Annotated in this window: 107 protein-coding genes and 2 pseudogenes (1 of these 109 running past the window's edge); 54 read left to right on the forward strand and 55 right to left on the reverse strand. The window is 71.7% G+C overall.

Features of this window, described 5'->3' with window-relative positions; translation table 11 throughout:
- The 8 genes from ACFZCD_RS16845 to ACFZCD_RS16880 form a co-directional block, all read right to left on the reverse strand.
- The coding region (locus ACFZCD_RS16845) for a DUF5936 domain-containing protein (protein ID WP_391831421.1) at positions 1–849 on the reverse strand (849 nt) is incomplete at its 3' end.
- A gap of 14 nt (positions 850–863) precedes the next feature.
- Positions 864–1802, reverse strand: a complete 939-nt coding sequence (locus ACFZCD_RS16850; protein ID WP_391831423.1) for a type II secretion system F family protein — start codon at positions 1800–1802, stop codon at positions 864–866.
- Positions 1803–1819: 17 nt separating this feature from the next.
- On the reverse strand, positions 1820–3157 hold the full coding sequence (locus tag ACFZCD_RS16855; RefSeq protein WP_391831425.1) for a CpaF family protein: 1338 nt from the start codon (positions 3155–3157) through the stop codon (positions 1820–1822).
- Between the two features lie 46 nt (positions 3158–3203).
- Positions 3204–3587: a TadE/TadG family type IV pilus assembly protein gene (locus ACFZCD_RS16860; RefSeq protein WP_391831427.1), complete on the reverse strand. Its 384-nt coding sequence runs from the start codon at positions 3585–3587 to the stop codon at positions 3204–3206.
- Between the two features lie 3 nt (positions 3588–3590).
- Positions 3591–3995, reverse strand: coding sequence for a TadE/TadG family type IV pilus assembly protein (locus ACFZCD_RS16865; protein WP_391831429.1), 405 nt, complete (start codon positions 3993–3995; stop codon positions 3591–3593).
- Positions 3992–5305 (reverse strand): CpaE family protein, encoded by a 1314-nt coding sequence (locus tag ACFZCD_RS16870; RefSeq protein ID WP_391831431.1) that lies wholly within the window; start codon positions 5303–5305, stop codon positions 3992–3994. The genes ACFZCD_RS16865 and ACFZCD_RS16870 overlap by 4 nt, the downstream gene beginning before the upstream one ends.
- An 8-nt stretch (positions 5306–5313) precedes the next feature.
- Positions 5314–6045 (reverse strand): Flp pilus assembly protein CpaB, encoded by a 732-nt coding sequence (cpaB, locus tag ACFZCD_RS16875; RefSeq protein WP_391831433.1) that lies wholly within the window; start codon positions 6043–6045, stop codon positions 5314–5316.
- 154 nt (positions 6046–6199) lie between these two features.
- Complete coding sequence (locus ACFZCD_RS16880; RefSeq protein WP_391831435.1) at positions 6200–7093, reverse strand: hypothetical protein; 894 nt, start codon at positions 7091–7093, stop codon at positions 6200–6202.
- Between the two features lie 382 nt (positions 7094–7475).
- On the opposite strand from ACFZCD_RS16880, the gene ACFZCD_RS16885 reads away from it, so the two are divergent.
- Both ACFZCD_RS16885 and ACFZCD_RS16890 read left to right on the forward strand, forming a co-directional pair.
- Positions 7476–9494, forward strand: coding sequence for a hypothetical protein (locus ACFZCD_RS16885; protein WP_391831437.1), 2019 nt, complete (start codon positions 7476–7478; stop codon positions 9492–9494).
- A gap of 54 nt (positions 9495–9548) precedes the next feature.
- Positions 9549–10124, forward strand: a complete 576-nt coding sequence (locus tag ACFZCD_RS16890; protein WP_391831439.1) for a hypothetical protein — start codon at positions 9549–9551, stop codon at positions 10122–10124.
- A gap of 25 nt (positions 10125–10149) precedes the next feature.
- On the opposite strand, the gene ACFZCD_RS16895 is transcribed toward ACFZCD_RS16890, so the two are convergent.
- Positions 10150–10572, reverse strand: coding sequence for a DUF3592 domain-containing protein (locus ACFZCD_RS16895; protein ID WP_391831441.1), 423 nt, complete (start codon positions 10570–10572; stop codon positions 10150–10152).
- A gap of 129 nt (positions 10573–10701) precedes the next feature.
- On the opposite strand from ACFZCD_RS16895, the gene ACFZCD_RS16900 reads away from it, so the two are divergent.
- Complete coding sequence (locus tag ACFZCD_RS16900) at positions 10702–12417, forward strand: chitinase (RefSeq protein WP_391831443.1); 1716 nt, start codon at positions 10702–10704, stop codon at positions 12415–12417.
- 117 nt (positions 12418–12534) lie between these two features.
- On the opposite strand, the gene ACFZCD_RS16905 is transcribed toward ACFZCD_RS16900, so the two are convergent.
- Positions 12535–13389 carry a serine protease gene (locus tag ACFZCD_RS16905; RefSeq protein WP_391831445.1) on the reverse strand — a complete coding sequence of 285 codons (855 nt, stop codon included), beginning with the start codon at positions 13387–13389 and terminating at the stop codon, positions 12535–12537.
- Between the two features lie 258 nt (positions 13390–13647).
- On the opposite strand from ACFZCD_RS16905, the gene ACFZCD_RS16910 reads away from it, so the two are divergent.
- On the forward strand, positions 13648–14958 hold the full coding sequence (locus tag ACFZCD_RS16910; RefSeq protein WP_391831447.1) for a M14 family metallopeptidase: 1311 nt from the start codon (positions 13648–13650) through the stop codon (positions 14956–14958).
- A 96-nt stretch (positions 14959–15054) separates the two neighbouring features.
- On the opposite strand, the pseudogene ACFZCD_RS16915 reads toward ACFZCD_RS16910, so the two are convergent.
- From ACFZCD_RS16915 to ACFZCD_RS16930, 4 genes and pseudogenes are all read right to left on the reverse strand, one after another.
- A pseudogene (locus tag ACFZCD_RS16915) lies at positions 15055–15387 on the reverse strand (GntP family permease); the annotation flags it as partial.
- A 21-nt stretch (positions 15388–15408) separates the two neighbouring features.
- Entirely contained in the window at positions 15409–15813 is a 405-nt protein-coding gene (locus tag ACFZCD_RS16920) for a RidA family protein (RefSeq protein ID WP_391831448.1), read from the reverse strand.
- Between the two features lie 7 nt (positions 15814–15820).
- Positions 15821–16582 carry an IclR family transcriptional regulator gene (locus ACFZCD_RS16925; protein ID WP_391831450.1) on the reverse strand — a complete coding sequence of 254 codons (762 nt, stop codon included), beginning with the start codon at positions 16580–16582 and terminating at the stop codon, positions 15821–15823.
- Entirely contained in the window at positions 16579–17808 is a 1230-nt protein-coding gene (locus tag ACFZCD_RS16930; protein WP_391831452.1) for a sugar kinase, read from the reverse strand. The genes ACFZCD_RS16925 and ACFZCD_RS16930 overlap by 4 nt, the downstream gene beginning before the upstream one ends.
- Positions 17809–18060: 252 nt before the next feature.
- Between ACFZCD_RS16930 and ACFZCD_RS16935 the strand changes: the two genes are divergently transcribed.
- The 4 genes from ACFZCD_RS16935 (at position 18061) to ACFZCD_RS16950 (ending at position 22922) form a co-directional block, all read left to right on the forward strand.
- Positions 18061–19365, forward strand: coding sequence for an amino acid deaminase (locus ACFZCD_RS16935; RefSeq protein WP_391831454.1), 1305 nt, complete (start codon positions 18061–18063; stop codon positions 19363–19365).
- 106 nt (positions 19366–19471) lie between these two features.
- Positions 19472–21127 (forward strand): amidohydrolase family protein, encoded by a 1656-nt coding sequence (locus ACFZCD_RS16940; protein ID WP_391831456.1) that lies wholly within the window; start codon positions 19472–19474, stop codon positions 21125–21127.
- An 87-nt stretch (positions 21128–21214) separates the two neighbouring features.
- Positions 21215–22426 (forward strand): pyridoxal phosphate-dependent aminotransferase, encoded by a 1212-nt coding sequence (locus ACFZCD_RS16945; RefSeq protein WP_391831458.1) that lies wholly within the window; start codon positions 21215–21217, stop codon positions 22424–22426.
- A 73-nt stretch (positions 22427–22499) separates the two neighbouring features.
- A complete protein-coding gene (locus ACFZCD_RS16950) occupies positions 22500–22922 on the forward strand; it encodes a hypothetical protein (protein WP_391831460.1) in 423 nt (140 codons plus the stop codon).
- Positions 22923–23011: 89 nt separating this feature from the next.
- Here the strand turns inward: ACFZCD_RS16950 and ACFZCD_RS16955 are convergent, their stop codons facing one another.
- Entirely contained in the window at positions 23012–24841 is a 1830-nt protein-coding gene (locus ACFZCD_RS16955) for a phosphoenolpyruvate carboxykinase (GTP) (RefSeq protein WP_391831462.1), read from the reverse strand.
- A gap of 286 nt (positions 24842–25127) precedes the next feature.
- On the opposite strand from ACFZCD_RS16955, the gene ACFZCD_RS16960 reads away from it, so the two are divergent.
- The 3 genes from ACFZCD_RS16960 (at position 25128) to ACFZCD_RS16970 (ending at position 28242) form a co-directional block, all read left to right on the forward strand.
- Positions 25128–25886 carry a hemolysin III family protein gene (locus ACFZCD_RS16960; protein ID WP_391831464.1) on the forward strand — a complete coding sequence of 253 codons (759 nt, stop codon included), beginning with the start codon at positions 25128–25130 and terminating at the stop codon, positions 25884–25886.
- 180 nt (positions 25887–26066) lie between these two features.
- On the forward strand, positions 26067–27605 hold the full coding sequence (locus tag ACFZCD_RS16965; protein ID WP_391831465.1) for an MFS transporter: 1539 nt from the start codon (positions 26067–26069) through the stop codon (positions 27603–27605).
- Positions 27606–27615: 10 nt separating this feature from the next.
- Positions 27616–28242: a TetR/AcrR family transcriptional regulator gene (locus tag ACFZCD_RS16970; protein ID WP_391831467.1), complete on the forward strand. Its 627-nt coding sequence runs from the start codon at positions 27616–27618 to the stop codon at positions 28240–28242.
- A 125-nt stretch (positions 28243–28367) separates the two neighbouring features.
- Here ACFZCD_RS16970 and ACFZCD_RS16975 read toward each other — a convergent pair whose 3' ends face one another.
- The gene (locus ACFZCD_RS16975; RefSeq protein WP_391831468.1) at positions 28368–30428 is read right to left on the reverse strand and encodes a thioredoxin domain-containing protein; all 2061 of its coding nucleotides are present in this window, start codon (positions 30426–30428) and stop codon (positions 28368–28370) included.
- Between the two features lie 597 nt (positions 30429–31025).
- Between ACFZCD_RS16975 and ACFZCD_RS16980 the strand changes: the two genes are divergently transcribed.
- From ACFZCD_RS16980 to ACFZCD_RS17010, 7 genes are all read left to right on the forward strand, one after another.
- Positions 31026–31769: an NUDIX domain-containing protein gene (locus ACFZCD_RS16980; protein ID WP_391831470.1), complete on the forward strand. Its 744-nt coding sequence runs from the start codon at positions 31026–31028 to the stop codon at positions 31767–31769.
- The gene (locus ACFZCD_RS16985; RefSeq protein WP_391831472.1) at positions 31770–32933 is read left to right on the forward strand and encodes a purine phosphorylase; all 1164 of its coding nucleotides are present in this window, start codon (positions 31770–31772) and stop codon (positions 32931–32933) included.
- Entirely contained in the window at positions 32930–34912 is a 1983-nt protein-coding gene (locus ACFZCD_RS16990; RefSeq protein WP_391831474.1) for a hypothetical protein, read from the forward strand. The genes ACFZCD_RS16985 and ACFZCD_RS16990 overlap by 4 nt, the downstream gene beginning before the upstream one ends.
- Before the next feature lie 26 nt (positions 34913–34938).
- Complete coding sequence (locus ACFZCD_RS16995; protein ID WP_391831476.1) at positions 34939–35472, forward strand: hypothetical protein; 534 nt, start codon at positions 34939–34941, stop codon at positions 35470–35472.
- Positions 35473–35967: 495 nt separating this feature from the next.
- Positions 35968–37422, forward strand: coding sequence for a CBS domain-containing protein (locus ACFZCD_RS17000; protein WP_391831478.1), 1455 nt, complete (start codon positions 35968–35970; stop codon positions 37420–37422).
- Between the two features lie 138 nt (positions 37423–37560).
- Positions 37561–37833: a hypothetical protein gene (locus ACFZCD_RS17005; RefSeq protein WP_391831480.1), complete on the forward strand. Its 273-nt coding sequence runs from the start codon at positions 37561–37563 to the stop codon at positions 37831–37833.
- The gene (locus ACFZCD_RS17010; protein WP_391831482.1) at positions 37830–38237 is read left to right on the forward strand and encodes a type II toxin-antitoxin system VapC family toxin; all 408 of its coding nucleotides are present in this window, start codon (positions 37830–37832) and stop codon (positions 38235–38237) included. The genes ACFZCD_RS17005 and ACFZCD_RS17010 overlap by 4 nt, the downstream gene beginning before the upstream one ends.
- 33 nt (positions 38238–38270) lie before the next feature.
- Here ACFZCD_RS17010 and ACFZCD_RS17015 read toward each other — a convergent pair.
- The 3 genes and pseudogenes from ACFZCD_RS17015 to mca form a co-directional block, all read right to left on the reverse strand.
- A pseudogene (locus ACFZCD_RS17015) lies at positions 38271–38429 on the reverse strand (DUF255 domain-containing protein); the annotation flags it as partial.
- A 208-nt stretch (positions 38430–38637) separates the two neighbouring features.
- Positions 38638–38865, reverse strand: coding sequence for a hypothetical protein (locus ACFZCD_RS17020; RefSeq protein WP_391831484.1), 228 nt, complete (start codon positions 38863–38865; stop codon positions 38638–38640).
- Positions 38866–38869: 4 nt separating this feature from the next.
- On the reverse strand, positions 38870–39739 hold the full coding sequence (mca, locus tag ACFZCD_RS17025; protein WP_391831486.1) for a mycothiol conjugate amidase Mca: 870 nt from the start codon (positions 39737–39739) through the stop codon (positions 38870–38872).
- A 124-nt stretch (positions 39740–39863) separates the two neighbouring features.
- Here mca and ACFZCD_RS17030 point away from each other — a divergent pair, with 124 nt between their 5' ends.
- Together ACFZCD_RS17030 and greA are read left to right on the forward strand one after the other, a co-directional pair.
- Complete coding sequence (locus ACFZCD_RS17030) at positions 39864–40274, forward strand: DUF4307 domain-containing protein (RefSeq protein ID WP_391831487.1); 411 nt, start codon at positions 39864–39866, stop codon at positions 40272–40274.
- A gap of 313 nt (positions 40275–40587) precedes the next feature.
- Positions 40588–41085, forward strand: a complete 498-nt coding sequence (gene greA, locus ACFZCD_RS17035; RefSeq protein ID WP_391831489.1) for a transcription elongation factor GreA — start codon at positions 40588–40590, stop codon at positions 41083–41085.
- A 73-nt stretch (positions 41086–41158) separates the two neighbouring features.
- Here the strand turns inward: greA and ACFZCD_RS17040 are convergent, their stop codons facing one another.
- The 3 genes from ACFZCD_RS17040 to ilvA all read right to left on the reverse strand — a co-directional run bounded on the left by ACFZCD_RS17040 (position 41159) and on the right by ilvA (position 44807).
- The gene (locus ACFZCD_RS17040; protein WP_391831491.1) at positions 41159–42019 is read right to left on the reverse strand and encodes an ABC transporter permease; all 861 of its coding nucleotides are present in this window, start codon (positions 42017–42019) and stop codon (positions 41159–41161) included.
- Complete coding sequence (locus tag ACFZCD_RS17045) at positions 42016–43158, reverse strand: ATP-binding cassette domain-containing protein (RefSeq protein ID WP_391831493.1); 1143 nt, start codon at positions 43156–43158, stop codon at positions 42016–42018. The genes ACFZCD_RS17040 and ACFZCD_RS17045 overlap by 4 nt, the downstream gene beginning before the upstream one ends.
- Positions 43159–43490: 332 nt before the next feature.
- Positions 43491–44807 carry a threonine ammonia-lyase gene (ilvA, locus tag ACFZCD_RS17050; protein ID WP_391831495.1) on the reverse strand — a complete coding sequence of 439 codons (1317 nt, stop codon included), beginning with the start codon at positions 44805–44807 and terminating at the stop codon, positions 43491–43493.
- A gap of 304 nt (positions 44808–45111) precedes the next feature.
- Here ilvA and ACFZCD_RS17055 point away from each other — a divergent pair, with 304 nt between their 5' ends.
- Positions 45112–45612 carry a MarR family winged helix-turn-helix transcriptional regulator gene (locus tag ACFZCD_RS17055; RefSeq protein WP_391831497.1) on the forward strand — a complete coding sequence of 167 codons (501 nt, stop codon included), beginning with the start codon at positions 45112–45114 and terminating at the stop codon, positions 45610–45612.
- 85 nt (positions 45613–45697) lie between these two features.
- Here the strand turns inward: ACFZCD_RS17055 and ACFZCD_RS17060 are convergent, their stop codons facing one another.
- Positions 45698–46843, reverse strand: a complete 1146-nt coding sequence (locus ACFZCD_RS17060) for a cystathionine gamma-synthase (RefSeq protein WP_391831499.1) — start codon at positions 46841–46843, stop codon at positions 45698–45700.
- 131 nt (positions 46844–46974) lie between these two features.
- On the opposite strand from ACFZCD_RS17060, the gene ACFZCD_RS17065 reads away from it, so the two are divergent.
- The 4 genes from ACFZCD_RS17065 (at position 46975) to ACFZCD_RS17080 (ending at position 49517) form a co-directional block, all read left to right on the forward strand.
- Entirely contained in the window at positions 46975–48060 is a 1086-nt protein-coding gene (locus ACFZCD_RS17065; protein ID WP_391831501.1) for a hypothetical protein, read from the forward strand.
- Between the two features lie 82 nt (positions 48061–48142).
- Complete coding sequence (gene msrA, locus ACFZCD_RS17070; protein ID WP_391831503.1) at positions 48143–48802, forward strand: peptide-methionine (S)-S-oxide reductase MsrA; 660 nt, start codon at positions 48143–48145, stop codon at positions 48800–48802.
- A 92-nt stretch (positions 48803–48894) separates the two neighbouring features.
- Positions 48895–49248 (forward strand): hypothetical protein, encoded by a 354-nt coding sequence (locus tag ACFZCD_RS17075; RefSeq protein WP_391831505.1) that lies wholly within the window; start codon positions 48895–48897, stop codon positions 49246–49248.
- Positions 49245–49517 carry a hypothetical protein gene (locus tag ACFZCD_RS17080; RefSeq protein ID WP_391831507.1) on the forward strand — a complete coding sequence of 91 codons (273 nt, stop codon included), beginning with the start codon at positions 49245–49247 and terminating at the stop codon, positions 49515–49517. The genes ACFZCD_RS17075 and ACFZCD_RS17080 overlap by 4 nt, the downstream gene beginning before the upstream one ends.
- A 96-nt stretch (positions 49518–49613) precedes the next feature.
- Here ACFZCD_RS17080 and ACFZCD_RS17085 read toward each other — a convergent pair whose 3' ends face one another.
- Positions 49614–50573 (reverse strand): RNA polymerase sigma-70 factor, encoded by a 960-nt coding sequence (locus ACFZCD_RS17085; protein WP_391831509.1) that lies wholly within the window; start codon positions 50571–50573, stop codon positions 49614–49616.
- Positions 50574–50758: 185 nt separating this feature from the next.
- Between ACFZCD_RS17085 and ACFZCD_RS17090 the strand changes: the two genes are divergently transcribed.
- Positions 50759–51244 (forward strand): carboxymuconolactone decarboxylase family protein, encoded by a 486-nt coding sequence (locus ACFZCD_RS17090; RefSeq protein WP_391831511.1) that lies wholly within the window; start codon positions 50759–50761, stop codon positions 51242–51244.
- Between the two features lie 82 nt (positions 51245–51326).
- Here ACFZCD_RS17090 and ACFZCD_RS17095 read toward each other — a convergent pair whose 3' ends face one another.
- Both ACFZCD_RS17095 and ACFZCD_RS17100 read right to left on the reverse strand, forming a co-directional pair.
- Positions 51327–51863, reverse strand: a complete 537-nt coding sequence (locus ACFZCD_RS17095; protein ID WP_391831513.1) for a hypothetical protein — start codon at positions 51861–51863, stop codon at positions 51327–51329.
- Positions 51864–51993: 130 nt separating this feature from the next.
- On the reverse strand, positions 51994–52563 hold the full coding sequence (locus ACFZCD_RS17100; protein WP_391831514.1) for a class I SAM-dependent methyltransferase: 570 nt from the start codon (positions 52561–52563) through the stop codon (positions 51994–51996).
- A gap of 56 nt (positions 52564–52619) precedes the next feature.
- Here ACFZCD_RS17100 and ACFZCD_RS17105 point away from each other — a divergent pair, with 56 nt between their 5' ends.
- Positions 52620–53462, forward strand: coding sequence for an AraC family transcriptional regulator (locus tag ACFZCD_RS17105; protein WP_391831516.1), 843 nt, complete (start codon positions 52620–52622; stop codon positions 53460–53462).
- Positions 53463–53465: 3 nt separating this feature from the next.
- Here ACFZCD_RS17105 and ACFZCD_RS17110 read toward each other — a convergent pair whose 3' ends face one another.
- From ACFZCD_RS17110 to ACFZCD_RS17120, 3 genes are all read right to left on the reverse strand, one after another.
- Positions 53466–54773 carry a DUF2786 domain-containing protein gene (locus ACFZCD_RS17110; RefSeq protein ID WP_391831518.1) on the reverse strand — a complete coding sequence of 436 codons (1308 nt, stop codon included), beginning with the start codon at positions 54771–54773 and terminating at the stop codon, positions 53466–53468.
- Positions 54774–54988: 215 nt separating this feature from the next.
- Positions 54989–56167: a GNAT family N-acetyltransferase gene (locus ACFZCD_RS17115; protein WP_391831519.1), complete on the reverse strand. Its 1179-nt coding sequence runs from the start codon at positions 56165–56167 to the stop codon at positions 54989–54991.
- Between the two features lie 151 nt (positions 56168–56318).
- Entirely contained in the window at positions 56319–57596 is a 1278-nt protein-coding gene (locus ACFZCD_RS17120; RefSeq protein ID WP_391831521.1) for an Ig-like domain-containing protein, read from the reverse strand.
- A 336-nt stretch (positions 57597–57932) separates the two neighbouring features.
- Between ACFZCD_RS17120 and ACFZCD_RS17125 the strand changes: the two genes are divergently transcribed.
- On the forward strand, positions 57933–58229 hold the full coding sequence (locus ACFZCD_RS17125) for a hypothetical protein (RefSeq protein ID WP_391831523.1): 297 nt from the start codon (positions 57933–57935) through the stop codon (positions 58227–58229).
- A gap of 172 nt (positions 58230–58401) precedes the next feature.
- On the opposite strand, the gene hutH is transcribed toward ACFZCD_RS17125, so the two are convergent.
- The 5 genes from hutH to ACFZCD_RS17150 form a co-directional block, all read right to left on the reverse strand.
- Positions 58402–59946: a histidine ammonia-lyase gene (gene hutH, locus ACFZCD_RS17130; RefSeq protein ID WP_391831524.1), complete on the reverse strand. Its 1545-nt coding sequence runs from the start codon at positions 59944–59946 to the stop codon at positions 58402–58404.
- Between the two features lie 167 nt (positions 59947–60113).
- Positions 60114–61223: a GGDEF domain-containing protein gene (locus ACFZCD_RS17135; RefSeq protein WP_391832231.1), complete on the reverse strand. Its 1110-nt coding sequence runs from the start codon at positions 61221–61223 to the stop codon at positions 60114–60116.
- A gap of 215 nt (positions 61224–61438) precedes the next feature.
- Positions 61439–62236: an enoyl-CoA hydratase/isomerase family protein gene (locus ACFZCD_RS17140; RefSeq protein ID WP_391831526.1), complete on the reverse strand. Its 798-nt coding sequence runs from the start codon at positions 62234–62236 to the stop codon at positions 61439–61441.
- 177 nt (positions 62237–62413) lie between these two features.
- Complete coding sequence (locus ACFZCD_RS17145) at positions 62414–63514, reverse strand: adenylate/guanylate cyclase domain-containing protein (protein WP_391831528.1); 1101 nt, start codon at positions 63512–63514, stop codon at positions 62414–62416.
- Positions 63515–63605: 91 nt separating this feature from the next.
- Positions 63606–64517, reverse strand: a complete 912-nt coding sequence (locus ACFZCD_RS17150) for a biotin--[acetyl-CoA-carboxylase] ligase (RefSeq protein ID WP_391831530.1) — start codon at positions 64515–64517, stop codon at positions 63606–63608.
- 236 nt (positions 64518–64753) lie between these two features.
- On the opposite strand from ACFZCD_RS17150, the gene ACFZCD_RS17155 reads away from it, so the two are divergent.
- The 6 genes from ACFZCD_RS17155 to ACFZCD_RS17180 all read left to right on the forward strand — a co-directional run bounded on the left by ACFZCD_RS17155 (position 64754) and on the right by ACFZCD_RS17180 (position 70462).
- The gene (locus ACFZCD_RS17155) at positions 64754–66343 is read left to right on the forward strand and encodes an acyl-CoA carboxylase subunit beta (protein ID WP_391831532.1); all 1590 of its coding nucleotides are present in this window, start codon (positions 64754–64756) and stop codon (positions 66341–66343) included.
- Between the two features lie 20 nt (positions 66344–66363).
- Positions 66364–66579, forward strand: coding sequence for an acyl-CoA carboxylase epsilon subunit (locus tag ACFZCD_RS17160; protein WP_391831534.1), 216 nt, complete (start codon positions 66364–66366; stop codon positions 66577–66579).
- A gap of 68 nt (positions 66580–66647) precedes the next feature.
- Positions 66648–68051, forward strand: a complete 1404-nt coding sequence (locus ACFZCD_RS17165; RefSeq protein ID WP_391831536.1) for a DUF4157 domain-containing protein — start codon at positions 66648–66650, stop codon at positions 68049–68051.
- Between the two features lie 69 nt (positions 68052–68120).
- The gene (gene mmpB / locus ACFZCD_RS17170; RefSeq protein ID WP_391831538.1) at positions 68121–68249 is read left to right on the forward strand and encodes a morphogenic membrane protein MmpB; all 129 of its coding nucleotides are present in this window, start codon (positions 68121–68123) and stop codon (positions 68247–68249) included.
- Positions 68250–68348: 99 nt separating this feature from the next.
- Complete coding sequence (locus ACFZCD_RS17175; RefSeq protein ID WP_391831540.1) at positions 68349–69812, forward strand: peptidoglycan D,D-transpeptidase FtsI family protein; 1464 nt, start codon at positions 68349–68351, stop codon at positions 69810–69812.
- 32 nt (positions 69813–69844) lie between these two features.
- A complete protein-coding gene (locus tag ACFZCD_RS17180) occupies positions 69845–70462 on the forward strand; it encodes a nucleoside triphosphate pyrophosphatase (protein WP_391831542.1) in 618 nt (205 codons plus the stop codon).
- Positions 70463–70490: 28 nt separating this feature from the next.
- On the opposite strand, the gene ACFZCD_RS17185 is transcribed toward ACFZCD_RS17180, so the two are convergent.
- Both ACFZCD_RS17185 and ACFZCD_RS17190 read right to left on the reverse strand, forming a co-directional pair.
- Positions 70491–70793, reverse strand: a complete 303-nt coding sequence (locus ACFZCD_RS17185) for a hypothetical protein (protein WP_391831544.1) — start codon at positions 70791–70793, stop codon at positions 70491–70493.
- A gap of 16 nt (positions 70794–70809) precedes the next feature.
- Positions 70810–71241 carry a hypothetical protein gene (locus tag ACFZCD_RS17190; RefSeq protein WP_391831546.1) on the reverse strand — a complete coding sequence of 144 codons (432 nt, stop codon included), beginning with the start codon at positions 71239–71241 and terminating at the stop codon, positions 70810–70812.
- Positions 71242–71381: 140 nt separating this feature from the next.
- On the opposite strand from ACFZCD_RS17190, the gene ACFZCD_RS17195 reads away from it, so the two are divergent.
- Positions 71382–72215: a helix-turn-helix transcriptional regulator gene (locus tag ACFZCD_RS17195; RefSeq protein WP_391831548.1), complete on the forward strand. Its 834-nt coding sequence runs from the start codon at positions 71382–71384 to the stop codon at positions 72213–72215.
- Entirely contained in the window at positions 72212–72397 is a 186-nt protein-coding gene (locus ACFZCD_RS17200) for a DUF397 domain-containing protein (protein WP_391831550.1), read from the forward strand. Before ACFZCD_RS17195 ends, ACFZCD_RS17200 begins: the two co-directional genes overlap by 4 nt.
- Here ACFZCD_RS17200 and ACFZCD_RS17205 read toward each other — a convergent pair.
- Positions 72378–73442 carry a methyltransferase domain-containing protein gene (locus ACFZCD_RS17205; RefSeq protein ID WP_391831552.1) on the reverse strand — a complete coding sequence of 355 codons (1065 nt, stop codon included), beginning with the start codon at positions 73440–73442 and terminating at the stop codon, positions 72378–72380. The genes ACFZCD_RS17200 and ACFZCD_RS17205 overlap by 20 nt on opposite strands.
- An 800-nt stretch (positions 73443–74242) precedes the next feature.
- Between ACFZCD_RS17205 and ACFZCD_RS17210 the strand changes: the two genes are divergently transcribed.
- Both ACFZCD_RS17210 and ACFZCD_RS17215 read left to right on the forward strand, forming a co-directional pair.
- Complete coding sequence (locus ACFZCD_RS17210) at positions 74243–74809, forward strand: DJ-1/PfpI family protein (protein WP_391831554.1); 567 nt, start codon at positions 74243–74245, stop codon at positions 74807–74809.
- 77 nt (positions 74810–74886) lie between these two features.
- Positions 74887–75687: an IclR family transcriptional regulator gene (locus tag ACFZCD_RS17215; protein WP_391831556.1), complete on the forward strand. Its 801-nt coding sequence runs from the start codon at positions 74887–74889 to the stop codon at positions 75685–75687.
- Here the strand turns inward: ACFZCD_RS17215 and ACFZCD_RS17220 are convergent.
- The gene (locus ACFZCD_RS17220) at positions 75657–76094 is read right to left on the reverse strand and encodes a hypothetical protein (RefSeq protein ID WP_391831558.1); all 438 of its coding nucleotides are present in this window, start codon (positions 76092–76094) and stop codon (positions 75657–75659) included. The genes ACFZCD_RS17215 and ACFZCD_RS17220 overlap by 31 nt on opposite strands.
- Before the next feature lie 480 nt (positions 76095–76574).
- Between ACFZCD_RS17220 and ACFZCD_RS17225 the strand changes: the two genes are divergently transcribed.
- Together ACFZCD_RS17225 and ACFZCD_RS17230 are read left to right on the forward strand one after the other, a co-directional pair.
- Positions 76575–78332, forward strand: coding sequence for an acetyl/propionyl/methylcrotonyl-CoA carboxylase subunit alpha (locus ACFZCD_RS17225; protein ID WP_391829360.1), 1758 nt, complete (start codon positions 76575–76577; stop codon positions 78330–78332).
- Between the two features lie 193 nt (positions 78333–78525).
- The gene (locus tag ACFZCD_RS17230) at positions 78526–79128 is read left to right on the forward strand and encodes a TetR/AcrR family transcriptional regulator (RefSeq protein WP_391831560.1); all 603 of its coding nucleotides are present in this window, start codon (positions 78526–78528) and stop codon (positions 79126–79128) included.
- An 18-nt stretch (positions 79129–79146) separates the two neighbouring features.
- Here ACFZCD_RS17230 and ACFZCD_RS17235 read toward each other — a convergent pair whose 3' ends face one another.
- A complete protein-coding gene (locus ACFZCD_RS17235) occupies positions 79147–80151 on the reverse strand; it encodes a DeoR/GlpR family DNA-binding transcription regulator (protein WP_391832233.1) in 1005 nt (334 codons plus the stop codon).
- Positions 80152–80335: 184 nt separating this feature from the next.
- Complete coding sequence (locus tag ACFZCD_RS17240; protein WP_391831562.1) at positions 80336–81784, reverse strand: NAD(P)H-quinone dehydrogenase; 1449 nt, start codon at positions 81782–81784, stop codon at positions 80336–80338.
- Positions 81785–81949: 165 nt separating this feature from the next.
- Between ACFZCD_RS17240 and ACFZCD_RS17245 the strand changes: the two genes are divergently transcribed.
- The 3 genes from ACFZCD_RS17245 to ACFZCD_RS17255 all read left to right on the forward strand — a co-directional run bounded on the left by ACFZCD_RS17245 (position 81950) and on the right by ACFZCD_RS17255 (position 85402).
- Positions 81950–82387, forward strand: a complete 438-nt coding sequence (locus ACFZCD_RS17245; protein ID WP_130879574.1) for a gamma-glutamylcyclotransferase — start codon at positions 81950–81952, stop codon at positions 82385–82387.
- A 116-nt stretch (positions 82388–82503) separates the two neighbouring features.
- Positions 82504–83325 carry a purine-nucleoside phosphorylase gene (locus tag ACFZCD_RS17250; RefSeq protein ID WP_391831564.1) on the forward strand — a complete coding sequence of 274 codons (822 nt, stop codon included), beginning with the start codon at positions 82504–82506 and terminating at the stop codon, positions 83323–83325.
- Positions 83326–83707: 382 nt separating this feature from the next.
- The gene (locus ACFZCD_RS17255) at positions 83708–85402 is read left to right on the forward strand and encodes a phospho-sugar mutase (protein WP_391831566.1); all 1695 of its coding nucleotides are present in this window, start codon (positions 83708–83710) and stop codon (positions 85400–85402) included.
- A 67-nt stretch (positions 85403–85469) separates the two neighbouring features.
- On the opposite strand, the gene ACFZCD_RS17260 is transcribed toward ACFZCD_RS17255, so the two are convergent.
- Complete coding sequence (locus tag ACFZCD_RS17260; RefSeq protein WP_391831568.1) at positions 85470–86033, reverse strand: PH domain-containing protein; 564 nt, start codon at positions 86031–86033, stop codon at positions 85470–85472.
- Between the two features lie 646 nt (positions 86034–86679).
- Between ACFZCD_RS17260 and deoC the strand changes: the two genes are divergently transcribed.
- The 3 genes from deoC to ACFZCD_RS17275 are packed head-to-tail and all read left to right on the forward strand — an operon-like array spanning position 86680 to position 90000.
- Positions 86680–87663: a deoxyribose-phosphate aldolase gene (deoC, locus tag ACFZCD_RS17265; RefSeq protein ID WP_391832235.1), complete on the forward strand. Its 984-nt coding sequence runs from the start codon at positions 86680–86682 to the stop codon at positions 87661–87663.
- A gap of 5 nt (positions 87664–87668) precedes the next feature.
- Positions 87669–89120: an aldehyde dehydrogenase family protein gene (locus tag ACFZCD_RS17270; protein ID WP_391831570.1), complete on the forward strand. Its 1452-nt coding sequence runs from the start codon at positions 87669–87671 to the stop codon at positions 89118–89120.
- Positions 89113–90000: an aldehyde dehydrogenase family protein gene (locus ACFZCD_RS17275; RefSeq protein WP_391831572.1), complete on the forward strand. Its 888-nt coding sequence runs from the start codon at positions 89113–89115 to the stop codon at positions 89998–90000. The genes ACFZCD_RS17270 and ACFZCD_RS17275 overlap by 8 nt, the downstream gene beginning before the upstream one ends.
- 260 nt (positions 90001–90260) lie before the next feature.
- On the opposite strand, the gene ACFZCD_RS17280 is transcribed toward ACFZCD_RS17275, so the two are convergent.
- Positions 90261–90671, reverse strand: coding sequence for a hypothetical protein (locus ACFZCD_RS17280; protein WP_391831574.1), 411 nt, complete (start codon positions 90669–90671; stop codon positions 90261–90263).
- A 169-nt stretch (positions 90672–90840) separates the two neighbouring features.
- Here ACFZCD_RS17280 and ACFZCD_RS17285 point away from each other — a divergent pair, with 169 nt between their 5' ends.
- Entirely contained in the window at positions 90841–91500 is a 660-nt protein-coding gene (locus ACFZCD_RS17285) for a uridine kinase (RefSeq protein WP_391831576.1), read from the forward strand.
- 201 nt (positions 91501–91701) lie between these two features.
- On the opposite strand, the gene ACFZCD_RS17290 is transcribed toward ACFZCD_RS17285, so the two are convergent.
- Entirely contained in the window at positions 91702–92472 is a 771-nt protein-coding gene (locus tag ACFZCD_RS17290) for a SigE family RNA polymerase sigma factor (RefSeq protein WP_391831578.1), read from the reverse strand.
- Between the two features lie 215 nt (positions 92473–92687).
- Here ACFZCD_RS17290 and afsQ1 point away from each other — a divergent pair, with 215 nt between their 5' ends.
- The 5 genes from afsQ1 (at position 92688) to ACFZCD_RS17315 (ending at position 96583) form a co-directional block, all read left to right on the forward strand.
- Positions 92688–93365, forward strand: coding sequence for a two-component system response regulator AfsQ1 (gene afsQ1, locus ACFZCD_RS17295; RefSeq protein WP_173864811.1), 678 nt, complete (start codon positions 92688–92690; stop codon positions 93363–93365).
- 38 nt (positions 93366–93403) lie between these two features.
- Positions 93404–94909 carry an ATP-binding protein gene (locus tag ACFZCD_RS17300; RefSeq protein WP_391832237.1) on the forward strand — a complete coding sequence of 502 codons (1506 nt, stop codon included), beginning with the start codon at positions 93404–93406 and terminating at the stop codon, positions 94907–94909.
- A complete protein-coding gene (locus ACFZCD_RS17305) occupies positions 94906–95511 on the forward strand; it encodes a hypothetical protein (protein ID WP_391831580.1) in 606 nt (201 codons plus the stop codon). Before ACFZCD_RS17300 ends, ACFZCD_RS17305 begins: the two co-directional genes overlap by 4 nt.
- A gap of 177 nt (positions 95512–95688) precedes the next feature.
- Positions 95689–96243 (forward strand): VanZ family protein, encoded by a 555-nt coding sequence (locus tag ACFZCD_RS17310; protein WP_391832238.1) that lies wholly within the window; start codon positions 95689–95691, stop codon positions 96241–96243.
- A gap of 118 nt (positions 96244–96361) precedes the next feature.
- Complete coding sequence (locus tag ACFZCD_RS17315; RefSeq protein ID WP_391831582.1) at positions 96362–96583, forward strand: PspC domain-containing protein; 222 nt, start codon at positions 96362–96364, stop codon at positions 96581–96583.
- Positions 96584–96701: 118 nt separating this feature from the next.
- Here the strand turns inward: ACFZCD_RS17315 and ACFZCD_RS17320 are convergent, their stop codons facing one another.
- Together ACFZCD_RS17320 and ACFZCD_RS17325 are read right to left on the reverse strand one after the other, a co-directional pair.
- Positions 96702–97133, reverse strand: a complete 432-nt coding sequence (locus ACFZCD_RS17320; RefSeq protein ID WP_391831584.1) for a hypothetical protein — start codon at positions 97131–97133, stop codon at positions 96702–96704.
- A gap of 188 nt (positions 97134–97321) precedes the next feature.
- Positions 97322–98437: an adenosine deaminase gene (locus ACFZCD_RS17325; protein WP_391831586.1), complete on the reverse strand. Its 1116-nt coding sequence runs from the start codon at positions 98435–98437 to the stop codon at positions 97322–97324.
- 103 nt (positions 98438–98540) lie between these two features.
- Between ACFZCD_RS17325 and ACFZCD_RS17330 the strand changes: the two genes are divergently transcribed.
- Positions 98541–99350 carry an alpha/beta hydrolase gene (locus ACFZCD_RS17330; RefSeq protein WP_391831588.1) on the forward strand — a complete coding sequence of 270 codons (810 nt, stop codon included), beginning with the start codon at positions 98541–98543 and terminating at the stop codon, positions 99348–99350.
- Positions 99351–99553: 203 nt separating this feature from the next.
- On the opposite strand, the gene ACFZCD_RS17335 is transcribed toward ACFZCD_RS17330, so the two are convergent.
- The gene (locus tag ACFZCD_RS17335; protein ID WP_391831590.1) at positions 99554–100567 is read right to left on the reverse strand and encodes a LysR substrate-binding domain-containing protein; all 1014 of its coding nucleotides are present in this window, start codon (positions 100565–100567) and stop codon (positions 99554–99556) included.
- Positions 100568–100603: 36 nt separating this feature from the next.
- Here ACFZCD_RS17335 and ACFZCD_RS17340 point away from each other — a divergent pair, with 36 nt between their 5' ends.
- Positions 100604–101911: an MFS transporter gene (locus tag ACFZCD_RS17340; RefSeq protein WP_391831592.1), complete on the forward strand. Its 1308-nt coding sequence runs from the start codon at positions 100604–100606 to the stop codon at positions 101909–101911.
- Between the two features lie 75 nt (positions 101912–101986).
- Here ACFZCD_RS17340 and ACFZCD_RS17345 read toward each other — a convergent pair whose 3' ends face one another.
- The 9 genes from ACFZCD_RS17345 to ACFZCD_RS17385 all read right to left on the reverse strand — a co-directional run.
- On the reverse strand, positions 101987–103270 hold the full coding sequence (locus ACFZCD_RS17345) for a thymidine phosphorylase (RefSeq protein ID WP_391831594.1): 1284 nt from the start codon (positions 103268–103270) through the stop codon (positions 101987–101989).
- A 96-nt stretch (positions 103271–103366) separates the two neighbouring features.
- Entirely contained in the window at positions 103367–103762 is a 396-nt protein-coding gene (locus ACFZCD_RS17350) for a cytidine deaminase (RefSeq protein WP_391831596.1), read from the reverse strand.
- Positions 103759–105051 (reverse strand): ABC transporter permease, encoded by a 1293-nt coding sequence (locus tag ACFZCD_RS17355; RefSeq protein ID WP_391831598.1) that lies wholly within the window; start codon positions 105049–105051, stop codon positions 103759–103761. The genes ACFZCD_RS17350 and ACFZCD_RS17355 overlap by 4 nt, the downstream gene beginning before the upstream one ends.
- Positions 105048–106154, reverse strand: coding sequence for an ABC transporter permease (locus ACFZCD_RS17360; protein WP_391831600.1), 1107 nt, complete (start codon positions 106152–106154; stop codon positions 105048–105050). Before ACFZCD_RS17360 ends, ACFZCD_RS17355 begins: the two co-directional genes overlap by 4 nt.
- Positions 106151–107824: an ABC transporter ATP-binding protein gene (locus ACFZCD_RS17365; protein ID WP_391832240.1), complete on the reverse strand. Its 1674-nt coding sequence runs from the start codon at positions 107822–107824 to the stop codon at positions 106151–106153. Before ACFZCD_RS17365 ends, ACFZCD_RS17360 begins: the two co-directional genes overlap by 4 nt.
- A 267-nt stretch (positions 107825–108091) precedes the next feature.
- Positions 108092–109120 (reverse strand): BMP family protein, encoded by a 1029-nt coding sequence (locus tag ACFZCD_RS17370; RefSeq protein ID WP_391831602.1) that lies wholly within the window; start codon positions 109118–109120, stop codon positions 108092–108094.
- A 344-nt stretch (positions 109121–109464) separates the two neighbouring features.
- Positions 109465–110700 carry an amidohydrolase gene (locus ACFZCD_RS17375; RefSeq protein WP_391832242.1) on the reverse strand — a complete coding sequence of 412 codons (1236 nt, stop codon included), beginning with the start codon at positions 110698–110700 and terminating at the stop codon, positions 109465–109467.
- A 113-nt stretch (positions 110701–110813) separates the two neighbouring features.
- A complete protein-coding gene (locus ACFZCD_RS17380) occupies positions 110814–112100 on the reverse strand; it encodes a hypothetical protein (RefSeq protein WP_391831604.1) in 1287 nt (428 codons plus the stop codon).
- Positions 112101–112110: 10 nt separating this feature from the next.
- Positions 112111–112835: the 3' portion of an N-acetylneuraminate synthase family protein gene (locus ACFZCD_RS17385; protein WP_391831606.1), read on the reverse strand. The gene runs 217 nt beyond the window's last position; only the last 725 of its 942 coding nucleotides appear in the window; its start codon lies off the right edge, out of view; the stop codon is at positions 112111–112113.

The raw sequence follows: 112835 nt of genomic DNA on the forward strand, positions 1-112835 counted from the left end.
GAGGAACATCCCGGCGCCGATCAGGAGGATCGTCGCGGGCACCATGATCATGGTGACGATGGTGGTGGCCTTGGGCACGGCCTTGGCCGCCTTGCGCCGGGCGTTCTGCGCGTCCGTGCGGCGCATGTCGTTGGCGATGGCGATGAGCGTGTCGACGATGGGCGTGCCCAGCTCCTCGCCCTGCTGCAGTGCGGTGACGAACATGGCGACCTGCTCGGAGTCGTTGCGCTTGCGCAGCCCGGCGAAGGCCTGCCGGCGGCTGACGCCCATGTCCATCTGGCGCAGGGTGATGCGCAGTTCGTCGGACCAGGGGCCGTCGTACTTCTCGGCCGTCCGGTCGAGGGCCTGGCGGAAGCCGAGGCCCGCGGAGACGACGACGGCGAGGACGTCGAGGAAGTCGGGCAGGGTGCGCTCGATGGCCTCCTTGCGCGCGCGGATGGCCGACCAGATGCCCACCTCCACCCAGACGGCGCCGAAGCCGAGCATCACGATCGCCAGCAGCACCTGCTTGTTGGCGACCATGGCCAGGGCGCCGATCACGCCCGTGAAGCCGTACACGAAGCGGCGGGCGGCGTAGCGGTCGATGGTGAGACCGCCCGGGTTGCCCGCCATGTCGATCCTGCGGCGGGTCTTGTTGACGCGTTCGGGGCCCATCATGCGCAGCACCATCGGTGCGTAGCGCATGCCCAGGCGGTCGATCGCCGATCCGGCGGCGCTGGTACGGGTGGCGCCGACCTCCAGGGCGATGGCGAGGTCCGCCGGGAGCTTGGCCTCGGAGCGGTAGAGCCGGTAGCCGAAGAAGGCTCCGACGATGGAGAGGCCCATGACGAGGGCGAGCAGAAGTCCCATGGGATCGGCCCCTCTCAGATTTCGATCTTGCCGAGGCGGCGGACGAGGAAGAAGCCCAGCGTGTACAGGGCGATGGAGACGATCACGGCGCCCTGGCCGATCACCGAGCCCGTGATCTTGTCGAGGGCGCCGGGCCAGATCTGGTCCATGACGAGCATCGCGCCCAGGCCCATGGCGGGCACGATGTAGGCGGTGGCGGTGACCTGCGAGAGCTGGGTGCGCACCTCGCGGCGGGTCTCCTTGCGTTCCTCCAGGGTGACGGTGAGGTTGCGCAGCGAGCTGACGACCGTACCGCCGGCCTTGTTGGACAGGACGAGCGTGGTGACGAGGACGACCAGCTCCCGGGAGGGCAGCCGCTTGGCCAGCTCGTCGAGCGCGTCGTCCAGCGTGTGGCCGACGGCCAGCTGGTCGGCGACCCGGGCGAGCTCCTCGCCGGCCGGGCTCTCCAGCTCCTCGGCGGCCATGGCGAGCGCCGTGCGCAGGGCGAGCCCCGCCTGGGTGGCGTTGGCGACGACGCGCGAGAGTTCCGGCAGCTGGTTGATGAACTTCTCGTTGCGTTTCTGGCGCTGCCAGTTCAGGTAGGCGAAGGCCCCCCAGAGGCCGGCGGCCGCGGCGATGGGGCCGAAGAACGGGGCGAGCAGCAGACTGGCCAGCAGCCACAGGCCGACGACCGCGCCGACCATGCCGACGAAGAACTCGCCGGGGGTCACGGAGAGGCCGGTGGCCGCGAGCCGGTGCTCTATCTTCTTGCCGAACGCGGTCTTGCGTATCCGGCGGTCGATGCCCCGGAACGAGCGCCGCTGTCCGCCGCCCCTCGTCCGGTGCGACCGGGCGAGCCGGTCGACCAGCGCCGCGCGCTCCGCCTTGCCCGAGGCGTATGCGTGCACGCCCGTGATCGCGAGCACGCAACCCAGCAGCGTGGCGCCGATCGTCAGTAGCGCGTACTTGTCCATGTCCGTGAGCAGGCTTCCTAGTTGGCTTCTCTGGTGGCGAGCTGGTCTTCGGTGGCGGCCACGCCGAAGGCGGGCGGGACGGGCTCGTTCTTGAGGTAGAGCCGGTCGGCGACGCGGCGCGGCAGCGGGAAGTACGCGAATTCGCCGTGCACGACGCCGTCCGCCGAGATGGGCCGGGCGTTGAACCGGCACACCGTGGTGATCTTGTAGTCCTCCCGGCCACGGGAGTCGAGGACCGCTATCTCGCTGATCTTGCGGGTGCCGTCGGCGTTGCGGCTCAGCTGGACGATGACGTCCACCGCGCTGTTGATCTGGTCCTTCAGCGCCGGGAACGGGATCTCGACCTCGGACATCGAGGCGAGCGTCTGCAGCCGCATGAGGGCGTCCTCGGCGTTGTTGGCGTGCACGGTCGCCAGGGAGCCGTCGTGACCGGTGGACATGGCCTGGAGCATGTCGAGCGTCTCACCGCCGCGGACCTCGCCGATGATGATCCGGTCGGGGCGCATCCGGAGCGAGTTGCGGACCAGGTCGCGGATGGTGATCTGGCCCTTGCCCTCGACGTTCGGAGGCCGGGACTCCAGGGTGATGACGTGCTCCTGCTGGAGCCGGAGCTCCGCGGAGTCCTCGATGGTGATGATGCGCTCGTTCTCCGGGATCAGCCCGGAGAGGGCGTTGAGCAGGGTCGTCTTGCCGGAGCCGGTCGCCCCGGAGACGATGACGTTGAACTTGGCCCGCACCAGCGCGTTGAGGAGGACCAGCATGTTCCCGTCCAGCGAACCCAGGCCGATCATCTCCTGCAGGGTGTAGGCCCGGGGGAAGCGGCGGATGGTGAGCGTCGCGCCGGAGAGCGCCAGCGGCGGGATGATCACGTTGACGCGCTCGCCGGAGGGCAGGCGGGCGTCCACCATGGGGTTGGACTCGTCGACGCGGCGGTTGACGGTCGAGACGATCCGCTCGATCGTCTGCAGCAGTTGCTCGTCGGAGGCGAAGCGGAGCGGGAGCCGCTCCACCCGGCCGGCCCGCTCGACGAAGATCTGGTCCGGCCCGTTCACCATGATCTCGGTGATGGAGGCGTCTTCCAGCAGCGGCTCCAGGATGCCGAGGCCGAGCGCCTCGTCCACCACGCGGCGGATGAGCATGGAGCGCTCGTGCGTGGAGAGGACCGGCCCCTCCCGGCTGATGATGTGGCCGAGGACCCGCTCCAGCCGGGCCCTGCGCTCGGCCGCCGCCAGCGAGGACATCTCCGCGAGGTCGATCTCCTCCAGCAGCTTGGCGCGGTAGACCGCGACGAGGTGGTTCTCCTCGTGCTGCCCGCCGGCCGCCTCGGGAGCGTTGATGCGCGCCCTCAGGCTCATGATCGGGACTCCTTCTGGTTGGTGCTCGGGCTGGGGGGACTTCGCGTCAGGGACGGGCGGTGTCCACGGGCATGGTCACGGACTTCGTGGTGCTGCCCAGGTCGAAGACGATGATGGACGGGATCCTCACCGTGACCGTCGCCGTGACCTCCCCGGGCCGGGCCCGGCAGACCACTTCGGCCCGCTTCGCGATCCACCCGCTCATCGCGGCGCCGCCGACCGTCCGGCACCCGGCCGAACCGGGGCGCGAGGCCGCCCGGGCCGCGGCGCGGGCCCCCGTCCCGGCCTGCTCCACCGTGTAGGCGGCGAGGCCGATCTGCACCAGGGCCAGCCCCAGCAGGACCAGCAGCGGGAGCATGCCGATGAACTCGACCGCCGCCTGCCCCCGGTCGCCACGGGCCGTGCGCCCCTTGCGTCTCTCCACCGCCATCGTTCAGCCCTCCCTCGCGGCCGCGGCCTCGCCGGTGACCGTGAAGGGGAAACCACCCAGTCCCGGGAAGATCACCGGGACCTCCAGCTCGACCTTCGCCCGGTACAGCCCGGTGCCGAAGTCGTCGTGACACGTGACCGACGCGGAATCCCGCCAGTCCCCCGAGAGGCTCTTCAAGGCGGCGTCCCGGCACGCGCCGCTCTCCCGCCCCGCCGTCGCGACGGCGCCTCTGCGGGCTCCCTTGTCGGCGGCGTCGCCGGCGAGGGTGTAGGTGTACCCGGCGAGCGCGCACTCCCAGAGGGCGAGCAGCACCAGGATGATCAGCGGCAGGATGCCCAGGAACTCGACGGACACCTGCCCGTGATCGCCGCGCGTCCGCACGGCGAGCCGTGCGCGTGGCACCGTCACTGCCCTGCCCCCGCGGCTCCGTCCGGCCCGGCTTCCGGCCGTATCTCCTCGCCGTCCCCGCGCTTCCGCAGGAAGCCGGCGGCTCCCCGGTCGCCCCGGTACTTGGGGCGCCGGCCCTTGCCGGCCGCGTGCTGGCCGGCACTGCGCACCAGGCCCAGCTCCCCCGCCAGTGCCCACATGGCCTGCTTGACCACGCTGCGGCTGTCGAGGTCCTGCATCCGGCCTGCGTCCACCGCAGGCTGCAGGTCCTTGAAGTGGGCGGGGACGGCCGTCCGGGCGACCCGCGCTCCCACGATCCGCTCGACGAGCGGCGGCTGGATCTCGGTGTTGCGCACGGCGCGGTTCACCACGACGAGGGTCTCCTCGGCCTTGCGGACCTGGAGGCGCTCCCACATGCCCACCATGCGCTTGGCGGCCCGCACGGAGACGACGTCGGGGGTGAGGACGAGGGTGGCGATGTCCGCCATCTCGACCGCCGCCGCGTTGGCTCCGGTCATCTGCGTGCCGCAGTCGATGACCACGACCTGGTAACGGCCGCGGAGCGCGCTGACGAGCTGCCGGGCCGTCCGCTCGCTGACCTCCTCGGCGCGCTCGCCCTCGCCCGGGGCGAGCAGCAGGCCGAGCCCGGTCTCGTGGTTGAAGACGACGTCCTGCAGGACGCGCGGGGAGATGTCGTGTATGTCGGCGAGGTCGGCGACGGAGCGCCGGAACTGCACGTCCAGGTACGAGGCGATGTCGCCGCCCTGCAGGTCCAGGTCCACCAGCGCGACGTGCCGGCCGGCGGCCCGGGCGGCGAGCGCCAGCTGGATGCTGAGGACCGACGTTCCCACACCGCCCTTGGCACCGGTGACGGTGACGACCGTGCCGCCGGGCCCGCTGGGGACGTCGACGTCCGCCGTCAGGTGCTTGCGCACGCCGATGGCCCAGTTCCCGGTGGCGCGGACGCGGGCCAGCAGTTCGTCGTACGACAGGGGCAGGCCGACGACTCCCCGCGCGCCCGCGTCCATGGCCGCCGAGAACAGGGCGGGAGTGGTGTCCGCCGTGATGAGGATGACGCCGGTCGCGGGGAACCGGAGCGCCACCTCGCGGACCAGCTCCAGGGCGGGCAGCGGCCCGATGCGCTCGTGGACGAGGACGACCTCGGGGAGGTCGGCGACGGATTCGTGGGCGAGCTGGGCGAGGGTGTCCAGCAGCAGGGTCGAGTTGCCCACCGGTTGGGCGGGATCGGTGTCCGGCAGCTGGCTCAGCAGTGCCGTGACCGAACGGGCGGCGTCCACGTCCCCGACGGCCGGAAGGATTCTTGTGGCCATCCGTTACCTCACTTGTCGCCGTTCAGGGTGTAGTCCCGCTGGTTCGGCGGGATGGTGGTGTCGCTGCCGGGCGCGACGAGCGCGAGGCGGACGTGGGAGGCGAAGGATTCGGCGTAGGCGACGCGCTGGGCGTCGAGGGTCTCCAGGGCGAAGGTGATCGGAACGGCCTCGCCGCCGCTCTGGGCGTCTCCCTGCTTGGGCTGCAGGGCGGTCAGCTTGCCCACGTCGATGACCTTGGCGTTGCTGACGATCACCTTGGACCGCGGCTGGCCCGCGCTCTCGGAACCGTTGCCGCCGCCACCGCCGTTCGTGGCGGCGAAGGTCGCGTAGATGTTCACGGTGGCACCGGGCGTGATCTTGCCGGCGACGCCCGTCGCAGCGTCGATCATGATGGCGATCTCCTGCTGCCCGGGCTTCAGCGCGGGCCGGTCGGCGACCATGTCGGACTGCAGGAGCGACCCCTCGCGCAGGGGGTTGACCGCTATCTTCCCCGTGACCTCGTCCAGATTGGTCACGGCGGTCTTCGGCAGCCAGCGCTTGGGCAGGGACACCTTCCTGAACTGGCCTGCCTCCAGGGTCCGGTACGCGGGCACGTCCGACTTCAGCTCGTACGCCGTGACCTCCGGGCCCACCTTGGAGTCGACATCGCTGATCACCGAGAGGACCCCGACGAAGGCGGCGAAGGCGCACACGACGGAGAGAAGCAGCAGGATGACGCCGCGTCGCTGGCGTGAGTTCATGGTTGCGGACTACCTCGTTCAAGGGTGGATTCGGTGAGCGGCGGTGCGGGGCACGCCGGGCCTTGCTGTGTGCTCGCTCGGTTCTCGCGCGGCTGCCGGGACACGCGCCGCCCCGCCGCGGAGCGGCGAAGGGCCGGGCGGTGCCCCCTGCGCGTCACTCGGAGGACTGTCCCTGCCGCCCGGCTTCAGCGGTAACGACGCCGCTGGGGGCCTGTTGGTTCGCGTGAGGTGTGAGAGGTGCGGCGCAGAAGACGCAGCGGTCGCCGATGAGCTCCAGACCGCACCACCTGCACGCTTGCCGGCGGACGGAGAAGACGAGCTGGGCGAGCACCGAGGTGTCCCCGATCCCCGCGACGAACTCGACCAGCTTGTCGGTTCCCCACCAGCGCGCGGACTCCTCCGGCAGCCCGGCCTGATGGAGGGCCTGAACGCCCCACGCGGGGGCCAGCTCGGCCGTGACCCAGTCCGCGCCGATCTTTCCCTGGGCGACGGTCATGTAGGTGCCGAACTTCGGCCCGGGAAGAGCGGCGGCCCCGTCGGTCCCGATCCGGATCAGCTGGGGCGTCGGGCCGGCCAGCACGCCGAACTGGGAACCGGGGAGCCATGACTTCGCGTGCGCCTTGAGCCCCACCGGAACGTGGTCGAGCCGTGCGACGGAGTTCAGGAGCGCGCCCGCGTAGAGGTAGTGGGGGAGCAGGCGCGCGGCCGAACCGACGACGCCGGGGCCGAAGTCGAAGACGGAGATCTGACGCAGCTGCCGGGCGAGGACGGCCACGGCCAGAGGCGGCAGGTCGACCTGGAGCAGCGCGATCCGGCCGTCCGCCATGACCGAACGGATCGTCTGCAGCCGCCGCCGGTGGGCCGCGGGGAGCGAGGCCGGGTACAGCACGACGACGTGGCCGCACCGCTCCATCAGCGCCTGCACGCCGGCGAGGGCCTCGTCCAGCGACTGCCCGCCCGGCGGCTGGAGCACCGCCGCGGACGGCGTCTGCCCGTCCAGCGGCGCGAGCACCAGATCATCGCCGGTAACTGCTATCGCGGTCGGCACGTCTGACTCCCCGTCCCCTCCGGCCGCCCAAGACACAAGCGGCCGCAAAATCAGTCTCCCCCGTGGTGCTGCCTCAGCACTTTATCCGTGCCATAGGAGTCCGGAGAACACCATCCCTTTCCCTGGCAGGAGGCACCGACAGCACCAACCTTCAGCAAATCCGGACAGACTGGGCGCCCCGTTCGGCATGCCTTGCGGATCTTACGCCGGGCCGGAATTCGAAAAATCGAATTTCCGACCAAGAGGCACTGTCCGGGCAATGGGCACCCCCTGCCCGACCATGATCTTTTTGGGCCCCGGCCTGGGCCCGTGGGCCCACGACCCTGCCGTCTCCGCAGGCTAGCGTGGGCCGGGAATGATCAAGTACAGAGGACGCGGGGGCATGAGCGGCGGCATAGGAAACAACTTCGGTCCCGGCAGGTCGGACCAGCTCTACGGATCGCCGCCCCGGCAGCGGTCCGGCGTCTTCTTCTCGACGATGCGCTCCTGGGCGGTGGCGGTCGTCCTCCTCTTCGTCACCGGGTACGTGCTCGACACGGTCGCGCTGGACGACCTGGCGACCGCGGACCGGCTCGCCTCCTTCGGCTGGCGGGTCGCGCTCATCCACGTCCCGAACACGCTGTACGTGACGCTCGCCGTCTGGGCGGCGGCCCGGATCCATCCGGAGCCGCACCGGGACAACCTGCCGCTGCACCTCCTGGCCGCGCTGGGCGTCCCGTTCCTCACCTGCACCCGGACCGTCGTCGAGGGGTGGGACGTCCTCACCCCCGAAGGCATCGGCATGACCGCCGCCGCCCTCGTCCTGGGCGGGGCCGGCGGGCTCGTCCTCGGCCGGCTGCGGCGGTCGCAGCCCGACCCCGGGGTGTACTCCTGGGGCGATTCCGGGGTGACCGCGACGGAGTACATCGGAACGGTCGTCGTGGTGGTCGCGGTGATGGCGAGCCTCGTCAGCACCGCCATGGGCAAGTCCATCGCCGACACGATCAAGGGGAAGCTCTGCCAGGCCTTCGGCGGCTCGTGCGGCACGGAGACCCGGGCCGAGGGCGGGACCAAGCTGAGCAACGCCGACTTCGAGCCGACGATGTGCAACACCGCCAACTCCAGCAGCACGGCGGGCCAGGAAGTGAAGATCGCCTGGTTCAAGCTCGGCAACGAGTACGGCTTCCAGCAGCAGAAGTTCAAGGTGCGGGAAATAGGCAAAGACGGCAAGCCCGTTCTGGACAAGAACGGAAAGCCCGTCTACAAGGACCGCGTGCGGCTCACCTTCAGCCAGGCCGGAAAGGCCGGCGTCGCCTTCTCTCCCAAATGGGGCGCGAAGATCGGCAAACTCGATGAGGACGGCAAGTCCGAGGTGGAGCTGTCCGGTGGTGTGAAGGTCGCCGCGGGCGACACCTGGCAGTTCGACAGCCAGGAGGAGGCCGACAAGTTCCGCGACAAGCTGGAGCAGCTGCAGAGCGCCAAGGCCGGCATGGAGTACGCCAGGGATTCGCCGATGGTGGCCGCCCGTTCCGCCGACCACTACTTGAAGCTGCAGAAGGAGGTCAACAACACGGTCAACGCCGGGCACCTCTCGTACAGCTCCGTGGGCCTCGAAGGGGCGGGCGACCTCAAGATGTCGGGCTCGATCGACGACCAGATCGAGGGCAAGCTCGGCGGCAAGGTCAAGGTCGCCCCCACCGCGACGATCACCAAGGACGGCATCAACCACACGACGTCGAAGACCTTCGCCTTCAAGGTGGAGGGCAGCACCGGCGGTGAGGCCAGCGCCGGCGGCACCAAGGTCTCGGCGGAGCACGGGCTCGGCGTCACGGGAGCCATCACGGTCACCCGCGACGAGGACGGAAACCTGAAGCGGATCATCATGACCCGTACCCAGGAGCAGTCGGGCAAGGGCGGCGGCAAGCAGGAGGCCGCGGACGGCGACAAGGTCCCGGACAAGGACGACAAGGGCAAGGACAACAAGAACGCGGGCAAGCCCAACGGGAAGGTGTCGGGCAGCATCTCCGGCAAGGACACCGTGACCGAGGTCGTCACGAACACGATCGAGCTCGACACTCCGGAGAAGCGCAAGACCGCCCAGGACTGGCTGAACGGCGACAACGCCTACAGCAAGCCCGTCGAAACGCTGCTTTCCGACCAGGCTCCCACCAGCCGGCCCGACGACAAGGACGAGTTCGGGCAGATGATGTTCAAGGACGGCAGGTCCAGCAAGCTCACCTACGACGGCGTGACCGACGCGGCGGAATTCGGCGCCGAGTTCAATCTGGGCGCGGCCTCCTTCGGCTACACGGCGAACTTCGAGGGGAGCAAGGATAAGGTCCGCCAGAAGGACGCGGAGTTCCTCGGCGCCCCGCAGGACGGCAAGCGGAGTTACGTGCCGATGACGCTCTGCTCGCAGTAGCAGCACCGCCCCACCGCTTCCGGACAGCCGGGCCAGACAGAGAGTGAGCATTCGATGATCAGCGCCACCGCGCGCCGCGCCGCAGCGGCCGCCGCGACCACTGCCCTCGCGGGCCTCCTCGTGGCCGGCTGCGGTAGCGAGAAGGGCGGCGAGGCGGCCGCCCCCGAGGGGTGGCGGACGCTGGACGCACAGCAGGTCAGCGTCGCCTACCCGAAGGGATTCGAGGAGCTGCCCAAGGACAAGCTCCCGAAGTCCGCCACGGCGGAGGCGGATCTGGTGGAGGACGGGAAGACCGTCGCCCGCGTGGTGGCGCAGGTCAGGTTCATGCAGACCAGCGACCTCGACATGGCCGTGGAAGGGGCGGGGGCCGCGTACGAGTTCGGCGGCACGCCCAAGGGCAAGAAGGACGTCAAGGTCTCCGGCACGAGCGCGGCCCGGCGGATCGATCACGAGTTCAAGTCCAGCGGCAAGGACGGTTCTCCCCCGCGGGGCACCAGGATGACGGCCGTCGACGTCGTGGGCATGGACAAGGAGGACCACCCCTGGGTGGTGCGCGTCACGGCGCCGCAGGAGAAGCTCTCTCAGGACGACCTGGACCGGATCGTCGGATCCATCAAGGTGACGGGCTGAGCGACGGGCCGGCTTCCGCCCACCGTCAGGACCACACCCGCGTCACATAAAGCCACAGCACCACCAGGCTGACCAGAAAGAAGGAACTGCTCACCAATATCCCGAAAAGGCCCCCGAGCAAGGGGGAAAGGGTGCGCAGGCCCATGACGGTCGCCGTTCGCTCCGGATCACTGGTCCGGTAGCGGACGGTGACCTTTTTGCCTTCCCTCATGAGCATGGTGGGTTCCTCGAACTCCACCGCGCGGCCGTCGGCCGTGGTGAATCCGTAGACGTAGTGCATGCGCGTGAAGCCGTCCGAACCTTCCGTTCCGTAGCTGCGCACGCAACGGCCTTCCGCGCGCTTGCCGAAGAAGACGGACCTCAGCGAGGTCAGCCATTCGTGCACGCACTTCCAGAGGACCCATGCGGTGCCCGCCACGAAGAGCAGAAGGACGAACAGGGTTGTCATGTCCTGAACCTAGCAATGGCTGCCGGGACCCTTGACACGGCAAATGGTCTGGACCAGCTTGTACGCCACGGCGGCCGCCGCCCCCACACCGTCCCGACCTGATCTCCCACTCCCCCACCGGAGGCACCAGTGGAGCACTCACGCCTGCCCCGCCGCAGACGCCGCACAGCACGCCTCTGCACACTCCTGGCCGCGGGCCTCGCACTCGCAGGTCTCCCCGCCCTCGGCGCGGCCTCCGCCCGCGCCGCTGATGACACCAACCTCGCCAAGAACCCCGGCTTCGAGTCCGGCCTGGCCGGCTGGACGTGTTCCGGCGGCAGCGGTGCCGTCGTCGGCTCGCCCGTGCACGCCGGAAGCGGCGCGCTCAAGGCCGTCCCCGCCGGGGCGGACAATGCCCGGTGCGCACAGACCGTCGCCGTGCGGCCCGGCGCCACGTACACGCTGAGCGCCTGGGTCCAGGGCTCGTACGTCTACCTCGGCGCCGACGGCACGGGGACGACGGACGTCTCGACGTGGACACCGTCCGCCGGTTCCTGGCAGCAGCTCACCACCACCTTCACCACGGGACCCGGCACGACCTCCGTCACCGTCTACACGCACGGGTGGTACGGGCAGCCCGCCTACTTCGCCGACGACATCACCCTGACCGGGCCGGGCGGCGGCGATCCCGGCGAGCCGGTGCCCGGCGCGCCGACCGGGCTCAGGGCGGGGGCCGTGACGGCCTCGTCCGTGGCCCTGTCCTGGGACGCGGTACCCGGCGCCACGGGGTACAACGTCTACCGGGACGGCGCCAAGGTCACCTCCTCCGACGGAACTTCGGCGACGGTCAACGGGCTCGCGGCCTCCACCTCGTACCGGTTCCAGGTGACCGCCACCAACGCGGCGGGCGAGTCGGCCAGGTCGGCCGAGGTGACGGCCACGACCGGCCCGGGCGGCGGCGATCCGGGCCCCGGGCCGGGCGGGCCCGTGCCCAAGCACGCCGTCACCGGGTACTGGCAGAACTTTGATAACGGCGCCACCGTCCAGAAGATCAGCGACGTGCAGAGTCAGTACGACATCATCGCCGTCGCCTTCGCCGACGCCACCACCATGCCCGGTGCGGTCGACTTCCACCTCGACCCCGCGCTGCACTACACCGAGGAACAGTTCAAGGCCGACATCGCCGCCAAGCAGGCGGCGGGAAAGAGCGTCATCGTCTCCATCGGCGGCGAGCGCGGCACGGTCACCGTCAACGACGCGGCCTCCGCCGCCCGTTTCGCGGACAGCGTCTACGCCCTGATGCAGAAGTACGGGTTCAACGGCGTCGACATCGACCTCGAGAACGGGCTCAACCCCACCTACATGACGCAGGCGCTGCGCACGCTCTCGGCGAAGGCGGGCAGCAAGCTCGTCATCACCATGGCGCCGCAGACCATCGACATGCAGTCGACGTCCGCGGGCTACTTCCGCACGGCCCTCGACATCAAGGACATCCTGACCGTCGTCAACATGCAGTACTACAACAGCGGATCGATGAACGGCTGCGACGGGAAGGTGTACGCGCAGGGGTCCGTCGACTTCCTCACCGCCCTCGCCTGCATCCAGCTCGAAGGCGGTCTCGACCCCTCGCAGGTCGGCCTGGGGCTCCCGGCCTCGCCGCGCGCGGCGGGCAGCGGGTACGTGTCCCCCTCGGTGGTCAACAGCGCGCTGGACTGCCTCGCGAAGGGCACGGGATGCGGCTCGTTCAAGCCGCCGAAGACGTATCCCGGAATCCGCGGCGCCATGACGTGGTCGACGAACTGGGACACCGCGAACGGCAGCCCCTGGTCGGCCGCGGTCGGGCCGCACGTGCACGGGCTGCCGTAACCCGGCAGGCCCCCTGCCGCGGCTCCCGGCCCTGCCGCGGCACCCCGTCCCCTGCTGCCGGCCCGGCCCCGAGTCAGGCCGACAACAGGTAAGCGCGTCGAAGGGCGCGGGAAGGCGTTACGGCTTGGGCAGCTCGCAGCCCGGGAGGCCCAGGTCCAGCTTGTTGCCGATGCCGAAGCACTTGGCTATGCCGTACGTCTCCTGGGCGTAGTTGATGCCCTGCCGCACGGTCACCTGGCCGTTCTCGTCCTCCTCGCACGGGTTGTTCATCGTGCAGCGCTCGCCGCTCTCGTTGCCCGTGTTGTTGATCGCGACGACCTTGCCGGTGTTCTCGTCGATCACCGGGGAACCGGACGTGCCGCCTATCGTGTTGCACGACGACGTGTAGCGCAGCGAGTCCTTCCAGGTCCAGTCGGCCTCGTGGAGGCGGTAGACGAACCCGTCGGCGTTGCAGCTGTAGATCCGCTTCCAGAAGCCGGAGACGACCTTGATCGCCGTGCCGGCCACGGGGTGGTCCGGGGAGAGGCTCAGAGCATCGATCTTGTAGCGCTGCTTGATCTGCGCGTACGTGGTGTTCAGCTCGTAGAGGGTGACATCCGTGTCCGTCATCGTGGCGTATGAGACTTTTGTGGCGCGCAGTGTGGCAACCTTGCCCGCACTGGAGTTCAGCAGGCTGAAGGTCCGCGTGGACGGCCGGTCGGTGACGACCTCACCGGGCGACGGCATGCCGCTCTCCAGGCAGTGACCGTTGGTCATGACGATGCCCGGGTCGTTGTCCGACGAGCTCGGGAGGCGGATCAGGGAGCCTGAACAGTTGCTGAGCGCCACGGTGCCCGCGAAGTCGACCGCCTTGTGCCTGCCCTTGGCGCCCGCGGCGCCGTCCGGGGAGGCCGCAGTGGCGGTGCCCGCACCGGCCACGGTCGCTCCGGTGAGGAGCAGCGTGGCGAGCGCACCGACGAGAGGTCTTCTCATGGGGGGTGGTTCCTCTCTGAGCCGAGCCGAAGCCCTGTTCGGTTTTGACATGCGCATTGTTGGTTCCCGTGAGGGTGTACGCAATCAACAGGACCGAAGTCACCGGAGTGAAAGGCAACTTGGCCGGAATACCTCACCTCGCTTTCGTTGACCCGTGCATGACAGCGCTCGACACTGACCACGCACCCCCCAACCCCCCATTCCCTCCACCGCGACACCCCCCACCCGTCGCACGAACGGAACCCCCCAGGAGACCGCATGCGACCGCGTTCGCGCGGCAGATGGGCTACTGCCCTCGCCGCCGTGCTCACCCTGGCCCTCTCCGTCCCCGCCGCCTCCCGCGGCGCCGAGGACGCACACGTGACCAACCACGAGTACGAGGTCACCGGCCCTCGTACCGCCGCCCAGCGCACTGCCGTCGCCGCGACCGGCGTCGCCGTCGACGCCGTGCGCAAGGGCTCGGTCATCGTCACCGCGGACGCCGGCCAGGCCGAGCGCATCCGCCGGATGGGCTACAAGGTCACCCGATTGCCCGGTCCGCCGGACCGCTCGGGCGGCCGGGCCACCGAGCCCTACGACTTCCCCCCGGAGGACGCGAAGTACCACAACTACCGGGAGGCCATGGCGGAGATCGACGCCGACGTCGCCGCCCACCCCTCGATCATGAGCAAGAAGGTCATCGGCAAGTCCTACGAGGGCCGCGACATCGTCGCCGTCAAGATCAGCGACAACGTGGGCACGGACGAGGACGAGCCCGAGGTCCTCTTCACCGCGCACCAGCACGCGCGCGAGCACCTCACCGTCGAGATGGCCCTCTACCTGCTCAAGGAGTTCGGCTCCCGGTACGGCAGCGACCCGCGCGTCACCAAGATGGTCGACACGCGCGAGATCTGGGTCGTGCCCGACGTCAACCCCGACGGCGGCGAATACGACATCGCCACCGGCTCCTACCGCAACTGGCGCAAGAACCGCCAGCCCAACGCCGGCTCCCCGTACAGCGGCACCGACCTCAACCGCAACTGGAACTTCAAGTGGGGCTGCTGCGGCGGGTCCTCCGGCAACCCCGGCGCCGAGACCTACCGCGGCACGGCGGGCGAGTCCGCGCCCGAGGTGAAGGTCGTCGCCGACTTCGTGCGCAGCCGGATCGTCGGCGGCAAGCAGCAGATCAAGTCGGGCATCGACTTCCACACGTACAGCGAGCTGGTCATGTGGCCCTTCGGCTACACCTACGACGACACCGGGCCCGGGATGAGCCAGGACGAGCACGACGTCTACGCGACGCTCGGCAAGTCCATGGCCGCCAGCAACGGCTACACGCCGGAGCAGTCGAGCGATCTCTACACCACCGACGGGACGATCGACGACTGGCTCTGGGGCGACCAGCGCATCTTCTCGTACACCTTCGAGATGTATCCGGGCGAGAGCGGCGCGGGCGGCGGCTTCTACCCGCCCGACGAGGTGATCGACCGGGAGACGGCACGCAACCGCGAGGCGGTGCTGCAGCTGCTGGAGGCCTCGGACTGCATGTACCGGGTCATCGGCAAGGAGGCGCAGTACTGCAAGCAGTAGCCCGCGTACGGGACTGCAGGCAGTAGCCCTCGTACGGGCACGTACGAGGGGCCCCGCCGGGCCGGGCCCTCCCCGGTCCGGCCCGGCGGGGCCGCGTCACGGCACCACCGCGCTCAGCGCCCCCGCCACCGCGAACCCCGCCACCGACAGCACCGACTCCAGGACCGTCCACGACTTCAGCGCCTCCCGCTCCGGGATGCCGAAGTACGTGGCCACCATCCGGAAGCCGCCGTCGTTGACGTGCGAGGCGAAGATCGAGCCCGCCGACACGGCCACGATGACCAGGGCCAGCCGGTTCTGGGAGGCGCCGGTGCCCGCGAGCAGCGGGGCGACGATGCCCGCCGTCGTCACGATCGCGACCGTCGCCGAGCCCTGGGCCACCCGCAGGGCGGCCGCGATCAGCCAGGCCAGGACGACGACGGGCACCCCCCCCCGGCCTCGGGCCGGCCGTCAGCCGAGGACGGCGAGCGCGTCGATCTCGATGAGCAGGCCGGCGGGGAGGCCGACGTAGACCGTCGTGCGCGCCGCGGGGGCGGACTTCAGGCCGGCGAAGTACGCGTCGTAGATCTCGTTCATCTCGGCGAAGTGCGCCGTGTCGGTGAGGTAGATCCGCATCATGATCACGTCCTCCCAGGTCGCACCGCCCTCTTCGAGGACGGCCCGGACGTTGGCGAGGGTCTGCAGGGTCTGCTCGCGCAGGGTGTCCCCCGCGGGCGTCGGCGGCTGCCCGTCCACCGCCGGCAGGAAGCCGACCTGGCCGGCGACCTGCAGGATGTTGCCCTTCTTCACGCCGTGGGAGAACTTCGCGGGCGGCGTGGTGTGGGTGGGGGGCGTGATGGCGGTCTTCTCGGTCATGGGGTGACTACTTCCTGATGGGTGGCGGTGTCGTGCCGGAGTACTCCGCGCTGATGGCGTCCGCCGTGCGGCGCAGCAGCGGCAGGAGCTCCAGGAGTTCGTCCGCGCCGACGACGACGTTCGGCGCGGAGATCGAGCAGGCGGCGACGGCGCGGCCGTCGGTGCCCCGCACGGGCGCGCCGACGCAGTTGATGGACTCCTCGTGGCCGCCGAAGTCGGTGGCCCAGCCCTGTTCCCGGACGGTCGCGAGCTCCTTGAGGTACGCGGCGGCGTTGGGTGTCGAACGGGCCGTGTAGGCGGGGTAGTCGAGCCGTTCGGCGACGGCGCGCCGCTCGGGCTCGGGCAGGTCGGCGAGGAGCAGCTTGGCGACGGCGGCGACGGTGATCGCGACGGGCTTGCCGATGCGCGAGTACATCCGTACGGGGTAGCGGCTCTCGACCTTGTCGATGTAGAGGACCTCGCCGTCCTCGTACACGGCGAGGTGCACGGTGTGCCCGCACCGCTCGTTGAGCGCGGCGAGGTGCGGGTGGGCGATCTCGCGGACGTCGAGGTTCTCGGCGGCCTGCTGGGCAAGGGCGAACAGGCGGGTGCCGAGGCGGTAGCGCTGGTCCTGCTGCCGGTAGACCATGCCGTGCTCGTGGAGGGTGCGGAGGAGGCGCAGCGCGGTCGACTTGTGGACGCCGAGGCGGGCCGCGACCTGCTCCAGGTTGGCCGGGCCCTCGGCGAGGAGCGGCAGGATCCGCAGGGCGCGGTCGACGGTCTGGCTCATGGGGTGCGGTCCTTCGCGGCGGGGGCGGCGGGTACGGCAGGGGCTGCGGGGTCGGCGGGGTCGGCGGTGTCGCCGGCAGGGGTGGCAGGTACGGCAGGGGTGGCGGTGTCGCCGGCGGGCGGAGACTCGGCTCCGGTCCAGCCGGGGCCGAGCCGCAGTCTCCCCCACGCCGCGGGGCCGAGGGCCGCGAGCCGGTCGGCGTGGTCCCGGCGGGGCGGGGCGGCTAGGTCGCCGGGGGAGGTGAGCGCGGCGGCGGCCATGAGGTGGCCGTGGCGCAGGCGCTGTTCAACGGACAGCCCGCGGAGGGTCCCGGAGAGGAAGCCGGCCGCGAAGGCGTCGCCGGCGCCGACGGGGGCGACGACGTCGACGGAGGGGGCGGGGACGAAGACGACCGCGTCGGCGCGTCCGTGCGCCGCCTCCCCCGGCCCGTCCGCGGCGGCGCGCACGTAGGCGGTGGCTCCCGCCGCGCCGTGTTTCACGACGAGGATCCGCGGCTCGGGCAGCGCCGCCCGGATCGCGGCGGCGCCGCGGACGCCCCAGGCCGCTTCCGCCTCGTCCTCGCCGGCGAAGACGAGGTCGCAGCGGCGGGCGAGGCCGGCCAGGACGGCGGAGCCCCCGGCCGCGGCCGGGCCCGTGGCGGCGTTCCGCCACAGCGCCGTGCGGTAGTTGACGTCGAAGGAGACGAGGGGGCGGCCGGGGCGGCGCTCCGTGAGGGCGCGGACGAGGGCGAGACAGCCGGCGGAGAGCGCGGCGGTGATGCCCGTGAGGTGCAGGATGCGGCCGGACCATGCGGCGGCCCGGTCGGCCAGGGCCGCCGACATGGCGGAGGCGGCGGATCCGGCGCGGTAGTAGAGGACCTCGGCGGGAGGCCCGCCGGCGCCGGGCGGTGCGGGCAGGCCCAGGGAACGCTCCCCCGCCGTACGGAAGTACACGCCCGTCGGCCGGGCGGGGTCGCGCTCGACGGCCGAGACGTCCACGCCGTACGCCGCGATCGCCGCCACCAGGTGGTCACCGAAGGCGTCCGCGCCGACCCGGCCCACCCACTTCGCCCGGTGCCCGGCGGCGGCCAGGGCGCAGGCGACGTTGGACTCGGCGCCCCCGATGCCCCGGGTGAAGGCCGCCGCGTCGGCGAGCCCCGCGTCCTGGTCCGCCGGCCGGAAGGCGACCATCGACTCGCCGAGGCACACGACGTCGGCGTCCGGGCTCCTCGGGGCGGCTGCGGTCACGGTCGGCTCTCGCTCCTCGGTCCGGGGGTCGTGCCGGGTCTGCGCGGGTCCTGCGGCGCGGTCGTGGCGGGGGCGTGTGCGCCGGGGCCGCGCCGTGCCTGGTTTGTACGCGTCCTGTCACGGTCGTTCCCGGGGCGTGAGACGACCGTTGACCCGGCACTGGGGGGATGTTAGACAGCAGCCAGCGCACTACGCAACGAACGTTGCACAGAGTGCAACGACCGCACTACATCAGACACCCCGGGAGGCTCCATGGCCACCGCCGACGCCATCGCCGACGCCACCAGCGACGCCGTCGCCCGACTCGCGGACACCCGCGTCGACCACCGCTTCAAGGGCCTGCCCCCGGACGCCGAGGGCCTGACCGTCGGCGCGCTGGCCGCCGAGCGCCGCTCGCTGTTCACGGGCGGCTTCACCACGCCCCTGCTCGCCCTCTCGGCGGAGGCGCTCGACCACAACCTCGCCCTCATGGAGCGCTGGTCCGCCGGGCACGGCCTGGCCTTCGCCCCGCACGGCAAGACCACCATGGCCCCGCAGCTGCTGGAGCGTCAGATACGGCACGGCGCGTGGGGGATCACCGCGGCGACCGTCGCCCAGGTCCGCGTCTACCGCGCCCACGGGATCCGCCGCGTCTTCCTCGCCAACGAGGTCGTGGACGCGGCGGCGCTGCGCTGGCTCGCCGCCGAGCTGGACGCCGACCCGGACTTCCGGCTCTACACGTACGTCGACTCCGTGCGCGGCGTCGAGCTGATGGACGCCGCCCTCCGCGCGGCCGGGGCCCGCCGCCCCCTCGACGTGGTCGTCGAGCTGGGCGCCGTGGGCGGCCGCACGGGCGCCCGCACCGAGGCCGAGTGCACGGCCGTGGCCGACGCCGTCGCCGGCGTGAGCACCCTGCGGCTGGCGGGCGTCGGCGGCTACGAGGCGGAGATCCCGGGCGCCGACGGCGACCTCGTCCGCGCCTGGCTGCGCCGGCTCACCGCGCTGGCCGCCGAGTTCGACGCGGCGGGCCGGTTCGCGGACGTGGAGGAGGTCGTCGTCAGCGCGGGCGGCAGCGCCTGGTTCGACGCGGTCGCCGAGGTCTTCGCGGAGCTGCCGGCGCTGTCGGTGCCGGTGCTGAAGCTGCTGCGGTCGGGGGCGTACATCACCCACGACGACGGCGCGTACCGGAAGAAGACCCCGTTCAACCGGCACCCCGAGGAGGGCGAGCTCCGCCCGGCCTTCCGCCTCTGGGCCCAGGTCGTCTCCCGCCCGGAGCCGGGCCGCGCCTACCTCAACGCGGGCAAGCGGGACGTGCCGTACGACCTGGGCCTGCCGGTCGTACGGGTGGTGCGGTCGGCGCGTGACGGCTCCGTACGGGACGCCGGCGCGGGCATGACGGTGATCGGGCTCGCCGACCAGCACGCCTTCGTGGAACTGGCCGAGGGCGCGGAACTGGAGGTCGGCGACTGGGTCGGGCTGGGCCTGTCGCACCCGTGCACGGTGTTCGACAAGTGGCAGCTGATCCCGCTGGCTTCGGAGGACGGTACGGTCACGGATTACGTCCGTACGTTCTTCTGATACCTGATCAGTACCGGACCCGGAGCGGGCCCGGAAGCAAGACCCGAAGTAAGACGGGAAGCAGGACCCGAAGGACCCGAAGGACCCGGCCTCACGAGGAGCGCCCATGGACACGGTCTTCCGCAACGTGCGCGTCATCGACGGGTCCGGCGGGCCCTCCTACCGGGCCGACGTCGGCCTCGACGGCGGACGCATCGCCGCCATCGCCCGCGAGGGCGGCCCCGGCGCCGGCGGACACCGTCCCGGCCGGCGCCGCCCCAGTGGGCGCCGCGTCATCGAGGCGGACGGTCTCGCCCTGGCCCCCGGGTTCATCGACATGCACGCGCACAGCGACCTCGCCCTCCTCCGCGATCCCGCGCACGAGGCGAAGGCCGCCCAGGGCGTCACCCTGGAGGTCATCGGCCAGGACGGCCTCTCGTACGCGCCCGTCGACGACCGCACCCTCGCGGAGGTCCGCGCGCAGATCACGGGCTGGAACGGCGGCGGCCCCGGCGACACCTCCGTCGACTTCACCTGGCGCACCGTCGGCGAGTACCTCGACCGCCTCGACCACGGCTTCGCCGGCGAGGGCATCGCCGTCAACGCCGCCTACCTCGTCCCCCAGGGGACCGTCCGCGCGCTCGTCGTCGGCTGGGAGGACCGCCCGGCGACCCCGGAAGAGACCGGGCGCATGAAGCAGCTCGTCGCCGAGGGCCTGGCGCAGGGCGCGGTCGGCATGTCCTCGGGGCTGACGTACACGCCCGGCATGTACGCCTCCGACGCCGAGCTGACCGAGCTGTGCCGGGTCGTCGCCGCGCACGGCGGCTACTACTGCCCGCACCACCGTTCGTACGGGAAGGGCGCCCTCGCCGCGTACGAGGAGATGATCGCCCTCACCCGCCGCGCCGGCTGTCCCCTGCACCTCGCCCACGCCACCATGAACTTCGGCGTGAACGAGGGCCGCGCCCCCGAGCTGCTGGCCCTGCTCGACGCCGCGCTCGCCGCGGGCGCCGACATCTCCCTCGACACGTACCCGTACACCCCCGGCTGCACCACGCTCGTCGCGCTGCTGCCGAGCTGGGCGGGCGAGGGCGGCCCGGAGGCGGTCCTGGCACGGCTCCGGGACGAAGCGGTCTCCGAGCGCATCCGGTACGCGATGGAGACCGAGGGCGCGGACGGCTGCCACGGCGTGCCCGTCGACTGGGACGCGATCGAGATCTCGGGCGTCGCCGACCCGGACCTGGCCGCGGCCCACGTCGGCAGGACCGTCGCCGGGGCCGCCCGCGAGCACGGCGAGGAGCCGTGGGCCACCGCGCGCCGCCTGCTGATCGCCGACCGGCTGGGGCCGACGGTCCTGCAGCACGTGGGCCACGAGGGGAACGTCCGCGCGATCATGAGGCACCGCGTACACACGGGCGGCAGCGACGGCATCCTGCACGGCGCGAAGCCCCACCCGCGCGCTTACGGAACGTTCCCGCACTACCTCGGTCGGTACGCGCGGGACCTCGGCGTCTTCTCCCTGGAGGAGTGCGTGGCGCATCTCACGTCGCGCCCCGCGGCGCGCCTGAGGCTCCCCGACCGGGGTCTCGTCCGGCTCGGACACCGTGCGGACCTCGTTCTTTTCGATCCGGAGACGGTGGCTGCCGGTGCCACTTTCGAAGCCCCGCGAAGCCTTCCGACCGGCATTCCTTATGTCCTGATTGCCGGACGCTTTGTGATGGAAGACGGCCGCCGGACGGGCGTCCTCGCGGGCCGGACCGTGCGCCGCACCCCGGCGGGCTGAGGCCGGACCGGAGGGGCCCGGCGCACGCTCCGCGGCGGGGGCCGAAAGGGCGCGCGCCCCGCCCGGCACCCCCGTATGGTGGCCGTCATGCAGGTGATCCAGTCAACGAAGCTCGCCAACGTCTGCTACGAAATCCGTGGCCCGGTGCTCGAGGAGGCCATGCGGCTGGAGGCAGCGGGAGAGCGCGTCCTCAAGCTGAACACCGGCAATCCGGCCATCTTCGGCTTCGAGTGCCCGCCGGAGATCCTCGAGGACATGCTGCGCAACGTCGGCGACGCGCACGGCTACGGCGACGCCAAGGGGCTGCTGTCCGCCCGGCGCGCGGTGGTGCAGCACTACGAGACCAAGGGCATCGAGCTGTCCGTCGAGGACGTCTACCTCGGCAACGGCGTCTCGGAGCTGATCCAGATGTCGATGCAGGCGCTGCTCGACGACGGCGACGAGGTCCTCGTCCCGGCCCCGGACTATCCGCTGTGGACGGCCTCGGTCTCCCTCGCCGGCGGCACCGCCGTGCACTACCGCTGCGACGAGCAGGCGGACTGGATGCCGGACCTCGCCGACATCGAGCGCAAGATCACCGACCGCACCAAAGCCCTCGTCATCATCAACCCCAACAACCCCACGGGTGCGGTCTACGACGACGAGATGCTGCGCGGCCTGACCGAGATCGCCCGCCGCCACAACCTGATCGTCTGCTCCGACGAGATCTACGACAAGATCCTCTACGACGGCGTCACGCACACCCCGACCGCCGCCATCGCCCCCGATCTGCTGACGCTCACCTTCAACGGCCTGTCCAAGGCCTACCGGGTGGCCGGCTACCGCAGCGGCTGGATGGCGGTCTGCGGCCCCAAGGCCCACGCCGACAGCTACATCGAGGGCCTGACGATTCTCGCCAACATGCGCCTGTGCGCCAACATGCCCGCGCAGCACGCCGTGGCCACGGCCCTCGGCGGCCGGCAGTCGATCAACGACCTGGTGCTGCCGGGCGGCCGGCTGCTGGAGCAGCGCGACGTCGCGCACGAGCTGCTGACGCAGATCCCCGGCGTGACCTGCGTGAAGCCCAAGGGCGCGCTGTACGCCTTCCCGCGCCTCGATCCCAAGGTCTACAAGATCAAGGACGACCGGCAGATGGTGCTGGACCTGCTCCGCGCCGAGAAGATCATGGTCGTCCACGGCACGGGCTTCAACTGGCCGGAGCCGGACCACTTCCGCCTGGTCACGCTGCCGAGCGCGAAGGACCTGGCGGACGCGGTGACGCGGATCGGGAAGTTCCTGGACGGCTACGGCCAGCCGTAATCTATAGACAGCACAACTTTAGACGCCGTCTAAGTTAGGATGGCCTTCTGAGGCATTCCCAGGAGGCCATCCCATGTACGAGCCGATCCGGACGCAATCGGTCCACACCATGGCCGCACAGTGCTCCAGCATGCGCGGCCTGCACCGCTCCCGCGAGGAAGAGCTGGACATCCGGCTCGCGGGGCATCTCACCGCGCTGCTGACCATGACCGACGAGCTCCGTGCCCTCACGCCGTCCCGCGCCCTGGACGACGCCGCGGACCGGCTCGCCGACCGCATCACGCGCATGCGCGGCAGCGCACCCTTCCGCGCGGCCCCGTCGGCGGGTCACGCCGCCCCCGCCCGTATCGCCGCTCTCCATCAGCGCGCCCACCAGCTGGCCGGTCAGGCCCTGGCCGTGGCGACGACGGCCGGCGACACGGCGGGCGAGGCCCTCGCCGCCGAGCGCCTGGCCGCCCACGCCGCGGCTCTGGGTCTCACCGGCCCCGGCCGCTAGGACCCACCACTGGGACCCGCCGGCAGGACCCGCCCGCTCCGGATTCCCGGAGCGGGCGGCGCACGCCGGACGAGGGGCCCGACGAAGGGTCAGCCCAGCCGCTGGACCAGCGCCCGGTACTCGTCCCACAGCTCCTTGGGCGTGTGGTCGCCAAAGGTGTTGAGGTGCTCGGGGATGAGCGCGGCCTCCTCGCGCCACACCTCCGTGTCCACCGTGAGCAGCAGGTCGAGGTCCTCGCCGGAGATGTTCAGGCCCTCCGTGTCGAGCGCCTCGCGGGTCGGCAGGATGCCGATGGGGGTCTCGACGCCCTCGGCGCGGCCGTCGAGGCGGTCGACGATCCACTTCAGGACGCGGCTGTTGTCGCCGAAGCCCGGCCACACGAAGCGGCCGTCGGCGTCCTTGCGGAACCAGTTCACGTAGAAGATCTTCGGCAGGGCGGCCTGGTCCCGGTCCTTGCCGACCTTGATCCAGTGACCCATGTAGTCGCCCATGTTGTAGCCGCAGAACGGCAGCATGGCGAAGGGGTCGCGGCGCAGCTCGCCGACCTTGCCCTCGGCGGCGGCGGTCTTCTCGGAGGCGACGTTGGCGCCGAGGAAGACGCCGTGCTGCCAGTCGAAGGACTCGGTGACCAGCGGGACGGCGGAGGCGCGGCGGCCGCCGAAGAGGATGGCCGAGATCGGCACGCCCCTGGGGTCCTCCCACTCGGGCGCGATGATCGGGCACTGCGAGGCGGGGACGGTGAAGCGGGCGTTGGGGTGGGCGGCCGGGGTCTCCGAGGCCGGGGTCCAGTCGTTGCCCTTCCAGTCCGTCAGGTGGGCGGGCTGCTCCTCGGTCATGCCCTCCCACCACACGTCGCCGTCGTCGGTGAGGGCGACGTTGGTGAAGACGGAGTTGCCCCAGAGGGTCTTCATGGCGTTGGCGTTGGTGTGCTCGCCGGTGCCGGGGGCGACGCCGAAGAAGCCGGCCTCGGGGTTGATGGCGTAGAGGCGGCCGTCCTCGCCGAAGCGCATCCAGGCGATGTCGTCGCCGATGGTCTCGACCGTCCAGCCGGAGACGGTGGGCTCCAGCATGGCGAGGTTGGTCTTGCCGCAGGCGGACGGGAAGGCCGCGGCGACGTACTTGGCCTCGCCCTGCGGCGGGGTCAGCTTGAGGATGAGCATGTGCTCGGCCAGCCAGCCCTCGTCGCGGGCCATGACGGAGGCGATGCGCAGGGCGTAGCACTTCTTGCCGAGCAGGGCGTTGCCGCCGTAGCCGGAGCCGTAGGACCAGATCTCGCGGTCCTCGGGGAAGTGCGAGATGTACTTGGTGGTGTTGCAGGGCCAGGGGACGTCGGCCTCGCCCTCGGCGAGCGGCGCGCCGAGGGTGTGGACGGCCTTGACGAAGAAGCCGTCGGTGCCGAGCTCGTCGAGGACGGCCTGGCCCATCCGGGTCATGGTGCGCATGGAGACGGCGACGTAGGCCGAGTCGGTGATCTCGACCCCGATGGCGGACAGCGGGGAGCCGAGCGGGCCCATGCAGAACGGGACGACGTACATGGTGCGGCCGCGCATGGAGCCGCGGAAGATGCCGCCGTCGCCGTCCTTGCCCCGGAAGATCTCCCGCATCTCGGCGGGGGCCTTCCAGTGGTTCGTCGGACCGGCGTCCTCCTCCTTCTCGGAGCAGATGAACGTGCGGTCCTCGACGCGCGCCACGTCGCTGGGGTCGGAGGCGGCGTAGTACGAGTTGGGGCGCTTGACCGGGTCGAGTTTGGTGAAGGTGCCCTTGGCGACGAGCTCCTCGCACAGGCGCTCGTACTCCGCCTCGGAGCCGTCGCACCAGACCACGCGGTCCGGCTGGGTGAGGGCGGCGATCTCGTCGACCCAGGAGATCAGCTCCTGGTGCTGGGTGGGGGTGGTGGGAGCCGCACTGCTGCGCGCCACGATCGCTCCGTCCCGCCGGAAACCACGCTGCCCCGGCGTCGATATTGAGGGTTGAACGGATCCGCCGACCGCTGCCGGCTGTGCCTGCCCGGCCCGCGAAGTCCGTACTCACTGGATGGTGCCCCTTGGGGGCTGCGACCCAGACGCTTCGTGACCGCTCATCCGGTGCCGCCCGCACTCATTTGATCATCCGACTCCGCTGACATTCTGTCCAGGGGGCACCCCCGTGACCATCGCCACGTGATACTGATCCGTAACTTACGGTGGCGTAGGTAGCATGTCGCGCATGACTCCCGCGCCCGACGCAGCGCCCTCCGCGCTCCCCGCGCCCGCCGGCGCCGCGGCTGCGGCAGCCCTCCCTGCCGACGCCGCGTCCTCCGCCGCCCTCACGCCCGCCGAGCCGCCGCCCCCGGTCAAGCCGCACCTGCGCGGCTGGCTGCACGCGGGCATGTTCCCCGCCGTGCTGATCGCCGGCGTCTTCCTCACCGCCCTCGCCGACAGCACCCGCGGCCGGATCGCCTGCGCGGTCTACGTCCTCACCGCGGGCTCCCTGTTCGGCATCAGCGCCCTTTACCACCGGGGCAACTGGAGCCCGCGCGTCAACGCGGTGCTGCGCCGCCTCGACCACGCCAACATCTTCCTGATCATCGCCGGTACGTACACCCCGCTGACGATGCTGCTGGTCCCCGGCAGCCGGGGGCAGGTGCTCCTGTGGGCCGTGTGGGCGGCGGCGGTGACGGGCATCGCCTTCCGCGTCTTCTGGCTCGGCGCGCCGCGCTGGCTCTACATCCCCTGCTACATCGCCATGGGCTGGGCCGCGGTCTTCTTCCTGCCCGACTTCCTGCGCGCGGGCGGCATCGCCGTCCTCGTCCTGGTGGTCATCGGCGGCCTGCTCTACAGCGCGGGCGGCGTGATCTACGGCATCAAGCGGCCGAATCCGTCGCCGCGGTGGTTCGGCTTCCACGAGGTCTTCCACTCGCTCACGCTGGCGGCGTTCATCGTGCACTACGTCGGCATCTCCCTGGTGGCCTACAACCACGCCTGAGCCCCGCCCACCCGCAACGGCCGCGACCCCTGAGGTCGCGGCCGTTTTTGCATGCCCGGACGACACCCCCGTGGCCGTCCGCACACCTCACCGTAGCGAAGGTTACTGCCGATTGACAGTCTCAGTCTTTTGAGAGTTACTGTCATTTGACTCCAACTCGCTGATTGCGGAGGTGTGCCCATGAGCACCCGGCCCGATCCCCGCCGCTGGTGGGCCCTCGGCGCACTCGTCGCCTGCATGCTCGTCCTCGGCTTCGACGGCACGATCCTCAACGTCGCCCTGCCGGCGATGGCCGCCCAGCTCGGCGCCGACGCCGCCGAGCAGACCTGGATCGCCGACTCCTACCTCGTCGTCTTCGCCGCCCTGATGCTCCCCGCGGGCCTGCTCGGCGACCGGTTCGGCCGCCGCCGCATGCTCCTCGCCGGCCTCGGGACATTCCTCGCCGGCTCCCTCTCCGGCGCCTTCGTCACCAGCCCCGCACAGGTCATCGCCGCCCGCGTGGTCCTGGGCGCGGGCGCGGCGCTGATGATGCCGCTCGCCCTGTCCGTGCTGCCGTCGCTGTTTCCCGCCGAGGAGCGCTCCAAGGCCCTCGGGGCGGTCTCCGCCGCCTCCGCGCTCGGCCTGCCGCTCGGCCCGGTCGTCGGCGGCTGGCTGCTCGACCGCTTCTGGTGGGGCTCGGTCTTCCTCGTCAACGTCCCGCTCGTGGCCCTCGGCATCGCCGCCTGCCTCTTCCTCCTCCCGGAGACCCGCGACCCCGCCTCGCCGAAGGTCGGCCTCCTGTCCACCGCCCTGACCGTCACCGGCCTCGCCGCGCTCGTCTCCTGCGTCAACGAGGGCCCGGCGCGGGGCTGGGCCTCGCCGCTCGTGCTCTCCGCGCTCGCCACGGCCGCCGTCCTGCTCACTGCCCTGGTGCTGCGCGAGCGGCGGGCGGCCCGGCCGGTCCTGGACGTCACGCTCCTGCGCGACCGCGCGTTCCGCTGGAACACCCTGGCCGCGGCCCTGGCGACCCTGGTCCTCACCGGCCTGCTGTTCGTCGTGCCGCAGCACCTGCAGACCGTCCAGGGCCAGGACGCCTTCGGCACCGGGCTGCGCATGCTGCCGATGATGGGCGGCCTGCTCGTGGCCTCCCGCGCCACCGGGCCCCTCGTCCGGCGCGCCGGCCCCCGCGTCGTCATCCCCGGCGCCCTGCTGCTCCTGGCCGCCGCGGCACTGACCGGCAGCCGCACGGACGTCCACGAGGGCTACGGCTTCACCGCCCTGTGGCTGACGATCGCCGGCTTCGGGTTCGGCTTCGGGATCATCCCCGCCATGGACGGCGCGCTCGGGGCGCTGCCCCGGGACCGCGCGGGCAGCGGCTCCGGACTGCTGATGACGCTACGTCAGGTCGCGGGGGCGATCGGCGTCGCCGTGCTCGGCAGCCTGATCGCCGGCTCGTTCGCCGACCGCCTCGACACGCAGGGCCTGCCACGCGCCGCGGCCGACGCCGCGGGCGACTCCGTCGTCGCCGCGCACCAGGTCGCCGCGCGGCTGGGCGACGCGGCCCTCGCCCGGTCGGCGGACGCCGCGTTCGTCCACGGCCTGGACCTCGCCCTGCTCGCCTGCGGCATCGCGGCCGTCGCCGCCGCGCTGCTCACCGCCGTCTTCCTGCCCGGCAGGGCCCCCGCCGAGCCCGCCGGGACGGGCGCCCGCGAGGTGGTCCCCCGGAAGGCCGATGCCTGAGAATGCAGGCATGGCCCCCGCAGAAACACCTTCCGTCGCACAGGCCGCGCCGCCCCGGCTCGGACTGCGCGAGCGGAAGAAGATCCAGACCCGTGAGTCGATCCGCCGTGCCGCGTACCGGCTCTTCGAAGAACAGGGCTACGACGCGACGCCGGTCGACCGGATCGCGGAAGCCGCCGACGTCTCGCCCAGCACGGTCTTCCGGTACTTCCCGACGAAAGAGGACATCGTCCTCACCGACGAGTACGACCCGGCGCTGGAGGCCGCGATCCGTGCGCGGCCCGCGGAGGAGCCGCCGGTCGAGGCCGTCCGGCAGGGCGCCATCGCCTCGATGCGGGACATCGTCGCCCGCGACATGACCGAGTTCCGCCAGCGGGCCCGGCTCATGCGGGAGGTGCCCGCGCTGCGCCGCCGGGCGGCCGAGGGGCTGGGCGAATCGGGGCACATGCTCTGCGGCGTCCTGGCCGAGCGCACCGGGCGGGCTGCGGACGACATCGAAGTGCGCATCGTCGTCGCCGCGATCTTCGCCGCGATGAACGAGGCGCTCCTGTACTGGGACGAGCGCGGCCAGACGGAGGACGTCATCGCGCTCGTCGAACGCACGCTGGACGTCTTGGGCCGGGGCTTGACGCTGTAAGCCCCGCGCCGAGCGATACGGGCGGCCTGCGGCCCGCACGGCACCACCGGGCCGCCGCCGGTGGTGACTCGCCGCGGCGCCCGGGGTCGGGGGCCGCCCCCGGCCCCTGGCGCCACCGCACTCCCTCAGCTCAAGCGCAGCGTCAGCGTTTCCGGGTCCGTCGCCGGGGCGTCGCAGACGAAGCCGCGGCAGACGTAGGCGACCGGGCGGCCGTCGGCGAGGGGGCGGTTGGCGAGGAGGGGGACCTCCACGGCGGTGGGCTCGTCCGCGGGCGGCGGCGGGCCCACGGCGACGGCGAGGCCGGGGGCCGTGGACAGCAGGGCCGTGCGGTGCAGGTCGGCCGTGGCGGGATCGTCGGGCAGGCCGACGACGGCGACCTCGCGGGGCCCGTCGAGCAGCGCCTCGGCCACCGCCAGCCCCCAGCTGATGAAGCGCGGCGCCCGCGGGCCGAGTGCCCGCACCACCCCGAGCGCCCGCTCGGCGGCCTCGCGGTGCGCCGTGCTGCCCGTGTACGCCGCGTAGGTCAGGAGTGCGCCGCACGCCGCGGTCCAGCCGGAGGGCGTGGCGCTGTCCGTGGGGTCCTGGGGGCGGCGGATGAGGGTCTCCGCGTCGTCCGCCGTGTCGAAGAGCGTGCCGTCCGGCCCCGTGAACCGGGCGAGGACGGTGTCGAGGAGCAGGCCGGCGAAGTCCACCCACACGCCCTCGCCGGTGACGGCGCTGAGCGCGAGGAAGCCCTCGGCGACGTCGGCGTAGTCCTCCAGGACGCCCGCGTGGGCGCCCGCCTCGCCGTCGAGGGAGGTGCGGAAGAGCCGGGCGTGCCAGTCCATGTGCGTACGGACGAGGAGGTCGGCGGCGTCGGTGGCGGCCTGGACGAGGTCCGGCCGGTCGAAGTAGGCGCCGGTCTCGGCCAGCGCGGCGATGGCCAGCCCGTTCCAGGCGGCCACGACCTTGTCGTCACGGCCGGGCCGCGGCCGCTGCTCGCGCGCCGCGAGGAGCCTGCGGCGTACGGAGTCGAGCTTGCCGGCGTCGAGGAGCTGCTCGGAGTCCGGGAGCTGCAGGACGGAGCTGCCGTGCTCGAACGTGCCCTCCTCGGTGACGCCGAAGTGGGCCGCGGCGAGGAGCGCGTCCTCCTCGCCGAGCACCTCGCGCAGCTGCTGCGGCGTCCACACGTAGTAGGCGCCCTCGACGTGCCGGCCGCTGCCGTCGTCGCTGTCGGCGTCCAGGGCCGACGCGAAGCCGCCCTGCTCGGTGCGCAACTCGCGGACGAGGAAGTCCGCCGTCTCCAGGGCGACGCGGCGGGCGAGCCCGGAGCCCGTGGCCCGCCACAGATGCGCGTAGACGCGGCAGAGCAGGGCGTTGTCGTAGAGCATCTTCTCGAAGTGCGGAACCACCCACTCCGCGTCGACGGAGTAGCGCGCGAAGCCGCCGCCGAGCTGGTCGTAGATGCCGCCCCGGGCCATCGCCTCGCAGGTCGCCTGCGCCATCTCCAGGGCTCCCTCGGAGCCCGTGCGGGCGTGGTGGCGCAGCAGGAACTCCAGCGCCATGGACGGCGGGAACTTCGGGGCCCCGCCGAAGCCGCCCCGCACCGCGTCGAACTCGCGGGTCAGCCCGAGCAGCGCGGCGCCCAGCTCCTCGGCGGCGGGCGGCTGCGCGGGCGCGTCCTTGTCCGCGGGGACGCCGAGGGCGAGGGTGCGCTCGGAGAGCTCCCGCACGATGCGGCCCGCGACCTGCCCGACCTCCTCGCGCCGGTCGCGCCACGCGGCCCGTACGCCTTCGAGGACCTGCGGGAAGCCGGGCATGCCGTGCCGGGGGGCGGGCGGGAAGTACGTGCCGAAGTAGAACGGCTCGGCCTCGGGCGTGAGGAAGACCGTCATGGGCCAGCCGCCCTGGCCGGTCGCGGCCTGGACCGCCTCCATGTACACGGCGTCGACGTCGGGCCGCTCCTCGCGGTCCACCTTGACGGCGACGAAGTGCTCGTTGAGGAGCGCGGCGGTCGCCTCGTCCTCGAAGGACTCGTGCGCCATCACGTGACACCAGTGGCACGCGGAGTAGCCGACCGAGAGCAGAACGGGTACATCACGCCGTTTCGCTTCCTCGAACGCCTCGGGTCCCCACGGCCACCAGTCGACCGGATTGTCAGCGTGCTGAAGCAGATAAGGCGAGGTCATACCAGCCAACCGGTTCATACGATCCAGCCTCTCACAGCGCCTGGCGCGGCCGATGAAGCCTTCACGGGATCGCTTAGCTTGGCTGAATTACACTTGTGGGCCATCACGTGGTGGCCAGCTCACGCCTCCTTCGAACCGGGCGGCCCGACCCCTTCAGGACGGAGAGGTCTCTCTCTCGACATCCGACCGATAGCGCTCGGATTAGTCGTCGTTCGCTGGCGACCGGATCGCTCCCCGCCTTCGGACCGGCTGCACCACGCTGCGGATGCCATGCCAGCCCGTAAGCGATCGTTTAGCCGGCCCGGCCAGGAACCGATCAAGATCGCGTCGCTGGAAGATCCCATCAACGGGGCAGCTCCTTACGCAACCGGCCCAAGTTCAGCATCCGGTCGCGGTTCATCGACCCGAACGGGCTACGGCTGCCCCGCTCTGCCATCGATTCCACTAGCCCCGCCAGTCGCGAGCGGGAACGCGACGTTGCGGGCGGATGCAAGTCGACATGTTCGACCACCAGCTGACCATCCGTGCGCACCATAACCACAGGTTCGAGCGGTGAGCCGATCTCAACAGCCCTCTTCTTGTGCAAGTGACAGTAACTGAAGTACCTTGCTGCGCATGCGAGTTAAGGCATGGTCACCGCCTGCTGTCCTACTGACGGTCGATCTCGTGATCCTGACGCTGCGCGAGAGTCGTCTGCATGTCCTCTTGGTGAAGCGGGGCGAGGATCCCTTCCGGGGCGCACTCGCGCTACCCGGAGGATTCCTCAGCCACGATGGCGAGGAGATTCTGGACGCCGCCCACCGCGAACTGAGTGAGGAAACGGCCCTGACCTCCGGCTCGGTGCACCTTGAACAGCTGGCCGTGTACGGAAGCCCAGGTCGCGACCCGCGGGGCCGAGTCGTCTCCGTAGCTCACCTGGCGATCGCACCGGGGCTGCCCGACCCTGTCGCGGGGACGGATGCCACCGACGCCGCGTGGATTCCCGCAGAAGCCGTCCTGTCCGGCGAGGCTGTCCTCGCCTTCGATCACCGCCGAATCGCCGCGGACGGGATCGAACGCGCGCGCACCAAGATCGAATTCTCGGCACTGGCGACTGCGTTCTGCGGGGAGAGCTTCACCATCACAGAGCTGCAGCAGGTGTACGAGGCCGTCTGGGGTACCCCGCTCGACACCCGCAATTTCTATCGAAAGGTCCAAGCTGCGAAGGGATTCATCGTCCCCGCCGGCACGGACCGTAGGACCACGGGAGGACGGCCCGCACGGCTGTACCGGGCCGGTCCGAACACCGTGCTGTTCCCACCGCTGATCCGACCCGCGCCATCTGCGACGGAAGAGAACACGAGAGGGGAAGAGGAGTAGATGCCGAAAGGCCCGGTGGTGATTCTCACCGCCCTGAATCTTGAATATCAGTCCGTGCGCCAGAGGCTGGCAGATCTTCAGGTGCATCGCCATGAGCGCGGTACCCGGTTCGAAGTGGGCACCGTACGCGGCACACCGTGCCGCGTAGCGCTCGGCCTGACGAATAAGGGGAACCATTCTGCCGCGGTGATCGCGGAACGCGCGATCCAGGAGTTCTCGCCGGTGGCCGTGCTGTTCGTCGGAGTCGCCGGCGCCCTATGGGACGCCACCAGGCTGGGTGACGTGGTGATGGCGTCACACGTGTACGCCTACCACGGCGGGACCAGCGAGGACGACGGACTCAAAGCCCGTCCCCGGGCATGGGAAGCGCCGCACGGCATCAGCCAGCTCGCCTCGCACCTGGCCCGTTTGGACGACTGGGCGGACCCCACACCCGGTCACGAGGACGGACCACAGGTGCGTTTCGGGGCGATCGCCGCCGGCGAGATCGTACAGAACTCGAGGATCTCGGCCGAGGCGAAGTGGATTCGACAGCACTACAACGATGCGCTCGCCATCGAGATGGAGGCGGCCGGTGTGGCCCAGGCCGGCCACCTCAGTGGAGCGCCGGTGGCCATCGTCCGGGGGATCAGCGACCGGGCGGACGGCACGAAGAACAGTTCGGAGGACCACAACTGGCAGCCGCGGGCCGCAGCGAACGCGGCGGCGTTCGCCATCCGGTTGGCAGTGGAACTGGTGGGCGAGCAGGAGGAGGCCGCAACGCCCCTTGATGAGAGGGCCCGTTCGGCCGACCGGTTCGACCGGCGCGTCCGCAACACCGTCCACAACAGCACCGTCGGCATCATGGCCGGCTCAGTCACGGGCAGCAGTGTCCACATGAACGCGGCCACGGAGGCACCCGGTCCGACGGATCTAATCACGGAACTGAACGGATTCCGCGAGCAGCTGGGGTGGCACCGCACCGAGGGCGCCCTCGACGAGGACAGTTACCGGGAGGACCTGACCGATCTGGACTCCGCCCTCCGGTCGGCCGGGGAGCACACACCTGAATCGTCGAAGCGGACGGTCATGACGCTCAAGAGGCTGCGCGGGCTGGTCGCGGAGTGCCCCGCGCTGGTGGCCACGTTGGCTCCCATGGTTGCTGCTGCCGGTGACCTGGCATGAGCCACAACGGCGGTGCCGCGTACAACTCGGCGGCGTACAACTCCACCATCGGGATCCAGGCCGAGACCGTACACGACTCCAACATCTACATGGTCCACCCGGACGCCTCGCCGCAGGAGAAGTACCGGGTCGGCGTACAGCTTCTGGAGGACGGCGTCCCCAGCCGAGCCCGCGAAATGATCACTGATGCGATCGCCCGCGGCTACGACGGCGCGGAGGTTCGCTTCCATTGGGTGCTCGCCATGCTCAGCGCACGCACCCACCACGACCTGACCACCGAGGAGGTCGAGCGGCTGCGCTACGCCTCCCGGCTCGTGCGGCACTACGCCGAGGACGAGTGGAAGGAAGCCCTGCGCGTCACTTTCGACCTGTTGGCGGTACTCAGCACCACCGGCAGCGAGACCGGCCCAGTGCTGAAGCAGCTACAAGACTTGCCGCTCCGCCAGCACGACGCGATCCTCCGCCACCTCGACGTCATACTCACCGGAGGGCTGAAGGACGACCTGTGGGCGGAGACCCTCGGACGTGCCAGGGCAGAGCGCTTCGACAACGACCGGGCCCAGCGGGTCTGGGCCTACTTCGCACCCGCCCCCATCGGGGCGCGGGCCGTTCCGCCCCGCCCGAGCACCGCTGCCGCCGCCAAGGCGGCCCTCCCGGTCCGGGCGGCCCTGTTCGTCGTCAGCAGTGCGCTCCTCTGGGTCCTGGCACTGATCGCGGATCCGGCCCGGGCAATCGTCGAGTTACCCGTGGCACTCGGCGCGGGCCTGACCGCGGCCCGCTTCGGCGTCCGGTGGTGGGGCCGGGAGCCCAGGCCGGGCCTCGCGGCCGGGGCCCGCGTCCCGCACCCGCGCGACCCAGCCTCCGCCGAGGACGGGTTCACCAAGCGCGTCCGCCATTCGTTCGATCACTACTTCAGCGTTCGCCGGCCCCACGGGTTCACCTCGGACGCCTGGCTCGCCCACACGGTTCATCTCCGCAGCAGCCTCGCCGCCGAGATCGCGGACCTCTACCGAGAGAGCCGGATTGCTGTGGAGCGGGTCGACTGGCTGATCCGGTACCTCGCCGAGGACGCCCGAGATCGCTACAACAACGGCACCTTGTTCGATCAACACCGCCAGGACCAGACACCGGGCAGGACGAAGGCCCTGACCATAGCGGCCCTCGCTGTTCTGGTCGCGGCAGCCCTGGCCGCGTTCGGCACGGCGGCCTCCGGGGCCGCCCAACCGCAAGCGCTGTGGGCGTTCCTGGCCGTGCTCGGTGCGGCCTGGTCCGGGCACGCGACCGCTTACCGATGGCTGGAGGTACGGCGTGAAGAGCACCGGCTGGACCGGGAGGTTCAGGAGTACTCGGAGAATCTGGCTGCACGACAGATCGCCTACCAGCGCTGGAAGTCGTTCCTGGACGCCACGCGCCCCAGCGAACTGGAGATGGAGACCTGGCTCGCTTGCGATAAGACGACGTTCGTCGATGAGGCACTCCGGCACCACCGGCTCACCTGGCGCGACCTGATCACCCACACCATTCTGGTAGCCCCGGCTCCTTCGTACAAGCGGGGCCGGGTCCGAGGAGGCCCATGGCGGTACTCACACTACGTCTTCCGCCTGTTCCTGTTCACCCAGGACGGTATCCGCGAGATCAGTTCCGAGTTCAACTTTTCCGACGCGACGCGCAGGAACGAGGAGCGGAGCAACTACCGGTTCGACGCACTGACCTCCGTGCAGGTGACGGAGAACGCCGACACCGGCTACGACCTGGAGCTCGTCCTCACCAACGGACCGGCCAGAAAGATCCGCGTCAAGGACGCCGACGCCCATCAACTGGCACCGACCGAGGATTCGCAGGAAATCTCCGAGATCAACCTCAGCGCGGCCGGCTCCACCCACACCTTCCGCCTCCTGGAAGGGATAGCGGCGGACGGGAAGAGCTGGCTCGAACGGCACGGCCCCGACAGCCTGGCGCCCTTCCAGATCGCCGACTGATCCTTGACTCGAGCATAGGAGTGCCTGTGACCTGCACGGATGACGTCACCGAGGGCAAGATCCTGCTGGCCGAGTACGACCGGCTCAAGGAGGAACAGAAGACCCGTATAGGGTTTCGCGACAACCTGCTCTACTTCACGCTCGCCGCAGCCACTGCGGTCGTGGCGATCACCGCCCAGAGCAGGCAGTCCCGTCTGTTGCTCTCCGTTCCCGCGATCTGTCTGATCCTGGGCTGGACCTACCTGGTCAACGACGAGAAGATCTCGGCGATCGGCTGCTACGTCCGCGACCGTCTAGGACCGCGCCTGGGGCAACTCACCTCCGCCGACGGCGCAGTGTTCGGTTGGGAGGTCTACCACCGCAACGTTGCGGGCCGCACCGTGCGCAAGCGGCTCCAGACTGCGGTGGACCTGTTCACGTACCTGGTCCTGCCTATGGTCTGCACGACCGCGTTCTGGTGCTCTCCCGTCGTTCAGCCTCTGCTCGTGCTCGCTTCTCTGGGCCAGACGCTCGCCCTGGCTGTACTGGGCTGGCAGTTCCTGCGTCGTACGGAGCGGTAGTACCAGGCCCTCGCCAGGCACGCGCACGGCACCTCCCGTCGCAGGGTGCGACTCGAACTCCGCTGTACAGTCAGCAGGATTCCGACTCGGGCTCGGGCAGTTCGTCCAAGTCAAGTGTCTAGGTCCGTCCGTCGGCCAGTTTGATGGGCAGCTTGGCCGAACCGTACTTGTGCGTGTGGGCCGCATGCAGCCGGAGCCGGTGGGCTGGGTGTGGGCGACAGCCTCCCCGGCGTACGGGCCCACCACCGTCGTAGTGGCCGTACTTTGCAGTGCAACCGCCTTGTGCGAGTTCACTGCCACCAGTGGCACGAGCTGTACCCGATGCCGAGCAGCACGGGCTGTGCACCCCGCCGCCCACACCCACGTCCCCCAGGGCCGGCCCGTCCCAGCCGTCCCCGGCTATCCCCGGCGAAGCAATCGTCCGGAATCCGCATCGATGCCGGACGCAGCTCTGCGATGATCACAGCGTTCCGAGGCAGGCGACCGGGAGACCCGATGACTGACACCGATGACGCAGTGGACGGCAGTGCGGACGAGCCTCTGGGGCGAGCCTCCTATCTGATCGAAGGGCGGCGGGTGCTAGTTTCCGACCTCGTCCGCGCCGGTCTGTTGAGCGCGGGGGCGCGCCTCACTTTCCGGCAGCGGCGGGCCGGGCAGGAATACCTCGCTCAGGTGACCGCAGACGGCAGGATCCAGCTGAGTGACGGCCAGCGGTTCAAGTCTCCTTCGGCGGCAGCCGCCGCCGCCACGGGGCGCGGGCCCTACGACGGGTGGACAGCCTGGGCACTGGACGACGGCACCCTGCTGGACGTTGTGCGGCAGAGGCTCCTGGACACGGCGGCGGAGCTGCCGCCTTCCGGCGATGTCTCGGCGGAAGACTCCGCCGCCCGGCACGCCCGGTTGAAGGACGCCCGGAGGCAGGCGGACGCCGACGCACCGGTCACAGTCACCGTCCGGGACCTGCTGGGCTGGTGGGGGGCATCCCGGCGCGGCTACCTGGTGACCGAGCGGGTAGCCGCCGAACTGGCCAACCACGGCCTGTCCACAGTTCCGGACTTCACAGCCGTGGGGATCGATGACCGGGTCACCTTGACCGGCCCTTCCGGGGACACCGAGGACGAGGAGGAGGCGGCCGAGCAGGGGCTGGTGGCGGGGCAGGAGGAGCCGAGGCAATCCGGCACACCGGGGCCTGCCGCCACATCCGGCGACGAGGAATACAAGGAGGAGCCCGTCCAGGGCCAGACGGTCGGCAACCTGCCCTCGGCTCTCAAGGGAGTGGTGTCGGTTTCCTCCTCGGCGAGCTTCGAAGAAGCGTTCACCAAAATGCGGCTCAACGAGTACTCGCAACTGCCGGTGCTGAACGGGCCTCGGAACCTGCGGGGTGCCGTCACCTGGGAATCCATCGCCCGCGCGCGCTACGCGCACTCGGAGGCCCCCTTCTCCGATGCCATCGTCCCCGCTCACGCGGTCAGCTATGCCGACCACCTGATCGACGTCCTGCCCAATCTGGAACGGTTCGGCTTCCTCCTGGTCAAGGACCAGACGAGTCAGATCGCTGGCATCATCACCGTCGCCGACGTAGCCGCGGAATACGGCGCCACGGCCCGGCCATTCCTGCTCATCGGTGACCTCGACCGGCAACTGCGACGGGCCATCTCGGAGGGTCTGGACCTCACGGAGGTGGTCGCGCTCTGCGATCCGGACGGACGCCGGAAGCTCACCACCTTCGATCAGCTGTCCTACGGGGATTACCACCAGGTCCTGGGCAATCAGGAACAGTGGGACAAGCTGGGCTGGCCACTGGACCGCAAGTCCTTCATCGCCCGCCTCGACGAGCTGCGCGAGATCCGCAATGAACTGATGCATTTCAATGACAAGGACAAGGCCGGCGACTCGGCGATACCGATGCTCCGCAACATGATCGAACTTCTGCGCGAGCACGGCGGATGAGGCGAGGCGGTCACCCCGCTCCGGCCGGGTGACCGCCGGACGGAGACGGTCTCCCTCACGGGTGACCGCAGGACATCGAAGCCTTCCACTCCACCAAGGAACCCCCCTCTGTAATAGAATTTGTCTTACACTAGAGCTGTGAAGACGACCCGAGCCGGGACCACCGAGAACATTTCCGTCTCCATGCCCGCGGAGCTGGTCAGCGAGCTGCGCTCTCGCACCGGCCGCCGCGGCCTGTCCAGCTACATCACCGAAGCTGTCCGGCACCAGCTCGCCATGGACGGGCTCGCCGAGATCGTCGCGGCCCACGAGGAAGCACACGGCGCGCTCACGGAGCAGGAGATCGAAACCGCTCGTCGCGAGCTGTTCGGAGACGAGAGCGCCGAGGGTGTCGAGCGGGGCGCCGCGTGAAGGAGCAGCCGGCTCGCTCGCTGGTGCTCGACTCCGAGGCGCTCTCCCTGCTCCTCCGCAACGACCGCAAGATGGTGGCACGCATCGAGGCATCCCGGCAGGTCGGAGTCCCCGTCCTCGTGTCTGCGCTGACCATCGTCGAAGCCGTGCACGGGAAGACCGATCTGGCGCGCTTGAAGTGGGTGCTGTCCCGGCTGCGGGTGGAGCCGGTCAATCAGGAGGACTCCCTGACCGCAGTGAAGCTTCTTCAGGACGCAGGCGGGTTGCACGGGCACAAGTACGCGATCGACGCCCTCGTCGCCGCGCTCGCGCTCCGCGTCCCGGCTCCAGCAGTCGTTCTGACCTCCGACCGCGACGACTGGTCGAAGCTCTGCGGCAGCCGCGTGATCATCAGAGAGGTGTGAGCGCCGCCGACTACTGGGTTGACGAGTTCACTGGCACCAGTGGCAGCTGGAATAGCCGACGCTCAGCAGCACCGGCACGTTCCGGCGCCGGGCCTCGGCGAAGGCCTCGGGCGACCACGGCCACCAGTCGACCGGGTTCTCGGCGTGCTGGAGGAGGTAGGGGGACGTCTCGTGCGCCAGGCGGTTGGGCATGGGCCCATCCTTGCGCACGGGGTGCCCTCCCGGGCGGGTGGCCCGGGGGCCGTGTCCGGGCGGCCGGGCGGCGTGCCCCCGGCGGCCGGGGACCGGACCGTCCGGAGCCGGACAGCGCTCAGCGGCCGGCGCCGGTCCGGGACCGGCGGCGGCCGCCGCCGAGCGCCTCCGCCGTCAGGAAGCCCCCGCCGTCACAAAGCCTCCGTCGTCAGGAAGCCTTCGAGGCCGGAGCCGAGGACGCCGGCTCCGCGTCGGCCGCCGGCTCCTCCGCGAAGTCGACCCGCTTCATGTGCTTGTTCATGCTCTTCATCAGGAACCACACCGCCACGCCGATGACGGCGAAGACGATGAAGCCGAGGACACCGGGGGTGACCTTGTTCTTGTCGAGTTCTTCGGCGAGCGGCACCAGCTGCGTGGCGGCGAGGGAGCTCATCATGGGGTCAATTGTTGCGGATGCCCGCGAAGAGGTCGTCCTCGGGGAGGGACGTGCCGACGAGAGACTTCGCCAGCTCGTACTCCTCCGTCGGCCAGACCTCGCGCTGGAGGTCCAGCGGCACGCGGAACCAGCCGCCGTCCGGGTCGATCTGCGTGGCGTGCGCGATCAGCGCCTTGTCGCGGATCTCGAAGAAGTCCCCGCAGGGCACGTACGTGGTCAGCGTGCGCTCGCGGCCCATCGTGTGCCAGCGCTCCAGCCACTCGCCGTAGGGCGACTCCATGCCGCGCTCCAGCAGCGCGTCGTGCAGCGCCTGGGTGCGGGGGCGGTTGAAGCCCTGGTTGTAGTAGAGCTTCAGCGGCTGCCAGGGCTCGCCGGCCTCGGGGTAGCGGGACGGGTCGCCGGCCGCCTCGAAGGCCACCATGGAGATCTTGTGGGTCATGATGTGGTCGGGGTGCGGGTAGCCGCCGTTCTCGTCGTACGTGGTGACCACGTGCGGACGGAACTCGCGGATGAGCCGCACCAACGCCTCGGCTGCTTCTTCAACGTTCTGCAGGGCGAAGCAGCCGTCCGGCAGCGGCGGCAGCGGGTCGCCCTCCGGCAGGCCGGAGTCGACGAAGCCCAGCCACTCCTGCTTGACGCCCAGGATGTCGCGCGCCTCGGCCATCTCCTTGGCGCGGACCTCGTGGATGTGCTCCTCGATGTAGGGGTCGCCCTGGAGCTTGGGGTTGAGGATGGAACCGCGCTCGCCGCCCGTGCAGGTGGCCACCAGCACGTCCACCCCCTCGGACACGTACTTGGCCATCGTGGCCGCGCCCTTGCTCGACTCGTCGTCGGGGTGGGCATGCACGGCCATCAGTCGCAGCTGCTCAGTCAAGACTCGTCCTCAGTCACTGGGTCATGGCCCGTCTTATCGGTGTGTCGGGGCGCCTCCTATAGTGACCGAAGAGGGAGGCGTTTCATTCCTCTTCTCCCGACCAGCACCGACCCGGAGGAAGATCATGACTGCGGCGCGCGAAGGGCTGCCCGAGGGCCGCTACGGCCGCTCGGCGGACGCGCGCGCGGACCGCAAGCTCAAGATCGTCGGCGCCGTGCTCGGCGCCGGGCTGCTCGGCGTGATCGCCTGGTCCGGCGTCCACTACATCACCAAGACGGACGTCACCGGCCAGCTCCTGCGCTCGAAGCCGGTCTCGGACAACGCCGTGCAGGCTGTCGTGGAGATCCGCAAGGGGAAGGACCAGACCGGCGTGTGCACGCTGCGCTCGCTCGGCAGCGACGGCTCCGAGGTCGGCCGCAAGGACGTCACGCTGGACCGCCGCGAGGAGCACTTCACCGAGTTCGTCATCGTGCGGACGACGCAGCACGCGGCGGCGACGGAGCTCGAGGGCTGCCGGGCGGTGCCGGGGCGCTGACGCGGCCCTGACCAGGAGGCCTGATCAGGAGGCCTGACCAGGAGGCCCGCCCGGCCCCGGCCGGGTGCCGCTCCGGTCCCGATCCGGTCCCGACATGGCGCATACGGGGTCTCTACGGCCCGCATCGACCCGCCCTGACCTGCGTTAACGCGATTCTTGCGTGATTTCTCCCGTTTACTTCTTCCCCCTTTCCGGACCCAATTGTTAGGCTCGTGGTTTCGCCCCGCTTTGAAGGTGCACCCTTCTGAGTAGGGCGTTCATTTGTTATCGCGATGTATCCCCAAGCATTCCCCAGTACCGACGAGGAGCACCTGTGACCCAGACCAGCGACAACGTCACCTGGCTGACTCAGGAGGCGTACGACCAGCTCAAGGCCGAGCTGGAGTACCTGTCTGGTCCCGCTCGCACCGAGATCGCGGCCAAGATCGCCGCGGCCCGCGAGGAGGGTGACCTGCGAGAGAACGGCGGGTACCACGCGGCCAAGGAGGAGCAGGGCAAGCAGGAGCTCCGCGTGCGCCAGCTCACCCAGCTCCTGGAGAGCGCGAAGGTCGGCGAGGCCCCCGCGGCCACCGGCGTCGTCGCGCCCGGCATGGTCGTGACCATCGCCTTCGACGGCGACCCGGACGACACGCTGGACTTCCTCCTCGCCTCCCGCGAGTACGCCAGCTCGGACATCGAGACGTACTCGCCGCAGTCCCCGCTGGGCTCCGGCGTCAACGGCAAGAAGATCGGCGAGGACGCCCAGTACGAGCTGCCGAACGGCAAGAAGGCCATGGTCCGCATCCTGGAGGCCAAGCCGTACACCGGCTGACGGCCGGATCGCGCATCACATCGCGCGGAAGGCCCTTCCGCCCCTCCGGGGGACGGGAGGGCCTTCCGCCGTTTCACGCCGTCGCCGACCGGAACTTCCGCACCGCCAGCGTCCGGAACAGCACGACGATCAGCACGGACCAGATCAGCGACGCCCACACCGGGTGCTGCATCGGCCAGGCGTCCGGCACCGGGTAGCCCGGCGGCAGGTTGCCGAAGAGCTCGCGCGCCGCCTGCACCGTCGCGCTGAAGGGGTTCCACTCGGCGATGTGCCGCAGCACCGTCGGCATGTTGTCGGCCGGCACGAAGGCGTTGGAGATGAAGGTGAGCGGGAAGAGCCAGATCAGCCCGCCCGAGGTGGCCGCCTCCGGCGTGCGCACGGACAGCCCGATCAGCGCGCCGATCCAGGAGAAGGCGTAGCCGAGCAGGAGCAGCAGCGCGAAGCCCGCCACGGCCTTGGGGATGCCCGCGTGCGTCCGCCATCCCACGATCACGGCGACGACCGCCAGCACGACGAGCGTGAGCGCGGTCTGGACGAGGTCGGCGAGCGTACGGCCGGTGAGGACGGCGCCGCGGGCCATGGGCAGGGACCGGAAGCGGTCGATGAGGCCCTTGTGCATGTCGTCGGCGATGCCCGCGCCGGCGCCGGCCGTGGCGAAGGTGACCGTCTGGGCGAAGATGCCCGCCATGAGGAACTGGCGGTAGATCGTCGGGTCCGTGCTGCCGCCGACGGCGATCGAGCCGCCGAAGACGTAGCTGAACAGCACCACGAACATGATCGGCTGGATGAGCCCGAAGATGACCACCTCGGGGATGCGGATCATCCGGATGAGGTTCCGCTTGGCGACGACCAGCGAGTCGCGCACGGAGCGGCCGAGGCCGCCGCGGAGGCGGAGGGCGGCGGCCCTGGAGGCCGGGCTTCCGACGACGCTCATGGCGTGACCTCCTTGCGGGGGTCCTTGCGCGGATCCTCGTGCGGGCCCTCGTCCGGGTCCTTGCGCGGATCCTCGTGCGGGCCCTGGTGCCGGCCCTCGTACGGATCCTCGTGCGGGCCGGCCGCCGCCGGCGCCTCGCCGGTCTCGCCCGGACCGCCGGGCTCCACCGCGTCCGCGCCGAGGTCCGCGCCCGCGTCCGCCTCGGCCGCATGGCCGGTGAGCGAGATGAAGACGTCGTCCAGCGTCGGACGGCGCAGGCCGATGTCGTCGATCCCGATCCCGCGGGCGTCCAGCTCCCTGATGACCTCGGCGAGCAGCTTCGCGCCGCCGGAGACCGGCACGGTCACCTTGCGTGTGTGCTTCTCGACCGAGGACGCGCCCTTGCCGAAGCCGCGCAGGACCTCGTCGGCGGTCGCGATGTGCTCGGGGCTGCGCACGACGACCTCGACGCGCTCGCCGCCCGTACGGGCCTTGAGCTGGTCGGAGGTGCCGCGCGCGATGACCTTGCCGTGGTCGACGACGCAGATGTCGTGCGCGAGGTGGTCGGCCTCCTCCAGGTACTGCGTGGTGAGCAGGAGGGTGGTGCCGCCGGCCACCAGCTCCTGGATGACCTCCCACAGGCCCTGCCGGTTGCGCGGGTCGAGGCCGGTGGTCGGCTCGTCCATGAACATCACGGGCGGGCTGACGACGAGGGCGGCGGCGAGGTCGAGGCGGCGGCGCATGCCGCCCGAATAGGTCTTGGCGATGCGGTCCGCGGCGTCGGCGAGGTCGAAGCGCTCCAGCAGCTCGCTCGCGCGGGCCTTCGCGTCACGGGCGGACATCTGGTAGAGCTGGCCGACCATCCGCAGGTTCTCACGCCCCGTCAGATATTCGTCCACGGCGGCGAACTGGCCCGAGAGGCCGATGGAGCGCCGGACTTCGTCGGGTTTCCTGAGGACGTCGATGCCCGCCACGAAGGCGGATCCGCTGTCGGGTTTGATGAGAGTGGTGAGGACACGTACCGCTGTCGTCTTGCCGGCGCCGTTGGGGCCGAGCAGTCCTAGAACGGTTCCTTCCGGTACGTCGAGATCGACGCCGTCCAGAGCCCTGACGTCGCCGAAGGTCTTCACCAGGCCTTCGGCATATATGGCGCCTGGCATGGAAGTTCTCCCCGCTGGGTGACGTATTGGATGATTTTACGTTCGATGTGGGCGTCCCGCGCTGTGAACGGTGCGCCCCGCTTGTGCAGAGCGCGCCCCCGCAGCCGACCCTCGCAACCCCCTTTCCTCGCGCGGCTTCCCCTCCGTCTTCCCCTCAGCCGCCGGTCATGCGCGGCCGGTCGTGCGCCCCGGTTCGCGCCCGGCCGTCAGCCGGGCAGCCGGGGAAGTGGTCAGCCGGTCAGCCGGTCGGCCGGTCGGCCGGTCGGCCGGGCCGGTGGTCAGCCGGTAGGCCGGGCCGGTGGTCCCGGGCCGCCGGTCAGCCGGGCCGGTGGTCAGCCGGTCATCCGGTATCCCGCGTCCCGCAAGGCCGCCGCCACCTCGTCGCAGTGCGCGGGCCCCTTCGTCTCCAGGTGCAGTTCCACTTCCGCCTCGGCCAGGCCGAGGCGGGGGTCGGTGCGGACGTGGCCGACGTCCAGGACGTTGGCGTCGGTGGCGGAGAGCACCTCCAGGAGGGCGGCGAGCGCCCCCGGGCGGTCGGTCAGCCGCAGCCGCAGGCTGAGATAGCGGCCGGCCGCCGCCATGCCGTGCCGCAGGACGCGCTGCAGCAGCAGCGGGTCGACGTTGCCGCCCGACAACACGGCGACCAGAGGTCCCTCGAACGAGTCGGGATCGGCCAGCAGCGCCGCCACCGGGCTCGCACCTGCCGGTTCCACGACCATCTTGGCCCGCTCCAGGCAGAGCAGCAGCGCCCCGGCGAGCGCGTCCTCGGAGACCGTCCGGACCCCGTCGACCAGTTCCCGGACGATGCCGAACGGCACGCCCCCGGGGCGGCCCACCCGGATGCCGTCGGCCATGGTCACCGGCTCCGCGACCGCCACGGGACGCCCGGCGGCCAGCGACGGCGGGTACGCGGCCGCGCCCGCCGCCTGCACGCCCACGACGCTCACGTCCGGCCGCAGTGCCTTGACCGCGGTCGCGATGCCGGCCGCGAGCCCGCCGCCGCCCATGGCCACGACGACCGTGCGCACTTCGGGGCACTGCTCCAGGATCTCCAGGCCCACGGTGCCCTGACCGGCGACGACGTCCGGGTGGTCGAAGGGGTGGACGAAGACGGCGCCGGTCGCGCGGGCGTACTGCCGGGCGGCGGACAGCGCCTCGTCCAGGACCTGGCCGTCCAGGCGCACCTCCGCGCCGTACGCGCGCGTCGCAGCGACCTTGGGCAGGGGCGCGCTCGCCGGCATGAACACCGTGGAGCGCACGCCCAGGAGCGCCGCCGCCAGGGCCACGCCCTGCGCATGGTTGCCCGCGCTGGCGGCCACGACCCCCGCCGCGCGCTCCCCCGCCGTCAGCCCGGCGATCCGGGTGTACGCGCCGCGGACCTTGAAGGAGCCGGTCCGCTGGAGGTTCTCGCACTTGAGGTGGACGGGGCCGCCGATCAGGCCCGACAGGTGCCGGCTGCCTTCCAGGGCGGTGACGCGGGTGACGCCGGAGAGGACCTTCCGGGCCCGGAGGACGTCGTCCAGGGTGACGGCGGGCGGGGCGGGGGCAGCGGGCTCCGCGGCTCCGTCCAGGCGGTCCGTTCCGTCCGGGCAGTCCGTTCCGTCCGGCCGGTTCGATCCATTCGATCCGTTTGCTGCCTGTGCAGCCATGGGGCCAGTGTGGCAGCCGGGCCGGCCGCTCGCGTGCGGCTTGCGTGCGGCTCGACCGAGCCTCGTCCGCCCCCGGCCCACCCTCCCCCGAGCCTCATTTGCAGTTCGTTTACGTAACGACCGTCGTGACCGGCGCATATCGTGCCGCCGATTCCGGAGCGCATCGCAGCGCATATCCATGCATACCGAGCGGATTGTCAGGCACCGGTCGAGCGGATTGTCCGCCACCGGCCCAGGGGCCCTCCGGGCCGCGTACTCTGTCCCCCAATCTTCCCTGCCCGACGCACGAAGTGAGCCCCAGGCCATGCCCACCCCTTCGGACATGACGACCGACCTCGCCCCAGGTGTCCTCGACGCGCTCCAGCACCAGGTGGCCGTCTTCGCACGCCGCGCCGAACAGACGCGGCTCGGCGGCGTGGGACAGGTCCGCAACTCGATGGACCGCGCCGCTTATCTGCTGCTCAACCGCCTCGACCAGGAAGGCCCGATGGGCGTCAAGGCGCTCGCCGCCGGCATGGGCATCGACTCCTCGACCGTCACCCGCCAGGTGGCGCCGCTGGTCGACACCGGCCTGGTCAAGCGCACGTCCCACCCCGAGGACGGCCGTGCCGTGGTCCTCCAGCTCTCCCCGCGCGGCAAGGCGCGCCTGGAGGAGGTGCGGGCCTCGCGCCGCGCGCTGATGGCGCTGGTGACGGACGGCTGGAGCGAGGACGAGCGGGACGTGTTCTGCACGCTGCTGACGCGCTTCAACACGGCGCTGTCCGAGGTGCACAACGCGCTGCCGCCGGTGGCACCGACGGCGTAACGCCGAACGCCGGGCGTAACGCCGAACGCCGGGCGGGCCGCAGATCGGCCCACCCGGCGCACGAGAACGAAAAGGGACAGAACGCTTAGCCCAGCGCCTGCGTGAGGTCGGCGAGCAGGTCGTCGACGGACTCGATGCCGACGGACAGGCGCACCAGGTCCGCGGGGACCTCCAGCTGGGACCCGGCGGTCGACGCGTGCGTCATCAGGCCCGGGTGCTCGATCAGCGACTCCACGCCGCCGAGGGACTCGCCGAGGGTGAACACCTCGGTGCGGTTGCAGATCTCCACGGCCGCGTCCTGGCCGCCCTCGACGCGGAAGGACACCATGCCGCCGAAGGCCTTCATCTGCTTGGCCGCGACCTCGTGCAGCGGGTGCTCGGGCAGGCCCGGGTAGTAGACCTGGGTGACCTTCGGGTGGGAGACGAGCAGCTCGGCCACGCGCTCGGCGTTGGCGCTGTGCCGGTCCATGCGCACGGCGAGGGTCTTGATGCCGCGCAGGGTCAGCCAGGAGTCGAAGGGGCCGGCGACGGCGCCCATCGCGTTCTGGTGGTAGGCGAGCTCCTCGGCGAGGCCCGCGTCGGCGGTGATCAGCGCGCCGCCGACGACGTCGGAGTGGCCGCCCATGTACTTGGTCGTGGAGTGCACGACGACGTCCGCGCCGAGCGCGAGCGGCTGCTGCAGGTACGGGCTCGCGAAGGTGTTGTCGATGACCAGGCGGATGCCGGCCGAGTGCGCGACCTCGGCGAGGGCGGCGATGTCGCTGATGCCCAGCAGCGGGTTCGACGGGGTCTCGACCCAGATCACCTTGGTGGTGGGCCGCAGGGCGGCGCGCACGGCGGCCGGGTCGGAGGTGTCGGCGACCGACCACTCCACGCCCCAGCGGCTGATCACCTTGGCGAAGAGGCGGAACGTGCCGCCGTACGCGTCGTTCGGGATGACCACGTGGTCACCGGGCGACAGCAGCGTGCGCAGCAGGGTGTCCTCGGCGGCCAGGCCGGACGCGAACGCCAGGCCGCGGCTGCCGCCCTCCAGCGCCGCCAGGTTCTCCTCCAGGGCGGTGCGGGTGGGGTTGGCGCTGCGGCTGTACTCGTAACCGCCGCGCAGGCCGCCGACGCCGTCCTGCTTGTACGTGGACACCTGGTAGATCGGCGGCACGACAGCCCCGGTCAGCGGGTCCGGCTCCTGCCCGGCGTGAATGGCGAGGGTTTCGAAGGCATGCTGATCGCTCATTTTCCCGAGCCTAGTACTCCGCACCCCCGAACACCCGTGTTCACTTGTAACCGGAGGATGAACGATCCGCGGACCCCGCGCGTTGTTCCTCACATAGCCCTACGCTGCCCCATCCACGTTCAGGACCGCTCATGGAGTTTCTGCTCATCCTGCTGGCCGTCGCCGCGATCTGCGGCGTCCTCGCCGGGCCCGCGCTGCGCCGCCGGCGGGCGGGCGCCGCGGGGCCGGCCGCCGATCCCGGCGCGGTCGCCGCTTCGTACGGCTTCCTGCCGCCCGAGCAGCTGGACGTCCGCCTGCCCGGCCCCGACCCGGAGCTGCTGAGCGCCGTGGAGGAGGCCCGCCGCACGCAGGACTGGAAGCCGGCCGCCGAGCTGCTCTCGCGCACCCACGACCCGGAGCAGCGCTGGCAGCGGGTGCAGACGCTGGCGGGCGCGGCGGTCCGCGAGCTGGCCGAGGCGCCGGGCACGGGCGGCCTGTGGCTGCGGCACTGGCGCGTGGTCGCCCCGGAGGACGCGGGCGGCGCGGCGGTGCAGGCCGAGTTCCTGGTCCAGCAGGCCCTGCGCGACCCGTCCTCGCAGGACTACCGCATGATCCTGGAGGAGGCCCGTGCGGTCTGCGCGGAGGCGGCCCGGCTGGCTCCGGAGGATGTGGTGCCGCTGATCGTCGAGCTGGGCGTGGCGCGCGGCGCGGGCGTGGGGGAGGCGGAGTTCCAGTCGGTGTGGGAGCGGGTCGTCTCCCGCGCCCCCGGGCACATGGGCGCCCACCTGTCCGCCCTGCGCTACTGGAGCGCGAAGTGGCACGGCTCCCGCGAGCAGGCCGACGCCTTCGCGCAGCGGGCGGCCGCGGGCGCGCCGAAGGGCAGCCTGCTGCCGGCGCTGCCGCTGTTCGCCGTCCACGACCACCTGCCGGACGTGAACGTGGTCCAGGGCCTCTACCGCAGCGAGGTGATCACCCGCGCGATCGAGGCGGCGCAGTACGCGGTCCTCCACGCCCCGTCCGACCACCCCGTCCTGCCGCACGTCCGCCACCTGCTGGTGTGGTTCCTGGTCAACGCCGAGCGCTATCCGGAGGCGGTCGAGCAGCTGCGCCGGGTGGACGGGCACATCGGCGCGGTGCCGTGGTCGTACGCGGCGGATCCGGTGGCGGCGTACGCGGCGTACCGGGCGGCGGCGATGGCGGGCGGGGAATCGCCGGGGGCGGCGAACCGTTGGCTGTAAGACCCTGCGCGCGCGTTGCTGCCTGCCGACTACTGACTGCTGACACCTGGCCGGCTTCCGGCCGATCCCTGGAGGCATTGACATGCTCTTCCCCACCCGAGAACCCCGCCTCCCCACCCCGGCCGAGGCACTGAAGGGCCGCCCGGAGCCGGAATTCCCCCTGCAGGAACGCCACACTGTGCTGGGCACGCCGCTGGCGGGCCCCTACCCGGCGGGCCTGGAGGTGGCGGACTTCGCGCTGGGCTGCTTCTGGGGCGCGGAGCGCAAGTTCTGGCAGACGGAGGGCGTCTGGACGACCCTGGTCGGCTACCAGGGCGGCCACACGCCGCACCCGGCCTACGAAGAGGTCTGCAGCGGCCTGACGGGCCACACGGAGGTGGTCCGCGTCGTCTTCGACCCGGCGAAGGTGTCGTACGGGGCCCTCCTGAAGCTCTTCTGGGAGTCCCACAACCCCACCCAGGGCTTCCGCCAGGGCAACGACCGCGGCACCCAGTACCGCTCGGCGGTCTACACCCACTCCCCGGCCCAGCAGTCCGCCGCGGAAGCCTCCCGCGAGTCGTACCAGCAGGTCCTGACGGGCTCGGGCTACGGCCCCATCACCACGGAAATCCTCCCGGCGAGCCCCTTCTACTATGCAGAGCCGTATCACCAGCAATACCTCGACAAGAACCCGTCGGGCTACTGCGGCATCGGCGGCACGGGCGTCTCGTGCCCTGTCGGCGTCGCGCGCACTGACAGCTGAATCGCTTCGCCCTCACTCGTTCGCGCGATGAGGTCGGACCCCCACTCGATACGCTGCTCCCAGGGATCAGAATCTCGCCCATGGGAGCAGCAATGACCACTTCCGCCGCCGGGCAGCCACTCATCCCTCAACCACCTGCCACCGTCACGGCCCTCCGCCAGGCCATCGCGCAAATCGCACCCGCTGCGCTGCCTGCCTTCACACGGGAACTGGACGAGGCCGCCGACCAGTCCCGCCAAGGGTCCGACCTGGCCCCGCTCCAGCGGTTCATCGCCCAATGGGCGGTCTACGTCCACATCCAGCGCCAGCCGAGCCTTGCGAAGGAGTTCCGCCACTGGGAGGACACCGCCGAGTCGGGTGACGCAACGCAGGCCAGACGCGCCGCGGCCGCGATCGGCAAGATCCTGGACGAGGCGCACGCCGAGCTCGCCCTCCCACCGCGGTGAGCACTGACTGGCACTGGGAATACGACCCGGATCACGCTCACGTGGCAGGCGGCGTCCCCGCCCACGTGGTAACCGAGGTGGAGCGCCTTGCCGGGCAGCTGACGGACCTGGCCGGGATGGGGATCGATGTCGGCGACTTCGGCAGCGGCCCTCGGCCGGGCGGCCTGCGGCGCATGAACGCGGCGGACGGCTGGTTCTACTTCCTGGTGGCACCGCGAGACCGCCTGATCATGGTCGTCCGCATCGTGCCGCCCTTCACCGACTTGTAGGCCGTGCCTCACCGACGGGAAAGCCCGGTTGCCGCAAGCGAAGTCGTCCCGCACCGCTGGCCCGTTGCCGAGTGCCGGTGCCGCACCGGCCCGGACTCAGCGGCGCAGGGCGGTCTCCTGTTGCATGTGTGAGAGCTTTTCGGGGTTGCGGACGGCGTAGAAGCCGGTGATGAGGCCGTCGTCGATGCGTACTGCCACGACCGTGTCGAGTTCGCCGTCGAGCCGGAGGGTCAGCGCCGGGTAGCCGTTGACCTGGGCCGGGCGCAGGGATGCCGCGCCGGCGACCTTGCCCAGGCCGCCGAGCAGCAGGCGGGCCACCTTGTCGGCGCCCACGATGGGCCGCAGGACGGCCTTCTTGACGCCGCCGCCGTCGCCGAGGAGGACGACGTCCGGCGCGAGGATGTCGAGCAGGCTCTGCAGGTCGCCCGTCTCGACCGCCCGCTGGAACGCGTCGAGCGCGTCCCGGGTCTCCGTCGGGGAGACGGTCCCGCGCGGCCGGCGCGCCGCGACGTGGGCCCGTGCGCGGTGGGCGATCTGGCGGACCGCGGCCGGGCTCTTCTCGACGGCCTCGGCGATCTCGTCGTACGGGAGGTCGAACACGTCGCGCAGCACGAACACCGCCCGCTCGGTCGGCGTGAGCGTCTCCAGCACCAGCATCATGGCCATCGAGACGCTGTCGGCCAGTTCGGCGTCCTCGGCCACGTCCGGGGCGGTCAGCAGCGGCTCGGGCAGCCAGGAGCCGACGTAGGACTCCTTGCGGCGGCCGAGCGTGCGGAGGCGGCTCAGCGCCTGGCGGGTGGTGATCCGGACCAGGTACGCGCGCCGGTCCCGCACCGTGCCGAGGTCGACGCCCGCCCACCGCAGCCAGGTCTCCTGGAGCACGTCCTCCGCGTCGGCGGCCGAGCCGAGCATCTCGTAGGCGACGGTGAACAGCAGGTTGCGGTGGGCGACGAACGCCTCGGTGGCGGTGTCCTCCGTGCGCTCGGTGCGCTCAGTGCGCTCAGTGCGCTCAGCGAGTTCGGTGCGCTCGGTGCCTTCGGTGCGCTCGCTCTTCACCGGATGCTCCTGCCTGTTCTCTCTCGACGGTGTCACGCGCACAAGACGCCGGTCCCGGCGGCTTTGTGACACCCGCGAGCGGTGGCCCTCGTCACACGGTCACCCCGTCACAACGAGCGGGCCGCCGGCATCTCTTGTTCGTCCACCGCAACACCACGCGCAACACCACGAGTAAGGACGACGTCATGGACGCCCGTTTCAACCTGTTCGAGAACGAGCTCGCCACCAAGTTCGCCAAGCGGTTCGCCAACGCCGGCATGGTGATCCACCAGTCGCCGCTGCCGAGGTCCACGCAGGAGCTGGTGTCGCTGCGTGCCAGCCAGATCAACGGCTGCGGTCACTGCATCGACATGCACACGAAGGAGGCCGCGGCCGCCGGTGAGACGGCGGTCCGGCTCCACCTGGTCGCCGCCTGGCGCGAGGCCACGGTGTTCACCGAGGCCGAGCAGGCGGCGCTGGCGCTCGCCGAGGAGGGCACGCGGCTCGCCGACGCGCACCAGGGCGTGTCCGACGAGACCTGGGCCGAGGTGCGCAAGCACTACGACGACGACCAGATCGCCGCGCTGGTCGCTCTGGTCGCCCTGATCAACGCGGCCAACCGGCTCGCCGTGATCGTGCACCAGCGGGGAGGCTCCTACGAGCCCGGCATGTTCGCCGCCGCCCTCGGCTGACCACCGGCGGATCCTGGTCCGGTCCGTCCCCTTCGCCTCGGGCCGGACCGGACTGGGCCACATCCGGCCCGGAGCCTTCTGATCAGTAGAAGAACTGCGGGAGGTCTTCCAGCGAACCCGGGCCCGTGAAGAACGCTTCCGCGGCGGCCAGTTCCCGGGCGAATTCCGGGTGTTGCCGACGTACCGCCTCTTCCACGGTTTGCCCGCGCGGCACCGTCCGTGCCGTCTGCAGGAGCATGGCTTGCCATTGCTCGCCCTGTTCGGCCAGCGCGTAGATCCCCGACAGCAGGTCGGCCATTCCGGCGGGCCGGTCCAGCACCGACGGGTCCTCCCCCGCCACCGGGAACAGCTGCCAGCCCCCGGCCCGCGCCGCCAGGCGGACCGCCCCCGCCCAGTTGCTGATGCGGCCGATGCGGACGTACAGGGAGTCCCCGGTGTGGGGCGGCAGGCTGCCGCCGTGCAGCGGGTTGGTCGCCGCCACGAGGTCGACGAGGACGCGGCGCTCCGTCTCGTCCGGCTTCCAGTCGCCCTCCTGCTGAGCCTCTATGGCGAGGTCCAGCCAGTCGTGGGCGGCGGTCAGCCGGGCGGCGAAGCCGGAAGGGACGGGGCCTACGGGCATGCCGCCAGTGTGGCAGCGACCGGACACCGGCCCCGGGCCGAGCCGCGCGCGCCGTCCCCTGCGCGGCACGCGCAACCCTCAAGCCGGAGTTCGTGGCCCAGCCCCAGCCCCAGCCCCAGCCCTCGCTACCTCACCTCCCCCTCCTCGCCACGAAGCGGAAGCTCCCCTCCCCCACCGTCACCACGCACTCCTCGAACCCCGCCATCCGCAGCCGCGCTTCCAGCGTCTCCGGCGGGACCGGGACGCACGTGTCGCCGAGGTGGATCAGCCGGAAGCGGGTGTTGGTGAGGGCGTCGCAGCCGGCGAAGACGCCGCCGGGGCGCAGGACGCGGTGGGCTTCGGCGAAGAGGCGGTCCTGGGCGGCTATCTCCGGGACGTGGTGCAGCATCGTGAAGCAGGCGACCGAGTCGAAGCGCTCCGCGGGCAGCGGGAGGTCGGCGCCGTCCCCGTAGACGACGTCGACGCGGTCGCCGAAGAGGAGCCGCAGCCGGGCCGCGTACGTGGCATCCGACTCGACCACCGTCAGCCGCTCGGTCTTGCGGACCAGGACCCGCGTCGTCGCCCCGTAACCCGGCCCGATCTCCAGGCAGTCCGCGCCCAGCGGGACGTCTTCCAGGGCCCACGGCAGGAGGTGGTCGCGCACGGCGCGGGCCCACCGGTCGGAGGAGCAGAGGCGGCGGTGGATCAGGTTCATCGGCATGGGATCGAGGCTAGGAAGGAGGCAGTGGCGTCGTATACGGGCCAGGAGGTCAACCCATGTCGCCAAAAGGACAGCCCCGCAATGCCCTGCCCCGCAACGGACAAACCCCCAACGAACAACCCCCCAACGGACACCCGCACCTCATCTCCCCTCCCGGCGCCGCCGTAGCCGTCGCCAGCTTCCCCCTCGGCAACGGCGAGTGGTTCTCCAGCCACGAGCACCCCGCCCACCAGCTCGCCTGGGCGCCCCACGGCGTCCTCGCCGTGCGCGCCTGCGGCCGTACGTGGGTGCTGCCGTCGACCGTCGCGCTGTGGATCCCCGCGGGCGTCCGGCACGCCACCGGCGCCACCTCGCCCGCGCTCCTCCGCAGCCTCTACTTCTGGCCGGACCGCTGCCCGCTGACCTGGGACGAGCCCCAAGTCGTCCCCGTCTCCAGCCTCTTACGGGAGCTGATCAACTACCTGGCGCAGGACCCGGACTCCCTCTCCGCGGAGCCTCGGCAGCGCGCCGAGGACGTCGTCCTCGACCTCCTCCGCCCCGTCTCCGTGACGACCGTCCGCGCGCCGCTGCCCGCCGACCCCCGCGCCCGCCGCATCGCCGAGGCCCTCCGCGCGGACCCGGCCGACGGGCGCACGCTGGCCGAGTGGGGCACGGTCGTGGGCGCGAGCGCGCGGACGCTCGCACGCGCCTTCGTCTCCGGTACGGGCATGACGTACGGGCAGTGGCGCACGCAGCTGCGGCTGCAGGCGGCCATGCCGATGCTGGCGGCGGGGGCGACGGTCTCGGCCGTGGCGCGGCGCGTCGGCTACGGGTCGCCGAGCGCGTTCGTGGCGGCCTTCCGCCGGGGCGTGGGCGTGCCGCCGGGTGCCTATTTCGCCCCCGCGCCGGCCTCCCGGTAGTCGTTACCGCAGCTCCGCCGCGTCCGCGGCCTCCGCCCCCCGCGCCCAGCCGTCCGCGTCCCGCCCCTTCAGGCGGTGCGACGTGGTCTGCGGGAAGAGCCGCTCGGCGGTCTCGCCGACGGCCAGGTCGCGCGCGGCGAGCACGGGCAGCACCTCGGGCCGCGCGTCCTGCGCCACGGCCTCGGCCGTCGCGTCCCGCACCGCCGCCGCGAGCCGCTCGCCGATCCGCGAGGCGTAGGCGATGAGGAAGGACTCGCGAAAGTCGCGGGTACGGCGCGAGCGCCCGCCCGCGTGGTGCGCGTCGGCGGCGCGGTTCATGGCGGTGGTCGCCTGCACCAGCAGGGACGTGTACATGAGCTCCACCAGCTCCAGGTCGGCGTCGAAGCCGACGACCGTGGAGAAGCAGTGGTCGGCGGACCACACGGCCTGGCAGTGGTTCGCGCCGGCCACCGCGTCCAGCAGCAGCGCCTTCGCGGACTCGTACGGGCCCTCGACGCCGATCCGGCAGGCGGCGGGCCCGTCGGCGGCGGCCCCGGCGGCCCCGTCAGCGTGCGCGGCCAGCAGCGCCTCGTCCATGGAGTGCCGGGCCATGAGCTCCTGGGCCTTGGCGGAGAGCGCCTCGGCCTCCTCGGGGAAGTCCGTGGACTCGGCCTTGGCCAGCAGGCCGCGGATGCGGCCCAGGACGCGCGGCTCGACGTGCACGCCGGGCCGGGCGTAGGCGGCGCCGGGCAGCGGCCCGACCGCGCCCGTCCGCGGCAGGGACGCGGCCAGCCGCAGTGCGCCGAGCGCGCACGCGACCGTCTCGAAGCGGCTGAGGCGCTCGCGCCGCGCGAAGTCCTCCAGGAAGGCCGCGTCGTCGTCCCACCACACCCGCGCCCGGAGCTCGTCCAGCTGGGCGGTCCAGCGCGCGGCGAGGGTGTCGGGCGCGTACCGCCGGGCCTCGGCGGCCAGCGCCGCCACGGCGAACCGCACCTCCACCGGGCCGAGCTCCCGCCGGGCGAGCCGGATGACGTCGGCGGGCTGCCATCCGCGCTCCCAGCAGCCGCGTATGGTCCCGCAGGCGGTCCGTACGAGGGCGCGGCTGAGGGCCTCCCAGCCCGCGGGCGCGGCGGCGAGGGCGGAAGCCGCGGCGTAGACGGCGTCGTCGAGGGTGTCCGGGCCGTGCGCGCGCAGGGAGGCCAGCGCGGCCTCGATGGCCTCCAGGAGGGCGACGTCCTCCTGCCGGTCCTGGCGCCGGCTGTGAGACCGGCCCTGCTGCTGCTCCTGCTGCTCCTGCCGCCCGTCCTGCTGCTGCTTCCTGCTTTCGGCCACGGGACCCTCTTCCTCGCATGACACATGACGGACCGCCGCGATACGGCGACGGGTCGACGGGGCGGCCCGGTTCCATTGTCCGTGACGCCCGTGGTGCCGGAGGTTACCGCCCAGGTCAGCGGGCGGAGGCTACAGTTCCGCAGCTCTTTGCGGAAGGTCGCTCCAGAGGCTCGCTGAAGAATCTGCCGAATCTGCAGCATCCGCAGCCGCGGAAGCTACGGAACGACCACCTCCGAGGTGGCCGACGGATACTCTTCGAGGCGGGCGCCGACGGCGCCCCCTTCGCCGGGCGCGAGCACCCGGACGCACTCCTCCGGCATCCGCGCCTGGAAGATCCCCACGGACCGCTCCGGCCGGTAGCCGAGCATCTTGTTGACGGCGCGCATCGGGCCGTTGTCGTCGGCGACGTGCGTGGCGATCTCGCGCACGGACGGCTCGCGCTCGCGGAGCACCTGCACCATGCGCAGCTTGACGGCGCGGCCGAGCCCGCGGCCGCGGTGCGCCGGCGCCACGGCCGTCTCGTACTGCTGCGCGCGGACGTCGCCCGGCGAGCGCAGGCCGACCTCCGTGAAGGCCGCGTACGTGCCGTCCGGGGCGACCGCGGCGACGGTCAGCAGGATGCCGCCGCGCTCGGTGAAACGGCTCTGGACAGCCGTGGCGCTCTCCTCGTCCCAGCGCATGGGCTGCTGGTCCAACTCGCCCCGGGGAGTGTCGGCCATCGCGTTCCGGATGCCGGCGTAGCGGGCGGCGTTCGCGGGCGAAACGGTCCCGCTCCACTCCACGAAGCGGTAACCGTCGGGGAGCGCGGACGCGGCGACCTCACCAGCCCCGCCGTGCTCCGCAGACTCCCCAGCCTCCGTAGCCTCCGTGGCATCCACAGCCCCCGCGTCCTCCGCCGAAATCCGCTGAACGTACAGCACGAGCTGCAGCGCGCACGTGAACCCCCGGTTCCGGGCGAACTCTTCGCCCGCGCTGCCCATGTCGAGCTCCAGGCTCACGGACTCCCGGCGCTCCCGCTCCAGGATCGTCTGGATCTCCTGCCACAGCAGCGTGCCGATGCCCCGGCGCCGCTGGTCGGGCCGGACGGCGAGCCGTCCGATCCACGCGGTGGTGCGGTTGTCCTCGTCCTCGAAGAGCCGCACCAGGGCGACCCCCGCGTACGCGAAGTCGCCGGCGGCGGCGCTTCCGGGCAGCGGCACCACCAGGCGGACGATCCGGCTGCGCGGGGCCCCGATCCGCAGCAGCCCGGCCGTCTCCACCCGCCCCGGCGCCGGCACTCCGGCCGGCTGGTCATGGCGGTGGGCGGCGGTGACGACGGCGTGCCAAGCGTCGATCTCGCGGTCGGAAGGGGTCTCACTCAAGCGCTCGACGCTCGCTCGCGGAAGTTCGCTCATCCTGCGCACGGTACGGACCGCACCGGATCTTGTCGTGTGGTTTTACGACCGCGACTCGTGCGGTGTCACGCGCGTGGTGTGACGACCGCAACGCAAACGCCGGGCGGCTGGTCAGACCAGCCACCCGGCGTCCGGTTGGTGCTACGGGGAATCAGGACCCGGTGGCGCTGCCCGCCACCCACGCGCTCCAGTCCATGTTCCAGCCGTTGAGGCCGTTCTCGGGAGCGATGGTCTTGTCGGGCGAGTTCTTCACCTCGACGACGTCACCGATCTGCGAGTTGGAGAAGAACCAGGCGCCGGAGGTGTTGGGGTCGTCCGCGCCCTGCTTGTCCTGCAGGCCGATGCAGCCGTGGCTGGTGTTCGCGACGCCGAAGACGCCGCTGCCCCAGTAGTTGCCGTGGATGAACGTGCCCGACGTGGACAGCCGCATGGCGTGCGGCACGTCCTTGATGTCGTACTCGCCCTTGCCGTCGCCCTTGGTGAAGCCGACGGTGGAGCCGTCCATCCGGGTCTCCTTGAACTTCTCGGAGATCACCATCTTGCCGTTGTACGTGGGGTTCTCGGGGCTGCCGGCCGAGATCGGGATGGTCTTGATGGTCTTGCCGTCGCGGACGACGGTCATCTGGTGGGACTTGGTGTCCACCGTGGAGACCTGGGAGTGACCGATCTTGAAGGAGACGGTCTTCTTCTGCACGCCCTTGACGCCCGGCGCGCCCTCGACGCCGTCGAGGTCGAGCTTCAGCGTGACGTCGGAGTTGGCCTTCCAGTACTCCTGCGGGCGGAAGTCGATGCGCTGGTCGCCGAACCAGTGGCCGACGACCTTCTGGCCGCTGCTCGAATTCACCTCGATGTGGGACTGGACGGCCTTGCGGTCCTTGATCGGCTTGTCGAAGTTGATCGACACGGGCATGCCGACGCCGACGGTCGAGCCGTCCTCCGGCGTGAAGGCGCCGATGAAGCTGTTGGTGGGCGAGACGGTGGTGAACGAGGAGTTCTCCGTGGCCTTCCGGTTCTCGGAGTCCACGGCCTCGACCACGATCTTGTACTTGGTGGAACGCTCGAGCTGCGTCTTGGGCTGCCAGGACGTCTTGTCCGGCGATATCGTGCCCTCGACCGGCGTGCCCTTGTCGGTCGTCATCTTGACGCTCGTGAGCGTGCCGTCGCTGACGGTGACCTTGGCGTTGTCGGCGGCGATGCCGGCGTTGGTCGAGCCGTCCTTCTGGGAGATCTTGATCTGCGCCTTGGAGGCTTCCTTCGCGGCCGCGGCATCGACCTTGTTCTGCTCCTTGCCGCTGCTGCTGGAGCTGCTCTTGCCGCCGCCGTCCTCGTCGCCGCCGCAGGCGGCGAGGGTCAGTACACCGCCGAGCACAGCGGCCGCGGCCACGAGAGCCTTGCGGCGCTTGCCGTACGTCATCACACGCTTCTCCATTGCTCCTGCGGCCCCTATCCCCGAGCCGAACCGTGGGGCAGCACGATTCCCGGCTACTACTTCAGGAACGCCTGCACCGGTTCGTCCGTTCCACACCCCTGCAGAATGTGGGGAAGGCCACGCATGCCGGTACCCCTCGGAGGGGCGCCATGATAGCGGGGGTCCCGGTGCGAGCGGGGCGGTTGACGGGGCCCGGGGCGGCGGGGAGCACACGGGGTCCCACGGCTTCCTCCCGGCCGTTCGTATCACTACCATCGGCTCACTGACATCGAGTCAGTCCGCGAGCAGGGGCCGCGCCGCGCCCCCGATCTCCGCCGCCTCAAGGGGGATTCGTCCGTGACCGCACGCCGACCGCTGCTGACCGCCGTCGCCGCAGGGTCGCTCCTGTGTGCGGTGTGGTTCATGCCGACCGCCAACGCGACGGTCGAACGAACGGACCGCCCGGCCGCCCGGCCCGCCCCCGCGGCCCAGCCCGCGCAGGGCGCTGAGCAGCACCTTTCCCTCGCCGACACGGGCAGTGTCGACACCACCCCCTACGTATTCGGGGGAGTTGCCTTCGTGGCGGCGGGCGGAGCCCTCGTCACCACGGCCGTGCGCCGGTCGAAAACGCAGCTCGGCCGCCGTACGGGCTGACCTCCAGCCGTACGGCGACCGAGAACGAACGGCCGGGCGGGCGTTCACGCCGGCGAGCCCGCGAACGAACGGCCGGACGGGCGTTCACCCGCCGCCGAGCCCGGTCCACGAGCCGGCGTTGTAACCCCGGGCTACGGATAGCACCAGCGAGTTACGCCCTACTCGTTGCGCGTTACGCCAGCGAACCCGTCACGGATTCCACCGCTTCCACGAGCTTCCCGGCCCGGACGAACTCCTCCGCGCGCGCCAGGTCCGGCGCGAGGAACCGGTCCTCGCCGGGCCCCTCCACGCCCGCCGCGCGCACGGCCTTCAGCACGGCCTGGGTGGCCGGCGAGGGCGTGAGGCCCTCGCGCAGCTCCACGGCGCGGGTCGCGGCGACCAGCTCGACGGCGATGACGCGGGTGAGCGCCGCCACGGCCGTACGGAGCTTGCGGGCGGCCGACCAGCCCATGGAGACGTGGTCCTCCTGCATCGCGGAGGACGGGATGGAGTCCACCGAAGCGGGGACGGCCAGCCGCTTCATCTCGCTGACGAGGGCGGCCTGCGTGTACTGCGCGATCATCAGGCCGGAGTCGACGCCCGCATCGCCCGCGAGGAAGGGCGGCAGGCCGTGCGAACGGTTCTTGTCGAGCAGCCGGTCGGTGCGGCGCTCGGCGATGGACGCCAGGTCGGCGGCGGCGATCGCGAGGAAGTCGAGGACGTAGGCGACCGGCGCGCCGTGGAAGTTGCCGTTGGACTCCACGCGGCCGTCGGGCAGCACGACGGGGTTGTCGACGGCGGAGGCGAGCTCGCGGTCGGCGACGAGGCGGGCGTGCGCGAGGGTGTCGCGGCCGGCGCCGGCGACCTGCGGGGCGCAGCGGATGGAGTACGCGTCCTGGACGCGCGGCGCGTCGTCCTGGTGGTGCCCGGTCAGCCCGGAGCCGGCGAGGACGCGCAGCATGTTGGCGGCGCTGGCGCCCTGGCCCGGGTGGGGCCGGATGGCGTGCAGCTCGGGCGCGAGGACCTTCTCGGTGCCGAGCAGGGCCTCCAGCGACAGGGCGGCGGTGACGTCGGCCGAGGTGAAGAGGCGGGCGAGGTCGGCGCAGGCCATGACCAGCATGCCGAGCATGCCGTCGGTGCCGTTGAGGAGGGCGAGGCCCTCCTTCTCGCGCAGCTCGACGGGCTCGATGCCGTGCTCGGCGAGCAGCTGCCCGGCCGGGCGGACGACGCCGTCGGGACCCTCGGCGTCGCCCTCGCCCATGAGCGTGAGCGCGCAGTGGGACAGCGGCGCGAGGTCGCCCGAGCAGCCCAGCGAGCCGTACTCGTGCACGACGGGGGTGATGCCGGCGTTGAGGATCGCCGCCATGGTCTCGACCACGAGCGGGCGCACGCCCGTGCGGCCGGAGGCGAGGGTCTTCAGGCGCAGGAACATCAGCGCGCGGACGACCTCGCGCTCGACGCGCGGCCCCATGCCGGCGGCGTGCGAGCGCACGATGTTGCGCTGCAGCTGGGCGCGCAGCTCGGGGCTGATGTGGCGGACGGCGAGGGCTCCGAAGCCGGTGGAGACGCCGTAGACGGGGTCGGGCTTGGCGGCGAGGTCGTCGATGACGCGGCGCGACTCCGCAACCGCGGCCAGCGCCTCATCGGAGACGACGATGCGCGCGGCGCCTCGTGCCACGGCGATCACGTCTTCCGCGGTCGTCCCGGCCGTCCCCACCACCACAGTGTGCATATCCATATTCAGGCACCCTAGAGACTGAATCAGTTCCTGTACATAGCCGATGGGTGGCCTGTCATGTGCAACGCGTAGGGACGCGTTCCGCATGCCTGCCGAGGCCCCCGGTCCCCGCCGGAACCGCTGCCTCCGATCTCCGCCGGGCCGCCGTCCCCGCTCCCCGGTCCCTGTCAGGGCCGCCGTCCCCGGAATCGCCGCCGCTCGGCGACCGGCGCGGCCGGCGGGTGGTCCGCGAGCCGGACGACGGGGTCGGCCGGTCCCCCGGCCCGCCCGGCCACGACCGGCCCGGTCGCCCGCGCCGCCTTCGCCCGGTACTGGGCCGCGTCGGCGAGGCGGAAGAGCCGCCGCGCGGTGGCCACCGGCCCGATCCGGTCCCCGGTCGAGGCGACGCCGCAGGCGACCCCCTCACCCAGCTCCAACGCGGCGGCCCGGCGGCACAGTTCGGCCGCGACGCCGACCACCTCGTCCGCCGCCGGACCCACCGTCAGCAGGCAGAACTCGTCCCCGCCCAGCCGCGCCACCAGCGCCCCCGGCAGCATCGCGCCGCACAGCGACAGCACCGAGCCGAAGCGCTCCAGGAGGCGGTCGCCGACCGCGTGGCCGAGGGTGTCGTTGACGTGCTTGAGGCCGTTGAGGTCGCACACCACGAGGCTGACGACCACGCCGTCCGCCATGTGCCGCTCCACCGCCTCGTCGAGCCGCGCGTCGACCGCGCGCCGGTTGGCGAGCCCGGTCAGCGGATCGGTGAAGGCCAGGCGGCGGGCCTCCTCCAGCCGCTCGGTCTGGGCGATCCCGGCCGCCGCGACGGCCGCCAGGACGGTCGCGAAATCGGCGTCCTGCCGCCCGAAGGAGGGCGCTCCGGGCGGCCGGGCCACGTACAGCTCGCCCCACGCGCGCCCGTGCAGGACGACCGGCGCGACGACGCAGCAGCCCCGGCCGCGGCGGCGCAGCGCCGCCACCCGCTCGTGCCGGTACGCCCCCTGACCGCCACCCGACTCCGCGCCCTCCATGCTCTCGACCCACGCGCGGGGCTCGGTGCCGCCGCCGGCCCACTCCTCGTGGAGGAACTCGGCGATCTCGGGAAAGTCGTGCACCGGATAGGACTCGTCCTCGGGGAAGCGCTCCTCGCCCGCGGTCAGCTCCCCCGCGTTGACCAGGACGCGCAGCCGGCCGCGCTCGCGCTCCCACACGGAGACGGCGGCGAAAGTGCCCCCCAGCGCGGCCAGCACCCGCTCCGCCGCGGCGGCCACCGTGTCCTGCGGGGTGCGCGCCGCAGCCATCGACTGCGCCAGCTCCACCACGGCGCGCAACCGATCGTCGCACTCCCCGCCTGCTGCCACCGGGCCTCACATTCCCTTGCCGAGTGCGGATTCTGCACTCCAGCCTAAGAACGCCGGGCCCATTCCGCCCCATGACGGCCGTAGTCCCCTCCTGCCGCTTCTTCCTCAGAGGACTCAGTGACCGGGCCAGCCCCTCGGGGAGTCCCTCCGAGGGGTCAGTGACCGGGCCAGTCCGGCCTGCGCTTCTCGTTGAAGGCGGCGACGCCCTCGGCGCGGTCACCGGAGAAGGCCACGGACCGCCAGGCCGCGTCCTCGACCTCCAGGCCGGCGCGCAGGTCCAGGCCGTGCCCGAGGCGCAGCGCGCGCTTCGCGGCGCGGAGGCCGACGGGGGAGTTGGCGGCGATGCGGGTCGCCAGGGCGAGGGCTTCCGTCCGGTCCTGGCCCTCCTCGGTCAACTGGTCGATCAACCCGAGCTCCACGGCCTCCACCGCCTCGACGCGCCGCGCGCTGAAAATCAACTCGGCAGCACGGGCAGCGCCCACGCGCCGCGGCAGGAGCTGCGTACCCCCGCCGCCGGGAATGACGCCGACCGACACCTCGGGCAGCCCCACGACGGCCGTGGCGTCGGCCACGATCACGTCGCACGACAAGGCGAGCTCGAATCCGCCGCCCAGCGCGAACCCGTGCACGGCGGCGATCGTGGGCATCGGGAGCTCCAGGACGCCGGTGTACGCGGCGCGGGCGCGGGGCCGCTGCCGGCTCAGGTCCGCGTCCGTGAAGGAGTTCCGCTCCTTCAGGTCGGCGCCGACGCAGAAGGCCCGCTCGTGCGTGGACGTGAGGACGACGGCCCGTACGGAGTCGTCGGCCGCAAGGGCAGTGGTGGCCTCGGCGATCCGGCCGGCCAGCTCGCTGGACACCGCGTTCATGGCCTTGGGCCGGTCGAGCACGAGCTCGGCCACGTGGTCGCCGTGCCGGCGGACCGCGATCCACTCCCCAAAACGCTGCTCACTCATGGGCTCACCCTCCGGGCCGAGGTTAACGCTGGTAAACCTACGGGCCCGATCATGCCCTGCGCGCGGCCGCCGGGGCCATACCCGGCGGACCGGAGAGCAGCAGAACCGGAGGCCTCGGCGCAGCTTCGAGCGGCTTCCGCTCGGCCGGCCGCCCCGCGCTGAGGAGCGCCGCCGCCCTCAGCCGCCCCTGCGGCGCAGGAGCCACGGCTCGACCATGCCCAGCCCGCGGACCGGCCGCTGCCACATCGGCTGGAGCGCGAACCGGTACCCATCGCCGGCCGCACCCTCCCCCGCCTCCGCGATCTCCGCCTCCGACTTCGGCGCCTCCCCGCTCCGGGTCAGCTCCTCCGCCAGCGCCTGGTCCACCAGCACGGCGTCCTTCGGCGCTATCGACGTCAGCCTCGACGCCAGGTTCACCGTCGTCCCGAAGACGTCGCCCATCCGCGTCGTCACCGTCCCGAACGCGATCCCGACCCGCAGCTCGGGCATCGTCTCGTCGTTCGTCATCGTCTCGATGAGACGCAGCCCGATCTCGGCGGCGGTCCCCGCGTCGTCGGCCGAGTACAGGACCTCGTCGCCCAGCGTCTTGATCAGCCGGCCGCCGTGCGCGGCCACCAGGTCCGCCGCCGTGGTCTCGAAGGCCTCGACGAGCTCCCCGAGCTCCTCCTCCTCCAGACGGCGCGTCAGCCGCGTGAAGCCGACCAGGTCGGCGAACCCGACGGCCAGCCGCCGGTCCACCATCTCCGCGTCGTCCTGGGCCTGCACGACCCGTCCCGTGGCGGCCGCCAGCTGCCGCCGCCACACGTAGATCAGGAACTCCTCCAGCTCCGGCAGCAGCAGCTCGACCAGCGGATACGTGATCTCCGTCCGCGTCATGCCCGGTTCCTGCGGCTCCGTCAGGCCTTCCAGGAACGAGTCGATCTGCCAGTCGGCGAGCCGCGCGGTCGTCTGCCCGGTCGACCGGGCGACCTGAACGGCCATCGGCTCGCTCAGCAGCCCGGCTTCCACGAGGCCCGCGAGCCGCCGCAGGGCCAGCACGTCGGCCTCGGTGAGCGCCCGCGCCTGCCCGATGTCGGCGAAGCCCATGGCGCGCCAGAAGCGCGAGGCCAGGTCCATGGAGACGCCGGCCGCACGCGCGGCCTGGAAGGGGGTGTAGCGGCGCTCGGCCCCGAGGATCAGCGCTTCGAGGCGCAGCGCGATGGGGTCTCCGCCCTCGTCGCCGCCGTCGTACTCCTCGACGCCACCACCGGCGGCACTCTCGACCCCGTCGGCGGTCACCGCCCGCCCCCTGTCCGATCCGTGCGCACTGCCCTGCCGATCACTGCTCGCTTAGGTTCCGGGCACAACGATACGACAGGTGTGCCGTAGCTCACTCTTCCGACGGGGCGGAGCCTCCGCCGGACCCCCCGGCAGGCCCACCGGACCCGCCGGCGGGCCGCACGTGAACGATGTCCCCGGCCCCCACGGGCTGCTGCACCCCGTCGGCCGTCGCGAGCACCAGCCGCCCGTCCCCGTCGACGGCCACGGCCTCCCCGACCAGCTCGCGCCCGCCGGGCAGTTCGGCCCGCACGTGGCGCCCGAGCGTCGCGCACCCGGCCGCGTAGGCCTCCTGCAGCCGGCTCTCCGCCGGGTCGCCTCCCGCGTCGCGCCACCGGCCGTACCACTCCTCCAGCGATCGGAGTACGGCGCGCAGCAGCGGATCGCGGTCGAGCACCTGCGCTCCCGCCAGTGCCAGCGACCCCGCCGTGGGGACGGGCAGCTCGTCGGCGCGCAGGGAGACGTTCAGCCCGATGCCGACGACGACCGCGTCCCCGGCCCGCTCGGCGAGGATCCCGCCGGTCTTCCGCTCCTCGCCCCCCACCGTCACCAGGACGTCGTTCGGCCACTTGAGCGCCGTGTCGACCACGGCGGCGCGGGACAGCGCGGAAGCCGTCGCGACCCCGGCGAGCAGCGGCAGCCATCCCCACCGCTCGGCGGGCACGCCGGGGCCGGGCCGCAGCAGTACGGAGAAGAAGAGCCCCGACCGCGGCGGCGCGGACCAGGTCCGGTCCAGCCGCCCGCGCCCCGCGGACTGCTCCTCGGCGACGAGCACCGCGCCTTCGGGCCCGCCGGCGGTGACGAGGTCGGTGTTGGTCGACCCCGTCCGCGCGACCACCTCAACGGACGTCCACAACCCGCCGGGCCGGAGCAGCCCGCGCCGCAGCGCGGGGACGTTGAGGGGCGGCCGGTCCAGATCGGACCAGCGGCTACCGGAGGGGCCGGAGGATTCGGGAGGCGTCATAAGAGCCACCATAGGAGAGGAAGCGGAGGCAAAACGGTGTGGCCAACGACGCACTGCCGCAGCGCATCCGCGCGGATACGCTACGGACCGGTAGCACCGGTAGCTCAAACGGTCGGTAGCCCGGCCACGCCGGGCCGCAGCCCGGTCATGCCGGGCCGGAGCCCGGTGGGTCCGGGCCGCAGCCCGGTCAGTCCCGTCAGCCAGCCCACCTCTGGACGAGCAGGAGCCGCATCCCGATGTCCGAGCCGGAACACGACATCCACACCACCGCGGGCAAGCTCGCGGATCTGCAACGCCGGATCGAGGAGGCCACGCACGCGGGCTCCGCCCGTGCCGTGGAGAAGCAGCACGCCAAGGGCAAGCTGACCGCCCGCGAGCGCATCGAACTCCTCCTGGACGAGGGTTCCTTCGTCGAGCTCGACGAATTCGCCCGCCACCGCTCGACCAACTTCGGCATCGAGAAGAACCGCCCGTACGGCGACGGCGTCGTGACCGGCTACGGCACGGTCGACGGCCGCACCGTCTGCGTCTACTCCCAGGACTTCACGGTCTTCGGCGGCTCGCTCGGCGAGGTCTACGGCGAGAAGATCGGCAAGGCCATGGACTTCGCCCTGAAGACCGGCTGCCCGATCATCGGCATCAACGACGGCGGCGGCGCCCGCATCCAGGAGGGCGTCGTCGCCCTCGGCCTCTTCGGCGAGATCTTCCGCCGGAACGTGCACGCCTCGGGCGTCGTTCCGCAGATCTCCCTGATCGTCGGCCCCTGCGCGGGCGGCGCGGTCTACTCCCCCGCCATCACCGACTTCACGGTGATGGTCGACCAGACCTCGCACATGTTCATCACCGGCCCCGACGTGATCAAGACCGTCACCGGTGAGGACGTCGGCTTCGAGGAGCTCGGCGGCGCCCGTACGCACAACTCCACGTCGGGCGTGGCGCACCACATGGCCGGGGACGAGAAGGACGCCATCGAGTACGTCAAGGCGCTCCTCTCCTACCTGCCTTCGAACAACCTCTCCGAGCCCCCGGCCTTCCCCGAGGAGGCCGACCTGGCGGTCTCGCCCACCGACGCCGAGCTCGACACGCTCATCCCGGACTCGGCCAACCAGCCGTACGACATGCACACCGCGATCGAGCACGTGCTGGACGACGGCGAGTTCCTGGAGACCCAGGCCCTGTTCGCGCCGAACATCATCACGGGCTTCGGGCGCGTCGAGGGCCGGCCGGTCGGCATCGTCGCCAACCAGCCGCTGCAGTTCGCCGGCTGTCTCGACATCAACGCGAGCGAGAAGGCCTCCCGCTTCGTCCGCACCTGCGACGCCTTCAACGTGCCGGTCCTCACCTTCGTCGACGTGCCGGGCTTCCTCCCCGGCACCGACCAGGAGTACAACGGCATCATCCGCCGCGGCGCGAAGCTGATCTACGCGTACGCGGAGGCCACCGTCCCGCTGATCACGGTGATCACGCGCAAGGCGTTCGGCGGCGCGTACGACGTCATGGGCTCCAAGCACCTCGGCGCCGACCTCAACCTCGCCTGGCCCACCGCGCAGATCGCCGTCATGGGCGCCCAGGGCGCGGTCAACATCCTGCACCGCCGCACGATCGCCGCCGCGGAGACCCCGGAGGAGCAGGAGGAGCTGCGGGCGAAGCTGATCGCGGACTACGAGGACACGCTCCTCAACCCGTACGCGGCCGCCGAGCGGGGCTACGTGGACGCGGTGATCATGCCGCACGAGACGCGCCGGCACATCGTGCGGGGCCTGCGGGCGCTGCACGACAAGCGCGAGGCGCTGCCGCCGAAGAAGCACGGAAACATCCCCCTCTAGGTCCCTCCAGGAGGCGCCCGGTGATCAAGGTAGTACGGGGCAACCCCACCCCCGAGGAGCTGGCCGCCGCCCTGGCGGTGGTCCGGGCCCGCGCGGCGGCGGACGACGCCGCCGCGCGCGCGGAGAACACGGAGCCGCCCCGCCCGGAGTGGTCGGCCCCGGCCCGCCGCCTGACGGCGGCCCGCATGCCCCAGGCGGGCCCGCGGGCCTGGCGCACGACCTACTGGCCGGCGTAACGCGCAACGGGCACGGAGGGAGCGGGCCGCAATCGCGGCCCGCTCCCCGCACGCGCACACTCGGTGTCATGGGCGGAAAGGAACTCCCCTCCCGGACACCGGGCGCGCCCCTGCGGCACACCGCCCCCGGCCCGGCGCGTGCCCACGCCTTCCTCCCCCGCTCGCCCGGCGTCCCCCTGGACCGCGCGACGCGGCGGGCCATGTCCGCCCGCTTCTCGTACGACTTCAGCCGCGTCCGCACGCACAGCGACGACCGGGCGGCCCGGCTGGCCGAGGGCCTGCACGCCCGCGCGTACGCGGTGGGGCACGACGTGGTCTTCGGACGCGCCATGCACGCACCGCACACCGCGGCCGGGCAGGCGCTGCTCGCCCACGAGCTGGGGCACGTGGTGGAGCAGTCGGCGGCGGGGGTGACCGCCGTCCAGTGCAGCGACGTGGCGGCGCCGGCCGCGGATCCCGAGGCGGCGCTGGGGCAGCGGCTGGTCAAGGAGTTCCCGAACGGGGTGGCGCTGGCGTTCTACGCGCCGATGCCGTCCGGCAAGGACAGGGAAGAGGCACGTAACGCGGCCCAGAAGTGGGCCAAGCGGGAGAACGCCCTGGCCGTCACGGGCGGCAAGATCGCTGCCTCGGGCATCGCGTTCGGCGCTGCGATGTCGGACACGGACCACCCTTTGAAGGAGACGGTGGTGGCGATCGACAAGCTCCTGCGATCCGCCGTCGCCAAATCCCCGCCGGACCCGGCCGTGCCGCCCGGGATCGGGCCGGGCACGGTGCGCACCCTCGCGGTGTTCGCCCATGGCACCACCAACTGGTGCGGTCTCGGCGCGATCACCACGAGGGAAGCCGCGTCGATCATCAAGGCCATCGCTCCCGCGCTCGCGCCCGACATCACCGTCGTCTTCTTCAGCTGCAACGCCGGTCGCGCTTCCGAGGAGGCGGAGGACTGGGAGAAGGGGAGCACGAAGCCCGGGGGAAAGGGCTCCCTGGCGTCCGTGGTCCGTGACGCGCTCATCGCCGAGGGCAAGGGCGGTTCCGTGTGGGGGCACACGACGACCGGGCACGTCAGCGAGAACATCGCACTGCGGGAATTCGACACGACATCCGGGCCGGGCGCCCAGGGTGCGTCCTACGTCACGCGCTACGTCTTCACGCCGTCGGACAAGATCGCAGCAACGGCCGAGCTGCTCGCCGAGATCGCCGCGCAGGGATACGACGTCGGCACCAGCGGCACCGTGGCGGTGGGTGCCGCCGTGGAGAGCAGGATGTACTACGGCTACGAAGAGGCGTCCAGGAAGCTGACCTTCGACGGGAGCAAACTCGCCGAGGTCGCACCGACGCACCCCGTCGAGGTGGGCAGGCAGGTCCGGGAGTACTGGATCACGACGTACTGGCCACGCGAGAAGAGCAAGGCAGCGACCGTCCTCGCCGGGAAGCTCGTCACCTCGGGCCAGGCCACGAAGCGCAAGCAGTAGCGCCCGCCCCCGGCGATTGAGTACGCGTACTCAGGCGCGGCCGCACCCCCCGGCGGCACCATGGGGTCAATGCTGTGGTCGGACCCTTCGAACGAACCCCCCGAGGAGCTGCGCGAGGCGCAGGCGATGCTCCGGCGGGCCGGTCTGGTACTCGCGATCGGCATGGTGATCGCCTTCGTCCTCCTCGGCCTGCACTGAGCCCACAGGAAACCCATAGTTACCGGCCCTCTGCAACCAAATCCTCCCCTCCCGCATCATGGCTAGTGAAATGCCGCGAACCGGGGAGTGCGTCACACCATGAACAAGCCCGTGCGCCACATATCAGTCTTTGTCGGCCTGCTGGTCCTGGCGCTGCTGGTCCAGGCCACCTGGGTCCAGTTCGTCCGCAGCGACGAGCTGTCGAACCACAAGGACAACAAGCGGGTGAAGATCGCCTCCTTCGCCCAGCCGCGCGGCAACATCATCGTCGGCGGCCAGCCGGTCACGGGCTCCTCGGAGACCACGGGCGACTACAAGTACAAGCGCACGTTCAAGGACGGCGAGATGTACGCCCCGGTGACCGGCTACTCCTCCCAGCTCTACGGCAACAGCCAGCTCGAGTACGTCAACAACAAGCTGCTCAGCGGCACGGACGACAAGCTGTTCCTGCAGCGCACCACGGACATGCTCACCGGCAAGAAGCCCCGCGGCGGCGACGTGGTGACGACCATCGACCCCAGGGCGCAGAAGGCCGCCTTCGAGGGCCTCGGCAAGTACAAGGGCGCCGTCGTCGCCCTCGACCCCCGCACGGGCAAGATCCTCGCCCTCGCCTCCACCCCCTCCTACGACCCCTCCGTCTTCTCGGGCAACACGCTCAAGGACCAGGAGGCGTACAAGAAGCTGGAGGCCGACAAGGACAAGCCGCTGGTCAACCGGGCGATCAAGGAGCGCTACCCCCCGGGTTCCACCTTCAAGATCCTCACCGCCGCGGCCGCCCTCGAACACGGCATCGTCAGCGACATCAACGCCAAGGGCAGCGCCCCGGTCCCGTACCCGCTCCCCCTCAGCACCACCAAGGTCCGCAATGACGTCCAGACCGAGGAGTGCGTCAACGGCTCCCTGAAGGCCGGCCTGCAGTGGTCCTGCAACAACGTCTTCCTCGACCTGGCCGACAAGCTGGGCAAGGACAAGATGCGCGAGACCGCCGAGAAGTTCGGCTTCAACAACAAGGACATCTTCATCCCCAACGGCACCGTCGAGAGCATCTACCCCAAGAACCTCGACCGCCCGCAGACCGCCCTCACCGGCATGGGCCAGGGCAGCCTCGACAGCACCCCGCTGCAGATCGCGATGATGACCGCCGCCCTCGCCAACGACGGCAAGCTCATGAAGCCGTACCTCGTCGACGAGCTCCGCGACCCGAACCTCAACACGCTGGAGAAGCACAAGCCCGAGGTCATGTCCCAGGCCGTCTCCGCCGCCACCGCGAAGAAGGTGCAGGAGATGATGGAGAACACCGCCGAGAACGGCACCGGCAAGAAGGCCCTCATCGACGGCGTCACCGTCGGCGCCAAGACCGGCACCGCCCAGCACGGCGTCAACAACGAGAAGCTCCCCTACGCCTGGTTCGTCTCCTACGCCAAGCAGGGCGACGGCTCGCCCGTCGCCGTCGCCGTCTTCATCGACCCCGACGGCTCCGGCATCGACCGCGACCAGATCTCCGGCGGCGGCCTCGCGGGCCCCATCGCCAAGAAGGTCATGGAGGCCGTGATCAAGAAGTGAGGGCGGCGGCCGGCGACCCGGCGTTGTCTACGATGGCGGACATGACCACCCAGCGCCGCCTCGTCCTCGGCTCCCAGTCCCCCGCCCGCCTCGGCCTGCTCAAGGCGGCCGGGCTGAACCCCGAGGTGATCGTCAGCGGCGTCGATGAGGACGCGCTCACCGCGCCCACCCCCGCCGAGCTGGCCCGCGTCCTCGCCGAGGCCAAGGCCGAGGCGGTCGCCGCCCGGCCGGAAGCGGCCGGGGCGCTGGTCATCGGCTGCGACTCCGTCCTGGAGCTGGACGGCCGGGCCCTCGGCAAGCCGGAGGACGCCGAGGACGCCACCGCCCGCTGGAAGTCGATGCGCGGCCGGTCCGGGATCCTCCGGACCGGCCACTGCATCATCGACACGGCCGCGGGCGCGGGCCGCCGGGTGTCGGCGACCGCTTCCACGACCGTGCGGTTCGGCGAGCCCTCCGACGCGGAGATCGCCGCGTACGTGGCGACCGGTGAGCCGCTGTACGTCGCGGGCGCCTTCACCCTCGACGGCCGCTCCGCCCCCTTCATCGAGGGCATCGACGGCGACCACGGCAACGTCGTCGGACTCTCCCTCCCCCTGCTCCGCAAGCTCCTCGCCGAGCTGGGGGTGTCCATCACGGACCTCTGGGCCTGACGGCCCCCGGTCCGCTTTCCGTACCGTCTTACATCGGCAGCAGACCGGCCACCGGAGCGAGCAGCCCCAGTACGGGGTCGAGGGCCTGGGTGGCCTGCCCCAGCTGGTTGAGCTGGTTCAGCTTGCCCAGCTGGTTCGTCGCGTCGGGGGAAATGCTGGTCGGCGGCCGCTCCATCTGCGGCGGCGGCGGAGCCATCACGCCCCCGGACTGGGCCTGGGGCGGCTGCGGCATGGGAGCGGCGGCGGGCATGGGGGCGGCCGAAGCGGCAGTGGCGGTCATGGTGAGAACGGCGCCGGTGAGAACGGCGGCAGCAGCAATGCGCTTCATCATGACCGCACCAACGAGGTCACGGCCCCTCGGTCACCATTCCTTCCGCCAGTCGGGGGGCGCACCCCAGAAATGCACGGGCCGCACTCAGCAGCAGAAGCGTGTGCACGAGCTGCGCGTCGGGCGTGGGCGCGCAGAACCACGACAGCGGCCATGTCGCGCCGTAGAGCGCGGGAATGGGCACGTAGTCGATCGCCCCGGATTCCCCGGTGAGCCGCTCGACACCTTTCGGCCAGGGGCGGCCGGAGGTGCTTCCCGGTTCCACGAGGAAGTACGTGGCGGCGCGGCCATTCGCTTCCGCGATGATCGGACCGGGCCGCCCGCAGGTGAGCATGGCCATGGCATTGGCCAGCCGGCGCCCGTCGCTGCCGCGGACCCGGACGGCGTCGAAGTGGACGCCGGCTTTGCGGAGTTGGTGACCGGTGGGGGGTAGCCAGTCGATTTCGGTCACGTGACCTTGCCTGTTCATGTGACGAGCATCACCGACGGCCGCTAGGTTTTCCATCACGGAGCGTGGACGTTCACTAACGGTGCGCTGTAGTCGAACGCGCCTTGAGTGCAGTTGAGTCGAGTGGAAGCGGGGGCCGGGGAATGGCGAGTCAGGAGAACAAGGACCGGGCGACGACAGCGGCACAACTCACCTCCGACATCGTGCGACTGCTGCGCAAGATGTCGGGCATGACCCAGGAGGAGCTGGGCGCCCAGATCGGTTACACGGGGTCGGCGATCAGCGCACTTGAGACAGGCGCACAGCCTGCGACCGAGAAGATGCTGGACGGTCTGGAGAAGACCATCGGCTGCGGGATGGGCATCCTCACTACGGCGAAGAAGTACGTGCGGCTGGACAAGTACCCAACCTTCTTCAAGGACTTCGCGCGCCTTGAGCAGCAGGCGCTGACCTTGCTCTCGTTCGAGACCTTCCTGGTGAACGGACTGTTCCAGACCGAGGAGTACGCGCGGGCGCTTATCGGTGGCGGATACCCGCCCCTGCCCGACCACATGGTGGAGGAACTGGTCGAAGCACGGATGGCTCGCAAGGCAATCTTCGATCGCGACCCGATGCCACTGATCGAGCTCATTCTCGAAGAGGCGATTCTTCGAAGGCCACTCGGCGGTTGGGACATCATGCGCAACCAGCTGAAGCATCTTCTCGAATGTGCCGAACGCCCGAACGTCACCATTCAAGTGCTGCCACTGGACCGCGGCCTGCGGGGAGCGCACGCTGGAGTACGAGGGCCCATGAAACTAGTGCAGACGCCGGATCACCGGATGATGGTGTACCTGGAAGTGCAGGACACCAGCAACCTGTTGAGCGAACCTGCCGAGGTAACCCGGCACTTCCACCGTTATGCGATGATCCGCGCACAGGCCCTCGGCCCGGATGAATCACTCGGCCTCATTGAGCGGTTGGCAGGAGAGCTATGAGCGCACCCTTGCAGTGGCAGAAGTCCACCTACAGCAGCGACAACGGGGGCGACTGCGTCGAAGTCGCCAGACACCCCAACCGATCCCCCGTCCACATACGCGACTCCAAGAACCCCGCCGGTCCCACCCTCACCATCGCCCCCGGCGCCTGGTCAACGTTCCTCAGCTACGCGACGCGATGACGTTGTCAGGGCCGTCCAGCCAAACCCACTGCCCCGCACGGTCGACGGTGAGTCCGGCGCGGTCGCGGCCGGGGCGGCCGTACCGCTCCCACTGCCGGTAGCCCGCTTCCACCTCGTCCCAGAGCCGCCGGGACCCGTACTGCTCGACCTCGTACTCGGCCTGATCGCCCGGGACGTACTCGGCGGTCGCCCAGGACTGCTTGTCGTGGGCGAAGAGCCAGAGGGTGGCTTCGCCGCTGCCGTCCTCGGCTTTGCCGACGAAGTGCCAGGCGTCGGGGACGGCCAGGTCGACGTAGAAGAGGGCGTCAGGGTCATCGGTGACATCCAGTGGGCAGACGGTGGTGCGGCCCGTCTCCCCGTCGTCCTCATGGTGAAGGAAGTCCCGTAGGCGCCCTCCGCCGCCGGGGCGGCTGCGTGTGTGCATGAACGCAGGGTTGCCGGTGAAGCGGCCTTCGGCCCGTCCACCGGAGACATCGAGGACGGCGTAGCTGTAGTGGAACAGGCCGCCGCCCCACGGTGCGACGATCCGGCCGCTGGGGGCCTGCTCGACCCAGGCGTACGGGATCTGCGGCACGGTGTAGGTGGCGAGCACGCGGTCGTACGGGGCGCTCTGGGGGCATCCTTCTTCGGCGTTGCCGCACAGGACGCGGGGGGTGAAGCCGGCGCGGGCGAGGTTGTCCTCGGCCTGTTTGGCGATGCGCGGATCCACGTCCATGGTGGTGACGCGGCCGGTTCCGAGACGGTGGCAGAGCCAGGCCGCGTTGTACCCGGTGCCGGCGCCGGCTTCGAAGACCGTATGTCCCTCGTGCACGTCCAGCAGGCCGAGCATGTCGAGCATGACGGTCGGCATGGAACTGGAGGATGTGGGGCGCTGATAGGCGTCCTCGCCGAGGTCGGCGCCCTCGTTGACCTGGGTGATGAGTGGCAGGTCCGCGTAGACGGCCCAGGCCCAGCGCGCCGGATTCTCGGAGCGGTCGAACCGGGCCCGCCACCCGCCGGGGGGGGCTCGCCCGATACCGTGCAGGTGCCGGGCGGGCGTCCGCAAGAGGACAGATCCGTGTCGGACTCAACTGTCGCCAGTGGTTGAGAAACACCGGCCCCTGCACACCCCAGGGGTCCGTCGCGCGGCTTCCGGTCTCGTAGGGGCGGAGGTCAGAACAGGCTGGCAGCAGGGGGAGGGGTGCGGGGCGCGGCTCCGTCGGGTGTCCGGCGCTCGTGGGTGCTTGGCCGCCGTACTCGTGCCGTCACGGACGCGGGCGCGTGAGGAGACCTTGCGCATAGACCTGGGCTGGCGGGGAGCGGGCTGCTGCCGCGATGTGGCGGGGGCCGGTGGGGGCGCTTCGCTCAGCGCGGGTACGTGGTGGCCGGGCGGCCGGGTGCGGGTGGGTGGGGGTTGACGGCCCGGAAATCCACCGGCTCGGGGGTGCGTACGGCGGATAAGTGGTCCCGGAACCACACCCCAGGAACAGCCGCCCGCTCAGCCACAGCGGTGGCGAGCTGAGCGAAGCGCCCACGACGGGCCCAGACACATCGCGGCAGCAGCCAGCTCCCCCTCAGCCACATCCCATGCGCAAGGTCTCCTCACGCACCCGCATCCGCGACGGCGCGAGTACGGCGGCCAACACCCCACCCACCTCAGACAAAAGCCACCGAACCCGCACCCCCACCCCTCCCCCCGCTGCCAGCCTGTTCTGACCCGCACCCAACCCACGGAACCGCACCACCAGGACACCCCCGGCAACATCCCCGGCAACAACCCCGCCCCCGTCAAGTTTTCTCGGACATGTCAAGGCGCATATTCCGGTAGAGCCAACGACTCCACCCCCGAGGAGCGAGGAGCCAGCCATGCCGAGAATTCTGATCACGACGGGCGACGCCGCCGAGGACCTGGAGGTCCTGTACCCGTACCAGCGCCTGCTGGAGGAGGGGTACGAGGTGGACATCGCCGCTCCCACCGTGAAGCAGCTGCAGTTCGTCGTGCACGACTTCGTGGCGAGTTTCGACACGTACACGGAGAAGCTCGGGCACAGCTGGCCCGCGGACGTCGCGCTCGCGAACGTGAATCCGGCGGACTACGCCGCGGTGGTCATCCCCGGTGGCCGTGCGCCGGAGTTCCTGCGGCTGGATCCGGACTTCCAGCGGATCATCAAGTGGTTCTTCGCGCACAACAGGCCCATCGCCCACATCTGCCACGCCGTGACCGCCCTGACGCCGCTCGGCGTCCTCAAGGGCCGCCGCACCGCTGCCTGGCCCGCCTGCAGGCCGGACGTCCAGCTGGCGGGGGGCACGTTCGTGGACGCCGAGGCGGTCGTGGACGGGAACATGGTGTCCGCGCGGGCGTGGAACGACCAGCCCGCGTGGATGCGCGCCTTCGTGGAGCTGCTCCGGGAGAAAGCGCCGGTCAAGGGCTAGGCCCCGGCACCGGCGGGGGTTCCCTGTGCGAGGCTGGTGGGTCCGCCGACCCCGCCCGAAGGGAACCCCGTACCGCCATGTCCCGATCCGTGGACCGCGCCCTGGACGTACTGGACGCCGTGGCCGCGGCGAGCGCCCCCGTCCAGGCCAAGGCGCTCGCGCGTCGGCTCGGCTGCGGCCTGTCCACGGTGTACGAGATCCTCGGGACGCTCACGGAGCGCGGCCATCTGGTCAGGACGGCGGGCGGGTACACGCTCGGCTACCGCGTACCCGCCCTGCACCAGGCGTTCCAGCGCCAGATGCAGCTGGACGACGCCGTGCAGGCGCTCCTGCTGAGGGCGCGGCGCGAGGCGGGCGCGGACGTGTACTTCAGCACCTACCGCAACGGGGACATCGCCGTCCTCGCGGGGAACGCCGCCGAGCCGTCGACGGGCGGCTTCGGGGTGGGCCGGGACCTGGACGGGCACGCCACCGCCCACGGCAAGATGCTGCTCTCGACGCTCCCCCGGGCCGCCCGCATGCGCTACCTCACGGCCACCGGGATGCGGGCGATCACGCCGCGGACGATCACGTCGCCGGACCGCCTCGACGTGGAGCTGCGGCGGGTGCGGCGGGAGGGGGTCGCCGTGGAGGTGGAGGAGTGCGCGCCGGGAGTGGCGTGCGTGGCGGTCCCCGTGCCGGCCGCGGCGGGCGCACCGGGCGCACCGGCGGTCGTACGGGGAGGCCGCCGCGGCGCGCTGACGGCCGTGTCGGCGGCCCTGCCGCTGGAGGACTTCCACCGCCGCAAGCGGGAGCTGACCGGCACGCTGCGCCACGTGGCGGCGGAAGCGGCCAAGTTGGCCGCCCGTCAGCGCGGGGCGGCGGCCTCCACCGGCTGAGCCCAGCGCTCCGGGTCGTAGGCCATCAGCGTGCTGACGATCAGGGCGAGGACGGCCATGACGGCCGCGAACGCGCCCCAGCCGACGAGGGCGACGCAGAACGCGCCCAGCAGGCCGTGCACGACGCCGCAGGTGATCAGCAGGATCCTGGCCGCCGTACGGGGCGGGCGGTCGCGGAGGGCGGCGCGGAGGGCGACGACGGCGCAGAGCAGCAGGTAGAGGGCGAAGAGGGCGCCGACGATCCACGCGGCGACGGCCATGAGGCCGGGGTCGCTGCCCGCGAGGGACATGTGCTGGCGGCGGACGACGACGCCGAGGATCCAGTTGATCAGGGCGATGCCCAGGCCCTCGACGACGAGGGCGAGCGCGGTGGCGCCGGCGACGGGCCGGCGGAACCGGGTGGTCATGCCTCACCCCCTGCTCCCGCCCCCGGCGGGTGATGGCTGCGAGCGATTCCGTTGGTTACCGCGGGTACGACGTTAGGGAGGACGCTACTCACGGGTAGATCCGGGGGCAAGGGGACCGGCCGAGGACGCGCCGGGCCGCGCTCGGATCCCGCCCGAATCCCGCCCGGATCCGCACACAGGTTCACGACCGGCCCGCGGGGCCCGTGCCCGCGGATCTCGCACACGCAAACTTTGGGCCACCCGTTCGTAGGGACTCAACAAAGAAAGCCGCATCCCGCGCGCCGCCGCACTTCGAGAGCTCCGCCACAGACAAAGGCCGACGGAGACCCTTACACCCGGCGTACCGTGGGAGAACTGGGGACTTCGGCGCGCACACGGCCTCCGGTTCACGCTCCGTGTGGGCAAGCTCACCTAGGGAGTCGGCTCGGCACAGAGTGTCGCCAGTACCTAAACTCACCTTGTTTCAAGGAGGGAGCCATCGTGCGCAAGGTGCTCATCGCCAACCGTGGCGAAATCGCTGTCCGCGTTGCTCGCGCGTGCCGGGACGCCGGGATTGCCAGTGTGGCGGTCTACGCGGATCCGGACCGGGACGCGCTGCATGTCCGCGTTGCTGATGAGGCGTATGCGCTGGGTGGTGACACCCCGGCGACGAGTTACCTCGATGTGGCCAAGGTGCTTGCCGCGGCGGCCGAGTCGGGGGCGGATGCCGTTCACCCGGGGTACGGGTTCCTCTCCGAGAACGCCGATTTCGCGCAGGCGGTCCTGGATGCGGGGCTGACGTGGATCGGTCCGCCGCCGCAGGCGATCCGGGACCTGGGCGACAAGGTGGCGGCCCGTCACATCGCCCAGCGGGCCGGTGCGCCGCTGGTCGCGGGCACCGCCGACCCCGTCGCGGGCGCCGAAGAGGTCGTGGCGTTCGCGCAGGAGCACGGGCTGCCGATCGCGATCAAGGCGGCCTTCGGTGGCGGCGGGCGCGGTCTGAAGGTCGCCCGGACCCTGGAAGAGGTTCCCGAGCTGTATGACTCGGCGGTGCGTGAGGCGGTGGCCGCGTTCGGCCGCGGCGAGTGCTTCGTCGAGCGCTACCTCGACCGGCCCCGGCACGTGGAAACCCAGTGCCTGGCCGACAAGCACGGCAACGTGGTCGTGGTCTCCACCCGTGACTGCTCGCTGCAGCGCCGCCACCAGAAGCTGGTCGAAGAAGCCCCCGCCCCGTTCCTGTCCCCGGAGCAGAATGCGGAGCTGTACCGGGCGTCGAAGGCGATCCTGCGGGAGGCCGGCTACGAGGGTGCGGGCACGTGCGAGTTCCTGGTGGGCCAGGACGGCACGATCTCCTTCCTGGAGGTCAACACGCGTCTGCAGGTCGAGCACCCGGTCACCGAAGAGGTCACCGGCATCGACCTGGTGCGGGAGATGTTCCGCATCGCCGACGGCGAAGAGCTCGGCTACGACGACCCGCCGATGCGCGGGCACTCCTTCGAGTTCCGCATCAACGGTGAGGACCCGGGCCGTAACTTCCTGCCCGCCCCCGGCACCGTCACCCGCTTCGACGCCCCCTCGGGTCCGGGCGTGCGCCTGGATGCGGGCGTGGAGTCGGGCAGTGTGATCGGTCCGGCGTGGGACTCGCTGCTGGCGAAGCTGATCGTCACCGGCGCGACGCGGGAGCAGGCGCTGCAGCGGGCGGCGCGGGCGCTGGCGGAGTTCAAGGTGGAGGGCATGGCCACGGCCATCCCCTTCCACCAGGCCGTGGTCACCGACCCCGCCTTCACCGCCGACCCCTTCCACGTCCACACGCGCTGGATCGAAACCGAGTTCAACAACACCATCGAGCCGTTCGCGGGATCGGCGGTGGCGGAGGACGAGGCGGAGACCGAGGGCCGGGAGACGGTCGTGGTCGAGGTCGGCGGCAAGCGCCTGGAGGTCTCGCTGCCCTCGTCGCTGGGGATGACGCTGGCGCGCACGGCGGCGGCGGGCGGGGCCAAGCCCAAGCGGCGTGCGGCGAAGAAGGCCGGCTCGGCCGCCTCCGGTGACGCGCTGACCTCGCCGATGCAGGGCACGATCGTGAAGGTCGCGGTCGAGGAGGGCCAGGAAGTCGCCGCGGGCGAACTGGTCGTCGTCCTCGAAGCGATGAAGATGGAACAGCCCCTCAACGCCCACCGGGCGGGCACGATCAAGGGCATCACCGCCGAGGTCGGCGCGTCCGTCTCCTCCGGCGCCGTCATCTGCGAAATCAAGGACTGACGCGACACCGTCAGCCACGACCTGCGGGCCCTTGCCGAGCGATCGGCGGGGGCCCGCGGCCGTTCCCGTCAGAAGGTGGGACGGGCCGTCGCAGCGGGCCGTCGCAGGGGCCCTCGTACGGATGGCGCCCTCCGGCCGCCAAGGCCAGTGGCATCCTTGGCAGACGGGGAGCGAGAGGGAGGACTCGGCAGCCATGGCCACGGACATCACGCAGGCGTCACCACGCCCCATGCGCGCGGACGCGCGGCGCAACTACGAGCGGCTGCTCGTGGAGGCCCGTACCGCTTTCACCGAGCACGGCATGGACACCTCCCTGGAGGACGTCGCCCGCCGGGCCGGGGTCGGCATCGGGACGCTCTACCGCCACTTCCCCAACCGCACGGCGCTCATGAGCGCCGTCTTCCAGGTCGAGGTCGACGGCCTCCTCGCCCGCTCCCGCGAGCTCCTCGCCTCCCCCGAGCCGTGCCGGGCGCTGGTCGAGTGGCTGCGGGCGTGCGTGACGCACGCCAGCACCTACCGGGGCCTCTCGCGGGCCCTGCTGGCGGCCCAGTCGGACGAGGCGTCGGCGATGTCCCGCTGCAGCCTTCCCCTGCGGGAGGCGGGGAGCGTGCTGCTGGCACGGGCGCAGGCGGCGGGAGCGGTCCGCCCCGGCGTCGGCATCACCGACGTCATGCAGCTGACGAACGCGATCTCCCTCGCCGCCGAACAGTCCCCGGAGGACCCGGACTTGCCGGACCGCCTCCTGACCCTGACGCTGCAGGGCCTGGCCACGAAGCCGTGCCCGGAAGGCCCCTGACCCGACCCAGCGTCGCCGCTACCGCCGCCTCGGGGCCAGGTCGGCCACTCTCGCCGTCGGGGGTTCGCCGCCCAGCGATCCCGTGCTGCGCAGCTGGGGCGACGAAGGGGCGCCGCCCCCGCCCTGGGACTGGCCGCCCGGAGGCATCGAGTGGTGGCCGCCGTGGCCGCCGGAGCCGTGCGTGCGGCGCTGGCCCGGCAGCGGGGGCACATCCCGCCGCCGCTGCTGCTGCGGCACCTGCTCGGGCCCCGGCCCGGGCCCCGCAGGGGCACCCGCGCCGGGCCCGGCGACCGAGATGTGGACGCCCTGGTCCGCGAGGGCCTGCAGCTCCGTCGCCGCGCGGTCGTCGTGCGACGGCGGCTCGTCCGTCACCAGCCGCGTGATCACGTCGGTCGGCACGGTCTGGAACATGGTGTCCGTGCCCAGCTTGGTGTGGTCCGCGAGCACGACCACCTCCGCCGCCGCCTGCACCAGCGCCCGGTCCACACTCGCCGAGAGCATGTTGGACGTGGAGAGGCCGCGCTCCGCGGTCAGCCCGCTCCCCGACAGGAACGCCCGGCTGACCCGCAGGCCGTGCAGGGACTGCTCCGCCCCGCTGCCCACCAGCGCGTAGTTGGACCCCCGCAGCGTGCCGCCGGTCATGACGACCTCGACCCGGTTGGCATGGGCCAGCGCCTGGGCGACGAGCAGGGAGTTGGTGACGACGGTCAGTCCCGGCACGCGCGCGAGCCGGCGGGCCAGCTCCTGCGTGGTCGTGCCGGCGCCGACGACGACGGCTTCGCCCTCTTCGACGAAGCTCGCCGCGAGATCGGCGATGGCCGTCTTCTCGGCGGTCGCTAGATGGGATTTCTGGGGGAAGCCGGACTCCCGGGTGAAGCCGCCCGGCAGCACCGCACCGCCGTGCCGGCGGTCGAGGAGTCCTTCGGCCTCCAGTGCCCGCACGTCCCGCCGTACGGTCACTTCGGAGGTCTGGACGACGCGGGCGAGCTCACGGAGCGAAACCGCCCCGTTGGCCCGCACCATTTCGAGGATCAGTTGGCGACGTTCTGCAGCGAACACGAAACCGACAGTAACGCCAACGACCATCCGTTTTCAGCAGGTTGCAGCAATTAACGGAAGTTGTCCGCTGCGGAACGACCAAAGTGGTATAGGAGGCCCGGACTCAAGGCCAAAGCCTCCCCGACCACGCAGCGCGACAATCGAGCCCCTAAGCCTCGCGCTGCGTCTTCCGCGTGTGGAGCTGCCGCGCGACCTCCGCGAGCGAACCGGACAGCGACGGGTACACCGTGAACGCGTTGGCGATCTGCTCGACCGTGAGGCTGTTGTCCACGGCGATGGAGATCGGGTGGATGAGCTCGCTCGCCCGCGGGGCGACCACGACGCCGCCCACCACGATGCCCGTGCCCGGACGGCAGAACATCTTCACGAAGCCGTCCCGGATGCCCTGCATCTTCGCGCGCGGGTTCCGCAGCAGCGGAAGCTTGACCACCCGCGCGTCGATCTTGCCGCTGTCGACGTCGGCCTGGGTGTAGCCGACGGTCGCGATCTCCGGGTCCGTGAAGACGTTCGCCGAGACCGACTTCAGGTTGAGCGGCGCCACCGCGTCACCCAGGAAGTGGTACATCGCGATGCGTCCCTGCATCGCCGCGACCGACGCGAGCGCGAGCACGCCCGTGCAGTCACCGGCGGCGTACACGCCCGGGGCGCTGGTGCGCGAGACCCGGTCGGTCCAGATGTGCCCGGACTCCTTGAGCCGGACCCCGGCCTCCTCCAGCCCGATCCCCTCGGTGTTGGGGATGGAGCCGACGGCCATCAGGCAGTGCGAGCCCGTGATCACACGGCCATCGGCCAGCGTGACCTCGACCCGGTCACCGACCCTCTTCGCGGACTGCGCCCGCGACCGCGCCATCACGTTCATGCCGCGGCGCCGGAAGACGTCCTCCAGCACGGCCGCGGCGTCCGGGTCCTCACCCGGCAGCACGCGGTCCCGCGAGGACACCAGCGTCACCTTGGACCCCAGCGCCTGGTACGCGCCGGCGAACTCCGCGCCGGTCACGCCCGAGCCCACCACGATGAGCTCCTCGGGGAGCTCCTCCAGGTCGTACACCTGGGTCCAGTTCAGGATGCGCTCGCCGTCCGGCAGGGCGTCCGGGATCTCGCGCGGGTGCGCGCCCGTGGCCACCAGGACCGCGTCCGCGACCAGCGTCTCCTCGGTGCCGTCCGCGGCCCGCACGACCACCCGGCGCGAGCCGTCCGGCGCCTGGTTCGGCTCCAGCCGGCCCCGGCCGCGCAGCACCCGGCCGCCCGCCCGCGTGACGGACGCCGTGATGTCGTGCGACTGCGCGAGCGCCAGCCGCTTCACACGGCGGTTCACCTTGCCCAGGTCCACGCCGACGACCCGGGCCGCCTGCTCCAGGGGCGGCGTGTCGTCGGCGACGATGATCCCGAGCTCCTCGTACGAGGAGTCGAAGGTCGTCATCACCTCGGCCGTCGCAATGAGCGTCTTAGAGGGCACGCAGTCGGTGAGCACCGACGCCCCGCCCAGACCGTCGCAGTCGACGACGGTCACCTCCGCGCCGAGCTGCGCGGCGACGAGCGCCGCCTCATAGCCGCCGGGTCCGCCACCGATGATCACGATCCGAGTCACGTACTCCATTGTCCCGTACCCGTCGAAGCGACTTCTCCCGGGGCCTCCACCGCGGATCCGTACCCGCATCCATGCGGCAATCCGTGCGAGAACCGGCAGGAGGTTCCGGACGAACCTCCCTTCGAGACTGCCATCCCAAATGCCGTCGCGCCTCACTCCCGTACCCTCGAAACCATGTCGCTCTACGCCGCGTACGCCGGCAACCTCGACGCGCGGCTGATGTCCCGCCGCGCACCCCACTCGCCCCTGCGCGGCACGGGCTGGCTCGCCGACTGGCGGCTGACCTTCGGAGGCGAGCAGATGGGCTGGGAAGGCGCGCTCGCGACCGTGGTCGAGGCGCCGCGCTCCCAGGTGTTCGTCGCGCTCTACGACATCGCTCCGATGGACGAGGACTCGATGGACCGTTGGGAGGGCGTCGGCCTCGACATCTACCGCCGGATGCGGGTCCGCGTGCACACCCTGGACGGCGAGGAGCCCGCGTGGATCTACGTCCTGAACGGTTACGAGGGCGGCCTGCCCTCCGCCCGCTACCTCGGCGAGATCGCCGACGCGGCGGAATCCGCGGGCGCTCCCCACGATTACGTGATGGAGCTCCGCAAGCGCCCCTGCTGACGGGCCGGGGCCGGGCGGTGACGACTGCGTCTCGTCACAATCCACAAAGCAACAATCGGAACACCGTGACCAGTGACATCTACGCGCGTAGGCGAGAAGCGGCTACCCTCGTCCGCGTGAACGCATCAGTTACTCCCGACATCCAGGCCGACCCGTACGCCGCGGCGGACGCCGCCGCTGCCCGTCTGCGCGAGCTCACTGGCGCCGAGACCCACGACGTCGCCCTGGTCATGGGCAGCGGCTGGCTCCCCGCGACCGAGGCGCTCGGCACCCCCGAGGCCGAGTTCCCGGTCACCGAGCTCCCCGGCTTCACCGCCGCCGCCGTGGCGGGCCACGCCGGCACGGTCCGCTCGTACAAGATCAACGAGAAGCGCGCCCTGGTCTTCCTGGGCCGCACGCACTACTACGAGGGCCGTGGCGTCGCCGCGGTCGTGCACGGCGTGCGCACCTCCGTCGCCGCCGGCTGCAAGACCGTCGTCCTCACCAACGGCTGCGGCGGCCTCCGCGACGGCATGCGCCCCGGCCAGCCCGTGCTGATCAGCGACCACATCAACATGACGGCGACCTCGCCGATCGTCGGCGCCAACTTCGTCGACCTCACCGACCTGTACTCCCGCCGTCTGCGCGCGCTCTGCAAGGAGGTGGACGAGACCCTGGAGGAGGGCGTCTACGTCCAGCTCCCCGGCCCGCACTACGAGACGCCGGCCGAGATCCGCATGGTCCGCACCCTCGGTGGCGACCTCGTCGGCATGTCCACCACGCTGGAGGCCATCGCGGCCCGCGAGGCGGGCGCCGAGGTCCTGGGCATCTCCCTCGTGACGAACCTCGCCGCCGGCATGACGGGCGAGCCGCTCAACCACGAAGAGGTCCTCCAGGCCGGGCGCGACTCCGCGTCCCGCATGGGCCAGCTGCTGGCCCAGGTCCTCCCGAAGCTCTGACCTTGCCGGTCCACGGCGCCGTTTCCCCTCGCGGGGTGCGGCGCCGTTCCCCTTGCCGGGGTCGGCAGCCGGTGCGGCACCGTGCCGGCACCCCCGCGCGCCTGCGGCGCGCGACACGCCCGCCCACCCGCCCGTTACCGGAAGCCCAAGGCCCGAGCCGGCCCGCGGGTGCGCACGCGCGGGAGGGGGCGGGGTGGGCCGGGGCTGGCAAGGGGCGTAACGCGTGATTTGTGGGCCCTGCTTCCGGGCACGCCAAGCTTGGGCCAGAGGGCCCGTAAATCATGCAGCCCCGGAAGCCCCGGCCCACCCCGCCCCCGACCCACGGACGACCGGTCACCGGCCCGACCACACCACACCAGACAAACCCTCCGTAGGAGACACCGTGGAGCGAGACGACGCCCTCATCGCCCAGGCCCGGTCCTGGCTCGCCGAGGACCCCGACCCCGACACCCGCGAGGAGCTCGCCCGGCTCATCGACGCCGCGTCCGCCGGGGACACCGCCGACCTCGCCGACCTCGCCGCCCGCTTCGCCGGCACCCTCCAGTTCGGCACCGCCGGCCTCCGCGGCGAGCTCGGCGCCGGCCCCATGCGCATGAACCGCTCCGTCGTCATCCGCGCCGCCGCGGGCCTGGCCGCGTACCTCAAGAAGCAGGGCCACACCGACGGCACCGTGGTGATCGGCTACGACGCCCGCTACAAGAGCGCCGACTTCGCCCTCGACACCGCGGCCGTCATGGTCGGCGCCGGCCTCAAGGCGGCCGTCCTGCCCAAGCCGCTCCCCACCCCCGTCCTCGCCTTCGCGATCCGCCACCTGGGCGCCGTCGCCGGCATCGAGGTCACGGCCAGCCACAACCCGCCGCGCGACAACGGCTACAAGGTCTACCTCGGCGACGGCTCCCAGATCGTGCCGCCGGCCGACGCGGAGATCGCCGCCGAGATCGCCGCGATCAAGAGCCTGGCCGACGTCCCGCGCCCCTCCGCCGGCTGGGAGACCCTCCGCTACGAGGACGTCGTCGGCGCCTACCTGGAGCGCACCGACGCCGTCCTGACCGGCGGCTCCGCCCGCGACGTCCGCGTCGTCTACACGCCCATGCACGGCGTCGGCCGCGACGTCCTGACCGCCGCCTTCGAGCGGGCCGGCTTCCCCGCCCCGACCGTGGTCGCCGCCCAGGCCGAGCCGGACCCGGACTTCCCGACCGTGGTGTTCCCGAACCCGGAGGAGCCGGGCGCCATGGACCTGGCGTTCGCCACCGCCCGCGAGGCCCGGCCGGACATCGTCATCGCCAACGACCCGGACGCGGACCGCTGCGCCGTCGCCGTCCCGGACCCGGACGCCGCCGAGGGCTGGCGCATGCTCCGCGGCGACGAGGTCGGCGCGCTCCTCGCCACGCACCTGGTGCACAAGAACGCCCGCGGCACGTTCACGACGACGATCGTCTCGTCCTCGCTGCTCTCCCGCATCGCCGCCGCGAGCACCGGCACCCCGTACACGGAGACGCTCACCGGCTTCAAGTGGCTGGCCCGCGTCGACGGCCTGCGCTACGCCTACGAGGAGGCGCTGGGCTACTGCGTCGATCCCGAGGGCGTCCGCGACAAGGACGGCATCACGGCGGCCCTGCTCGTCGCCGAGCTGGCGGCGGAGCTGAAGCAGAAGGGCCGCACGCTCGGCGACCTCCTGGACGACCTGGCGGTCGAGCACGGCCTGCACGCCACGGACCAGCTGTCGGTGCGCGTCCAGGACCTGTCGCTGATCGCCGACGCCATGCGGCGCCTGCGCGAGCAGCCGCCGGCGGTCCTGGCGGGCCTGCACGTGACCTCGGCCGAGGACCTGGCCAAGGGCACGGCGGCGCTGCCGCCCACGGACGGCCTGCGGTACCACCTCGCCGGTGACGAGTCCGGGGCCGTCTCGGCCGCGCGGGTGATCGTCCGGCCGAGCGGCACGGAGCCGAAGATCAAGTGCTACCTGGAGGTCGTGGTCCCGGTCGCCGACGCGACCGCGCTCGCGGGGGCGCGGGCCAAGGCCGCGGAGGTCCTGGCCGCGATCAAGGCCGACCTGTCGCAGGCCGCGGGCATCTGACCGGGGCCCCAGCCACCGCCGGACGGCCTGAATTCCGTCAGGCCGTCCGGCGGACGGCGTCACCGTCTCAGCCGGCCACCAGCAACACCACGAACAGCACCAGCCCCACCGCGGCGGGTACCAGCACCTCGTAAGCCCACCGCACCGCGACCTCGCCCTTCGCGTCCTCGCGCGAGGCGCCCCGCTCGGCGAGCTCCTGCAGCTCGGTGATGGTCCGGTCGGCCGGGGCCTGCTGGTCCGCACCGCCCCGAGCGGCCCGCTTCCGCTGCCGCAGCGAGACGGGGACGGACCACAGCTGGTACGTGGCCCCGCCGGCCAGCACCTCGCTCGAATAGCCGGCCCGCACCGCGTCCACCGCCGCCCACGGCAGCGTGATCGTCCGGAACGGGTTGCGCACCAGCAGGCGCGAGGCCCCGGCGAAGACGGCCGGCCGCAGGGTGAAGGCGATGATCAGCGGCACGACGCACAGCAGGCCGGCCAGCGCCAGCCAGGGCGTACGGCCAGCGCCGCGGATCGCCGCGTCACCGCCGAGCCAGCCGGCGAGCGCGAGCAGCAACACGCCGGCGGCCATGCCGGCGGGCGAGCGGTAGCGTCTGTCGGCGTATTCCTGTTCGGGCCTGGGGGTCATCATGGCCAGATTCTGCCTGACGCCTCCCGCGGGGGCCCCGGACGGCCGCTCCGGCACCGCCGGGATACCGCGGCCGGGCCGCGAGGCACGTCCGGCACCGCCGGATTCCACCATCGTGGCTGCTCACCGCCCCGGCGGAAAGAACAACCGGCACATGCCCGCCCCAACGCCCAGCGACCGGGCCGCAAGCCTCGTCCGGCACTGCGGCCGGGCCGCGAGGCACGTCCGGCACCGCCGGGCTCCACCATCGTGGCTGCTCACCGCCCCGGCGGAAAGAACGGTCGGCACACGCCCGCCCCAACGCCCAGCAGCCGAGCCGCACGCCTCGTCCGGCACGCAAGACCCATCCGGCACCGCCGGTACGCCACCGCGGCCAGACCGCAAGACCCGTCTCGCACCACCGGTACGCCACCGCGGCCAGGCCGCAAGACCCGCCCCGCGCCACCGGTACGGCACCCGCGGCCCGGCCGCGATACCCGTCCCCCACCGCCAAATTCCCTCATCGTGCCTGCTCACCGCCCCGGCAGAACACGTGCGTACGGCGCCCCGCACGCAGCCCCCCGGCCGGACGGCCACCCCGCTCCGACGAGCGGCGACTCCGACAGGGGTGTACACGCGCTACGCGCGTAGATATGCTCATCTGGTGACCATGCCCACCACAGTTCCCGCACACGGCAACGACGCCGCGGGGCGGCTGAAGGAGCTGGCGGACGCGACCGCCTCCGACAGCGCGCTCCGCCGCTTCCTGCACGGACTCCCGGGGGTCGACGCGGTCGGGCTGGAGGCCCGCGCCGCCTCGCTCGGCACCCGCTCGATCAAGACCACGGCGAAGGCGTACGCCATCGACCTGGCGATCTCGATGATCGACCTCACGACGCTCGAGGGTGCCGACACCCCGGGCAAGGTCCGGGCCCTGGCCGCCAAGGCCGTCAACCCCGACCCCACCGACCGGACGACGCCCCGCACGGCGGCCGTCTGCGTCTATCCCGACATGGTGGCGACGGCGAAGGCCGTCCTCGCCGGCACGGACGTGAAGGTCGCCTCCGTCGCCACCGCGTTCCCCGCCGGCCGCGCCGCGCTGCCGGTCAAGCTCGCGGACACCCGGGACGCCATCGAGGCCGGTGCCGACGAGATCGACATGGTCATCGACCGTGGCGCCTTCCTCGCCGGCCGCTACATGGACGTCCTGGAGGAGATCCGGGCCGTCAAGGCGGAGTGCGGCGACCGGGCCCGCCTCAAGGTGATCTTCGAGACCGGCGAGCTGTCGACGTACGACAACATCCGCCGCGCGTCCTGGATCGGCATGCTGGCCGGCGCGGACTTCATCAAGACCTCGACCGGCAAGGTCGCGGTCAACGCCACCCCGGCGAACACCCTGCTGATGCTGGAGGCCGTGCGGGACTTCCGCGCGCTGACCGGCGTCCAGGTCGGCGTGAAGCCGGCCGGCGGCATCCGCACCACCAAGGACGCGATCAAGTTCCTGGTCCTGGTCAACGAGACCGTGGGCGAGGAGTGGCTGGACAACACCTGGTTCCGCTTCGGCGCCTCCAGCCTCCTCAACGACCTGCTGATGCAGCGGCAGAAGCTGAGCACCGGGCGTTACTCCGGTCCCGACTACGTGACGGTGGACTGACCGACATGGCGAACCACATGGCCTCCAAGGCATTCGAATACGCTCCCGCACCCGAGTCGCGCGCGGTCGTCGACATCGCCCCGTCCTACGGCCTGTTCATCGACGGCGAGTTCGCCGAGGCCACCGGCGGCAAGGTCCTCAAGACGATCAGCCCCTCCACCGAAGAGGTGCTCTCCGAGGTCGCCCACGGCTCCGCGGAGGACGTGGACCGCGCGGTGAAGGCCGCCCGCAAGGCCTTCGAGAAGTGGTCGGCGCTGCCGGGCGCCGAGCGCGCCAAGTACCTCTTCCGGATCGCCCGGATCATCCAGGAGCGCAGCCGCGAGCTGGCCGTCCTGGAGACCCTGGACAACGGCAAGCCGATCAAGGAGACCCGCGACGCGGACCTCCCCCTGGTCGCCGCGCACTTCTTCTACTACGCGGGCTGGGCCGACAAGCTCGACCACGCGGGCTACGGCGCGAACCCCCGCCCGCTGGGCGTCGCGGGCCAGGTCATCCCGTGGAACTTCCCGCTGCTGATGCTGGCGTGGAAGATCGCCCCGGCGCTCGCCACGGGCAACACGGTCGTCCTCAAGCCGGCCGAGACCACGCCGCTGTCGGCGCTGTTCTTCGCGGACATCTGCCGCCAGGCGGGCCTGCCCAAGGGCGTCGTCAACATCGTCACGGGTGACGGCACCACGGGCGCCGCGCTCGTCGCGCACGAGGACGTCAACAAGGTCGCCTTCACCGGCTCCACGGCGGTCGGCAAGGCCATCGCCCGCACGGTCGCGGGCACGGACAAGAAGCTCACGCTGGAGCTGGGCGGCAAGGGCGCCAACATCGTCTTCGACGACGCGCCCATCGACCAGGCCGTCGAGGGCATCGTGGGCGGCATCTTCTTCAACCAGGGCCAGGTCTGCTGCGCGGGCTCGCGCCTGCTGGTCCAGGAGTCGATCCACGACGAGCTGCTGGACTCCCTCAAGCGCCGGCTGTCCACGCTGCGCCTCGGCGACCCGCTGGACAAGAACACCGACATCGGCGCGATCAACTCCGCCGAGCAGCTGGCCCGGATCACCGAGCTGGCCGACAGCGGCGAGGCCGAGGGCGCCGAGCGCTGGGCCCCGGCCTGCGAGCTGCCGGAGAACGGCTTCTGGTTCCGCCCGACGCTGTTCACGGGCGTCACCCAGGCCCACCGGATCGCCCGCGAGGAGATCTTCGGCCCGGTCCTGTCGGTGCTGACGTTCCGCACCCCGGGCGAGGCGGTCGCCAAGGCGAACAACTCGCAGTACGGCCTCTCCGCCGGCATCTGGACGGAGAAGGGCTCGCGCATGCTGGCCGTCGCGAGCAAGCTGCGCGCGGGTGTCATCTGGGCCAACACGTTCAACAAGTTCGACCCGACGTCGCCGTTCGGCGGCTTCAAGGAGTCGGGATTCGGCCGCGAGGGCGGCCGCCACGGCCTGGAGGCGTACCTCGATGTCTGATGCACGACTGAGTGTCTTCAAGACCTACAAGCTGTTCGTCGGGGGCAAGTTCCCCCGCTCCGAGAGCGGACGGGTGTACGAGGTGACGGACTCGAAGGGCAACTGGCTGGCCAACGCTCCGCTGTCCTCGCGCAAGGACGCCCGTGACGCGGTCGTCGCGGCCCGCAAGGCCGTCGGCGGCTGGTCCGGCGCGACCGCGTACAACCGCGGCCAGGTCCTCTACCGCGTCGCGGAGATGCTGGAGGGCCGCCGCGACCAGTTCGTGGCGGAGGTCGCCGAGGCCGAGGGCCTGTCGAAGGCGAAGGCCACGGCCCAGGTGGACGCGGCCATCGACCGCTGGGTCTGGTACGCGGGCTGGACCGACAAGATCGGCCAGATCACCGGCGCGACGAACCCGGTGGCGGGCCCGTTCTTCAACGTCTCCTCCACCGAGCCGACCGGCGTCGTCGCCGTGCTCGCGCCGCAGGAGTCGTCGTTCCTCGGCCTGGTCTCGGTGATCGCCCCGGCCATCGCCACCGGCAACACGGTGGTCGTGGTGGCCTCGGAGAAGGCCCCGCTGCCCGCCCTGTCGCTGGGCGAGGTGCTGGCCACCTCCGACGTCCCGGGCGGCGTCGTGAACGTCCTGTCGGGCCGTACGGCGGAGATCGCCCCGTCGCTGGCCGCGCACCAGGACGTCAACGCGATCGACCTCGCGGGCGCGGACGCCGGGCTCGCGAAGGAGCTGGAGATCGCCGCGGCGGACAACCTGAAGCGCGTGCTGCGTCCACAGGCTGTGGACTGGGCGGCGACGCCCGGCACGGACCGCATGACGGCGTTCCTGGAGACGCGCACGGTCTGGCACCCGACGGGTTCGCTGGGCGCGGGCGGTTCGTCGTACTGACCTGAGCGGTCATGCGGAGGCGGGGGGGGGGGCCGGGTCCCCCCCCCCCCCCCCCCCCCCCGCCCCCCCCCGGCAACTCGCGGGGGCCCTAAGCGCCGCCCCGCGCCGGGGGGGGGGGGGGGGGGGGGGGGGGGGGGGGGGCCCCGGGGGGCGCCCGCGGGGGGGGGGGGGGGGGGGGGGGCCCCCCCCCCCCCCCCCCCCCCCCCCCCCACGCCCGGATCCGCCCTGATCAGTCCGGGGTCCGTTCAGGTCCGTCCGGCTCAGTGCGCCTTCGGAGCCGCCGCGGGCCGCCCGGTCGGCAGCAGCGACGTGAGGTTGCTCGCCACGGGCAGGTCCGTCAGGCTGCCGCCCTTGGACATCGGCTGCGTCGCCGGCTTGGTGGTGACCGGCTGCATGGGGCCGACCTTCGTGCCCACCGTGTTGTCGAACGGGTCGACGGGCGTGCCGGCGAACGGGTTGGTCCGCAGGGTCTTGACCGTGTCGAAGATGCCCTCGGTGCCCGCCTCCAGGCCCTTGTCGGCCCCCTTGATGGCGGCGGGGATGTTGGTCTCGCCGAGCTGGGCGCGGGCCACGCCGCTGCCCATGCCGGCGGTGTCCATGCCGGTGTCGGCGCTCGCGGCGGCCGCGCCGCCCGCGGCGAAGGCCGCCCCCGCCGATACCGTCAGCCCCACGCGCAGCAGCATCCGGCGCCGGAGCGCTCTCGACGCCTTGCTGGCGGAGTGTGCGTGTCGTGCGTGCGAGGCCATGGCCACCTGCCGGGGTCTGGGATGCGAGCGAACGACAACGCAGCGTATGCGAGTGGTGACGGTGTGCGCATCATGCGACCCGGGGGGATCCCCCATGCGGAGCAATGCCTCACACTGGTGTCCCGTGACTCCCCATTTGAGCCCCGCGCGCGTCATCCTGCTGACCGGCCCGTCCGGTTCCGGAAAGTCGTCCCTCGCGGCCCTGACCGGCCTGCCCGTCCTCAACCTGGACGACTTCTACAAGGAATGCACGGACCCGACGCTGCCGCTGCTCGCGGACGGCTCGGGCACCGACTGGGACTCCCCGCTCTCGTGGGACGCGGACGCCGCCGTCGCCGCGATCGAGCAGCTGTGCCGCACGTCACGGGCGGAGGTGCCGCTCTACTCCATCGCGAGCAGCTCGATCACGGGCTCGAGCGTCCTGGACATCGGCCGCACGCCGCTGTTCATCGCCGAGGGCATCTTCGCCGCCGACATCATCGACCGCTGCCGCGACCTGGGCGTGCTGGCCGACGCCCTGTGCCTGCGCGGCCGCCCCTCGACCACCTTCCGCCGCCGTCTGGCGCGCGACCTGCGCGAGGCCCGCAAGCCCGTGCCGTACCTGATCCGCCGCGGCCTGCGGCTGATGCGCGCCGAGCGCGGCATCGTGGCCCGTCAGACTGCGCTGGGTGCGTACGCGTGCGGCAAGGAGACGGCCATGGGCCGGATAGCCGCCGCGGCGGCGGGCCGCCGCGAGAGCGTCGTCAACGTCTGACCGGCACCGGAGCAGAACACCGGACGCGCACGGAAGCGCGCCGGGGCGCGCGCGGTCGTGCGGATGACGCGCAGAAGCGGGTCGGGACAGGCCCCCCGGCTGTCCGACCCGCTTCCGCTCCCCCATGGCCCTGTCCGCGCTCCCCCGAGCGCCCCCCGTTCAGGGCCCCTTGTCGTTCGTGTCCCGCTCCCGCTCGCCGCCTCAGGCGACGAGCTCGCCGAAGGACTCCAGCTGGTCCCGGCCGGAGCCGATGACCTCGTCGTCGCGCAGGCGGCGCAGCGAGCGCCAGATGCTGCTCTTGACCGTGCCGACGCTGATGTCCAGGATCTCGGCGATCTCCGGGTCCGTACGGCCCTCGTAGTAGCGCAGGACGAGCATCGTGCGCTGCAGTTCGGGCAGCCGGGCGAGGGCCTGCCAGAGGACCGCGCGCAGCTCGGTGCCGCGCATCGCGTCGCTCTCGCCGGGCATCTCCGGCAGTTCCTCGGTCGGGTACTCGTTGAGCTTGCGCCGGCGCCAGGCGCTGATGTGCAGGTTCGTCATCGTGCGGCGCAGGTAGCCGCCGACGGCCGCCTTGTCCGTGATCCGGTCCCAGGCCCGGTAGGTGGAGAACAGCGCGCTCTGCAGCAGGTCCTCCGCCTCGTGCCGGTCGCCGGTCAGGTGGTAGGCGGTCGCGTACAGGGAGGCCCGGCGCTCCTGGACGTAGGCGGTGAACGCCGCTTCGGCGGACACGGCCTCCGTCCGGGACGCCCCCGTGTTCTCCCCCGTGGCGGCCGCCGGAGCCGCCCCCGCGGCCCCCTTGGCCTCCCCGTACGTGACCGCGTCGATCGCCACCATGTACGGCGGCCGAACGCGTCCGGTGCCGCGGGCGCACCCCCGCCCGCCCACGGCACCGGACTTCTCCGGGCCCCGTCCGGCGTCGTGCAGGCGCGTGCGAATGACTGCGCTTGTCGTGGTGCTGTGCAGTGTGTTCATCTCGCGCCCCCCGTCGGTGGAGCCAGCCTCGGTCCGATTTCCGTACCGGGCTTCGCTGCCCGATGACCAAAAGCCTGCCGGGCCAGTTTCATCGCGTTGTCCGCCGACTGTCACAGCCCTGCAACAGCTCGCGGGGGCTCCGGGGTGGCGCTGCGGGACCCCGCGCGGAGGGCACCGGTCGAACGACCGGCCAGACGTAGGCCAGAATGACCACCGTGCCTTCCCTGTTGCTGATCGAGGACGACGACGCCATCCGCACCGCTCTCGAGTTCTCCCTGTCCCGTCAGGGCCACCGTGTGGTGACCGCGGCGACGGGCGAGGACGGCCTCAAACTGCTGCGCGAGCAACGGCCGGATCTGATCGTTCTGGACGTGATGCTGCCCGGTATCGACGGTTTCGAGGTGTGCCGGCGGATCCGCCGCACCGACCAGCTGCCGATCATCCTGCTCACCGCGCGCAGCGACGACATCGACGTCGTCGTGGGCCTGGAGTCCGGCGCGGACGACTACGTGGTCAAGCCCGTGCAGGGCCGGGTGCTGGACGCCCGGATCCGTGCGGTGCTGCGCCGCGGCGAGCGCGAGACCAACGACTCCGCCGCGTTCGGCTCCCTGGTCATCGACCGGTCCGCGATGACGGTGACCAAGAACGGCGAGGAGCTCCAGCTCACCCCGACCGAGCTGCGGCTGCTCCTGGAGCTCAGCCGCCGGCCGGGGCAGGCGCTCTCGCGCCAGCAGCTGCTGCGCCTGGTCTGGGAGCACGACTACCTGGGCGACTCCCGGCTGGTCGACGCCTGTGTGCAGCGGCTGCGCGCCAAGGTCGAGGACGTCCCGTCGTCCCCGACCCTGATCCGCACCGTGCGCGGCGTCGGCTACCGCCTGGACGCTCCCCAGTGACCGGACGCGTACGGCGCTGGACCGCGGCCCGGAACGTGATGAAGCCGAGCCTGCGCTGGATAAGCCTGCGGCTGCGGCTGATGCTGGTCTTCGCGCTGGTCGCCCTGGCCGCCGCCGTCTCCGCCTCCGCGATCGCCTACTGGCTCAACCGGGACGCGGTGCTCACCCGCACCCAGGACGCGGCGCTCGACGACTTCCGCAAGTCCCTGCAGGACAACACCGGCACGCTGCCCCTCGGGCCGACCTGCCAGGAGCTGCAGGCGGCGGCCGACCGGATGGCGGCCACGTCGCAGAAGTACCAGGTGCTGCTGATCGGCAACGGCGAGGGCGGCAAGGCCTGTGCCGCACCGTCCGACCGCGACCTGTTCTCGCTGGAGGTCGTGCCCAAGTCGCTGCAGGCGGCCGTGAACCGCGAGCGCCGCGTGGACGACTCCAACCGCTACGCCTACCACCTGTACTGGCAGCGGATCACGCTGGAGGGCAAGCCGTACCTGGTGGGCGGCGCGAAGGTGATCGGCGGCGGGCCCACGGGCTATCTGCTGAAGTCCCTGGAGAACGAGCGCGCCGACCTCAACTCGCTGGCCTGGTCGCTGGGCATCGCCACCGGCCTGGCGCTGATCGGCTCCGCGCTGCTCGCGCAGGCCGCCGCCTCGACCGTGCTGCGGCCCGTGCAGCGGCTCGGCGACGCGGCCCGCAGGCTCGGCGAGGGCAAGCTGGACACCCGGCTGCGCGTCTCCGGCACCGACGAACTGGCCGACCTGTCGCGCACCTTCAACAAGACCGCGGAGTCGCTGGAGAAGCGCGTCGAGGAGCTCAGCGCCCGGGAGGCCGCGAGCCGCCGCTTCGTCGCCGACATGTCGCACGAGCTGCGGACCCCGCTCACGGCCATCACGGCGGTGACCGAGGTGCTGGAGGACGAGGCGGACAGCCTCGACCCGATGATCGCCCCGGCGGTGCAGCTCGTGGTGAGCGAGACCCGCAGGCTGAACGACCTGGTGGAGAATCTGATGGAGGTCACCCGCTTCGACGCGGGCACGGCCCGGCTGGTGCTGGACGACGTGGACGTCGCCGACCAGGTCACCGCCTGCATCGACGCCCGCGCCTGGCTCGACGCCGTCGAGCTGGACGCCGAGCGCGGCATCATGGCCCGGCTCGACCCGCGGCGCCTGGACGTCATCCTCGCCAACCTCATCGGCAACGCCCTCAAGCACGGCGGCTCCCCGGTGCGCGTCTCGGTCCGCACGGAGGACGACGCGCTGCGCATCGACGTGCGCGACCACGGCCCGGGCATCCCGGAGGACGTGCTGCCGCACGTCTTCGACCGCTTCTACAAGGCGAGCGCCTCCCGGCCGCGGTCCGAGGGCAGCGGCCTCGGCCTGTCCATCGCCCTGGAGAACGCCCACATCCACGGCGGCGAGATCACCGCGGCCAACTCCCCCGAGGGCGGCGCGGTCTTCAGCCTGACCCTGCCCCGGGACGCCTCGGACCTCGCGGAGCAGCCCGCCGGGGACCGCGACGGCGGCAACGGGAAGGGCGGCAAGTGAGAACGACCCCGCACCTGGGCAGGACCCTGCGCGGCACGGCGCTGACCCTCGCCCTGCTCGGCTCGGCCACGGCGTGCGGCATCCGCGGCACCGCGGTGCCGGTGGACGCGGGCGGGGCGCCGTCGCGCTCGTCGTGCGTCGTCAAGCCGGAGCACAGCGTCCCCTCGGGCGCCGCCACGGTGACCGTCCAGCTGGAGTGCACCTCGCAGCTGGTGCCCGTCACCCGGCCCGTCCCCGGGCCCGAGACCTCCGAGGACGCCGTGGCCGTCGCCCGGCTGCTGCTCGACGAGCTCCGCAGGACGCCGTCGGCCGAGGAGACCGAAGCGGGCATGTCCACGGTCGTGCCCCAGCGGCTGACCGTCGCCGGGCCGCGGCCCGGCGACCCGGCCGGGACGCTGCGGCTCAGCAAGGACCCCGCGGAGCTCCCGCAGATCGGGCTGGCGCAGCTCGTGTGCACGTACGCGGGGACGGCCGCGGCCGACGGGAAGCGGGCGGTGGTCCTGGGCGGGCCGTCCGGTGCGCGCCCGCTGAGCTACGCGTGCACCGACGAGCTCCGGGTGCATCCGGACAGCGCGGACATCGCGGGCACCGCGGTTTCGTAGGGCCCGTCGCCGCGGTGGTCGCGGCACCGCCGGGCCGCCACGCCGTGGTGCGAGTCCGGCGGCATATGCCGTAGCGGGGAGCGCCGAGCGCCCCGGGAATCCGCCGGAGGCTCCCGTCGCCACTCTCCGTCGCCGTCGGCCGGAACCGTGCGACCGGCGCACCGCGTCATGTGGGGCGTGCAGGGTCATGGTTACGGCGGCACGCCCGCCCTCCGATACCGCTACCGCCTCGCGGGCTGCGTGCTGCTCGTCGCCCATCTGCTGGCGGTCGGCTGGCTCGCCCTGCGCCCGCTGACGGTGCCCTGGGTGTCCGCCGCGCACCTGGAGCCGCTGGCCACGATCCGTGCCGACCTGGCCCTGAGCCCCTGGGAGGCGGCGCGGGCCATAGGGGCCGGGGTGCTGCCGCTCGCCCCGCTGGGCGTGCTGCTGCCCTGGGCGCGGGGCCGCGTCACGGCGTCGCCGCTGGGGTCGCTGACCCGCACGGTCTTCACCAGCGCCATGATCTCGCTGGCGCTGCAGGTGGTGCAGAGCGGCGTCGTGGGCCAGGTGCTGGACGTGGACGCGCTGCTGCTGAACGTGACGGGGGTGGCGGCCGTGCACCTGGCCGTGGTCCCCGCGGCGCGGGCCCGTCTCCGTCGCAGGGGTGACGGCCGGCGGCCGCGGCCCGTACGCCGGGAGGAGTCCCCTCAGGGTGTCACCCCGACGATCCCCAGGGTCGGGATCGCCCCTTAGGCCGACGTTCCGGCCGGGCCCGCGGACATAGCGTGGAGTCATCGGGAAGCCGACGGGAGAGACGGGGAAAACGTTCCCGCGCCGTATCGGTCATCCCGCGAGACGAGGAGTCACCGTCATGTCCGCCAAGCTGGTCCGCCCCCGCAACCACAGGATGATCGCCGGTGTGTGCGCCGGTCTGGCCGAGCGCTTCGGCACCTCCCGCACGACGATGCGGGTGATCTTCCTGCTTTCGTGCCTGCTGCCCGGCCCGCAGTTCCTGCTCTACATCGCGCTGTGGATCCTGCTGCCCTCGGAGAGCGCCTCCCGGGGTCACGGCGAGGCCGCGCACTCCTGGTGAGCGCTCTGCGCGGCTGAACGCTCCGTACGCGGGGAACGCTCCGTGCACGCGGACGGCGGGCCGTCCCCCGGACACCGAGATCCGGGGGACGGCCCGCCGTCGTACGGGCTCGCGGGGGTCAGCCGATGCCGTTCACGGGAAGGCTGCCGAGCGGCAGCCCGGACAGCGGGGCCAGCAGGCCCGCGTTCCCCTTGTTGTCGGTCGGCAGACCGGTGGTCGTGGCCGGGGCGGACCTGGTCGCGCTCTTCGCCCCGAGTGCCTGGGTGGCCTGGGGGAGCTGCGGCGCCACGGCGTGGTCCACGGCCCGGGACGGGGCCTGCAGCATGCCGCTCTGGATCGCGCGGTCCGCCGCGGCGACGACCGGGCCGCCCGCCGGAGCCACCTGGGCCACCTCCTGGATGGGCAGTCCCGCCGTCGTGGTCCGGGCGGTGGTCGTGAGCGATTCGACGGCCCCCGCGGGGCCGGCCGCCTGCGCGCTCCCCGCCGCGACGGCGGCGAAGGCAACACCGAGGGCGGCGGCACCGAGAGTCCTGAAGTTACCGAGCTTCATCTGAATTCTGTCCTCGCGACGGGGGATTCTTCGAGCGGCACTGCAACCTAGCCACGACTTCCCGGCCGCCGCAATCAATGACACGGCCGGGACCACGAAAGTCCCGGCCGTCGCACGGTATTCCCCGCGGATTCACCGTGCGTTGCCGCCGGTGAGAACGCCGCTGGTCAGAAAGGGCCCGTCAGCTCCTACTGAAAGAGCCATTCCGACTTGAGCTCGGCATAACCCGGCTTGATCACGTCGTTGATCATCGCCAGACGTTCATCGAATGGGATGAACGCGGACTTCATCGCGTTGACGGTGAACCACTGCATGTCGTCCAGCGTGTAGCCGAAGGCCTTCACCAGGTGCTCGAATTCCCGGGTCATGCTGGTGCCGCTCATCAGGCGATTATCGGTATTGATGGTCGCCCGGAAATGCAGCTTGCGCAGCAGCCCGACCGGGTGCTCCTCGTACGAGGTGGCCGCGCCGGTCTGCAGGTTCGAGGTGGGGCACATCTCCAGGGGGATGCGCTTGTCCCGGACGTAGGACGCGAGCCGGCCCAGCTCGGCCTTCCCGTCCTCGCCGATCGTGATGTCGTCGATGATGCGGACGCCGTGGCCGAGCCGGTCCGCGCCGCACCACTGGAGCGCCTGCCAGATCGACGGCAGGCCGAACGCCTCGCCGGCGTGGATGGTGAAGTGGTTGTTCTCGCGCTTGAGGTACTCGAACGCGTCCAGGTGGCGGGTGGGGGGGAAGCCCGCCTCGGCGCCCGCGATGTCGAAGCCGACGACGCCGGAGTCGCGGTAGCGGTTGGCCAGTTCGGCGATCTCCAGGGCGCGGGCGGCGTGCCGCATGGCGGTGAGCAGCGCGCCCACCCGGATGCGGTGGCCGTTGGCCTTGGCGCGGCGCTCGCCCTCGCGGAAGCCCTCGTTCACGGCCTCCACGACCTCTTCGAGGCTGAGCCCGGCCTCCAGGTGCTGCTCCGGCGCGTAGCGCACCTCGGCGTAGACGACGCCGTCCTCGGCCAGGTCCTCGGCGCACTCCGCGGCCACCCGGACGAGGGCCTCGCGGGTCTGCATCACGGCGCAGGTGTGCGCGAAGGTCTCCAGGTACCGCTCCAGCGAACCGGAGTCGGCCGCCTCGCGGAACCAGACGCCCAGCTTGTCCGCGTCGGTCTCGGGAAGACCGGTGTAGCCCGTCTCACGGGCCAGGTCCACGATCGTGCCGGGGCGCAGTCCGCCGTCCAGGTGATCGTGCAGGAGGACCTTGGGGGCGCGGCGGATCTGTTCGGGGTTGGGTTGGGAGATGGTCTCGGTCGTCATTTCGGCACTCTAGTCCCTACGCGCGTAGATATCAGCGAACGATACGGAACGGTGACCCGTCGGCGGGGTGGACACCACCGGACCTTCTGCCATCGTTTCTGCCATGGCTCAGCAAGCGTTGCCTCAGCGGGACCCGGAAGGAACGCGCGGACGGCCGGACGCTCCGCGGGAGAGCACGGACACGGCGCGGCTGGGAAAGCCGCTCGGCGCCGGGCGATCGGTGCACGGCGTGGTGCTGCTGCTGCCGGGCGGCCGCGCCGAGGGCACCCGCCGGCCCTCGCCCCTGACCCTCGCGGCGCAGCGGCCGCTGGCCCGCCGGCTGGCCGGGGCGAGCGCCGCGGACGGGCTGGTCGTCCATGCCGTCCACTACCGGCGGCGCGGGTGGAACGGTTCGGCAGCGGACCCGGTGCGGGACGCGGAGTGGGCGGCGGACGAGGTGGGGCGGCGCTACGGCGATGTGCCGGTGTGCCTGGCCGGCACGGACATGGGGGGCCGTGCGGCGCTGCTGGCCGCGGGGCATCCGGCGGTGACCTCGGTGCTGGCCCTCGCGCCCTGGCTGCCGGAGCCGGGGCGGGCCGCTCCCGAGCCCGACCCGGTGCGGCAGCTGAGCGGGCGGCGCGTGCTGATCGTGCACGGCACCAACGACGAGTGCACGGACCCCGATCTGTCGTTCCGGCTCGCCCAGCGGGCGAAGAAGGTCAACCGCGACGTGTGCCGCTTCGAGGTCCACTCGGACGGGCACGGGCTGCGGCAGCACCGGGCGGAAGTCCAGGCGCTCGTGGTCGACTTCGTCCGCGGCTCGCTCTTCGGCCACCACTTCGCCCGCCCGGTCACCGACGCCCTGGCGGCTCCGCCGCCCCTGGGCCTGCGCATGCCGCTGGCCTCCGGCTTCGGGACGAGCCTGGGGTATTGAGGGTTCGGTTCGCTCCCTCGCACGGGGTGCGCCGAGCTCGGCACCGCCGGAAGCGCCGAGTTCGGTTGCTCGCCGCTGCGGCGGATTCGAGAGGCGAGGCCTCTCGGCAACCCTGCTTTGCCGCAGGCAAAGAAATCCCGCCGCAGCGGTGAGCAACCCCCCACGGGCGTGACGGCGGTGCCGAACCGGCAGAACTCCGTGCGTTATCGCGGCAGCAACTGCCCCCTGCGCGACAGGAGGAAGCGTTTGAAGGCAGCCACCGGGGGCGTGTCCGGGTGGCCGTCCAGCCAGGCCACGCCGATCTCGCGGAAGGCCCGGGGCGCGGTGACCGTCAGTTCGGCGACGCCGGGACGGGGGACGGCGGGGGGCGGCAGCAAAGCCACGCCGAGGCCCGCCGCGACGAGGCCGCGGAGCGTCTCCGCCTCCTCACCCTCGAAGGCGACCTTCGGGGTGAACCCCGCCTCCGCGCAGACCGCGTCGGTGATGCGCCGCAGCCCGTAACCCGGTTCGAGGGTGACGAACAGTTCGCCGGCGGCCTCGGCGAGGCGGATGCGCTTGCGGGAGGCGAGGGGGTGGTCGTCGGGGACGACCAGGCGCAGCTTCTGCTCGTCGAGGCGGCGGGCGACGAGGTCCGGGGCGTCCGGCACGGGCGAGGTGAGGCACAGGTCGAGGTCGCCGTCGCGCAGGCGCTGCAGCATGGACTCGCCGTAGCTCTGCACGAGCTGGAACCGCACGCGCGGATGGTCGGCGCGGAAGGCGCGGATGAGCTCGGGTACGGTCTCGGAGCCGAGGGTGTGCAGGAAGCCGAAGGCAACCTTGCCCGCGGCGGGGTCGGCGTCGGCCCGTACGGACTCGGCGGCGCGGTCGACCTCCGAGAGGGCCCGCTCGACGGTGGCGAGGAAGGTGCGGCCGGCCGCGGTCAGCGAGAGCGTGCGGCCGTGGCGGGCGAACAGGGCGACGCCCAGGTCGGCTTCGAGGCGGGCCATCGAGCGGCTGAGCGTGGACTGGGGCGTGCCGAGCTGCTGCGCGGCGCGCGTGACGTGCTCGTGGCGGGCAACGGCCACGAACTGGGCGAGGCGCGGCGTGAGGGTGACGGCCCAGGAGCCGGCCTCGACATCCGCTGTTACGGGGATGTCTTTTTCATTGCCGGCCGGTGACAACGATCGCTGTGACCTGCGTTCATGCAACACAGGATCGATTATCGCCATTCTGTGCATTGGACGCATCAGCCGGGCGCTGCCTACGGTTTTGGCATGCCTCCTGCCGATACCGGGGCATCCAGCGTCATCGTGCGCTCGGGTGCCTCTGTTCCGTCGTCCCTTCCTTCCACTTCCCCGTCCCACGAGGACACCCGGCTGGAGCCGGGCGGCCCCGGCTACCGCCGGATGAGCTTCGCCCTGTTCGCCGCGGGCGTCGCCACGTTCGCCCTCCTCTACTCCACGCAGGCGCTGCTGCCCGCGATCTCCGCCGGCCTCGGGGTGACGGCCGATCAGGCCAGCTGGACGGTGTCCGCCGCGACGGGCGGGCTCGCGCTCGCCGTCGTCCCGCTCAGCGCCCTCTCCGAGCGCTTCGGGCGCCGCACGATGATGACCGCCTCGCTGTGCGTGGCCGCGTGCGTGGCCCTGCTCGTGCCGCTCGCGCCGAGCCTGGGCTGGCTGGTCGCGCTGCGCGCGGTGCAGGGCGCGGCGCTGGCGGGCGTGCCGGCGTCGGCGATGGCCTACCTCGCGGAGGAGGTCCGGCCGAGGGCGCTGGTCGGCGCGATCGGCCTGTTCGTGGCGGGCAACAGCATCGGCGGCATGACCGGCCGCATCCTCGCGGGCTGGGTCGCCCAGGCGTGGGGCTGGCGTGCGGGACTGGCCGCGGTGGGAGCACTGGCGGTGGTGTGCGCGCTGGCCTTCCGGGTGCTGATCCCGCGGGCGCGGCACTTCAGGCCGGCGGCGGTGTCGCCGAAGCGCCTGGCCCGTACGGTCGCCGGGCACCTGTCCGACCCGCTGCTGCGCCGGCTGTACGCGATCGGCGCGCTCTTCATGACGGTGTTCGGCGCGGTCTACACCGTGATCGGCTACCGGCTGGGCGAGGCTCCGTTCTCCCTTCCGCAGGGCGTGGTCGGTTCGGTCTTCCTGATCTACCTGGTGGGCACGGCCTCGTCGGCCGCGGCCGGCAAGCTGGTCGGCCGGCTGGGCCGCCGCGGGGCGCTGTACCTGGCGGTGAGCACGACGACGCTGGGCCTGCTGCTGTCGCTGTCGTCGTCGCTGGCCGGCGTGCTGGCCGGGCTGGTCCTGATCACGGCGGGCTTCTTCGCGGGCCACGCGGTGGCGTCGTCCTCGGTCAGCCGCGCCGCGAAGACGGGCCGCGCCCAGGCCTCGGCGCTCTACCAGACGGCCTACTACCTGGGCTCGTCGGTCGGCGGCACGCTCGGCGCGCTGGCCTTCGGGGCGGGCGGCTGGGACGGCACGGTGGTGCTGGGGCTGCTGGCGATGGTGGGGGCGGCGTCGATCACGCTGTACGCGACGCGCCGCGCTCTGCTGGAACGCCGCCGCGAGGCCGCGCTCCGGGCATAGCCCGGTCCCCAGACGTGCGAAACGGGGCCGGCGGACGTCCGCCGGCCCCGTTTCGCGGGATGTGCTCGCGTCGCGTTACGCGATCCGGTCCAGCACGATCGGGTTCGCCGTGAAGTCCGTGCCCGCCGGGGCGATCTCCACGCCGCCCTCAAGGGCCTTCAGCGCGTAGTCGAACTTCTCCGGGGTGTCCGTGTGGAGGGTCATGAGGGGCTGGCCCTCGGTGACCTTCTCGCCCGGCTTGGCGTGCATCTCGATGCCCGCGCCGAACTGCACCGGGTCCTCCTTGCGGGCGCGGCCCGCACCCAGGCGCCAGGCGGAGACGCCGACGGCGTAGGCGTCGAGCTTGGTGAGGACGCCGGAGGCGGTCGCGGTCACCACGTGCTGCTCGCGGGCGACCGGGAGGGCCGCGTCCGGGTCGCCGCCCTGGGCCTGGATCATGCGGCGCCAGTGGTCCATGGCGGTGCCGTCGCGCAGCGCCTTGGCCGGGTCGGCGTCCTTGATGCCGGCCGCGTCGAGCATCTCGCGGGCGAGCGCGATGGTCAGCTCGACGACGTCCGCCGGGCCGCCGCCCGCCAGGACCTCGACGGACTCGCGGACCTCGAGGGCGTTGCCCGCGGTGAGGCCGAGCGGGGTGGACATGTCCGTCAGGAGGGCCACGGTCTTGACGCCGTGGTCCGTGCCCAGGCCCACCATCGTGGACGCCAGCTCGCGCGCGTCCTCGATGTTCTTCATGAAGGCGCCGGAGCCGACCTTCACGTCCAGGACGAGCGAGCCCGTACCCTCGGCGATCTTCTTGGACATGATGGAGGAGGCGATCAGCGGGATGGCCTCGACCGTGCCGGTCACGTCGCGCAGCGCGTAGAGCTTCTTGTCGGCCGGGGCCAGGCCGTCGCCCGCGGCGCAGATGACGGAGCCGACGTTGCGCAGGACGTCCATCATCTCGTCGTTCGAGAGGAGCGCGCGCCAGCCGGGGATGGACTCCAGCTTGTCCAGCGTGCCGCCGGTGTGGCCGAGGCCGCGGCCGGAGAGCTGCGGGACGGCCGCGCCGCAGGCGGCGACGAGGGGGGCCAGCGGCAGGGTGATCTTGTCGCCGACGCCGCCCGTGGAGTGCTTGTCCGAGGTCGGCACGGGCAGCGAGGAGAAGTCCATGCGCTCGCCCGACTTGATCATCGCGGCGGTCCAGCGCGCGATCTCCGCACGGTCCATGCCGTTGAGGAGGATGGCCATCGCGAGCGCGGACATCTGCTCGTCGGCGACTTCGCCGCGCGTGTACGCGTCGATGACCCAGTCGATCTGCTCGTCGGTCAGTCGACCGCGGTCGCGCTTGGCGCGGATCACGGAAATGGCGTCCATCAGCACATTTTCCTTAAGTTCGTAGTCCTCAGGTCTTCCCGGGGCCGGAAAGTGACCCGGAGGGGCTGCATCACACAACCCCTCCGGCGCTTAAGGACATCTTTAACGATTCAGGTCAGCGGGCCCAAACGCATCCGGCAGGAGCTCCGCCAGCGGGCGGATGCCCGTCGTCGTGTCGACGGCGAGCTCCGGGCCGCCGTGCTCCCACAGCAGCTGCCGGCAGCGCCCGCAGGGCATGAGCACGTTGCCGTGCCGGTCGCAGCAGGTGAAGGCCACGAGCCGGCCGCCGCCGGTGGCGACCAGCTCCGAGACGAGGCCGCACTCGGCGCACAGGGCGACGCCGTACGCCGCGTTCTCCACGTTGCAGCCGGTCACGGTGCGGCCGTCGTCGACGAGGGCCGCGGAGCCCACGGGGAAGCCGGAGTACGGGGCGTAGGCCCGGGACATGGCGTCCCGGGCCAGCCCGCGCAGGGCCTCCCAGTCGGGGGAGTCGGTCACTTGCCCTGGCCCTTCCGGTACGGCTTGCCGTTCGCCTTGGGCATCCTCAGGCGCTGCGAGGACACCGACAGGACGAGCAGCGTGGCCACGTACGGGGTCGCGACGACGAGCTCCAGCGGCACGGTGTCGGTCGTGACGTACCAGACGATCAGCAGGACGCCGATCGCACCGGCCATGATCGCGGCCCGGTGCTTGCCGGCCTTGAGCCGCCACGCGGCGAAGCCGATCAGCAGCGCGGCCAGGAGCAGCAGCAGCGCGTGGACGGTCGGGCCGCCGGAGCGCAGCTGGAGGCTGTCCATGAAGCCGAACAGGCCGGCGCTCATGGCCACGCCGCCCGGCCGCCAGTTGCCGGAGATCATGGTGGCGAGACCGATGTAGCCGCGGCCGGCGGTCTGGCCGTCGGAGTACATGTGCGTGCCGATGGCGAGGAACGCGCCGGCGAGGCCCGCGAGGGCGCCGGAGACGACCACGGCCGCGTACTTGTACGTGTAGACGTTGACGCCGAGGGACTCGGCGGCCACCGGGCTCTCGCCGCACGAGCGCAGGCGCAGGCCGAAGGCGGTGCGCCACAGCACGTAGAAGGTGCCGGCGAAGAGCAGCGCGGCGACGATCGTCAGCCACGACACGTTGGTGACCAGGCCGCGGACGATGCCGGCGAGGTCGGAGACGAGGAACCAGTGGTGCTTCTCGATGTCGCCGAGCCAGCCGGACAGGCCCGGGATGGAGAAGTTCGGCATGTCGGGCATGACGGGCGACTGCTTGTCGTTGCCGCCCGCCTGCTGGGCCGCGCTGCCCTCCGCGCCGAACAGCAGCTTGGCGAAGTACTGCGTGACGCCGAGGGCCAGGATGTTCATGGCCACACCGGAGATGATCTGGTCGACGCCGAAGGTGACGGTGGCGACCGCGTGCACGAGGCCGCCGGCCGCGCCGCCGATGACACCGGCGAGCGCCGCGACCCACGGGCCGTGCTGCCAGCCCATCCAGCCGGCACAGAAGGTGCCGAGCATCATCATGCCTTCGAGGCCGATGTTGACGACGCCCGCGCGCTCGGCCCACAGCCCGCCGAGGCCGGCGAGGCCGATCGGCACGGCCGCGGCGAGGGCGGAGCTGTACTGGCCCGACGAGGTCAGGTCACTGGCGTCCGTGATCATCCGCAGAGCGGAGAGCAGGAGCAGGGCACCCGCGATGATCAGGAGGACGACGGGGTAGGAGAGCTTCCGCCCCTTGCCGTCCTTGTTCTTGCCGCTCAGTCGCCCGGCGAGGGCGGCGGTGAAGGTCGTCGTACTCACGCGGAAACCTCCGCCTTGTCGCTCTTACGGGCCTGGGCGGCGAGCTCCTCGCCGACCTTGCGCTGCTGCATCTTGAGCCCGTACCGGCGCACGAGCTCATAGGCGATGACGACGCACAGGACGATGACGCCCTGGATCACGCCGACGACTTCCTGGGCGTAGCCCTCGAACTCCAGCTGGGTGCTCGTGCGGTCCAGGAAGCCCCAGAGCAGCGCGCCGGCCACCATGCCGATGGGGTGGTTGCGGCCCAGGAGGGCGATGGCGATGCCGGTGAAGCCGATGCCGGCGGGGAAGTCGGTGCCGTAGTTGTACGAGACGCCGAGCAGGGTCGGCATGCCGACGAGGCCGGCCATCGCGCCCGAGAGCAGCATGGCGGTGATCACCATGCGCTTGACGCTGACGCCGGAGGCCTGGGCGGCGGACTCGGACTGGCCGACGGTGCGCAGGTCGAAGCCGAAGCGGGTGCGGCCGAGCACGAACCAGTAGGCGAGGCCGGCCAGCGCCGCGACGATCACGAAGCCGTAGATCGGCTTGGGCGTGGTCGGGATCTCGAAGAAGTGCGCCGAGGCGGGCAGGTAGGTCGTGTGGACCAGGTTGCCCTCCTTGACCGCGAGGCGGCCGTCCTGCAGGAAGTAGGCGATGACCGAGGCGCCGATGGCGTTCAGCATGATGGTGCTGATCACCTCGCTGACGCCCCGGGTCGTCTTCAGCACACCGGCGATGCCGGCCCAGAGCGCGCCCACCAGCATCGCGACGATGATGATGACCGGGATCTGGATGATGCCCGGCAGCGTGAGCGCACCGCCGACGACCGCGGCGAAGAAGGCCGCGATGCGGTACTGGCCGTCGACGCCGATGTTGAAGAGGTTCATCCGGAAGCCGATGGCGACGGCCAGCGCGGACAGGTAGTACGGGGTCGCCTTGTTGACGATCCAGACCTGGCTGTCGGCCTTCGAGCCGAAGTCGATCATCACCTGGTAGGCGTGGAACGGGTCCTTGCCGGTGGCGGCGATGATGACCGAGGTGATCACCAGGGCGGCCACGATGGCCAGGAGCGGGGCGGCGATGCCCAGGATCACCTTGTTCTTGTCGATCTTCTTCACTTGTCGTCACCCTCCCCCGCGGCCTCGTCGGTGGCGTTGTCAGCGTTGCCCTCGCCGGCGGCGGTGGCGTCCGTGCCTTCGCCGGCGGCGGTCTCTTCGGCGTCCTCGGTGTGCTCGAGGTGGCCGGTTGCGGCGCCGGTCATGGCCGAGCCCAACTCCTCCGGGGTGATCGTGGCGGGATCGGCGTCGGCGACCAGGCGGCCGCGGAACATCACCCGCAGGGTGTCGGAGAGCCCGATCAGCTCGTCCAGGTCGGCGGAGATCAGCAGCACCGCCAGGCCCTCGCGGCGCGCCTCGCGGATCTGGTCCCAGATCTGCGCCTGCGCGCCGACGTCCACGCCCCGGGTGGGGTGCGCGGCGATGAGGAGCTTGGGCGCGTGGCTCATCTCGCGGCCGACGATCAGCTTCTGCTGATTGCCGCCGGACAGGGAGGCCGCGGTGACCTCGATGCCGGGCGTGCGCACGTCGTACTCGCGCACGATGCGCTCGGTGTCGGTGCGGGCGGCCTTGTTGTCGAGGACGCCGCGCTTGCTGTTGGGCTTCTCGGTGACGTGGCCGAGGATGCGGTTCTCCCACAGCGGGGCTTCCAGCAGCAGGCCGTGCCGGTGGCGGTCCTCGGGGACGTAGCCGATGCCGCCCTCACGCCGCTTGCGGGTCGGCGCGTGGCTGATGTCGGTTCCGTCGAGGACGACCGTGCCGCCGTCGGGGTCGCGCATGCCCATGATGGCCTCGACGAGCTCCGCCTGGCCGTTGCCCTCCACGCCGGCGATGCCGAGGACCTCGCCCTTGTGGATGGTCAGGGAGATGCCGTCGAGGACCGCGCGGACCACGCCGTCGGGGTCGGTCGCCGACAGGTGCAGCCCGTCCACCTTCAGCATCTCGACGTCGGTGACGGTCGACTCGCGGGTCTCCGGCGAGGGCAGCTCGCTGCCGACCATCAGCTCGGCGAGCTGCTTGGGGGTGGTCTCGCTGGGGACCGCGGTGCCGACGGTGGTGCCGCGCCGGATGACGGTGATGTCGTCGGCGACGGACAGCACCTCGCCGAGCTTGTGCGAGATGAAGATGACCGTGAGGCCCTCGGACTTGAGCTCGCGCAGGTTGTCGAAGAGCGCGTCGACCTCCTGCGGGACCAGCACGGCGGTCGGCTCGTCGAGGATCAGCGTGCGGGCGCCGCGGTAGAGGACCTTGAGGATCTCCACGCGCTGGCGGTCGGCGACGCCGAGGTCCTCCACGAGGGCGTCCGGGCGGACGGACAGGCCGTACGCGTCGGAGATCTCCTTGATCTTCGCGCGGGCCTTGCCGCCGATGCCGTGCAGCTTCTCGGCGCCCAGGACGACGTTCTCCAGGACGGTGAGGTTGTCGGCGAGCATGAAGTGCTGGTGCACCATGCCGATGCCGCGCGCGATGGCGTCGCCCGGGCTGTGCAGGGTGACCTGCTCGCCGTCGAGCGTGATCGTGCCCTCGTCCGGCTTCTGCATGCCGTAGAGGATCTTCATCAGGGTCGACTTGCCGGCGCCGTTCTCGCCGCAGAGGGCGTGGACGGTGCCGCGGCGGACCGTGAGGCGGATGTCGTGGTTGGCCACGACACCGGGGAACCGCTTGGTGATGCCCTCGAGTTCTACTGCGGGGGCCTGCGTACCTGCGGCTTCGGTACTGGTGGACGCTTTGATGGCGCACTCTCCTCGGGGAAGGGAGCGGGAGGAAGGAGCGGAGCCGTCCGGGCGGGGACCGGGTGGAGCTCCGACGGGCGGGGGTGACGCTACACGCGTCAACGGGACGCTACGCGCGTAGCGTCGGCCGCAGTGCCCCCGACCGGAGGCCGGGGGCGTGTGTACGGGCCCGGTGGAGAGGTCCTCTCTCTCACCGGGCCCGTGGCCTTGCGGGTCCGGCCGGTCAGGAGGACCGGCCGGGAGGCGCCGGTCGGAACCGGCACGAGGTCACAGGGTGGACTTGACCTGGACCTTGCCGTCCACGATGTTCTTCTTCGCTTCCTCGATCTTGCCCTTGATGTCGTCGATGAAGCCGCCCGAGGTGGCCAGCGAGACGCCGCCGTCCTTGAGCAGGTACTTGTGCTCACCGGTGAGCGGCTTGCCGTCCTTGACGCTCTTGATCATGTCGAAGACCGCGACGTCCACGTTCTTCACGACCGAGGTGAGGATGTGGTCCTTGTACTTCTCCAGGCCCGGCTGCTGGTACTGGTCGGAGTCGACGCCGATGGCCCAGGCGTCCTTCTGACCCGCGACGGCCTCGATGGAGCCGTTGCCGGAGAGGCCGGCCGCCGTGTAGATCACGTCGATGCCGCGGTCGAGCATGCCCTTGGCCTTTTCCTTGGCGGAGGCCGGGTCGTTGAAGCCCTTGTCGGTGCTGCCGAGGAACTCGGGGCTGACGTCGGCCTTCGGGTCGGTGTCCTTCACGCCCTGCACGAAGCCCGCCGCGAACTTCTTGATCAGCTCGTTGTCGACACCGCCGATGAAACCGACCTTGTGGGTCTTGGACTTCAGCGCGGCGGCGACGCCCGCGAGGTAGGAGCCCTCGTGCTCACCGAAGGTGATGCTGTCGACGTTGGCACCCGGGACGACCGAGTCCACAATCGCGAAGTTGGTCTTGGGGTAGTCCTTGGCGACCTTCTCCAGCGACTTCCCGTAGTTGAAGCCCACGCCGATGACCGGGTTGTAACCCGCCTCCGCCAGGGAGCTGAGGCGCTGCTCGCGCTCGGCCTCGGTCTCGCCGTTCTTGGCGGTCATCATCTTGCTCTTGACGCCCAGTTCCTTCTCGGCCTTGTCCAGGCCACGGGCCGCGGACTCGTTGAAGGAGTGGTCGTCACGGCCGCCGACGTCGAAGGCGAGGCCGACGCCCTTGGTGCTGCCGCCACCGGATTCGGTGGAGGACTCACCGCAGGCGGTGAGGGAGAACGCGAGAGCCGCGGTGGTGATACCCGCGGCAGCAATTGTGGATACCCGGCGCACGAGGGGCCCCTTCACTCGAAGCGCCTCCATTGGCGCTGGTTCGCCGGAATCGTAACGCGCGTAGATGGAGTGAAAAGGGGTGCTTCAAAGCCGTTATCGGATCGTCGCGAACCACTATTGACCCGTTTGCGTCCTTGTTAGACGCATCCGGCCCAGTCAGAGCTGGGTTCACTCATCCGGACGACCGAGAGGTTTTACGTACAACGTGATCTGAGCCCGGACGGCGAGGTTTTACGTACAACGTGACCTGCAACGCTTGATCCCGGACGGCCGGGGCGGCAAGGGGCCCGATATGCACGCCAATGTGCAAGCAATGCACCCCCGAAATCCGCTGGGCACTACAGCTAAATCCGGTGCCCGTCCAGCAATGCCGCGGCCGTGAAGAGCTCGACCCCCGCGGTGATGGAACCCTCGTCCACGTCGAAATCGCCACAATGCAGGTCGCGGCGGGTCGTATCGCCCACGGGACGGACGCCCAGCCGGGCCATCGCCCCAGGAACGTGTTCGAGATACCAGGAGAAGTCCTCACCGCCCAGGCTCTGCTCGGTGTCCTCCACGGAGTCGGGGCCGCGGCGGGCGGCCATGGCGCGCCGCAGGAGCTCCGTGACCTCCGCGTCGTTGACCACCGGGGGCACTCCGCGGACGTAGTTGATCTCCGACTTGGCGCGGTGGAGCGTCGCGACCTCGTCGATCGCGGCGTGCACCAGGTCGGGGGCGTCCCGCCAGGCGTGCAGGTCGAGGCAGCGGACGGTGCCGGAGAGCTCCGCGTGCTGCGGGATCACATTGGGCGCGTGGCCCGTCTCCATCCGGCCCCAGGTGAGGGCGAGGCCCGAGCGGGCGTCGACCCGGCGGGCCAGCACCGCGGGCACGTCGATGGCGATCCGGGCGGCGGCGGTCACCAGGTCGGTGGTGAAGTGCGGACGGGCGGTGTGACCGCCGGGGCCGCCCAGGACGACCTCCAGCCGGTCGCACGCGGAGGTGATGGCGCCCGTGCGCAGGCCGATGCGGCCGACCTCGACCTTCGGGTCGCAGTGCACCGCGATGATCTTGCCGACGCCCTCCAGGGCACCGCACTCGATGGCGTCGAGGGCGCCGCCGGGCAGCACCTCCTCGGCGGGCTGGAAGATCAGCCGGACGGGGCCCGGCAGCCGGCCCTGCTCGGCGAGGTCGGCGAGGACCAGGCCGGCGCCGAGGACCGCGGTGGTGTGCACGTCATGGCCGCAGGCGTGGGCCATCCTGGGGACGGTCGAGCGGTACGGGACCGACTTGGTGTCCGGGATGGGCAGCGCGTCGAGATCGGCGCGGATCGCCAGCATGGGCGGGGCGGGCACGCCCGGCTCGCGGCCGATGTCGCAGAACAGCCCGGTGCCCGTGGCCAGCGTCCGCGGGGAGAGGCCGGCCCGCTGGAGCCTCGCCTTGACCGCCGCCGTGGTCCTGAACTCCCGGTTGCCCAGCTCGGGGTGCATGTGCAAATCCCGCCGGAACGCGATGAGTTCGTCGCGCAGCCCCGGGGGGAGCACTCCGGCGAGCACCCCCTCGCGCGTCCCCTGAGAAGTGGCGGTCCCGGCGTCGCAAGGCATCAGATGGTTCACGCAGGGAAGAGTAGAGCCCCCACCCGGGCAACTGCCCCCCGATCAAGAAAAGTTCAGCCGCATGGATGGCTCACATGAGGGGTATGACCAGTCTTTACGGCTTAGGAAGCGCTCAGCGGGCTGGCCGGAAGTCGCCGCACATCCCTGGCCGTGTCCGTCACCTCGGACAGGAAGCCCTCGGCCCGCGGCGAGGCGTGCTCCGTGAGCCATACGGGGTCGATGTCGCAGACCGCGACGGTGATCCCGGTGCCCGCGAGGGCCAGCGGCAGCGTGTGCACGACGGTCGAGGGGAAGCTGAGGACGGTGCGGCCGACGGGCCCCCGGCGGGCGACGATCTCCAGCGGCAGTTCGGGGCGTACGACTTCCAGCCCGGTCCGGTCCGCTATCCGGCGCAATTTTTCTGCGCTCTCGCGGCGGTGGGCGAAGTAGCGGGTGGCGCCGTGGGCGCGGGCCAGGGCCTCGACGGCCGCGAGATAGCGCCCCGGGTCCACGACCCCGGTCTCCACCAGCGACGTGCCCACGAGGTCCGTGCCCCGGGCGATGCGGGGCGGCCCGAAGGCGGAGCGCGTCCACGCGAAGTCGTTGGCCCTGACCTGTACGCCGGGTGGCGGTTCGACCGGCATCGAGGTGAACGAGGTGAACACCTCTACGCTCCGGCGAGCGTTGGGAGTCAGCAGACGGCGCGCTGAAGCAGACACCGGCGCGAAGAGGAGATCGCGCGCCCCTCGACTGCCGCGCCGGTGCCACCGTACGAGGCTTTCGCCCCGCGCCAGTTGGGCGACGAACTCCATGGTGGCCGTGCCGTCGTCCACCACGACCAGCTCGCGGGCCCGGGTGATGGTCAGCAGCAGCTGAACGTACCGCGAGAACGGGTCGCCGATCACGACCCGCCGCGCCCGGCGGAGCGGGCCGGCGAGGCCGCCGATCGTGGCCACCGGCGCCGCGGGGCCGCCGCGCGCCTCCTCCCAGCGCACCTCGTGCCCCTGGTCGCGGGCCAGCTCGGCCATCCGGCGCAGCTGGCCGCGCGACATCGGGTCGTGGGGGGCGAGGACGACGATCACGAGGCCGGTGGGGCGGGGGCGGAGGGGCGAGGGGGACGAGGGGGGTGCGCCGGACGAGGGGGGCGGGTCGGAGGGGGTGGGGGGATCTGCCGGGTCGTGAAGGGCCGGGGTGCGGGGGCCGGGGTCCCGGGGGCCGGGCTGGCGCGGGACGCCGTACGCCAGGAGCCCGCTGCCGGGGCGGGAGCGCTCGGGGCCGGGCCCCACCGCCTCGCACCCGTACGCGTACGCCCATTCGAGGACGTTGAGGAGCTGGACCGGGCTCTCCACGAAGGCGAGGGTGCCGTCCTGGCCGGCCGGCGGGCCGCCGTCGGCGGCGGTCGGGGTCACCGCGGGCCCGTCAGGCCGTGACGGGTTCGCGGTCGCCGGCCTCGGCGACGACTCCGGTGACCCGGCGCAGCTTGCGCATGGGGCCGAGCTCGCTCTCGTAGACGCGCTTCACTCCGTCGCCGAGGGACTCCTCGACGACGCGGATGTCGCGCACGAGCCGCTGCAGCCCGCCCGGCTCGACGGAGGCGGCCTGGTCGGAGCCCCACATGGCGCGGTCGAGGGTGATGTGGCGCTCGACGAAGGCGGCGCCGAGGGCGACGGCGGCGAGGGTGGTCTGCAGGCCGGTCTCGTGGCCGGAGTAGCCGATGGGCACGTTGGGGTACTCGGCGCGCAGGGTGTGGATGACGCGGAGATTGAGCTCGGCGGCCTTGGCGGGGTACGTGGAGGTGGCGTGGCAGAGCAGGATGTTCTCGCTGCCGAGCACCTCGACGGCGTGCCGGATCTGCTTCGGGGTGGACATGCCGGTGGAGAGGACGATCGTGCGGCCGGTGACGCGCAGGGCGCGCAGGAGCTCGTCGTCGGTGAGGGAGGCGGAGGCGACCTTGTGGGCGGGGACGTCGAACTTCTCCAGGAAGGCGACGGCCTCGGTGTCCCAGGGGGAGGCGAACCAGTCGATGCCGCGCTCGCGGCAGTGGTCGTCGATGGCCCGGTACTCGTCCTCGCCGAACTCCACCCGGTGGCGGTAGTCGATGTAGCGCATCCGGCCCCAGGGGGTGTCGCGCTCGACGTCCCACT

It is taken from the genome of Streptomyces sp. NPDC008001 (assembly GCF_042958085.1).
Taxonomy (GTDB): Bacteria; Actinomycetota; Actinomycetes; order Streptomycetales; family Streptomycetaceae; genus Streptomyces.

Excerpts from the sequence above, each read along its gene's own strand:
- ACFZCD_RS16850 (WP_391831423.1), bottom strand. The coding sequence starts at position 1,802 with ATGGACAAGTACGCGCTACTGACGATCGGCGCCACGCTGCTGGGTTGC.
- ACFZCD_RS16855 (WP_391831425.1), bottom strand. The coding sequence starts at position 3,157 with ATGAGCCTGAGGGCGCGCATCAACGCTCCCGAGGCGGCCGGCGGGCAG.
- ACFZCD_RS16860 (WP_391831427.1), bottom strand. The coding sequence starts at position 3,587 with ATGGCGGTGGAGAGACGCAAGGGGCGCACGGCCCGTGGCGACCGGGGG.
- ACFZCD_RS16870 (WP_391831431.1), bottom strand. The coding sequence starts at position 5,305 with ATGGCCACAAGAATCCTTCCGGCCGTCGGGGACGTGGACGCCGCCCGT.
- cpaB (WP_391831433.1), bottom strand. The coding sequence starts at position 6,045 with ATGAACTCACGCCAGCGACGCGGCGTCATCCTGCTGCTTCTCTCCGTC.
- ACFZCD_RS16885 (WP_391831437.1), top strand. The coding sequence starts at position 7,476 with ATGAGCGGCGGCATAGGAAACAACTTCGGTCCCGGCAGGTCGGACCAG.
- ACFZCD_RS16890 (WP_391831439.1), top strand. The coding sequence starts at position 9,549 with ATGATCAGCGCCACCGCGCGCCGCGCCGCAGCGGCCGCCGCGACCACT.
- ACFZCD_RS16895 (WP_391831441.1), bottom strand. The coding sequence starts at position 10,572 with ATGACAACCCTGTTCGTCCTTCTGCTCTTCGTGGCGGGCACCGCATGG.
- ACFZCD_RS16905 (WP_391831445.1), bottom strand. The coding sequence starts at position 13,389 with ATGAGAAGACCTCTCGTCGGTGCGCTCGCCACGCTGCTCCTCACCGGA.
- ACFZCD_RS16910 (WP_391831447.1), top strand. The coding sequence starts at position 13,648 with ATGCGACCGCGTTCGCGCGGCAGATGGGCTACTGCCCTCGCCGCCGTG.
- ACFZCD_RS16920 (WP_391831448.1), bottom strand. The coding sequence starts at position 15,813 with ATGACCGAGAAGACCGCCATCACGCCCCCCACCCACACCACGCCGCCC.
- ACFZCD_RS16925 (WP_391831450.1), bottom strand. The coding sequence starts at position 16,582 with ATGAGCCAGACCGTCGACCGCGCCCTGCGGATCCTGCCGCTCCTCGCC.
- ACFZCD_RS16935 (WP_391831454.1), top strand. The coding sequence starts at position 18,061 with ATGGCCACCGCCGACGCCATCGCCGACGCCACCAGCGACGCCGTCGCC.
- ACFZCD_RS16940 (WP_391831456.1), top strand. The coding sequence starts at position 19,472 with ATGGACACGGTCTTCCGCAACGTGCGCGTCATCGACGGGTCCGGCGGG.
- ACFZCD_RS16945 (WP_391831458.1), top strand. The coding sequence starts at position 21,215 with ATGCAGGTGATCCAGTCAACGAAGCTCGCCAACGTCTGCTACGAAATC.
- ACFZCD_RS16950 (WP_391831460.1), top strand. The coding sequence starts at position 22,500 with ATGTACGAGCCGATCCGGACGCAATCGGTCCACACCATGGCCGCACAG.
- ACFZCD_RS16960 (WP_391831464.1), top strand. The coding sequence starts at position 25,128 with ATGACTCCCGCGCCCGACGCAGCGCCCTCCGCGCTCCCCGCGCCCGCC.
- ACFZCD_RS16965 (WP_391831465.1), top strand. The coding sequence starts at position 26,067 with ATGAGCACCCGGCCCGATCCCCGCCGCTGGTGGGCCCTCGGCGCACTC.
- ACFZCD_RS16970 (WP_391831467.1), top strand. The coding sequence starts at position 27,616 with ATGGCCCCCGCAGAAACACCTTCCGTCGCACAGGCCGCGCCGCCCCGG.
- ACFZCD_RS16975 (WP_391831468.1), bottom strand. The coding sequence starts at position 30,428 with ATGAACCGGTTGGCTGGTATGACCTCGCCTTATCTGCTTCAGCACGCT.
- ACFZCD_RS16980 (WP_391831470.1), top strand. The coding sequence starts at position 31,026 with ATGCGAGTTAAGGCATGGTCACCGCCTGCTGTCCTACTGACGGTCGAT.
- ACFZCD_RS16985 (WP_391831472.1), top strand. The coding sequence starts at position 31,770 with ATGCCGAAAGGCCCGGTGGTGATTCTCACCGCCCTGAATCTTGAATAT.
- ACFZCD_RS16990 (WP_391831474.1), top strand. The coding sequence starts at position 32,930 with ATGAGCCACAACGGCGGTGCCGCGTACAACTCGGCGGCGTACAACTCC.
- ACFZCD_RS17000 (WP_391831478.1), top strand. The coding sequence starts at position 35,968 with ATGACTGACACCGATGACGCAGTGGACGGCAGTGCGGACGAGCCTCTG.
- ACFZCD_RS17020 (WP_391831484.1), bottom strand. The coding sequence starts at position 38,865 with ATGATGAGCTCCCTCGCCGCCACGCAGCTGGTGCCGCTCGCCGAAGAA.
- ACFZCD_RS17030 (WP_391831487.1), top strand. The coding sequence starts at position 39,864 with ATGACTGCGGCGCGCGAAGGGCTGCCCGAGGGCCGCTACGGCCGCTCG.
- ACFZCD_RS17040 (WP_391831491.1), bottom strand. The coding sequence starts at position 42,019 with ATGAGCGTCGTCGGAAGCCCGGCCTCCAGGGCCGCCGCCCTCCGCCTC.
- ACFZCD_RS17045 (WP_391831493.1), bottom strand. The coding sequence starts at position 43,158 with ATGCCAGGCGCCATATATGCCGAAGGCCTGGTGAAGACCTTCGGCGAC.
- ilvA (WP_391831495.1), bottom strand. The coding sequence starts at position 44,807 with ATGGCTGCACAGGCAGCAAACGGATCGAATGGATCGAACCGGCCGGAC.
- ACFZCD_RS17055 (WP_391831497.1), top strand. The coding sequence starts at position 45,112 with ATGCCCACCCCTTCGGACATGACGACCGACCTCGCCCCAGGTGTCCTC.
- ACFZCD_RS17060 (WP_391831499.1), bottom strand. The coding sequence starts at position 46,843 with ATGAGCGATCAGCATGCCTTCGAAACCCTCGCCATTCACGCCGGGCAG.
- ACFZCD_RS17065 (WP_391831501.1), top strand. The coding sequence starts at position 46,975 with ATGGAGTTTCTGCTCATCCTGCTGGCCGTCGCCGCGATCTGCGGCGTC.
- msrA (WP_391831503.1), top strand. The coding sequence starts at position 48,143 with ATGCTCTTCCCCACCCGAGAACCCCGCCTCCCCACCCCGGCCGAGGCA.
- ACFZCD_RS17075 (WP_391831505.1), top strand. The coding sequence starts at position 48,895 with ATGACCACTTCCGCCGCCGGGCAGCCACTCATCCCTCAACCACCTGCC.
- ACFZCD_RS17090 (WP_391831511.1), top strand. The coding sequence starts at position 50,759 with ATGGACGCCCGTTTCAACCTGTTCGAGAACGAGCTCGCCACCAAGTTC.
- ACFZCD_RS17095 (WP_391831513.1), bottom strand. The coding sequence starts at position 51,863 with ATGCCCGTAGGCCCCGTCCCTTCCGGCTTCGCCGCCCGGCTGACCGCC.
- ACFZCD_RS17100 (WP_391831514.1), bottom strand. The coding sequence starts at position 52,563 with ATGCCGATGAACCTGATCCACCGCCGCCTCTGCTCCTCCGACCGGTGG.
- ACFZCD_RS17105 (WP_391831516.1), top strand. The coding sequence starts at position 52,620 with ATGTCGCCAAAAGGACAGCCCCGCAATGCCCTGCCCCGCAACGGACAA.
- ACFZCD_RS17115 (WP_391831519.1), bottom strand. The coding sequence starts at position 56,167 with ATGAGCGAACTTCCGCGAGCGAGCGTCGAGCGCTTGAGTGAGACCCCT.
- ACFZCD_RS17120 (WP_391831521.1), bottom strand. The coding sequence starts at position 57,596 with ATGGAGAAGCGTGTGATGACGTACGGCAAGCGCCGCAAGGCTCTCGTG.
- hutH (WP_391831524.1), bottom strand. The coding sequence starts at position 59,946 with ATGGATATGCACACTGTGGTGGTGGGGACGGCCGGGACGACCGCGGAA.
- ACFZCD_RS17135 (WP_391832231.1), bottom strand. The coding sequence starts at position 61,223 with ATGGCTGCGGCGCGCACCCCGCAGGACACGGTGGCCGCCGCGGCGGAG.
- ACFZCD_RS17140 (WP_391831526.1), bottom strand. The coding sequence starts at position 62,236 with ATGAGTGAGCAGCGTTTTGGGGAGTGGATCGCGGTCCGCCGGCACGGC.
- ACFZCD_RS17150 (WP_391831530.1), bottom strand. The coding sequence starts at position 64,517 with ATGACGCCTCCCGAATCCTCCGGCCCCTCCGGTAGCCGCTGGTCCGAT.
- ACFZCD_RS17155 (WP_391831532.1), top strand. The coding sequence starts at position 64,754 with ATGTCCGAGCCGGAACACGACATCCACACCACCGCGGGCAAGCTCGCG.
- ACFZCD_RS17165 (WP_391831536.1), top strand. The coding sequence starts at position 66,648 with ATGGGCGGAAAGGAACTCCCCTCCCGGACACCGGGCGCGCCCCTGCGG.
- mmpB (WP_391831538.1), top strand. The coding sequence starts at position 68,121 with ATGCTGTGGTCGGACCCTTCGAACGAACCCCCCGAGGAGCTGCGCGAG.
- ACFZCD_RS17175 (WP_391831540.1), top strand. The coding sequence starts at position 68,349 with ATGAACAAGCCCGTGCGCCACATATCAGTCTTTGTCGGCCTGCTGGTC.
- ACFZCD_RS17180 (WP_391831542.1), top strand. The coding sequence starts at position 69,845 with ATGGCGGACATGACCACCCAGCGCCGCCTCGTCCTCGGCTCCCAGTCC.
- ACFZCD_RS17185 (WP_391831544.1), bottom strand. The coding sequence starts at position 70,793 with ATGATGAAGCGCATTGCTGCTGCCGCCGTTCTCACCGGCGCCGTTCTC.
- ACFZCD_RS17195 (WP_391831548.1), top strand. The coding sequence starts at position 71,382 with ATGGCGAGTCAGGAGAACAAGGACCGGGCGACGACAGCGGCACAACTC.
- ACFZCD_RS17200 (WP_391831550.1), top strand. The coding sequence starts at position 72,212 with ATGAGCGCACCCTTGCAGTGGCAGAAGTCCACCTACAGCAGCGACAAC.
- ACFZCD_RS17210 (WP_391831554.1), top strand. The coding sequence starts at position 74,243 with ATGCCGAGAATTCTGATCACGACGGGCGACGCCGCCGAGGACCTGGAG.
- ACFZCD_RS17215 (WP_391831556.1), top strand. The coding sequence starts at position 74,887 with ATGTCCCGATCCGTGGACCGCGCCCTGGACGTACTGGACGCCGTGGCC.
- ACFZCD_RS17220 (WP_391831558.1), bottom strand. The coding sequence starts at position 76,094 with ATGACCACCCGGTTCCGCCGGCCCGTCGCCGGCGCCACCGCGCTCGCC.
- ACFZCD_RS17230 (WP_391831560.1), top strand. The coding sequence starts at position 78,526 with ATGGCCACGGACATCACGCAGGCGTCACCACGCCCCATGCGCGCGGAC.
- ACFZCD_RS17235 (WP_391832233.1), bottom strand. The coding sequence starts at position 80,151 with ATGGTGCGGGCCAACGGGGCGGTTTCGCTCCGTGAGCTCGCCCGCGTC.
- ACFZCD_RS17240 (WP_391831562.1), bottom strand. The coding sequence starts at position 81,784 with ATGGAGTACGTGACTCGGATCGTGATCATCGGTGGCGGACCCGGCGGC.
- ACFZCD_RS17245 (WP_130879574.1), top strand. The coding sequence starts at position 81,950 with ATGTCGCTCTACGCCGCGTACGCCGGCAACCTCGACGCGCGGCTGATG.
- ACFZCD_RS17260 (WP_391831568.1), bottom strand. The coding sequence starts at position 86,033 with ATGATGACCCCCAGGCCCGAACAGGAATACGCCGACAGACGCTACCGC.
- deoC (WP_391832235.1), top strand. The coding sequence starts at position 86,680 with ATGCCCACCACAGTTCCCGCACACGGCAACGACGCCGCGGGGCGGCTG.
- ACFZCD_RS17270 (WP_391831570.1), top strand. The coding sequence starts at position 87,669 with ATGGCGAACCACATGGCCTCCAAGGCATTCGAATACGCTCCCGCACCC.
- ACFZCD_RS17275 (WP_391831572.1), top strand. The coding sequence starts at position 89,113 with ATGTCTGATGCACGACTGAGTGTCTTCAAGACCTACAAGCTGTTCGTC.
- ACFZCD_RS17285 (WP_391831576.1), top strand. The coding sequence starts at position 90,841 with ATGCGGAGCAATGCCTCACACTGGTGTCCCGTGACTCCCCATTTGAGC.
- ACFZCD_RS17290 (WP_391831578.1), bottom strand. The coding sequence starts at position 92,472 with ATGAACACACTGCACAGCACCACGACAAGCGCAGTCATTCGCACGCGC.
- ACFZCD_RS17300 (WP_391832237.1), top strand. The coding sequence starts at position 93,404 with ATGAAGCCGAGCCTGCGCTGGATAAGCCTGCGGCTGCGGCTGATGCTG.
- ACFZCD_RS17315 (WP_391831582.1), top strand. The coding sequence starts at position 96,362 with ATGTCCGCCAAGCTGGTCCGCCCCCGCAACCACAGGATGATCGCCGGT.
- ACFZCD_RS17320 (WP_391831584.1), bottom strand. The coding sequence starts at position 97,133 with ATGAAGCTCGGTAACTTCAGGACTCTCGGTGCCGCCGCCCTCGGTGTT.
- ACFZCD_RS17325 (WP_391831586.1), bottom strand. The coding sequence starts at position 98,437 with ATGACGACCGAGACCATCTCCCAACCCAACCCCGAACAGATCCGCCGC.
- ACFZCD_RS17330 (WP_391831588.1), top strand. The coding sequence starts at position 98,541 with ATGGCTCAGCAAGCGTTGCCTCAGCGGGACCCGGAAGGAACGCGCGGA.
- ACFZCD_RS17335 (WP_391831590.1), bottom strand. The coding sequence starts at position 100,567 with ATGCACAGAATGGCGATAATCGATCCTGTGTTGCATGAACGCAGGTCA.
- ACFZCD_RS17340 (WP_391831592.1), top strand. The coding sequence starts at position 100,604 with ATGCCTCCTGCCGATACCGGGGCATCCAGCGTCATCGTGCGCTCGGGT.
- ACFZCD_RS17375 (WP_391832242.1), bottom strand. The coding sequence starts at position 110,700 with ATGCCTTGCGACGCCGGGACCGCCACTTCTCAGGGGACGCGCGAGGGG.